71 protein-coding genes, 1 tRNA gene and 2 pseudogenes are annotated in these 90,716 nt (G+C 39.5%); 43 read left to right on the top strand and 31 right to left on the bottom strand.

Going from position 1 to position 90,716, the window contains the following annotated elements; genetic code table 11:
* Window positions 1-312 (bottom strand): transposase domain-containing protein (locus I6F43_RS17740; protein WP_197103380.1); only part of this gene is annotated, 312 nt, incomplete at its 3' end.
* 128 nt (window positions 313-440) lie between these two features.
* A complete protein-coding gene (gene pyk / locus I6F43_RS17735; protein ID WP_007582689.1) occupies window positions 441-1,877 on the bottom strand; it encodes a pyruvate kinase in 1,437 nt (478 codons plus the stop codon).
* Window positions 1,878-2,254: 377 nt separating this feature from the next.
* On the opposite strand from pyk, the gene gndA reads away from it, so the two are divergent.
* Window positions 2,255-3,628, top strand: coding sequence for an NADP-dependent phosphogluconate dehydrogenase (gndA, locus tag I6F43_RS17730; protein ID WP_010554474.1), 1,374 nt, complete (start codon window positions 2,255-2,257; stop codon window positions 3,626-3,628).
* A gap of 69 nt (window positions 3,629-3,697) precedes the next feature.
* Here gndA and ansA read toward each other — a convergent pair whose 3' ends face one another.
* Window positions 3,698-4,708 (bottom strand): asparaginase, encoded by a 1,011-nt coding sequence (ansA, locus tag I6F43_RS17725; protein ID WP_007582693.1) that lies wholly within the window; start codon window positions 4,706-4,708, stop codon window positions 3,698-3,700.
* Between the two features lie 82 nt (window positions 4,709-4,790).
* Window positions 4,791-6,656, bottom strand: coding sequence for a signal peptide peptidase SppA (sppA, locus tag I6F43_RS17720; RefSeq protein ID WP_024590136.1), 1,866 nt, complete (start codon window positions 6,654-6,656; stop codon window positions 4,791-4,793).
* 219 nt (window positions 6,657-6,875) lie between these two features.
* Here sppA and I6F43_RS17715 point away from each other — a divergent pair, with 219 nt between their 5' ends.
* The 7 genes from I6F43_RS17715 (at window position 6,876) to I6F43_RS17685 (ending at window position 12,252) form a co-directional block, all read left to right on the top strand.
* A complete protein-coding gene (locus I6F43_RS17715; protein WP_197103378.1) occupies window positions 6,876-8,837 on the top strand; it encodes an oxidoreductase in 1,962 nt (653 codons plus the stop codon).
* Between the two features lie 93 nt (window positions 8,838-8,930).
* Entirely contained in the window at window positions 8,931-9,614 is a 684-nt protein-coding gene (locus I6F43_RS17710) for an HvfX family Cu-binding RiPP maturation protein (protein WP_007582701.1), read from the top strand.
* 130 nt (window positions 9,615-9,744) lie between these two features.
* A complete protein-coding gene (locus I6F43_RS17705) occupies window positions 9,745-10,293 on the top strand; it encodes an NAD(P)H nitroreductase (RefSeq protein ID WP_197103376.1) in 549 nt (182 codons plus the stop codon).
* 203 nt (window positions 10,294-10,496) lie between these two features.
* Entirely contained in the window at window positions 10,497-10,874 is a 378-nt protein-coding gene (locus tag I6F43_RS17700; RefSeq protein WP_007582705.1) for a hypothetical protein, read from the top strand.
* Window positions 10,875-11,032: 158 nt separating this feature from the next.
* Window positions 11,033-11,123, top strand: a tRNA-Ser gene (locus I6F43_RS17695).
* Between the two features lie 52 nt (window positions 11,124-11,175).
* Window positions 11,176-11,562 (top strand): hypothetical protein, encoded by a 387-nt coding sequence (locus I6F43_RS17690; protein ID WP_024590139.1) that lies wholly within the window; start codon window positions 11,176-11,178, stop codon window positions 11,560-11,562.
* 69 nt (window positions 11,563-11,631) lie between these two features.
* Window positions 11,632-12,252 carry an FKBP-type peptidyl-prolyl cis-trans isomerase gene (locus I6F43_RS17685; protein WP_007586200.1) on the top strand — a complete coding sequence of 207 codons (621 nt, stop codon included), beginning with the start codon at window positions 11,632-11,634 and terminating at the stop codon, window positions 12,250-12,252.
* Window positions 12,253-12,621: 369 nt separating this feature from the next.
* Here the strand turns inward: I6F43_RS17685 and I6F43_RS17680 are convergent, their stop codons facing one another.
* The gene (locus tag I6F43_RS17680; protein ID WP_197103374.1) at window positions 12,622-14,991 is read right to left on the bottom strand and encodes a TonB-dependent receptor; all 2,370 of its coding nucleotides are present in this window, start codon (window positions 14,989-14,991) and stop codon (window positions 12,622-12,624) included.
* A gap of 215 nt (window positions 14,992-15,206) precedes the next feature.
* A complete protein-coding gene (locus I6F43_RS17675; protein WP_024590141.1) occupies window positions 15,207-15,596 on the bottom strand; it encodes a YkgJ family cysteine cluster protein in 390 nt (129 codons plus the stop codon).
* 283 nt (window positions 15,597-15,879) lie between these two features.
* Here I6F43_RS17675 and I6F43_RS17670 point away from each other — a divergent pair, with 283 nt between their 5' ends.
* Together I6F43_RS17670 and I6F43_RS17665 are read left to right on the top strand one after the other, a co-directional pair.
* The gene (locus I6F43_RS17670; RefSeq protein WP_024590142.1) at window positions 15,880-16,059 is read left to right on the top strand and encodes a hypothetical protein; all 180 of its coding nucleotides are present in this window, start codon (window positions 15,880-15,882) and stop codon (window positions 16,057-16,059) included.
* A gap of 199 nt (window positions 16,060-16,258) precedes the next feature.
* On the top strand, window positions 16,259-16,687 hold the full coding sequence (locus I6F43_RS17665) for a tetratricopeptide repeat protein (protein ID WP_197103372.1): 429 nt from the start codon (window positions 16,259-16,261) through the stop codon (window positions 16,685-16,687).
* A gap of 136 nt (window positions 16,688-16,823) precedes the next feature.
* On the opposite strand, the gene I6F43_RS17660 is transcribed toward I6F43_RS17665, so the two are convergent.
* Complete coding sequence (locus I6F43_RS17660) at window positions 16,824-17,819, bottom strand: alpha/beta fold hydrolase (RefSeq protein ID WP_197103370.1); 996 nt, start codon at window positions 17,817-17,819, stop codon at window positions 16,824-16,826.
* 284 nt (window positions 17,820-18,103) lie between these two features.
* Between I6F43_RS17660 and I6F43_RS17655 the strand changes: the two are divergent.
* The 4 genes and pseudogenes from I6F43_RS17655 to pbpC all read left to right on the top strand — a co-directional run bounded on the left by I6F43_RS17655 (window position 18,104) and on the right by pbpC (window position 27,550).
* Window positions 18,104-18,578 (top strand): annotated as a pseudogene (locus I6F43_RS17655) (hypothetical protein).
* Window positions 18,579-18,598: 20 nt separating this feature from the next.
* Window positions 18,599-19,198 (top strand): DUF1287 domain-containing protein, encoded by a 600-nt coding sequence (locus tag I6F43_RS17650; RefSeq protein WP_197103382.1) that lies wholly within the window; start codon window positions 18,599-18,601, stop codon window positions 19,196-19,198.
* A gap of 65 nt (window positions 19,199-19,263) precedes the next feature.
* On the top strand, window positions 19,264-25,188 hold the full coding sequence (locus I6F43_RS17645; RefSeq protein ID WP_197103368.1) for an alpha-2-macroglobulin family protein: 5,925 nt from the start codon (window positions 19,264-19,266) through the stop codon (window positions 25,186-25,188).
* Complete coding sequence (gene pbpC, locus I6F43_RS17640) at window positions 25,169-27,550, top strand: penicillin-binding protein 1C (protein WP_197103366.1); 2,382 nt, start codon at window positions 25,169-25,171, stop codon at window positions 27,548-27,550. Before I6F43_RS17645 ends, pbpC begins: the two co-directional genes overlap by 20 nt.
* A 79-nt stretch (window positions 27,551-27,629) precedes the next feature.
* Here the strand turns inward: pbpC and yfaE are convergent, their stop codons facing one another.
* The 5 genes from yfaE to ubiG form a co-directional block, all read right to left on the bottom strand.
* Window positions 27,630-27,902 (bottom strand): class I ribonucleotide reductase maintenance protein YfaE, encoded by a 273-nt coding sequence (yfaE, locus tag I6F43_RS17635; RefSeq protein ID WP_165721553.1) that lies wholly within the window; start codon window positions 27,900-27,902, stop codon window positions 27,630-27,632.
* Window positions 27,902-29,032 (bottom strand): class Ia ribonucleoside-diphosphate reductase subunit beta, encoded by a 1,131-nt coding sequence (gene nrdB, locus I6F43_RS17630; RefSeq protein ID WP_007583038.1) that lies wholly within the window; start codon window positions 29,030-29,032, stop codon window positions 27,902-27,904. Before nrdB ends, yfaE begins: the two co-directional genes overlap by 1 nt.
* 65 nt (window positions 29,033-29,097) lie before the next feature.
* Window positions 29,098-31,380: a class 1a ribonucleoside-diphosphate reductase subunit alpha gene (gene nrdA / locus I6F43_RS17625; RefSeq protein WP_197103364.1), complete on the bottom strand. Its 2,283-nt coding sequence runs from the start codon at window positions 31,378-31,380 to the stop codon at window positions 29,098-29,100.
* Between the two features lie 408 nt (window positions 31,381-31,788).
* Window positions 31,789-32,469 (bottom strand): HAD family hydrolase, encoded by a 681-nt coding sequence (locus I6F43_RS17620; protein ID WP_010552862.1) that lies wholly within the window; start codon window positions 32,467-32,469, stop codon window positions 31,789-31,791.
* Window positions 32,469-33,179, bottom strand: coding sequence for a bifunctional 2-polyprenyl-6-hydroxyphenol methylase/3-demethylubiquinol 3-O-methyltransferase UbiG (gene ubiG, locus I6F43_RS17615; protein WP_008171708.1), 711 nt, complete (start codon window positions 33,177-33,179; stop codon window positions 32,469-32,471). The genes I6F43_RS17620 and ubiG overlap by 1 nt, the downstream gene beginning before the upstream one ends.
* Window positions 33,180-33,355: 176 nt before the next feature.
* On the opposite strand from ubiG, the gene gyrA reads away from it, so the two are divergent.
* The 10 genes from gyrA (at window position 33,356) to I6F43_RS17565 (ending at window position 44,637) form a co-directional block, all read left to right on the top strand.
* Window positions 33,356-36,055, top strand: a complete 2,700-nt coding sequence (gene gyrA, locus I6F43_RS17610; protein ID WP_121954985.1) for a DNA topoisomerase (ATP-hydrolyzing) subunit A — start codon at window positions 33,356-33,358, stop codon at window positions 36,053-36,055.
* A 321-nt stretch (window positions 36,056-36,376) separates the two neighbouring features.
* Window positions 36,377-37,459 carry a 3-phosphoserine/phosphohydroxythreonine transaminase gene (gene serC / locus I6F43_RS17605; RefSeq protein ID WP_010552860.1) on the top strand — a complete coding sequence of 361 codons (1,083 nt, stop codon included), beginning with the start codon at window positions 36,377-36,379 and terminating at the stop codon, window positions 37,457-37,459.
* The gene (gene aroA, locus I6F43_RS17600) at window positions 37,459-38,736 is read left to right on the top strand and encodes a 3-phosphoshikimate 1-carboxyvinyltransferase (protein WP_197103362.1); all 1,278 of its coding nucleotides are present in this window, start codon (window positions 37,459-37,461) and stop codon (window positions 38,734-38,736) included. Before serC ends, aroA begins: the two co-directional genes overlap by 1 nt.
* 106 nt (window positions 38,737-38,842) lie before the next feature.
* Window positions 38,843-39,553: a (d)CMP kinase gene (gene cmk, locus I6F43_RS17595; RefSeq protein WP_007583052.1), complete on the top strand. Its 711-nt coding sequence runs from the start codon at window positions 38,843-38,845 to the stop codon at window positions 39,551-39,553.
* Between the two features lie 95 nt (window positions 39,554-39,648).
* Window positions 39,649-41,316 carry a 30S ribosomal protein S1 gene (rpsA, locus tag I6F43_RS17590; RefSeq protein WP_002961176.1) on the top strand — a complete coding sequence of 556 codons (1,668 nt, stop codon included), beginning with the start codon at window positions 39,649-39,651 and terminating at the stop codon, window positions 41,314-41,316.
* Between the two features lie 67 nt (window positions 41,317-41,383).
* Entirely contained in the window at window positions 41,384-41,671 is a 288-nt protein-coding gene (gene ihfB / locus I6F43_RS17585; protein ID WP_007583054.1) for an integration host factor subunit beta, read from the top strand.
* Between the two features lie 21 nt (window positions 41,672-41,692).
* The gene (locus tag I6F43_RS17580) at window positions 41,693-41,974 is read left to right on the top strand and encodes a lipopolysaccharide assembly protein LapA domain-containing protein (protein WP_007583056.1); all 282 of its coding nucleotides are present in this window, start codon (window positions 41,693-41,695) and stop codon (window positions 41,972-41,974) included.
* A 2-nt stretch (window positions 41,975-41,976) separates the two neighbouring features.
* Window positions 41,977-43,113: a lipopolysaccharide assembly protein LapB gene (lapB, locus tag I6F43_RS17575; protein ID WP_010552858.1), complete on the top strand. Its 1,137-nt coding sequence runs from the start codon at window positions 41,977-41,979 to the stop codon at window positions 43,111-43,113.
* 351 nt (window positions 43,114-43,464) lie between these two features.
* Window positions 43,465-44,169 carry an orotidine-5'-phosphate decarboxylase gene (gene pyrF / locus I6F43_RS17570; RefSeq protein WP_197103360.1) on the top strand — a complete coding sequence of 235 codons (705 nt, stop codon included), beginning with the start codon at window positions 43,465-43,467 and terminating at the stop codon, window positions 44,167-44,169.
* Window positions 44,170-44,262: 93 nt separating this feature from the next.
* Complete coding sequence (locus I6F43_RS17565; RefSeq protein ID WP_007583062.1) at window positions 44,263-44,637, top strand: hypothetical protein; 375 nt, start codon at window positions 44,263-44,265, stop codon at window positions 44,635-44,637.
* Between the two features lie 43 nt (window positions 44,638-44,680).
* Here I6F43_RS17565 and I6F43_RS17560 read toward each other — a convergent pair whose 3' ends face one another.
* A complete protein-coding gene (locus I6F43_RS17560) occupies window positions 44,681-45,514 on the bottom strand; it encodes a CvfB family protein (protein WP_024590152.1) in 834 nt (277 codons plus the stop codon).
* A 2-nt stretch (window positions 45,515-45,516) separates the two neighbouring features.
* Entirely contained in the window at window positions 45,517-46,845 is a 1,329-nt protein-coding gene (locus I6F43_RS17555) for a DEAD/DEAH box helicase (protein WP_007583068.1), read from the bottom strand.
* Between the two features lie 208 nt (window positions 46,846-47,053).
* Here I6F43_RS17555 and trhO point away from each other — a divergent pair, with 208 nt between their 5' ends.
* The 3 genes from trhO (at window position 47,054) to I6F43_RS17540 (ending at window position 50,819) form a co-directional block, all read left to right on the top strand.
* Window positions 47,054-48,061: an oxygen-dependent tRNA uridine(34) hydroxylase TrhO gene (gene trhO, locus I6F43_RS17550; protein WP_197103358.1), complete on the top strand. Its 1,008-nt coding sequence runs from the start codon at window positions 47,054-47,056 to the stop codon at window positions 48,059-48,061.
* 148 nt (window positions 48,062-48,209) lie between these two features.
* A complete protein-coding gene (locus I6F43_RS17545; protein WP_197103356.1) occupies window positions 48,210-50,105 on the top strand; it encodes a DUF294 nucleotidyltransferase-like domain-containing protein in 1,896 nt (631 codons plus the stop codon).
* A 3-nt stretch (window positions 50,106-50,108) separates the two neighbouring features.
* On the top strand, window positions 50,109-50,819 hold the full coding sequence (locus tag I6F43_RS17540) for a 3'-5' exonuclease (RefSeq protein WP_101217326.1): 711 nt from the start codon (window positions 50,109-50,111) through the stop codon (window positions 50,817-50,819).
* Window positions 50,820-51,061: 242 nt separating this feature from the next.
* On the opposite strand, the gene I6F43_RS17535 is transcribed toward I6F43_RS17540, so the two are convergent.
* The gene (locus tag I6F43_RS17535; protein WP_024590156.1) at window positions 51,062-52,642 is read right to left on the bottom strand and encodes a BCCT family transporter; all 1,581 of its coding nucleotides are present in this window, start codon (window positions 52,640-52,642) and stop codon (window positions 51,062-51,064) included.
* A gap of 895 nt (window positions 52,643-53,537) precedes the next feature.
* Here I6F43_RS17535 and egtB point away from each other — a divergent pair.
* Both egtB and egtD read left to right on the top strand, forming a co-directional pair.
* Window positions 53,538-54,809, top strand: coding sequence for an ergothioneine biosynthesis protein EgtB (gene egtB / locus I6F43_RS17530; protein WP_197103354.1), 1,272 nt, complete (start codon window positions 53,538-53,540; stop codon window positions 54,807-54,809).
* Window positions 54,806-55,780 (top strand): L-histidine N(alpha)-methyltransferase, encoded by a 975-nt coding sequence (gene egtD / locus I6F43_RS17525; protein ID WP_197103352.1) that lies wholly within the window; start codon window positions 54,806-54,808, stop codon window positions 55,778-55,780. The genes egtB and egtD overlap by 4 nt, the downstream gene beginning before the upstream one ends.
* 279 nt (window positions 55,781-56,059) lie before the next feature.
* Here egtD and I6F43_RS17520 read toward each other — a convergent pair whose 3' ends face one another.
* The 6 genes and pseudogenes from I6F43_RS17520 to pxpB form a co-directional block, all read right to left on the bottom strand.
* Window positions 56,060-56,959 (bottom strand): PhzF family phenazine biosynthesis protein, encoded by a 900-nt coding sequence (locus I6F43_RS17520; protein ID WP_197103350.1) that lies wholly within the window; start codon window positions 56,957-56,959, stop codon window positions 56,060-56,062.
* The gene (gene asnB / locus I6F43_RS17515) at window positions 56,943-58,616 is read right to left on the bottom strand and encodes an asparagine synthase B (protein WP_007583083.1); all 1,674 of its coding nucleotides are present in this window, start codon (window positions 58,614-58,616) and stop codon (window positions 56,943-56,945) included. Before asnB ends, I6F43_RS17520 begins: the two co-directional genes overlap by 17 nt.
* Before the next feature lie 153 nt (window positions 58,617-58,769).
* Window positions 58,770-59,438: a pyroglutamyl-peptidase I gene (gene pcp / locus I6F43_RS17510; RefSeq protein ID WP_080670012.1), complete on the bottom strand. Its 669-nt coding sequence runs from the start codon at window positions 59,436-59,438 to the stop codon at window positions 58,770-58,772.
* A pseudogene (locus tag I6F43_RS20180) lies at window positions 59,431-59,526 on the bottom strand (5-oxoproline transporter, DUF979 family subunit); the annotation flags it as partial. The pseudogene I6F43_RS20180 and the gene pcp, both read right to left, overlap by 8 nt.
* Window positions 59,527-59,560: 34 nt before the next feature.
* Window positions 59,561-60,487, bottom strand: a complete 927-nt coding sequence (locus I6F43_RS17500; RefSeq protein WP_165734997.1) for a biotin-dependent carboxyltransferase family protein — start codon at window positions 60,485-60,487, stop codon at window positions 59,561-59,563.
* A complete protein-coding gene (gene pxpB, locus I6F43_RS17495) occupies window positions 60,480-61,145 on the bottom strand; it encodes a 5-oxoprolinase subunit PxpB (protein ID WP_197103349.1) in 666 nt (221 codons plus the stop codon). The genes I6F43_RS17500 and pxpB overlap by 8 nt, the downstream gene beginning before the upstream one ends.
* A gap of 256 nt (window positions 61,146-61,401) precedes the next feature.
* Between pxpB and msrA the strand changes: the two genes are divergently transcribed.
* Together msrA and I6F43_RS17485 are read left to right on the top strand one after the other, a co-directional pair.
* Entirely contained in the window at window positions 61,402-62,691 is a 1,290-nt protein-coding gene (gene msrA / locus I6F43_RS17490) for a peptide-methionine (S)-S-oxide reductase MsrA (RefSeq protein ID WP_165721562.1), read from the top strand.
* A 134-nt stretch (window positions 62,692-62,825) separates the two neighbouring features.
* Window positions 62,826-63,602, top strand: coding sequence for an amino acid ABC transporter substrate-binding protein (locus tag I6F43_RS17485; RefSeq protein ID WP_197103348.1), 777 nt, complete (start codon window positions 62,826-62,828; stop codon window positions 63,600-63,602).
* Between the two features lie 952 nt (window positions 63,603-64,554).
* Here the strand turns inward: I6F43_RS17485 and I6F43_RS17480 are convergent.
* From I6F43_RS17480 to I6F43_RS17440, 9 genes are all read right to left on the bottom strand, one after another.
* On the bottom strand, window positions 64,555-65,436 hold the full coding sequence (locus I6F43_RS17480; RefSeq protein WP_076923991.1) for a LysR family transcriptional regulator: 882 nt from the start codon (window positions 65,434-65,436) through the stop codon (window positions 64,555-64,557).
* A gap of 344 nt (window positions 65,437-65,780) precedes the next feature.
* A complete protein-coding gene (locus I6F43_RS17475) occupies window positions 65,781-66,437 on the bottom strand; it encodes a CoA transferase subunit B (RefSeq protein ID WP_007376577.1) in 657 nt (218 codons plus the stop codon).
* A 14-nt stretch (window positions 66,438-66,451) separates the two neighbouring features.
* Window positions 66,452-67,150: a CoA transferase subunit A gene (locus tag I6F43_RS17470; RefSeq protein ID WP_197103347.1), complete on the bottom strand. Its 699-nt coding sequence runs from the start codon at window positions 67,148-67,150 to the stop codon at window positions 66,452-66,454.
* Between the two features lie 261 nt (window positions 67,151-67,411).
* Complete coding sequence (locus tag I6F43_RS17465; RefSeq protein WP_197103346.1) at window positions 67,412-68,308, bottom strand: hydroxymethylglutaryl-CoA lyase; 897 nt, start codon at window positions 68,306-68,308, stop codon at window positions 67,412-67,414.
* Window positions 68,308-70,326 carry an acetyl/propionyl/methylcrotonyl-CoA carboxylase subunit alpha gene (locus I6F43_RS17460; protein ID WP_197103345.1) on the bottom strand — a complete coding sequence of 673 codons (2,019 nt, stop codon included), beginning with the start codon at window positions 70,324-70,326 and terminating at the stop codon, window positions 68,308-68,310. The genes I6F43_RS17465 and I6F43_RS17460 overlap by 1 nt, the downstream gene beginning before the upstream one ends.
* A gap of 8 nt (window positions 70,327-70,334) precedes the next feature.
* Window positions 70,335-71,105: an enoyl-CoA hydratase/isomerase family protein gene (locus tag I6F43_RS17455; protein ID WP_165721566.1), complete on the bottom strand. Its 771-nt coding sequence runs from the start codon at window positions 71,103-71,105 to the stop codon at window positions 70,335-70,337.
* 12 nt (window positions 71,106-71,117) lie between these two features.
* Window positions 71,118-72,737, bottom strand: a complete 1,620-nt coding sequence (locus I6F43_RS17450; protein ID WP_166110958.1) for a carboxyl transferase domain-containing protein — start codon at window positions 72,735-72,737, stop codon at window positions 71,118-71,120.
* A gap of 10 nt (window positions 72,738-72,747) precedes the next feature.
* The gene (locus I6F43_RS17445) at window positions 72,748-73,923 is read right to left on the bottom strand and encodes an isovaleryl-CoA dehydrogenase (protein ID WP_197103344.1); all 1,176 of its coding nucleotides are present in this window, start codon (window positions 73,921-73,923) and stop codon (window positions 72,748-72,750) included.
* Window positions 73,924-73,977: 54 nt separating this feature from the next.
* Window positions 73,978-74,412, bottom strand: coding sequence for a MerR family transcriptional regulator (locus I6F43_RS17440; RefSeq protein ID WP_197103343.1), 435 nt, complete (start codon window positions 74,410-74,412; stop codon window positions 73,978-73,980).
* Window positions 74,413-74,742: 330 nt separating this feature from the next.
* Here I6F43_RS17440 and I6F43_RS17435 point away from each other — a divergent pair, with 330 nt between their 5' ends.
* The 7 genes from I6F43_RS17435 to I6F43_RS17405 all read left to right on the top strand — a co-directional run bounded on the left by I6F43_RS17435 (window position 74,743) and on the right by I6F43_RS17405 (window position 82,523).
* A complete protein-coding gene (locus tag I6F43_RS17435; RefSeq protein WP_197103341.1) occupies window positions 74,743-75,924 on the top strand; it encodes a thiolase family protein in 1,182 nt (393 codons plus the stop codon).
* A gap of 129 nt (window positions 75,925-76,053) precedes the next feature.
* Window positions 76,054-77,544, top strand: coding sequence for a CoA-acylating methylmalonate-semialdehyde dehydrogenase (locus I6F43_RS17430; RefSeq protein ID WP_165721568.1), 1,491 nt, complete (start codon window positions 76,054-76,056; stop codon window positions 77,542-77,544).
* Between the two features lie 169 nt (window positions 77,545-77,713).
* Window positions 77,714-78,871: an acyl-CoA dehydrogenase family protein gene (locus I6F43_RS17425; RefSeq protein ID WP_197103339.1), complete on the top strand. Its 1,158-nt coding sequence runs from the start codon at window positions 77,714-77,716 to the stop codon at window positions 78,869-78,871.
* A 10-nt stretch (window positions 78,872-78,881) separates the two neighbouring features.
* Window positions 78,882-79,673 (top strand): enoyl-CoA hydratase, encoded by a 792-nt coding sequence (locus I6F43_RS17420; protein ID WP_197103336.1) that lies wholly within the window; start codon window positions 78,882-78,884, stop codon window positions 79,671-79,673.
* Window positions 79,673-80,824 carry an enoyl-CoA hydratase/isomerase family protein gene (locus tag I6F43_RS17415; RefSeq protein ID WP_197103334.1) on the top strand — a complete coding sequence of 384 codons (1,152 nt, stop codon included), beginning with the start codon at window positions 79,673-79,675 and terminating at the stop codon, window positions 80,822-80,824. Before I6F43_RS17420 ends, I6F43_RS17415 begins: the two co-directional genes overlap by 1 nt.
* 10 nt (window positions 80,825-80,834) lie before the next feature.
* A complete protein-coding gene (mmsB, locus tag I6F43_RS17410; RefSeq protein ID WP_165721572.1) occupies window positions 80,835-81,734 on the top strand; it encodes a 3-hydroxyisobutyrate dehydrogenase in 900 nt (299 codons plus the stop codon).
* A gap of 9 nt (window positions 81,735-81,743) precedes the next feature.
* Window positions 81,744-82,523, top strand: coding sequence for an SDR family oxidoreductase (locus tag I6F43_RS17405; RefSeq protein ID WP_197103332.1), 780 nt, complete (start codon window positions 81,744-81,746; stop codon window positions 82,521-82,523).
* 250 nt (window positions 82,524-82,773) lie between these two features.
* Here the strand turns inward: I6F43_RS17405 and I6F43_RS17400 are convergent, their stop codons facing one another.
* Window positions 82,774-83,742, bottom strand: a complete 969-nt coding sequence (locus tag I6F43_RS17400; RefSeq protein ID WP_197103331.1) for an integron integrase — start codon at window positions 83,740-83,742, stop codon at window positions 82,774-82,776.
* A 304-nt stretch (window positions 83,743-84,046) separates the two neighbouring features.
* Here I6F43_RS17400 and I6F43_RS17395 point away from each other — a divergent pair, with 304 nt between their 5' ends.
* The 5 genes from I6F43_RS17395 (at window position 84,047) to I6F43_RS17375 (ending at window position 90,386) form a co-directional block, all read left to right on the top strand.
* Window positions 84,047-84,880, top strand: coding sequence for a tyrosine-type recombinase/integrase (locus I6F43_RS17395; protein WP_197103328.1), 834 nt, complete (start codon window positions 84,047-84,049; stop codon window positions 84,878-84,880).
* On the top strand, window positions 84,877-85,968 hold the full coding sequence (locus tag I6F43_RS17390) for an IS91 family transposase (RefSeq protein ID WP_024593465.1): 1,092 nt from the start codon (window positions 84,877-84,879) through the stop codon (window positions 85,966-85,968). Before I6F43_RS17395 ends, I6F43_RS17390 begins: the two co-directional genes overlap by 4 nt.
* Before the next feature lie 330 nt (window positions 85,969-86,298).
* Window positions 86,299-86,712 carry a hypothetical protein gene (locus I6F43_RS17385; RefSeq protein ID WP_197103326.1) on the top strand — a complete coding sequence of 138 codons (414 nt, stop codon included), beginning with the start codon at window positions 86,299-86,301 and terminating at the stop codon, window positions 86,710-86,712.
* 618 nt (window positions 86,713-87,330) lie between these two features.
* The gene (ltrA, locus tag I6F43_RS17380; RefSeq protein ID WP_197103324.1) at window positions 87,331-88,620 is read left to right on the top strand and encodes a group II intron reverse transcriptase/maturase; all 1,290 of its coding nucleotides are present in this window, start codon (window positions 87,331-87,333) and stop codon (window positions 88,618-88,620) included.
* Window positions 88,621-88,847: 227 nt separating this feature from the next.
* A complete protein-coding gene (locus tag I6F43_RS17375; RefSeq protein WP_197103322.1) occupies window positions 88,848-90,386 on the top strand; it encodes a transposase in 1,539 nt (512 codons plus the stop codon).
* Window positions 90,387-90,716 lie beyond the last annotated feature (330 nt).

Below are 90,716 nucleotides of genomic sequence, written 5' to 3'. Positions count from 1 at the left end.
GGCTTTCATGGCGGCTTCACCTAGGTTTTTACGACGCTGAGTTAAAGCACTTGGCGCAACAAATGGCTTACCCTCGCGGTCAACAATGTCGAGCATATTAACGACATCGGCCATCGATTTGTCATTATAAATAACCATCCCGATCAACAACCAAGCCATCGATTCTAGGGTTAGTTTTCTTTTTCGTAGTGTAACGGTTTCGGTCAGTGCATAGGCTTCTTCGATAAGAGATAAAGGGAGTAAGTCTGCGAGTGTTTCAACGTCATTAGGTTTGATGTTGTTAATAATATCGAGAGCATTAGAAAGTTGCATAAAAAAATCCGAATTCTACAAAAGAATTCGGATTCTTACATACCTAGAAGATCGTTCAAGTGCTATTAACTAATTCTTAAATGATCGGCATTAGAGCTAAGCTCGCATTTTTTATATTCGGCGTTTAATTACGCAACAGTTACAATTTTCATTGTGTTAGTTGCACCCACAGTTTCCATTGAGTCACCGTGAGTAATAATTACTGTATCGCCAGACTGTAAAGACCCTTGAGAAACTAAAGTATCAAGCGCGGCTTTTACCATACCGTCTTTTTCAGTTTTTGTAGAATCAAAAAATACTGGGTAAACACCACGATAAAGTGCTGTTTGACCTAATGTACTGGCATGACGTGAAAGCGAGTAGATTGGTAAGCCTGAGCTGATACGCGACATTAATTTAGCCGTACTACCAGATTCAGTGAGTGTGATGATTGCTTTAACAGAATCTAAGTGATTAGCTGCATACATAGCAGAAAGCGCAATTGATTCAGCATTGTTAGAAAAGCGACTATCTAAACGGTGTTTAGAAACGTGCGTTTCTTTTTGCGATTCAGCACCTAAACAAACGCGTGCCATAGTCGCAACTGTTTCTTCAGGATAATCACCTGCAGCTGTTTCAGCTGAAAGCATTACAGCATCTGTTCCATCAAGAACAGCATTTGCAACATCCATAACTTCTGCACGTGTAGGCATAGGGTTATCGATCATCGATTCCATCATTTGCGTTGCTGTTACTACAGTACGGTTTAATGAACGAGCACGACGAATAATTAGTTTTTGCTTGCCCATAAGAGCAGCATCACCAATTTCAACACCTAAATCACCACGAGCAACCATTACAGCGTCAGACGCTAAAATGATGTCATCAACAGCTTCTTGGGTTTCAACGGCTTCAGCACGTTCAATTTTAGCAAGTAACTGTGCTTTTGAACCAGCCGCTTCAGCAAGTGAGCGTACGTAGCGCATATCGTCGCCACTACGTGGGAATGATACGGCAATGTAATCTACGTCAATTTCAGCGGCAGTTATTAAATCTTCTTTGTCTTTTTCAGTAAATGCTGGAGCAGTTAAGCCACCACCTAAACGGTTAATACCTTTATTGTTAGATAAAACACCGCCAACAGTGACTGTACAATGCACTAAATGCCCAGCTACTTCATCAACACTTAATTGAATAAGGCCGTCATTTAGAAGTAGTAAATCGTTAGGGCTTACATCGTTAGGTAATTCTTTATAATCGATACCTACAGAGTTTATGTCGCCTTCGCCTTTTTCCATTTTTGCATCAAGGGTAAATTTTGCACCCACAGCAAGCGTTACTTTACCTTCTTTAAAAGTAGAAACGCGGATTTTAGGGCCTTGAAGGTCAGCAAGGATAGCAATATGCTTGCCTAATCTTTTTGCAATATCGCGTACAGCTTGTGCACGGTCTTTATGATCTTGGGCAACACCATGTGAGAAGTTTAAACGTACTACATTAGCCCCAGCGATAATAATTTTTTCTAAGTTGTTATCTCTATCGGTAGCAGGTCCAAGGGTAGCGACTATTTTCGTGCGTCTTAGCATCAATTTCTCCTGTTTGCTTGGTGAAAGCATGTTGACGTTATTTTGTTGACTTAAAATATCTATATTAGAATAAAATATTTTAGTTATGTGCAAACTTCAAAGGTTTGCCACTATTTTATACAAAACTATTGTGTCATCATTATGACACCGGTGTCAGAATGCGTCAATGATCTTAATTTCAATTAGCTTTGCTTTTAGTCACCCCGAGACCATTGATGTTTGATATAATTACGTAGCTTATTTATCTGTAATAAAAAAGCATGTTGTATTGACTCATAATTAGTATTTTATGACTGTATGGGTATAATGCACGCGGTATTATTTAATTTATACACTGAATTTTCTAACCAAATAGTTGTTACCGAGGAGGACACTAGATGCAAGTTGCATTAGTAGGGTTAGGCGTTATGGGAAAAAATCTTGCCCTAAACTTGATTGAAAAAGGGATAACGCTAGTCGCTTATGACAAAAACCCACATGCGGGTGAAGAGTTACTAAGTTGTGCTAAATCTCAAGGCATGGCTGATAGGCTTCACATTGTCTCTGATTTAAGAGACATGGTAAGGCGTTTAGAGGCACCTCGTTCTATTTTATTACTTGTTCCTGCTGGTGAGTTAGTTGATACAGTTTGTAATGAACTTGTAGAGGCCGGCGTTAACTGTGACGATATGATTGTCGATTGCGGTAATAGTAATTATAAAGACGGTATAACGCGTAAACTTAAATACCAAAATAAATTTGAATTTGCCACTATGGGAATTTCTGGCGGTGCAGAAGGCGCTCGCCATGGTCCTGCAATGATGGCAAGTGGTTCTGAGGGTGGTTGGGAACGTATTGAGCCATGGTTTGAAAAAGTAGCTGCTAGCTATAATGGCGACTCGTGTTTTGCACGTGTTGGTCAATCAGCAAGTGGTCATTTTGTAAAAATGGTTCACAACGGTATTGAATACGCACTTATGCAACTTATTGCAGAAGTGTACCAATTACTTCGTTTAGGCACTAATCGTTCTCCAAAAGAAGTGGCTGAGATATTTAATGACTGGTCAGAAGGTCAATTAAATAGCTACTTACTGTCTATTTCTAGCCACATATTGTCACTTGAAAATCATAATAATGTACCGCTTGCGGACTTAATTGATAATAAAGTTGGCGCTAAAGGTACTGGTCTTTGGACTGCGCAAAATGCACTAGAACTTGGTATTGCAGTTCCTTCACTTGTTGCTGCTGTACAAGCTCGTCATTTAACTAATGCATGTAATACAACGGCTGCACAAGAGATGACGTATGCATCTAAATCAACTAACAATGTTGAAATTGATTTAGAAGAGCTAAAAGAAGCGTTCTTACTTGCAAGTTTACTAGCGTATCGCCAAGGTTTAGCGTTAATTAAAGGTGCATCACGTACTCATCAGTGGAAAGTTGATTTATCTAAAACGCTTCAAACGTGGCGTGCTGGTTGTATTATTCGTGCTGACTACCTTGATAGCGTTGCACAAGGTGTTGAATTTATTGATACCCTTGAGAAAGAGTCTAACTCTTTGCGCAAAATTACCGGACAAGCAATAATGACTGGTTTAGCATTCCCTGTATTGGGTGCTACACAAACGTATTTAGCAACATTAACCACACCGAGTAATGGGCATTTAGTTCAAGCCCAGCGTGATTACTTTGGTGAGCACGGCGTTAAAACCCATAGCGGTGAAACATGCCATTTAACTGACTTAGTAGATATCGACGCTAAAGTTAGGTAATAAACAGTTGTTTAAAACGATAAAGGCACGCTATTTAGCGTGCCTTTTGTATTTTAGGCGCGGTGAGATTTAACGGCTTAATTCACCACGTAAATTGTCTTGCATTAAATGACGAATCGTCTCTACTTCTAGCTTTTGGCTAAATAAATAATGTAATTTAGTTAAACACGCTTCAAGGGTCATATCGTATCCACTAATAACACCAATATTTAACAGTGCATTACCCGTTGCATAGCCGCCCATATTTACATGGCCTTTTAAGCACTGGGTTAAATTAACAATAACGACGCCACGTTTACTTGCTTCTTCAAGTATTGATAAAAAGTTAGGATCTTGCGGTGCATTACCTACACCAAAACTAAGCAACACCAAGGCTTTAATATTGCCATTAACTAAGCTTTTAACCACTTCTTGACTAATACCAGGGTATAAATAAAGCACACCAATGGGTTGAGGTGTAATAGGAGTAACTTGCAGCTCATTTTCAACATAAGGACTAAGTTGGCCTTTAATAAGTTGAATACTAATACCCGATAACGCTAAGGGATCAAGATTAGGCGACGCAAATGCATTAAATCCATCGGCGTGGGCTTTAGTTGCTCTGTTACCTCTAAACAGTTGGTTATTAAAAAATAGACTTACTTCTGCAATTGGATAATTTGCCGCTAAATACATTGCATTCAGAAGGTTTACTTGACCATCTGAGCGTAATTGAGAAAGCGGAATTTGTGAGCCAGTTACAATCACAGGTTTAGTTAGGTTTTCGAACATAAACGATAGTGCTGAGGCTGTATACGCCATTGTATCGGTGCCATGAAGCACAACAAAACCATCATAATCTTGGTATTTATCTTTAATGTCATCAGCAATAAGTTGCCAATGCTCAGGAGACATATCTGAAGAATCTATAAGAGGGCAGTATTCGTGAATATCAAACAAAGGCATTTCATCACGGTTAAACTCTGCGTTGTTCACTACGGTTTCTGTTAAAAAACCTTCAGCAGGAATATAACCTCGACTCGATTTTTTCATACCTATAGTACCGCCAGTATAAGCGATATAAATGCGTTTACGTTTCATAAAAAAAGCCCAGTAAAAAAACTGGGCTTAGTATAACGTTAAGTAACTTTAAATACAGCTGATTAGGTAAAGCTATGCACTTTTATTGTGCAACATTACACACTAAACAACGTGCATATACACCTTGTGGATCGTTGTAATCTTTAAGGTTTTCAACTTCAGTACTTAATTGGTTAATAACGCTTTGCAAGTTAGCTTGCGTTGCTAACACAGATGTTTTTTGTGTTTGTAAACCAAGCATCGATTTAATAGACGCGTTACCAAAAATATTTTGAATCATTTTTTCTTGCGAGCTTAAATCTTGTTTAATGGTTTTAACTTCATAGTGATTCAGTTTTGCAAGTGCTGCGGCTGCTTTTATAGCATCTTGTTTATCACCAAGTTTGTCTACTAAACCTAGTTCAAGTGCTTGAGATGCAATCCATACGCGGCCTTGGGCAATTTTATCAACTTGCTCAGGCGTCATATTACGGGCATCAGCGACAACATTCAAAAAGCGACCGTATGCTTCTTCAACGCTCATCTGAATTACTTGACCCATTTTTTCGTTTAGGGGACGAGTGATAGAAAAACCAGCCATTTCGGTTGTTGCAACGCCATCTGAATAAACACCAATTTTAGATAAGGTTTTTTCAAATGTCATAAACGTACCAAATACACCAATTGAACCTGTAATAGTACTCGGTGCTGCCCAGATTTCGTTTGCAGCAGAGGCAATCCAATAACCACCTGATGCAGCTACAGAGCTCATAGAGGCAATAACAGGCTTACCAGCAGCTTTAAGCGCTAATACTTCTGCACGAATAACTTCAGAGGCAAACATACTACCGCCACCTGAATCAATGCGCAGTACGACCGCTTTAACTTTGTCATCAAGGCGTGCTTTACGAAGTAGGGCTGCTGTAGAGTCGCCACCAATTTCTCCAGCTTTACGCTCACCATCCACAATTGTACCTTTAGCAACTACAACGGCGACTTTTTCGGTAATAGGGTTATCAAATTCAATCGGTGGTTTAACTAAGCTTAAGTATTCACGAAATGAAACTTGCTTAAATGTTTTGCCATCTTCTTGTGCGCCAACTAAATCAATTAATTGTTTGCGAACTTGTTGATTTGTTTTTAAAGAATCAACCCACTGGTGGTCAAGTGCATATTTACCTGCATCGCCATCTGCAGCTTTCATTTTTTCAAGATATACGTCCATTGTCTCGTCGAAATTTGACTCATCAAATGGGCGAACCGCAGCAACATCTTGTTTGTATTCGCTCCAAAGAGCGCCTAACCAAACACGGTTAGCTTCTTTGGCTGCTTCAGACATGTCGTTACGAATGAAAGGTTCTACTGCTGACTTAAATGTACCAACACGGAAAATATGCTGCGTTACTTCAAGCTTTTCAAGTGCATCTTTAAAGTAAAGCGGATACATGCCGTAACCTTCAATACCTACGCTACCGTATGGGTGCATAGCTATTTCATCAGCATGTGATGCAATATAGTATTGTGCTTGGGTATAGTAATAACCCGATGCAATCACTTTTTTGCCAGCTTGTTTAAATGCATCGATAGCATTGGTAATTTGCTTAAGTTTGTTTAAATGCGCTTTAGGCATTTCTTGTAAATCAAGCAGCATCACCGTAATGCGATCGTCTTTAGTCGCTTCGTTTATTACTTCAACAATATCGTCAAGTAATATTTCGCTTGGCGCTTCAGAACCAGAAGTAGCATCACTAATTGCAGCTTCGACCGGATCTATGTATGTTTTTTCTTCAACAATAGGGCCATTTAGGTTAAGCCTAAGCACAGAGCCATTTTCAACTATTATTTTATCGTCGTCACTTGAGAGTGACACTAAGAAAACAATTACCAGTAATAAAAACAGAATGTTGAGTATTAAACGACGAGAAAAGTTAATTCCAGCCCAAATACCTTTAAATACCTTTGCTATCAAAATAGCTCCTTAATTTGGTACAGTTAATACATTAGTTCCATCTTAGCCTAGAATAAAAATAAATTTAACTGCTAAATCGTAACGAAGTGTTTATGAGGTGCTATTAATACATGTTTTTATGGCTTTTTTTAATTAAATGAAGGCACATATTGCTTATTACTTGCCATTAAAGCAGAATTAGCTAATGTATACAGGTTAGACCAGTTAACGGGGCACAAGATGTTAGAACAACAATTACAACTAAAACACACACAATTACGTAACCGCTTAGTGATGGGCTCAATGCATACAGGCCTTGAAGAGGGATGGCATAACCGCAAACGCTTACGTGCATTTTACGAAGCACGTGCAAAAGGCGGTACCGCAATGTTAATTACGGGCGGATACAGCCCTAATTTATGTGGCAAATTAACACCTATTTCATCTTCATTTAATAGTTATTACGATGTATTTAAGCACCGCGCTTACACAGATGCTGTGCATAAACACGGCGGAAAAATTTGTTTGCAATTATTACATGCTGGACGTTATGCGTACCATCCATTCAATCAGGCACCAAGTGCAATAAAAGCACCTATTAATCCTTATAAACCTAAAGCGATGTCGCTTGGCTCGATTAAGAAAACAATTAAAGACTTTGCGCACTCTGCCTATATGGCTGAAAAAGCTGGCTACGATGGCGTTGAAGTTATGGGTTCTGAAGGGTATTTGATTAATGAGTTTATGGCGCCGCACACCAATAAACGTGAAGATGAATTTGGTGGCAGCCTAGAAAATAGAATGCGACTTGCGCTTGAAATAGTTAAAGCTGTAAGAGCAAAAGTATCTGAGCAATTCTTAATCATTTTTAGATTGTCGGTTATTGATTTAATCCCAAACGGTTCAACACCAGAGGAAGTTGTCATACAAGCTACCGAGCTTGAAAAAGCGGGTGTTGATATATTTAACACAGGTATTGGTTGGCACGAAGCGCGTGTACCAACTATTGCGAGTATGGTGCCGCCAGGTGCATTTAAAGAAGCATCAAAACGTTTAAAAGACGTGGTGAGCGTGCCAGTTATTGCTGTTAACCGAATTAATACTCCAGAAATAGCTAACGATATTTTAAATGCAGGCGAGGCTGATTTAATTTCGATGGCAAGGCCGCTACTTGCCGATCCAGAGTTTTTTAATAAATACGCAAAGAATCAATCTAAGCAAATTAATATTTGTATAGGGTGTAACCAAGGTTGTCTAGATCACGTATTTAAAAATAAACGTGCTACGTGTTTAGTTAATCCACAAGCTGCATTTGAGCTAGATTACCCGTTAGAGCAAGCAACCAAAGCTAAAAACGTATTAGTAGTCGGTGCAGGCCCCGCTGGTTTATCGGCAAGTTGTTACTTGGCTCAAAAAGGGCATAACGTCACGTTAATTGATCAAAAACCGCAAATGGGTGGCCAATTTAATTTAGCTATGCAAATACCAGGTAAAGAAGACTTTAACCATACTCTTACTTACTTCACTAATGAGCTTGAGCGATTAAAAGTAACTGTAGAGCTTGGTAAAGCTTATGACGATTCAATGCTTAAAAACTATGATGACATCGTATTTGCAACTGGCGTTAGGCCGCGTGAAGCCTCTATTAAGTGTAGCGATGATAAGCGTGTATTTGCTTATGACGAAGTTATACGCGGCGAAGTAGAGCTAGGTAAATCAATTGCTATTTTAGGTGCCGGTGGTATAGGTTTTGATATGGTTGCGTTTTTAAGCGAACATAAATCGCAAACTATTAGCGAGTTTAAAACGCAATGGGGGATTGAGTGTGAAGCCCAACCTCATAAAGACGAACGTCAATTGTATATGTTAAAACGCAGTACGGGTCGTTTTGGTAGCGAGCTTGGTAAAACAACGGGTTGGATACATCGCCAAGTTGCTAAGCAGCATGGCGTTAAGCAAATTGCTGATTGCCAATACCAAAGCTTTGATAAAAGCGGACTAACTATTAATGTTGCTGGTGAAACTCAAGTGCTGCCAGTAGACACTGTTATTGCCTGTATTGGCCAGGTTTCTAATAACGAAGTGCTAGAAAATTACACAGATAACGCAAAGGTACATGTTATAGGCGGAGCTAAACTAGCTGCAGCTATTGATGCTAAACGCGCTATTTTTGAAGCACTTCAGGTCGCTAGAAGTATTTAACCTTTGTAAATAAATTGAAATAGTTTATCAATTCATGCGGTCTTTGCTGTTTATAGTCTATAACTTAATAAACAGTGAACACACAGGATACGCATGAATAAACTAACCAATCTTTATGATGCAATATTGGGTAAACTATCATTTTTAGATGGTTTACCTGCATTGCTATTTCGCTTGATTTTAGCCCCTGTTATGATCATTGCAGGTTATAACAAACTTGCTATAAGCGGTGAGACAGAAGGTTTCTTTGATAACTTTTTAGCATCTCCAGATGTAGTTCAATGGTTTGGTAATAATGAATGGGGTTTAGGATTACCGTTTCCTGACTTACTAGCTTTTTTAGCTGGCTGGAGTGAATTTTTAGGAGGTTGGTTTTTATTACTTGGCCTTTTAACTCGCTTGGTCAGTATCCCACTTATGTTCACAATGGTTGTCGCTGCAACCTCAGTGCATTGGCATAATGGTTGGTTTGCAATAGCACCAACTAACCCAGAAACAAGTGCTGCGCAAGTGCTCGATTGGTTATCAATTCCGGGCGCTAAAGAAAGCCTTGAAAACTCACTAGAAGTACAAGACCGAATAGGTAAAATTCGTGGCTTAGTTGAAGAACACGGTTTTCCTGATTATCTATACGAAAAGGGCAAGCCGTCTATTTTAAACAACGGTATAGAATTTTCGGCAATTTATTTTGCTATGCTTCTTAGCTTGTTTTTTATGGGCGGTGGGCGTTTTGTTAGTATAGATTACTGGTTAAGGCGAAATATTGTAAAAGAATAACGTATTTAATCTACTTTACTAACGGCCGCATAGCTTAACCCTTTGCGGCCGTTTTGCATTTTAATTTCTCGGTATTTATTTTTTAAGGGTTTAAATGTTACTCTAGCGTTTTGAATTTTGAGGAATCGTTATGAACGCTATCGAGCTTTTACTTACCCGCCAATCAGACTCTAAACTAACAGAGCCGGGCCCTACGCCTGAGCAGCTCGACATAATTAAGCAAGCAGCATTACGTGTTCCTGATCATGGCTGTATAGCACCGTGGCAGTTCATTGTTGCTCAAGGTGATGCTCGCAATAAACTGGGTGAAATTTACCATCAAAGTGCAGTGGCAGAGCAACAGACAGAAAAAGTAATTAACCGTGCTAAAGAGCTTCCCCTTCGTGCGCCTATGATTGTAATAGCAATTGCTAAATATCAAGAACACCCAAAAGTTCCTCGAATAGAACAAGTACAAAGCGCAGGCTGTAGTGTATTAGCGATGCAACAAGCTGCATTTGCCCAAGGGTTAGGCGGTGTTTGGCGCACAGGCTACTTTGCACAAAGTAGCGCGGTTAAAAAAGCGCTTAACTTACATGAGCAAGATGAAATAGTAGGGTATTTATATATAGGTACACCCGAAGTCGATTGTAAAAAGTCGCCTCGCCATAAGCCAGAAAACTATTTTAGTAATTTGTGAAATAGTATGAACTTTGCGCAACTTACATAGTCATAATTCATTAAGGTTACAAAGAGTATTATTTAAAAGTTAATGACTTGGCTGTAAGAAGCGCTTGGAAGCACTAAATTTACTAAATCTTCTTCAGTTTGTTTTTTAATCGGTTGTTTTTTGATACATTATGGAAAGTCTTAATAAAAATAACGATAAAGAAGACGAAAACTATGGGAAATTTATTTTTACGTGAAAAAGAGAATTGGCTAGCATGGTCAATTTGGGGAATCATTGGTGCTTTTGTAACACTGTATGTTGCAATGAGCACAAATGCATCACACTTTATAGCCGGTTCAGCGATGGGTATGCTTGTGTTGTTAACATGGTGGATGCACCAGTCCAAACGTTTCGACTTTGGGCGTGCTTTTAAAGTATGTTGCTACGTTTTATCGCTTAGTGTGCTACCTGCTTTTATGTTTGTTGTAGTACCAAGTGATGATTTAAATCGATTCGATTTAATTTTTCAAGGCGTTACCTTTACCGCACTGAGTATATTGGCTTGTTTAATCTGCTCTTGGATTGCACGTAGACCTAAACAATATTATTAATGTGTTTAACTTTAGTCCATTAACTACACTTTTATTAAAGTGAAGAGCTTAACAAAAGAACAAAGTGGGTCTATTTTATCCAATATGTTAATATTTTCTATTAATTTCTATTTAGCTCTTTACAAGTTATGTATTTAGCCATATTATTCGCGCCGTGCGGAGAGATGGCAGAGTGGTCGAATGCACCGGTCTTGAAAACCGGCATGGGTTTATAGCCCATCTAGGGTTCAAATCCCTATCTCTCCACCATTATTTAAAAAAACCGCCTTATGGGCGGTTTTTTGCTTTGTGGAGTTTCTAAATGACTAAAGCAACAAACCTACCAACCTCGCAGAAATTAATAAAACATCTTTTATTATGGACGGTATTTGGTTACTGCTATCAAAGTGCTATTAGCTTATTAGTAAAAATGGCTATAGACGCTCAACCAGAGTATCCATTAATTACCGGTTTAATTTATGGTGTTGGTTTTAATGTTTTAGCTGCCCATCTTATTACCAAATACGATAAGCATTGGCCAGTTATTGGCTCTGTTTTTATTGGTTGTATAGGGCTGCTTGTAGTGCCATTTTTACTGTTTGGCGAATCAGGATTACTAACAATGCCTCTACTTGTTGGAATTTTATTCAGTTTGCCGCTTTGTAGTTATATTGTTGGCCTAATTAAGCTAAAACTCAGCAAAAACTAGCCCCAAACGCGGTTTATTTTGTGATAGCATAGTCGCGTCTTTTAACTAACAAAACGTGAAAAACACATTATGTCAGATAATTTTACTACAGATGCTGAAAAAGCAAGTTACGGTATTGGCTTACAAATGGGTGAGCAACTTAAGTCTAATCCTTTTGAAGGCTTAAACCTAAATTCAGTATTTGAAGGCATGAAAGATGCGTACGCTGGTAGCGCATTTCAAGTTGAGATCCCTGAGATCCAAGCTGCATTTGAAAAAATAAACGAAGAGATTCAAGCTCGTCGTGAAGAAGAGTCTAAAGTACTTTCTGCAGAAGGTATTTCATTCTTAGAAGAAAACGCAAAACGTCCTGAAATCACAGTAACTGAGTCTGGTCTTCAATACGAAGTACTAGCAACTGGCGAAGGCGAAAAGCCAACAGCTGAGTCTACAGTACGTGTTGATTACCACGGTACACTTATTAACGGTACTGTGTTTGATAGCTCATACGAGCGCGGTCAACCAGCTGAATTTCCAGTTGGTGGCGTGATCAAAGGCTGGACTGAAGCATTACAAATGATGCCTGTAGGTACTAAATGGCGTATCTACGTTCCTCATGAGCTTGCTTATGGTGAACGTGGCGCAGGTGCTGCAATCGCACCTTTCTCAACGCTTGTATTTGATGTTGAGCTACACGAAATCATTTCTTAAATTAAATAAATTTTAATTTAAGAATTTAAAAAGCCGTATTCAATTTGAATACGGCTTTTTTGTGTTTGTAATTTAAGAGTTTTATACCAATTAGCTTAATTAAGTGATCTATTTTTCGCTAAGAAAATTGTGTCGGTAACAAGGCAAAAATTTCGTTGTTTAGTTGTTACCACTAATTGCTCTTGCATTGCTCTACCTCCTGCATCCATGCAGTCGTATATCAGAAATTCTTAACGCAGTTAGCGTGAGGTTTAATCCTTCAAATCGATTAAGTATTACTGCGTGTTGATATTATATATTCTAAAAATAAAAAAACCGCATTAATAAAATGCGGTTTGAAATATATAAACTAAAAACTATTTTTAATTATTAAAAATAACCACGAACACCAAAGCGGAAGTTTCTGCCTGGTAGTGGGGCTTTATCTTTAATAAATGAGCTATGCACAAAGCCTAACTCATCAGTAATGTTATCCACGTTTATATAAAGCTGTGCATCTACACTGCCTAAATCTAATTGGTAATTAGCTTGTGCATCAAATAACGTATAGCCGTCCGTTTTTGTTTCAAATGCAGTTACATCGTTTTGATCAAAGTAATGAGTACCCGTCAGTGTTAGTTGTAAGTCACCTAAATCGTACTGTAACTCAGAGCCTAATTTATTGGCAGGGATGCGCGGTAAGTTGCCTTCGTCGTCTTTTAGTTTTGCACGAGTTGAGTCACCAAATACTTTAACCATAGCGCTTGGGGTTACTTGGTAATGTGCGTCAAACTCAATTCCATAAAGCTCTGCGTCTTTACTTGTAAACTGATAAACCGCAACAGCATCGTCATGTGCACCAATAGCTGATTCTAAACCATCTTCTTCATCGTAAACTAAACCCGTATTTTCTTGGAAATAAAAGTTTTTAATATCGTTATAGAAAAAGTTAACGGTGTAACCAAAATCACCGCTAAAACGCCTAAAGCTTAAATCTAGGTTTGTTGAAGTTTCTTGCTTGATATTTTCTGGCTCAAAATGCGCTTCATTATCTTCAATGTTGTAACCAAGACCTAGCTCATAAGTGCCAGTTGCAATGTGTAAACCATTTGATAAAAGCTCTGCCGAAAGTGGTGCTCGTTCTGAATGAGAAATACTTGTCGCAATACTATGACCCCGCTTGTACTGCCAAATGGCACCGGCAGAGGCGCTTAAATTGGTAAAGCTTTTATTGTATCCAATAGTTTCTTCGTCGCTATGATCTATTTCTACTTCATCGTGGCTATGTTCGTGTGCCGTGATTTGGCTTTCAATTTTGTAATCTTCTACACGTGCACCAAGCTCTATTGTCACGTCGCCAAATTCACGCTCTTCTAGTAAATATAATGCGTTAGTTGTAGTTACACTCGCGGGTGTAAATGCTTCTTCACCAATTGCATCGTAGTCAGAATCGCTGTAGTGATAGCCCATCATTCCGTGCCAATTAGCAAACTTATGCTCTACATTTAAACGTGCTTCAGTCGTTTTATTTTTAAAAGTAGTACCAATTTCGCCATCTTCAATTTCGCTGTGTGAATAATCTGTATAGCCAACTCGTAGGTTGATGGTTTCAATCCAGTTATTATGAAGAGCGTAACTTACAAGCCCTTGCCAGCGGTCTTGCTCTAAATGTGCGTAAACTGGCTCTTCAGCAGCTTCATCTTCATGTTCAGCATGCTCTTCTTCAGTTTCACCTTCGTGATCGTGATGATGCTCATGCCCAGGAATACCGTAATCAGTCTCAATGCTACCGTAAGAAAAACCAATCGTTAAGTGATCGCCAACATAGCTGGTACCAAAGTTGAGTGTTTCGCTATCAATAAAAGTATTTTCTACCGAGCTTTCGGTTTCAACATCGCCATCATCGTCGGCAATAGTAAAGGTAGGTGTTTGGTAATCATCGCCGCTGCGCTTAGTACCATCAAAATGAAAGTTAAAGCCTTCATTACCTGTTTCAAGTTTTGCAGCTACGGTGTTTGAATTTGACACCGTATCGTGGCTGTATTCAGCAGCGCCTGTAAGCTCGTCGATGTTGCTAGTAGGAATACGGTTATCAACCACGTTTACAACGCCACCAATTGCACCAGAGCCATAAAGTAGGGTACTTGGACCGCGCAACACTTCAATTTGTTCTGCCGCTAGGCTGTCGCTTGATGTCGCGTGGTCTGGGCCAATACGCGACGCATCGCTGGCATCTAATCCATTTTGTGTGATTTTAACGCGAGGGCCATCTAAACCACGAATAATTGGGCTTGATGATACAGGGCCAAAGTAACTTGCATTTACGCCTGGTAAACCTTTAAGAGTTTCGCCAAGTGTTGGTTTAGATTTATTTCTTAATTCATCACCTGAGAGCACGCTTACTGGCGATATCATTTCTAGGCTGTTCTTATGAAGTGCAGAGGCATAAACAACCACTGTTTCAACCGATGTTGGTTTAAGTGACACAGACAGATTATTTGAAGATTCGGTAACAGTAATACGAGAGTCTATGTAGTTGTCTTTACTAATATGTAATTGGCTGTTTGCATCTATATCGATAGCAAACTCGCCTAAATCATTACTTTTAACGCTTTGGTTTTTGCCATGGACATGGATAGAGGCATTTTTAATTGGTTGATTTTTATCATCCATTACTTTACCAGTAACGGTTGCAGCCAAAGCTGATTGAGAACATAAAACAGAAAAAATAGCAGAGGAGATTAATGTTAACTTTGTCATGGATATATTGGTTCGTGGTTATTATGTTGTGATATAATATAACACCGCAAAATTAACGAATCAACAATGTTATAGTATAACTTTGTGTTTTGCGATGAATAATCAAAAAATGACGATTAAGCCAATATTATAAAAATTCAAATAATAGGTTTGTGAATAGGAAACTTATCTATTTGACCGAAGAACTCATAGCGCTAGCCGGTAAATCTATGTATTTAATAGCGGCTATCTATCATTATCGCATCTAGTTTATGCTGCGCTCTTGTCTGATTTGTTATATCTACAGATTCAATCATTTCGCATTCGTCGCGGATCATCTCTGAAATAAGGCTAGGGTAGTGGCGGCAGTCTTCTGGGCGGTCGAGGTAAATACTGCAGGTATACATATTTTTAGCGAGAGGATCTTTTTTAGGCGCAATTTCTAAAAATGGGCACACTTGAAGTCTTAAGCCTGTTTTTGGGTCAAACCAAATTTCGTTGTTTTTAACGTATTCATAAATTTCGGGGTTAAAAAGCTCCCATAAATCTATTTCTTCTTTTGTTGCGCTTAAATCGCCGCCGCCATATTTAATACAGCATTTACCACACTGGTTGCATTCTTTCATAATTGGCTAATTTAGTTGGCTGTTAACGAATTTAAGTTAGTTATTAGTGTAGCACCAAATTTATTATTAACGCTCTACTGAATTTACCCATCCTTTAATTTTTGGGTGTGTAAACAATAGTTAGATACAATAACTTAAGTTAAAACCCTTTGTTACATTTTATATAGTACAAGCTTTATTTAATGGTTTACTCTAAAGGTAGCGAAAATGTTACAAACCCCGCTTGAGCAACTGTGTGATTGTTAAATGTTGCTGAGCGCAGATACCTAAGCAGGGCGTTATTATGAAAGAGGCTGTCACTAAGTTAAAAACAGAATTTAATGCAAAGTTATTGTATTGGAACAATCTTAAAAGTAGCAAAGCTAAAGCGGCAATCATCCTATTATTTTCAGTTGTCATTGCACTTAAAGTGTTTACGACCATTTTTACATTGGATTGGGTTGCAAGTTTATTCAGCGTGTAAGTTTACCAAGAGTAATTGCGATAAAGTTTAATCACAGAGTGTTTAACGCCTACGCGATGTTCATTATTAATGTATTATTACGCTATACACCAAATTAAATAAATCAGTTGTTTAAATACGTTTTATAATGACTGTAATGATACATTTTAGCTAAATTGAGTGAGTAAATGAGTTTAGCTGCATTAAAGGATAACCAGTGATGATGAATACAAAAGTATATAAAGCGGTACATGACTTAGCAGAAGAGCTAATGACAGCTGCTAATAAAAATAACCGTGAAAAGTTTGAGTCGTTATTTGCTCAATTAAAAGCTATTTGTATTGAAAACGAAAACACCTCAAAAGATCACCCTGTACAATGGGAAACCTTAGCTGATTTTACCGAAGAGTTAGAAGAGGCAATTACTACTTACGAAAAAGCATTAGAAAAGTCGATTGCGATTAATAACAAAGATCACATGTCGTCGGTTTCTTTTTCAATGGCTACATTACAGCTTGAGCTTGGCCAAAAAGATGAAGCTATTAAAAACCTTCAAAATGCTAAAGTCAGCGCCAATAAAATTGAAGACAAAGAGCTTAAAGCTGAAATACACGACCTACTAGAGTCGCTTATTGAAGAAGAAGGTTAAATACATAAAAGCATAACTTATCCATATTAAATGTGATTTTTGTGGATTTAGCTTGAGCTTAATAAAGCGCTGATGGTTTATACCCTCAGCGCTTTTTTATGTTCGCTATAAATACTAAACTAAAAGAAAAGGCTTACTATTGAGCTAGCTTATTCATAAAATCGACAATGTACTTTGCAATTTCTACTGGTTTTTCTTCAACACTAAAGTGCCCTGAATCGAGTAAGTGCAGTTCAGCGTTCGGTATATCTTTTAAGTATGCTTTAGCGCCTGCGGCTATAAACGCAGGATCGTTTTTACCCCATACAATTAACGTTGGTGGTTGGTACTTGCGTAAATAAGCTTGCCACTTTGGATAGTCGAGAAGGTTGTTGTAGTAATCTCGTAGCAATTGAACTTGAATTACTCTATCGGATTTGGTTTGTAAAAAGTGAAGATCGTGCGTCCAGCTATCTGGGCTCATCACTTCTGGGTTACTTTGTACGTCTCGTAAATACTGCTTATTAATAATGGCTTGTTCAGACGTGAACGAATAAATTTTATCTTGCTGAGCTTTCGAACTATCTTCATTCGCGGCTTTAAAAAATGCTTGCCTCGCTACGGTTAGCCCCTCTAAATACGCATTACCATTTTGTACAATAAGTGCATCAAGTTTATTAGGGTTATTTAACAACATTCTAAAGCCTACAGGTGCTCCAAAGTCTTGTATATATAGGCTGTAGCGCTTTACTTTAAGCGTTGTTAGTAACCCTTCAACGTATTGAGCTAGTAATTCAAAAGTATATTTTTGAGTTTCTGGGTTTGGGCGTTCGCTGTAACCAGAACCTAAATAATCAGGTGCTATAACATGATAACGCCCTGATAAAAGCGGAATTAGCTCACGATAACTATGTGAAGACGACGGATAGCCATGTAAAAGCAAAATGGTTTGCTTATTCTGGATGCCAGCCTCTCGGTAAAATATCTTTTTACCGTTTACATTTGCATATTTGTAAGCGGTTTTTGAAGGCCATACAGCATCAGCGGCATATACCTGAGCGGTAAGCGTAGACATTGAAACTAATAAAAACACAATAAATGAGACGATGTGAGCAGGTTTTACTTTAAGATTTTTTTGTATATCTGGGTGCATAAGTAAACTCGTTATTTTTGGTAATGACGCTTTATTAATTTACCAGACCCGTTATTTACACAATTGTATTCAGTTAATAATTACAAGTTACTACTAATAAGGACACAGTAACAATACCTGTGTTTTTAAAGCACATTACCAAATATATAGTTGATTAGAGGGTAAGTGGTTTTTTAGCAGCTTTTTGTACTTTAAAAAGAGATTCGTTAATTTACTTTTGTTACAATTGAGTTGTTGGCTTACAACATTTATACAATGTTAAGTGAGTATTTTGGAGGAAGGACGTGCTCGAACAAATAGAACAATGGATTGATGCAACAAATATTAAATATAAAACCCAAAGAATTAGCTGTGAGAAATTTGATAGTGAGTTTGCAGGGTTTTATCCTGTCGAATTTTTAAAAAAATGCCTTTTACGTTATTGTCGATGAAATACCCAAACCTAACTTTCCTTTTTTGCGTGAAATGGGATTAGACGATTTTATTGACATGAATGCCGCAGGCACCACATACAAAAACACTTATTACATGCTTCCTTACGTAGCTGATAATTTAGCTGTGCATTTTCATGAACTTGTTCACGTAGCCCAATGGAGTGAACTTGGTGCAGGGGCTTTTATGTTGCGTTACATAACCGAAATTCAGCAGGTTGGTTATGATGCTGCACCACTTGAAGTAATGGCGTATGGTCTTGATAAGCACTTTACAAATAATGGCAATAAAATAAACGTGCCTGAACACGTGGTTCAAGCGTTGTAGTTAATTAACATTTTCAAAGGATTGCATATGACACGCTTTACTTTTTTTTACTGAGCTTACTTAGTGTAAATGCCTATGCGGCATCGTTTGATGACGATATTGTGGCTGCGTTACTTGAAAGAACAACACATAACGTTACCTATGATGGGTCTTATCGCTCTATTACTTATCCGGGTGGCGATGTGCCCGCTAATGTAGGGGTGTGTACCGATGTAGTTATTCGATCATATCGACTTTTAGGTATTGATTTGCAAAAGCTTGTGCATGAGGACATGTTAAAAAGCTTTGAGCTATATCCCTCTAAGCGTATTTGGGGTTTAACCAAACCGGATAAAAATATAGACCACCGCCGTGTGCCAAACTTACAGGCTTACTTTAAAAATCATGGCCAAGTGCTCGCTAAATCAAGTAACGTGAACGACTATAAAACGGGTGACATTGTAACGTGGATGCTGCCAGGTAATTTGCCGCACATTGGTATGGTTGTGAATGAGTTAGCAAAAGACACAGGGAATCCATTAATTGTTCATAATATTGGTCGAGGACCTGAAAAAAGCGACATGCTTTTCGATTTTAAAATTACGGGGCATTACCGTTTCGTCCCACAAGAATATAAATAACCAGATTATAAGTATGAGTTCTCTCATTTATTGATATTGCAGTATAAAGAAAAAGGATTTTGAACGTGAATACAAAAACCGATTCAAAAGAGGCTAACCCAAAAGAGGTTAATCTTAAACAAAGTAAACTCGCTCCCAAAATAGCTAGTTTATTTATGAGTATTGCTTTTTCAGCCATAGGAACGGTTTTGTTTAGTTTGGTTGCAAGCTTACTTGGCAACGTGAATGTAACCGAAAAAACAGTTGGCAGTGTGTGGGTTTTACTGACCACATTTTTTGTTATTTTAAATGTATTTGGTGTCATTATTTGGCATAAACCGAAATGGTTAATTACTGCTATAAATAATGTGCTTAGGTTTGCTAAAGAGCGCAAAACAGCATTTTTTAGCGCCGTGCTAATGTTGATATTAATTATAGCAGGCTATTGTTTTTTTCTTTCCTTACCACAGCCAATTAGTTACAAAGCAACTCACTCTACACCTGCTGTTACCACTTTATCTGATGTTTTAAACCCTGAACCGCTTTATATTGATTTTACTCCCGTTTTAGATGATGTAGAAAACACGGATGCAGTGTCTTACTCTGTCGCAAAGCTTGCGCTTGTTGGCAAAGTGATTCCCACAGGTATAAAAGTCACGCCTGAGCTAATTGGACAGTGGTCTTGGAATAGTGAAAGCCAGCTTAAATTTATCCCAAAACAAGATTGGTCAGCAGGGCAAGAATATAAGGTACGTTTTGATTCATCTATTTTTAAAAGTGATATACATCTAAGCGATAATGAGCATGTATTTAAAACTCCCAACTTTGAACTAACACTAAGCTCGCTCGCTTTTTATCAAGACCCTAACGTTAAAAAAAGTCACAAGGTGGTTGCAACATTAAAAGCGACTCACCCAACAGATATAAGCACCATAAAAAACAATCTAAAGCTGACTCAATCACTTGAGCAAGATGGCAAGAACGAACTCGCACAATATAAATTTGATGTTACTTACGACAAGCATCAACGAGAGATTTACATTACTTCAGAGCAAATACGTATTCAAGATACCGAAAGCTATCTGTATTTTGTTCTTAATAACGGTGTAAAGCCGGTTATGGGTCCTTCTCAAACAACAGTAGAGATTAAAGACGCTGTGTTGATCCCAAGTGTAAATAGCTTTTTTAGAGTAAATACTGCCAAAGTGTTGATGGTAAAAAATACGCAAGGGGAGCCCGAACAAACACTTGTTTTAGACTTCACAGATGATATTTCATCGCAAGATGTGGTTAGTAAAACGACTGCTTACGTATTACCGGCTAAAGATTCAAAAGGTAATTATAAGTACTTCGGTAGTCCACGAGAGGTTACTGATGCAGTGCTTAAGCAATCTCAAAAAGTTAAGTTAAATGCTATTCCTACCGCGCAAGATACAACTAAGTTACACAGTTTTACGTTTGACGCCCCTCAAAACCAGCAAGTTTATATCGCGATTGATAAGGGATTAAAGTCGACGGGTGAGTTTACGATGGTGAATAAATACGACACTATTTTAGATACGCCGGCTTATCCGACACAAGTAAATATTATGTCTAAGGGCTCTATATTATCAAAAAATGGCGATCATAAATTGTCATTTTTGACCCGCGGTGTAAACGCACTTCAAGTTAAAGTAGGTAGGGTAGAAGCCAATCAAATTAACCACCTTATAAGTCAAACCAGTGGTGATATTTCTAATCCAGAATTTAATAATTATTACTTTACAGAAGAAAACATAAGTTCAATTTTTACCAGACAAGTTAATTTTAAATCGGAGCACCCTAAAAAAGCGGTCTATTCATCTATTGATTTGAGTAGTAAGTATAATGAGTCAGTTGGTTTAGGCTTATTTTTTATAAATGCTCAAGCGTTAAATACAGAAGATAATTACGTATATGGACCCCAAGAAAAACGACTTATCCTTATTACTGATTTAGGTATTTTGGTAAAAAATAATGCAGATGGATCTCGCGATATATTTGTCCAATCTATTGAAACAGGAAAACCGGTAGCAAAAGCGAAGGTGTCGTTATTGGGTAAAAACGGATTAGTTATTTTAAATGCTAAAACAGATTCTGAGGGGCACGCATTTTTCGACAACACAACGTGGTTTACTGATGATCAAACTCCCGTTGCTTTTGTAGTCGAAACTAAAAGTGACATGTCTTTTATTCCTTATAATCGCTATGCTCGAATGGTTAACTACTCTCGGTTTGATACCGGCGGTGTAAGTTCTGGGCTCAGTGGTAGTAATAAAATAGATGCGTTTGTTTTTTCTGACCGTGGAATTTATCGACCAGGCGATAGTGTTAAACTTGCCACGATTGTGAAGCAACAAAACTTTGCAAAACTGGGCGATATACCGCTTGAACTTATAATTACCGATCCTAAAGGGACAACTGTTTATAATAAACGAGTGAGCTTAGATAAGTATGGATTGCTTGATTTTGACTTTAAAACACAAAATAGCGCCAATACCGGAACGTATTATGTATCGGTCCAACTTATTAAAAATAATAATAGCCGCGACCAATTAGGCAGTACTCAGTTTAAAGTTGAAGAGTTTGTACCCGATAGATTGAAAATTAGTAGTCAATTTTCTCAATCATCTGCAAAGGGGTGGGTAAACAGCTCAAAATTTAAAGCATTGGTGAGCCTTCAAAACTTATTTGGTACACCTGCTCAAAATAGACGTGTTACTGCTGATTTACATTTATCTCCAGCTGGTTTTTACTTTAATGAATACAAAGATTATGTGTTTTCTGATCCCCACAGTGAAGGAAAAAATATTAGACACAGTTATGAATCATTAACCGAAACCAAAACTGATGAACAAGGCAAGGCAGAATTTGATATTGACTTAACTCGCTATGAGGCAGGTACTTATCAGTTAAATTTTGCAGTACAAGGGTATGAAGAAGGCGGTGGTAAAAGTGTTCGTGCAAGCAGCTCGGTGCTTGTTTCACCCGTTGAGCAGTTAGTTGGTTATAAAGCCGATGGCGATTTAAGCTACATATCAAAAGAGTCAAAACGTGTTGTAAAATTTATTAATATTAATTCAGAAACTGAGCAAGTAGCTCGTGATGATTTATCGCTAAATTTAATAGAACAACAATATGTATCTACGTTGGTGCAACAAAATAACGGCACTTATAAGTACCAATCGGTTAGAAAAAACAAACAGATATCAAGCAACCCGTTTTACATTAAACAAGATGGCGCAAACTACGAATTACCCACTGCTGAACCAGGTGATTACTTAATAGAACTCGTTGATGGCAAAGGGAATACCGTCAGTAGGGTATCGTTTACGATAACCGGCACGGGTAACTTAGCGGGTAAGCTTGAAAAAAATGCTGAACTGCAAGTTCAATTAAATAAACCGGATTACAAACCTGGCGAAACAATCGAAATAAGTATTGTAGCGCCTTATGTTGGCTCGGGTTTAATTACAATTGAAACCAATAAAGTACACGCTTTTAAATGGTTTGAGAGTAAAACAACAAGTAGCATACAAACAATAACGTTACCTCAAGGGATAGAAGGCAATGCGTATGTTAATGTTTCATTTGTTCGAAGCCTCGAATCGAAAGAAATATTTACAAGCCCATTAAGCTACGCAGTTAAACCATTTGCGATTGATCGTAGTAAACGCGCAATAGATTTTGACGTAAACATACCTGATAAAGTAAAACCAGGTGACGATTTAGTCATTTCATATAGTGCCAAATCACCTTCACGTGTTCTGTTATTTGCTGTAGATGAAGGTATTTTACAAGTGGCGAATTATCGGACGCCAAAGCCGTTAAATCACTTCTTACAAAAACGTGCTTTAGAAGTTAGTACTATGCAAATTGTTGATCTTATTTTACCTGAATTTAAACTAGTGCAAGAGCTTGCAGCTGCGGGTGGTGGTTATGCTGACTCAATGGCAATGAACCGCAAGAGCAAGCAACTTAACCCGTTTTCTCGTAAGGTACAAAAACCAGTCGCATTTTGGTCTGGTATTTTATCGGCTGATGCTAAAACGAAAAAACATACGTTTACTATCCCAGATACTTTTGCAGGTCAGGTACGTGTAATTGCTATTGCCGTAAATGACGAGGGTGTTGGTGTTAAAGAAAGTACAACACTTGTGAAAGGGCCCTTTGTATTAACTCCTAATGTATTAACGACAGCAGCACCAGGCGATGAGTTTAATATTGTACTTGGTATTGCTAATGGCGTTGAGGATTCAGGTAAACAACTGCCAATTACGGTAGAAGCGCTTACTTCAAGCAACATTGAAATAATAAGCGATAAAAAATTAACGCTAAATATTGATGAAAAATCAGAAGACACATTAACGTTTAGAGTGAAAGTGCTTGATAAGCTTGGCGCTGCATCAATTACATTTACTGCGTTATCGGGTGATAATGTTAGCCAACGCACGGCAACGTTAAGTGTGCGCCCTGCGGTTGCATTTGTTAGTAGCTTTGAAAGTGGCTTTAGTGAATCAGGTAAAAAAGAAATAGCGGTTTCGAGACAGCTATATCCTAACTTATCACAAAATAATATTACCGCTTCACAAAGCCCGTTAGCGCTTGTTGATGGTCTTATTAATTATTTAGATAACTTTCCTCATATGTGTACCGAGCAAGTAGTGAGTAGTGTGTTTCCGGTGCTGAGTTATTTAGAACACCCAAGTTATATGGGCGATGTATCTTATAAACATGAGCGTATAAACAACTTAATAGATACCCTTCGTCAACGTCAGTTACCTGATGGCAGATTTATGTTATGGCCGGGTAATTCTAGTGCATCTATTTATTCTTCTCTTTATGTTATGCATTTTTTATTAGATGCAAAAGAAGCGGGCGTAGCAATACCTTATGATATGTGGAGCAGTGGTTTTGAAGGTGTGCGCAGTATAGCGAGCGGATCTTTAGAGACGAATGACAGAAACCGCGCTTATGCCATTTATTTGCTAACACGACAAGGTGAGGTAACAACTAATTACTTATCTGATTTAGAAAAAAGTGTAAATGCGAGTAATAGCAAAGTATGGCAACAAGATATAACGTCCGCGTTTATGGGCGCAACTTATCAGCTATTACGTGCAAGCGACAAAGCGCAAGCACTGATCAATAGCTATAAAATTGGGCAAGATACCCAACACGATAATTGGGGCGCTTACGACTCACGTTTAGCTCACGACGGACAGTATATTTATTTGTTATCAAAACATTTTCCTGCTCGCTTAAAGCAGTTAACTAAAGATGATTTGTTTAATGTCGTTGACCCTATTTTTAAAGGAGACTACAACACGTTGTCGTCTGCTTGGTCTGTACTTGCTATGACGGCATACTCAAAAGTTGCGTTATCACAAGCCCAGCCTGAAGATGTAAAAATAATGGCAACAACGACAATGGCAGAAAAAAAGGCATTAGACGTAACCTATACACCTTATCCTAAAGCCTCGTTTTTAAATGACGTTAAAACGCTTGATGTATTAGCGCCACCTCGCTCATTTTACATGATGAGCCAAGCTGGTTTTGATACAAACGTGCCACAAAAGTCATTAAGTAATGGTTTAGAAGTTGTCAGAGAATACCAAGACGATAAAGGTAATGTGATAACCACCGCTGTTCAAGGTCAAGAACTAAACGTTGTATTACGAGTGCGTAGTACAACGGGTAAAAATATTTCGGATGTTGCTGTTATTGATTTACTACCTGGTGGGTTTGAAGTACTCAGAGACAGCGTTCGCAATAGTTATAATCGCTGGACCTCTGATTATAAAGATATACGAGAGGATCGCGTTATATTATATGGCAGCTTTGGCGATAGCATGACTGAGCTTACTTACAAGATTAAGGCTACTGCATCTGGCAGCTTTGTAGTGCCATCGGCTTATGCTGAATCTATGTATGATTTAAGTATTAAAGCGCACTCAAAATCGGGTCGTTTTGATGTTACCGCCGCTAAATAAAAAGTTTAGTTTTATAATAAAAACGGCTTTTTTTACAACAGCACTGCTTGCAGTGCTGTTGTATTTGTTTACTCCAAAGCCTGATATTACCCAGCCCAATGCTTACTCAACGGCTTTTTACGATAGCAGTGATAAATTACTTCGTTTAAATTTAGCCGCAGACGATAGATATAGATTATGGACGCCAATAGATAAAATCCCTTTGAGCATTCAACAAGCTACTTTACTGTATGAAGACCAAGACTTTTATGAGCATATTGGTGTCGATTTTATTGCTTTAATAAATGCGTTTTATACTAGCTATATTAAAAGAAGTCACCGAGTCGGTGCGTCAACAATAACAATGCAAGTAGCCCGGTTGCACTTTGGGATGAACACGCATGTTATTTTTGGAAAAGTAGAACAAATACTTCGAGCGTTACAAATTGAGCGACACTACAGTAAAAATCAAATACTCGAGGCGTATTTTAACTTAGCGCCTTATGGATCAAATATTGAAGGTGTTGGTGCAGCCAGTTTAATTTATTTTAAGAAACCAGCTATTGATCTTAATTTACCTGAGTCATTATTACTTAGCTTAATCCCGCAAAACCCAACCAAACGAAATCCCATTAAAAAATCGGCTAAACTCGTATTGCTAGAAACAAGAAAAAAACTGTTTACTCGTTGGCTTGAAAAGTACCCAGACGATAAACACTGGCTAGCAGCTATGCAATTACCGATAAAGGTATATGCCTCTTCAGACTTGCCTTTTGAAGCCCCACATTTTATTGATAATTTACAAAGCGAGTACCCGCACCTAAAGCATGGAGAATATAAAACGTCGATAGACCTTAATTTACAAAACTTACTTCAGCGCCATGCAAGAAATTACATTAATCGCAGGCATAGAGACGGGCTCAGTAATACGTCTGCTATTTTACTAAATTATAAAACTATGGAAGTAGTTGCTGAATTAGGCTCTGTGGATTTTTTTAATAATGACATTAGCGGTCAAGTAAATGGTGTAAGAGCTAAACGTTCACCAGGTTCAACCCTTAAACCATTTATTTATGCGCTTGCTATAGAGGAAGGGTTAATTCATCCATTAACGCTTGTAAAAGATGCCCCCAAACGCTTTGGAGGATATACACCAGAGAATTACGATCAGCAGTTTTTAGGGCCTATATCGGCTACTGAATCGCTAGTGCTGAGCCGTAATGTGCCTGCTGTTAATTTGATGTATCGCTTACAAAAAGTTGGGCTATACGATTTACTCGTTGCAGCCGATGTTAAAAAGCTTCAGCCCAAAGAGTTTTATGGTTTAGCGCTTGCGCTGGGCGGCATTGAAGTAACGATGCTAGAGCTCGTTAAGTTATACGCTATGTTAGCTAATTTAGGGGTGTATAAGGATGAAGTTATATTAAAAAAAGACGCCACTGTTATTAACGAAAACAACCCAAATAATCAAAACAATCATATCAAGCAACTCATCAGCCCAGAGGCAGCCTACCTGACTTTACAAATGCTAAGTAAAAATAGTGCAGTTGATGAAATTTCATTTCAAAAAGAAAGAAGACAATCATATCCTGTATATTGGAAAACAGGTACTTCATTTGCTTTTCGCGATGCATGGTCAGTAGGTATTGTAGGTCCGTATGTTTTAGCTACATGGGTGGGTAATTTCTCAGGAGAAGGGCACCCATCTTTTATTGGGCGACAAGCAGCCGCGCCTTTATTTTTTGAAATAATACGTTCATTAGATAGTTATGGCTTAATCAAAGGCAATATAAAACCAGGTGGTTTAAATATTACAGAAGTAGATATTTGTTCAACAACAGGTGATTTACCTAATGTGCATTGCCCTAAAACAGAAAAAGGGCTTTTTATTCCAGGTAAGTCGCCAATTAAAGTGTCCGATGTACATCGTGAAATTTATATTGATAAAGTATCGGGATTACGTGCTTGTCAGTATGTTGAATCTACAACTACAAAGGCAGTTTATGAATTTTGGCCATCTGACTTAGTCAGATTATTTAAACAAGCAGGCATTGTTAAACGCCAGCCTCCACCTTATTTAGATTCATGCTTAATTAATGACACGAGTACACGAGGCTCAGCACCGAGTATTACATCCCCGAGTAATTTAATTAGCTACACGATAAGAGCCAGTAAATTGAAAAAAGAAGGCCTGCCTTTTAGCGCAATCACAGATACAGATTCACGTATTTTATATTGGTTTGTAGATAACAGCTTTGTTGGTAAAGTAGAGCGAGATACGCCTTTTTTCTGGCACCCGCAAGTAGGCGAATTTGACGTAAGAGTGGTTGATAATTTAGGGCGTAGCGCATCAGTTTCAATGCGTGTAAAGCTCGTTCAGTGATACGTAAATAAGCTAAAGAGCTAGTTATCGGGTATCAAACAATTAGATTGGCGTTTATAAACTGTATTTAGCGTTTAGACTACTTTAAATTAATACTTACATTGCCATTGGGTTTACAGCAGCACAGGAGTATTTCGCCTTCGCGCACAAATGCAAGGGGCTCTTCGTTATATTCAACACTACCTGACACTAACGTTGCTCTACAAGCGCCGCAGTAACCTTCACGGCATTGGAATGCGACGTCTATTTTCATGGATTCTAAGCAGTGTAAAAGAGAAGGGCAGCCAGCGGTAAACTCTATACACTGGCTGTTTTCTGCAAGTGTTACACTTGCAGTAGACTTGTCACTCATTATAAATCAAAATCACCAAATTCTGATGCATCAACTTGCGAGTCTATTTGACCAACAAGGTATGAGCTTATTTCTGCTTCTTGTGGTGCTACTTGCACGTTATCAGACACTAACCACGAGTTTATCCATGGGATAGGGTTACTGTTATTTTCAAACTGTGCTGGCAAACCAATCGCCGTCATACGTGCATTAGTAATGTATTCAACGTACTGACATAAAATATGTTTATTTAAGCCAATCATTGAACCATCTTTAAATAAATACTCAGCCCACTCTTTTTCTTGCTCTGCAGCATCAACAAACATTTTAATCGCTTCGTCGCGGCACTGGGCTGCAACAATCGCCATTTCTGGGTCGTCTTTACCGTCTTGCATAATGTTTAAAATATGCTGAGTACCCGAAAGGTGAAGTGCCTCATCGCGCGCAATAAGCTTGATGATTTTAGCGTTACCTTCCATCAATTCACGCTCAGCAAACGCAAACGAACATGCAAAGCTTACGTAAAAGCGAATCGCTTCAAGAATATTTACCGACATCATAGCCAGGTAAAGTTTCTTTTTAAGCTCAAACAAATTCACGATAACAGTTTTACCATTAATCTCGTGTTTGCCTTCACCGTATAAATTATAAAGCGATACAGAGTTGATTAAGTCGTCGTAGTATTTAGTTACGGCATCGGCACGTTCGCTAATTTTATCGTTGCTAACAATGTCATCAAAAATAAGTTCAGGTGCTTGTGTTACGTTACGGATAATATGTGTGTATGAGCGGCTGTGAATCGTTTCACTAAATGCCCACGTTTCTATCCATGTTTCAAGCTCTGGTAGCGATACAATTGGAAGTAGGGCAACGTTTGGCGAACGACCTTGCACACTATCAAGTAGAGTTTGGTATTTGAGGTTACTTAAAAATATATGCTTTTCGTGATCGGGTAACGCTTGAAAGTCTAAACGGTCTTTACTTACATCTACTTCCTCAGGACGCCAAAAGAAAGACAGTTGCTTCTCGATTAATTTTTCAAAAATTGGGTATTTTTGTTGGTCGTAGCGAGATACGTTTACAGTTTGGCCAAAAAACATTGGCTCTTGCATTTGGTTATTATGGTTTCGGCTAAAAGTAGTATAAGACATGTTTATCACTCAAAAAACTATCAGAAAAAGCGGGCTAAATGCCCGCTTAAAATAAAAATCAGCAGTTATATTTTACACGCGCCGCCTTCACAATCGTCATCTTCCACTTCTGGAGTATCTTCTTGCATATCTGAGGCACCATCGCGAGTATTGTGGTAGTACAAGGTTTTAACACCTAGTTTGTACGCGCTTAGTAAGTCTTTTAATAAGACTTGCATAGGTACTTTACCGCCTTCGAACTTGTTTGGATCATAATTTGTATTTGCAGAAATTGTTTGGTCTACAAATTTTTGCATTATACCAACAAGCTGCAAGTAACCATCGTTTGATGGAATGTCCCACAGTAGCTCGTATTGATCTTTTAAACGCTCATACTCAGGAACAACTTGCTTTAAAATACCGTCTTTACTTGCTTTAACGCTAATATGTCCGCGTGGTGGCTCAATACCATTTGTTGCATTAGAGATTTGCGACGATGTTTCTGATGGCATTAACGCACTTAGTGTTGAGTTACGCATACCGTGCTCTTTAATACTTGCACGTAGTGTATCCCAATCAAGATGAAGTGGCTCATCACAAATTTTATCTAAATCACGTTTATACGTATCTGTTGGCATAATGCCTTGTGAATACGTTGTTTCGTTAAACTTAGGACAGGCGCCACGCTCTTTAGCAAGCTCGTTTGATGCTTTCATCAAGTAGTATTGAATCGCTTCAAAGGTTTTATGTGTTAATGCATTTGCGCTGCCATCTGAATAACGTTTACCGTTTTTAGCTAGGTAGTATGCGTAGTTAATCACGCCTATACCTAACGTTCGACGACCCATAGTTGCATTTTTAGCAGCCGGTACTGGGTAGTCTTGGAAATCAAGTAAGTTATCAAGTGCGCGTACTGCAAGTTCAGCTAGCTCTTCGAGCTCATCAAGTGATTCTATTGCACCTAAGTTAAACGCAGACAGTGTACAAAGGGCAATTTCGCCTTCTTCGTCATTTACGTTATTAAGTGGCTTAGTTGGCAATGCAATTTCTAAACATAAGTTAGATTGGCGAATAGGCGCAACTTTAGCAATGAACGGGCTGTGTGTATTACAGTGGTCCACATTTTGTAAATAAATACGACCTGTACTTGCACGCTCTTGCGCAAACATAGAGAAAAGCTCAATCGCTTTAATGCGTTTTTTACGAATCGATTCGTCTTGTTCGTATTTTACGTAAAGCGCGTCAAACTCAGCTTGGTCTTCAAAAAATGCATCGTAAAGACCAGGCACATCTGATGGGCTAAATAACGTAATGTAGTCGTCTTTAATTAAACGAGAGTACATTAGTTTATTAAATTGTACGCCGTAATCTAGGTGACGAACGCGGTTGTCGTCCACACCACGGTTATTTTTAAGTACAAGTAGGTTCTCTACTTCTAAATGCCAAAGCGGGTAGAACAATGTTGCAGCGCCGCCACGTACACCACCTTGCGAACAACTTTTAACAGCTGTTTGAAAGTGCTTATAAAAAGGAATACAACCTGTGTGGTACGCTTCGCCGTTACGAATATGGCTACCTAGCGCACGAATTCGACCAGCATTAATACCAATACCTGCGCGTTGTGAAACGTATTTAACAATAGCTGACGACGTTGCATTGATTGAATCAAGGCTATCGCCACATTCAATTAATACACACGAGCTAAACTGGCGAGTAGGTGTACGTACACCCGACATAATTGGCGTTGGTAGAGATATTTTAAATAACGATACTGCGTCGTAAAAGCGCTTAATGTAAGAAACGCGTGTTTCACGTGGGTAGTCAGAGAATAAGCTCGCTGCTACTAAAATATATAAAAACTGTGCACTTTCGTAGATTTCACCCGATACACGGTTTTGAACGAGATACTTACCTTCAAGCTGTTTTACAGCCGCGTAGCTAAAGTTAAGATCGCGAGAATGATCAAGATATGCATCAAGCTCGTCTAATTCTTGCTCTGTGTAATCTACTAATAAGTGAGCATCGTAGCGTTTATCGCCAACCATTTTTGTTACGTGGTCAAATAAACGTGGTGGCTCAAATTGACCGTACGCTTTTTTACGTAAATGGAATACAGCTAAACGTGCAGCTAAGTATTGATAATCAGGCGATTCTTTTGAAATCTGATCCGCTGCTGCTTTAATGATGGTTTCGTGAATGTCTTTAGTACGAATACCATCGTAAAACTGAATGTGCGATTTTAATTCAACTTGCGAAACCGAAACGTTGCTTAAACCTTCGGCGGCCCATTCAATGACGCGATGGATCTTATCCAGATCAAGAGGCTCTTTGCGCCCGTCACGTTTGCTTACAGATAACTGTTGGTTCATTTGCCTGTATTCCTTGGGAATTATGTATTTTGACCAATGCTTTATGCCTCGCCGAAGCAAGGTACATACTCATTTATTATAGGTTTCACCGTATTGGCGAATTTAATTGAATAACATTTGGCCACAATATCTGGTGTTGTTCAATTTAGAGATCACAAGATAGTGTGGTCTGAGTTGTTTTGCAAGGGACATAATTGCCCCTGTTTGTGGATAACTTTGGGATAACGCATTTGTGTTAGTAGACACTCACCTTCGAACAATCATTTAAGTTGAAATATGCAAAAATCAACTAATGATCTGCTAAATTTACTCATTTTAAAAATAAATTTTGACTGCTTTTTTTATCAGCAGGCTTTGTGTGAAAACTAACACAATCACAATATATAGTGTTTAATAATTAACATAGCACTATATATGGTTAAAACCATCAATTGGGCTTTGCCAGTTAAAATCAGCATTCCAGCTGTTGGCTTCATCAATACTTGGGATGTAACCCCAAAGTGCCGTTGCGGTATGCATACCTGCCGCTTTGCCTGCTTGTATGTCACGCTGTGCATCACCAATGTATAAACAACGGCTTGGTTCTACCTGCATAAGCTTTGCACAATGTAGCAGTGGTAAAGGTGATGGCTTAGCTTCAGCTAATGTGTCGCCACTTATTACTACACTGGCATTTTTTAATGCGGGAATAGCTGCCACTAAAGGATCGGTTAAAAACCCTGGTTTATTAGTCATGATCCCCCATTTGATTTTTTTCTGATCAAGGGCGATAAGTAACGATTCAACTCCGCTGAAGCAACGTGTGTGATTTGCTATGTTTGTGGCGTACTCGTCAACTAATTGCTTTATAAGCTCGCTTTGGGGTTGTTTAGCCCATAATTCTTTAAAACCAGCCTCTAATAATGCGCCTGCGCCGTTAGATGCGGCAGGACGGTATATATCACTACTAACAGGTTCTATTTTATTGCTAATAAGGACTGCGTTTAAAGCGGCACCTAAATCATCAGCGGTGTCGAGTAGGGTGCCGTCTAAATCAAATAAAAATGCATCGTACTCAATAAGGGGTAGGGGGGCTTGAGAGTTAGCCATTAAGCTAACTTCTCAAAATAAAGTATGTAATTTACGCTAACGTCACTATTGAGCGTATATTGCTTTGATAGTGGGTTATAAGAAAGCCCTGTACTTGCACGAACTTTTAAACCGGCTTGCTCTGCCCATGCAATAAGCTGTGCAGGCTTTATAAACTTTTTATGGTCGTGTGTACCTTCAGGCACCATTTTTAAGAGTTTTTCAGCGCCAACAATCGCGTATAAATATGCTTTAGGTGTTTTGTTCAGGGTTGAAAAAAACACGTCCGCGCCTGGTTTGGCAAGTGCAGCTACAGCATGAATGATAGATGCTGGGTCGGGAACGTGCTCAAGCATTTCCATACACGTTATTACATCAAAGCGCTCAGGGTACTGTGTTGCAAACTCTTCTGCAGGCACTTTTATATAATCTACATTTACGCCAGTTTCTAAACTGTGCAACTTAGCAACGGTTAGAGGCTCTTGGCCCATATCGATGCCAGTTACTTTTGCACCCATACGCGCCATGCTTTGGCTTAAAATACCGCCGCCACAGCCAACGTCGAGTGTTTCTTTATCGAATAAGCCTTGCGTTTTGTTTGCTATAAAGTCTAAACGTAACGGGTTAATTTCGTGAAGAGGTTTGAATTCTCCGTCTAGGTCCCACCAACGCTCAGCGATGGCTTCAAATTTTGCTATTTCTGCGTGATCTACATTTTGATGTTCGGTCATAAAATACTTCCTCGTCAATCTGAGGCCATTATATAGGGCTAAATTGATAAATCGCAAAGTTTTGCGCCTGTAAATTAAAATTAATTGTGATAGCATGGCTGTTAGAAATAATAACAATACTCTTAATACCCAATACCGGGTTGTTGAGAGCTGATACTGAAGGAATGTGATATCAAATGACTGATCTCGCCAATGAAATTCTGCCAGTCAATATTGAAGACGAGTTAAAAAACTCCTACTTAGATTACGCAATGAGCGTAATAGTAGGACGTGCATTACCAGACGTACGTGACGGCTTAAAACCTGTTCATCGCCGCGTTTTGTTTGCAATGAACGAGCTTAGTAATGACTGGAACAAGCCTTACAAAAAATCGGCCCGTGTGGTCGGTGACGTAATCGGTAAATACCATCCACACGGCGACAGTGCAGTTTATGACACGATAGTTCGTATGGCTCAGCCATTCTCACTACGTTATATGCTTGTAGATGGCCAAGGTAACTTCGGTTCGGTTGATGGTGATTCAGCAGCGGCAATGCGTTATACAGAAGTACGTATGGCAAAAATGTCGCATGAGTTATTAGCCGATCTTGAAAAAGAAACGGTTGATTTCGTTCCTAACTACGACGGCACTGAGTTCATCCCTGACGTGTTACCTACGAAAGTCCCTAATTTATTAGTGAATGGTTCGTCGGGTATTGCAGTAGGTATGGCTACAAATATACCACCACATAACTTAACTGAAGTTGTGAACGGTTGTTTGGCACTTATTCAAAATCCTGATTTAACTATTTTAGAGTTAATGGATTATATTCCTGGTCCTGATTTCCCAACGGCTGCAATTATCAACGGTAAAAAAGGCATTGAACAAGCCTATTTAACTGGCCGTGGTAAAGTGTACATGCGTGCACGCGCCGACGTCGAAACCGATGAAAAAACAGGCCGTGAAACAATCATCGTTCACGAAATTCCTTATCAAGTTAATAAAGCCCGTTTAATTGAAAAAATTGCAGAGCTTGTTAAAGATAAGAAAATTGAAGGTATTAGTGCACTACGTGATGAATCAGATAAAGACGGTATGCGTATCGTTATTGAAATTAAACGTGGTGACGTAGGCGAAGTTATTTTAAATAACTTGTATTCACAAACTCAGTTACAAACTGTGTTTGGTATGAATATGGTTGCATTAATTAACAACCAACCTAAGTGTTTTAATCTAAAAGAAATGCTTGAAGAGTTTATTATTCACCGCCGTGAAGTAGTAACTCGTCGTACCGTGTTTGATTTACGCAAAGCGCGTGACCGTGCTCATACGCTTGAAGGTTTAGCAATTGCGCTTGCAAACATTGACCCAATTATCGAGCTTATTCGTAAATCACCTACACCTGCTGAAGCTAAAGTTGCTTTAACTGCACGTCCGTGGGAATTAGGTCATGTACAAGGTATGCTTGAAAAAGCAGGCGAAGATAATGTAGCCCGTCCAGATTGGCTTGCTGATGATTTAGGTATTCGCGACGGTCAATACTATATTTCTGAGCAACAAGCTCAAGCAATTCTAGATTTGCGTTTACACAAGCTTACTGGTCTTGAACACGAAAAAATCTTAACTGAATATCAAGCGTTATTAGAGTTAATTGCTGAGCTACTTTATATTTTGGCAACACCTGAGCGTTTAATGGAAGTTATTCGTGACGAACTAGTTGAAATTAAAGCGCAGTATGGCGACGAACGTCGTACTGAGATTAATGCAGCGGCTCACGATATCAGCCTTGAAGACTTAATTACTGAAGAAAACGTTGTTGTAACGCTTTCTCACGAAGGGTATGTGAAGTATCAGGCATTGTCTGATTACGAAGCACAACGTCGTGGTGGTAAAGGTAAGTCAGCAACGAAGATGAAAGATGAAGATTTCATTGAACGTCTGTTAGTTGCAAATACACACGATACTATTTTATGTTTCTCTACGGCCGGTCGTTTATATTGGCTTAAAGTGTATCAGTTACCACTAGCAAGTCGTGCAGCGCGCGGTAAGCCAATTGTTAACTTGTTACCACTTGAAGCTGATGAACGTATAACTGCTATATTGCCAGTACGCGAGTACGCAGAAGATAAATATATCTTTATGGCAACTGCATTCGGTACAGTTAAGAAAACACCATTAACGGCTTACAGTCGTCAACGTGCAAGCGGTATTATTGCTGTTAACTTAAATGATGGCGATAGCTTGATTGGTGTTGATATTACCGATGGTAGCAACGAAATTATGTTGTTCACTGATGCAGGTAAAGTTGTACGCTTCAAAGAAGCTGAAGAAACAACAGTTGTTGATGAAAACGGCAACCCAGTATTAGACGAAGAAGGTAACCCTGAGATTCGCTTCAAAGGTGTTCGCCCAATGGGTCGTACGGCTACAGGTGTTCGTGGTATTAAAATGCCAGACGAGCAACGCGTAGTATCGTTAATTGTACCAAAAACTGACGGTGCCATTCTAACGGTAACTGAAAATGGTTACGGTAAGCGTACACAACTTGAAGATTACCCATCTAAGAGCCGCGCAACACAAGGTGTTGTATCAATTAAGGTGAGTGAACGTAACGGTGCTGTTGTTGGTGCTGTGCAAGTTGATGACAACGATGAAATAATGATTATTTCGAATCGTGGTACCTTAGTACGAACTCGCGTTAATGAAGTTTCAACAGTTGGACGTAACACACAAGGTGTTATTTTGATCAGAACTATTGACGGAGAGCAAGTAGTTGGTTTACAACGTATAGAAGAGATTGAAGTTACAGAAAGTGACTTAATTGATATTGAAGACGTTGAAACAGTAGATACGGTTATTGATGAAGTAGCGGATGATAATCCTCCTTCAGAATAATTGATATTGAAAAAGCGGCCTTGGCCGCTTTTTTTAATGTTGTTGAAAAAAATTAATAGGGCGTGAAATTATACTCATACCAATTCGCTTAATTAAGAGATCTATTTTGAGGGTGGAAAAACGTGTTGATAGCTAGGCAAAAAATTCGCTATTTAGTTGTTCTAAATGAGAATTTTTTAACGCAAGTAGCGACACGTTTAGCCCCGCAAAATGATTAAGTATTATTGCGGATTGGTATTATTCATTAAATTTTAAAGGTTTAGCGGATTGGTATTAAATGTTCATGCTTAATAGTTAAATTACTGGAATGAGGCAAAGGTAATGAGTAAATATAATTTTTGTGCGGGGCCAGCTATGCTTCCGCAAGCGGTTATGAAAAAAGCGCAAAAAGAGTTTCTAGATTGGCAAGACCTAGGTGTGTCTGTGATGGAGATTAGCCATCGCAGTAAAGAGTTTTTAGCGCTTACAGCTAAATGTGAAGCTAGCCTTCGTCGCCTAATGAATATTAGTGATGAATTTGAAGTGCTGTTTATGCATGGTGGTGGTCGTGGCCAGTTTAGTGCTGTGCCATTAAACTTACACCAAGAAGGCAAAACAGCGTTTTATTGTGAGAATGGCGTTTGGTCGAAAAGCGCCAGAGATGAAGCGAATAAGTTTACTCAAACGTCTTTTACGGATGTCCGTAATGATGCTGATGGTGAGTTTTCAATTAAAGACGTTGCTGACTGGGAATTACCAGAAGACGCTGCGTACATCCACTATTGCCCTAATGAAACTGTCGATGGCTTAGAGATTTTTGATGTACCAAGCCACCCAACAGCTCCGATTATTGCTGATATGTCTTCAACTATTTTATCGCGTGAGATAGACGTTAATAAATTTGATTTGATTTACGCTGGTGCGCAAAAAAATATCGGTCCATCGGGCATATCAATTGTTATTGTTCGTAAAACATTACTTGAGCGCGAAGGTTTGCCAAAGCCCGGTATTTTAGATTACGCACTTGAAGCAAAGCAGGGCAGTATGTTTAATACCCCACCTACCTTTGCTTGGTATTTAGCGGCTGAAGTATTTGAATGGCTTGAAAGCAATGGTGGGGTAAAAGCCATGGAAGCACAAAATATTGCTAAAGCAAATTTACTGTATGATTTTATCGATAACTCAGATTTTTATTCAAATATAGTCGCTAAACATTGCCGCTCACGCATGAATGTTCCATTTTGGTTAAACGATGAAAGCTTAAATAGCAAATTTGTTGCTCAATCAAACGAGGCCGGTTTACTTGCACTTGAAGGTCACAGAATTGTGGGCGGTATGCGCGCAAGTATTTATAACGCTATGCCTCTTGAAGGTGTTCAAGCACTTGTAGATTTTATGGCTGCATTTGCAAAGGAGCACAGCTAATGGAGCAGCTCCGTTTAGAACCTATTTCTAAAGTAAATGGCACGGTAACCCTACCAGGTTCAAAGAGTCTATCGAACAGAATTTTATTATTAGCAGCACTGGCAAACGGTACCACCGTTGTAGAAAACTTACTTGATAGTGACGATATACGCCATATGCTGGGTGCTTTAAAGTTATTAGGTGTAAATGTAACTTTAAATGATGAACACACTGTAGCGACCGTAGAGGGAGTTGGTGGTGTGTTTAATACACCTACTGAGCCCTTGTTTTTAGGTAATGCAGGTACTGCTTACAGACCTTTAACGGCTGTACTTGCTGCCGTTAAAGGTGAGTATGAGCTAATAGGCGAACCACGTATGGAAGAGCGTCCGATAGGGCACTTAGTTGATGCTCTACAAGCGCTTGGTGGTGATGTTACCTATACAAAACACAAAGACTATCCACCACTTAAAATTGTAGGTGGTCAAATAAAAGGTGGTGAGGTTGAAATTGACGGTAGTATTTCAAGTCAATTTTTAACGGCTCTATTAATGGCAGCGCCATTATTTAGCGGTGATACTACGATAACGATTAAAGGTACTTTAGTATCTAAACCTTATATTGATATTACGCTTGATGTAATGGCACGTTTTGGTGTTAATGTTGAACACAGTGATTATGCAACTTTTAAAGTTAAAGGTGGTCAACAGTATCAATCACTCGAACGAATTATGGTTGAAGGCGATGCATCTTCTGCTTCTTACTTTGTTGCTGCGGCTGCAATTGCTGGCGGCGAGATTGAAATTAAAGGCGTGGGTGCTAAATCAGTTCAAGGTGATATAGGCTTTGCTAAAGTAATGGAGCAAGTAGGCGCAAAAATCGATTGGTATGATGAGCGTTTAGTTGTTCGCAAAGGCGAATTAAAAGGCGTAGATATTGACGCTAATGCAATTCCTGATGCTGCTATGACCCTTGCAACTGTTGCTCTTTTCGCTAAAGGCCCAACTGCCATTCGTAACATTTATAACTGGCGAGTAAAAGAAACAGACCGTTTATATGCGATGGCAACTGAGCTTAGAAAAGTAGGTGCAGAAGTGGTAGAAGGGCATGACTTTATAGAAATTACACCGCCTAAACACTTCAACGATGTAGCAATAGACACTTACGACGATCACCGTATAGCCATGTGTTTTGCAATGGTTGCCGTTGGTGGAAAGCCAATAACGATTAATGATCCAAAGTGTACCTATAAAACATTTCCTACATTTTTCAATGTTTTAGCGTCAGTCAGTGAATAAGCTAATTAGAAGTAATTACAAAAGTTACACACTAATAGCAGATATATTTTAATAACTGACGTATAATGTCGCGGTTTATTTAGGTGTGCATTGCAGGAGGTTTTAAATGCAGGCGTTATTAATGCCCGTGATCACCGTTGATGGCCCAAGTGGTTCAGGTAAAGGAACTGTTTGTCGCTTGTTAGCCGACAAGTTAGGGTGGGATGTATTAGATAGCGGTGCGATTTATCGCGTTTTATCTTTAGCTGCACTTCATCACCAAATTGCATTAGACAATGAAGAAGGGCTTGTCCCTCTTGCTGCAAATTTAGATGTGCAGTTTTTGGTAGATAGCCAAACTAATGCAGGAAAAGTTATTTTAGAAGGCGAAGATGTAACCACTACTATTCGTAATGAAGAAGTAGGCGCTGCAGCATCAAAAGTTGCAGCATTACCTCGCGTTCGTGAAGCGTTATTACGTCGCCAGCGTGCATTTCGCACTGAAAACGGCTTAATTGCCGATGGCCGTGATATGGGCACTGTGGTTTTTCAAGATGCGCCGTTAAAAATATATTTAACAGCAAGTGCAGAAGAGCGTGCTCGTAGACGCTTTGTTGAGTTGAATACGCGCGGTCTTGATGTTACACTAAGTGGTCTATTACAGGACATTCAAGCTCGTGACGAGCGCGATATGAATCGTGCCGTTGCTCCGCTTGTACCTGCAGATGATGCTATTGAGCTTGATACTAGCGAACTCAATGCACAGCAAGTGTTTGATAAGGTAATAACTTTATTGGATATTGCAATCTCTGAAGGTAAGCTTCCTAAACGAAGCTAAACACATTTTATGCGCCAGCAGGATGCCAGTGCTATTTTAACAACCCCATGCAGCATGGTTGCTTATTGGTATTAATATATGAGACGTATATTCGTATGTCAGAAAATTTTGCGCAGTTATTTGAAGAAAGCTTAAAGGGTTTTGAAGCAGAGCAAGGCTCTATCGTTAAAGGTACAGTAATCTCTATCGAGAATAACATTGTACTTGTAGATGCTGGTCTTAAATCAGAAAGTGCTATCCCTGCTGAGCAGTTCAAAAATGCTGCTGGTGAACTTGAAGTTGCTGTAGGCGACGAAGTAGATGTTGCACTAGATGCAATTGAAGACGGTTTCGGTGAAACTATTCTTTCTCGTGAGAAAGCTAAGCGTCACGAAGCATGGATCCGTCTTGAGAAAGCATGTGAAGAGCAAGAGACTGTTACTGGTGTTATCAACGGTAAAGTTAAAGGCGGTTTCACAGTTGAAGTTGATTCAATCCGTGCTTTCCTACCTGGTTCACTTGTTGATGTTCGTCCAGTACGTGACACAACTCACCTTGAAGGCAAAGAGCTTGAATTTAAAGTAATCAAGCTTGACCAAAAACGTAACAACGTTGTTGTTTCACGTCGTGCAGTTATCGAATCTGAAAACTCACAAGAACGTGAAGAGCTTCTTGCTAACCTTGTTGAAGGCCAAGAAGTTAAAGGTATCGTTAAGAACCTTACTGACTACGGTGCATTCGTTGACCTTGGTGGTGTTGATGGTCTACTACACATTACTGATATGGCTTGGAAGCGTGTTAAGCACCCTTCAGAAATCGTTAATGTTGGCGACGAAATCGCAGTTAAAGTTCTAAAATTCGACAAAGATAAAACTCGTGTATCTCTAGGCCTTAAACAGCTTGGTGAAGATCCATGGGCAGCTATCGCTGGTCGTTACCCAGAAGGTTCTAAACTTTCTGGTCGTGTTACTAACCTTACAGATTACGGCTGTTTCGTGGAAATCGAAGAAGGCGTTGAAGGTTTAGTACACGTTTCTGAAATGGATTGGACTAACAAAAACATCCATCCTTCAAAAGTTGTTAGCTTAGGCGACACTGTTGAAGTTATGGTTTTAGAAATTGACGAAGAACGTCGTCGTATTTCTCTTGGTCTTAAGCAATGTATTGCTAATCCTTGGCAGGAATTTGCTCGTCTACAAAACAAAGGCGATCAAGTTACTGGTAAGATCAAATCAATCACTGACTTCGGTATCTTTATCGGTCTTGACGGTGGTATTGACGGTCTTGTACACCTTTCAGACATTTCTTGGAATACACCTGGCGAAGAAGCTGTACGTGAATTCAAGAAAGGCGACGAAATCACTGCTATCGTATTGCAAGTTGACCCAGAGCGTGAACGTATCTCTCTAGGTGTTAAGCAAATCGAAGCTGACCCATTCAATAACTACCTTGATGCAAACAAAAAAGGTGCTATTGTTAAAGGTAAAGTGACTGAAGTTGATGCGAAAGGCGCAACTGTTGAACTTATCGAAGGCGTTGAAGGTTACATCCGTGTAGCTGATATCGCTCAAGAACGCGTTGAAGATGCAACTACTGTTGTTTCTGTAGGCGACGAGATTGAAGTTAAATACGTTGGTGTTGATCGTAAGAACCGCACTTTAAGCTTATCTGTAAAAGCTCTTTTCGAAGCAGAAGAGAAAGAAGTACTAGAGAAGCTTAAGAAAGAAGAGCCAGTGTTTGAAAACGCAATGGCAGCTGCTTTCGCAAATGCACAAAAAGACTAATATATAATTAGTTTTTAGTTGGAAGGGCATTTTTTGCCCTTCCTATATCTCTTTTTAAGGAAACGCTATGACTAAGTCAGAACTGATAGAAACACTTGCGGAACAACACGCACACGTTCCAGTGAAAGATGTTGAGAATGCTGTAAAAGAAATTCTTGAACAAATGGCCGGCTCATTATCTACTTCAGATCGTATTGAGATCAGAGGTTTTGGTAGTTTCTCTTTGCATTTCCGCGCTCCTCGCACAGGTCGTAATCCTAAGACTGGCGATACAGTTGAGCTTGAAGGAAAGCATGTACCTCATTTTAAACCAGGCAAAGAATTACGCGACCGCGTAAATGAAAGCATTGCCTAGTTAACTTAGTGGAGTAGTTACTTGTTCAAGGTATTAAAAATTATTCTGGTTGCGCTATGCCTCATCAGTGCATTTGTATTAGGGTCACAAAACCCACAGTTAGTACAAATAAATTATATTATAGCCAGTAATACACTACCTTTAGCTGTAATAATAAGTATCTGCTTTTTATTAGGTGTTTTAGTGGGTTGTTTTATTAGCTTTAAATTGTTTTCACAATTAAAGTGGCAAAACTACCGCTTAAAAAAGCAATTAGCGCCTGAAAAAGATAAAAAAAAGCTTGCCGCGAATAAAGACACCTAACTATGATTGAGCTTTTGTTTTTACTATTACCTGTTGCCGCCGGTTACGGCTGGATTATGGGTAAAAACAGTGCTAAAAACCAAGCTCATCAACTAAATCGTCAGATCACTTCTGAATACAGCAAAGGCTTAAAGTTTCTACTCGACAGAGAAGAAGACCAAGGCTTAGAGCACTTGATTAATTTGCTTGAAGTTTCAGCTGACTCTGTTGAACACTATTCTACACTTGCCACCATGTTTCGCCGTAGAGGTGAATTAGACCGCGCAATTAAAATTCATGAACTTCTATTAAAACACCCAGGCTTAAATGAACAACAAGCTGCAACTAGCCGTTTAGAACTTGCCGAAGATTATATAATGGCTGGTCTACTAGATAGTGCAGAAGAGCACTTAGTTTGGTTAGTTAAGGCTGGCCATGTAGAAGCGCTAGACCCTATTATTACTTTATATTCGCAAACCCGTGAATGGGAAAAAGGCATCAACATGTTTGAAGCCCACAGCGAACTATTTTCAAAAGAACAACAATTTAAAGCGATTGCTAATTTTTATTGTGAATCAGCTTTAAGTGATAACACACCCCAACTAATGAGAAAAGCGATTAGCTTAAATTATAAAGCCGTACGTCCGCTTTACGAGTTAGGATTAGTTGCTTACGCGAAAGAAGATTACGTTAAAGCTATTTATTACTGGCGTGAGCTTGTATCACAATTCACTTTGTTTGCGCCGTTGTTTATTGATGAGCTAGCTCACAGCTATAAACAATTAAATTTAACGCATCAATTTCATGAATTAGTCAGTGACTTGTTAGAAAAGGGCGGTGTATTAATTAAAATAAAACATTGCCAAGCATTGCTTGAGCAAGGACACACTAAACAAGCCTTTGAATTTCTAACTGATAGCTTAAAACGTCAACCTACTATTCGTGGTTTCAGTTTTTTACTGCAATTAATGGGTGACCAAAATAAAAATACTAAAGAAGTACTTAATGAAATTGATAAGCTTGTAACCTCTTATATTGCTACAAAACCTGATTTCCAATGTCAGCATTGCGGTTTTACAAGCTACACCATATATTGGAATTGCCCTTCTTGTAAGCATTGGGAAACCATTGTTCCAAGTCGAGGCTTAGACGGATTTTAATAACCCCTTAAATAATATCGGATTTAACTATGATAATTTTAGCAAATTAAACTGAGAGTTTACTGGGTTGGAATTTTTTGATGTTGTGTCTATATAAATTTCTCTACACCTTCTCTCAAATTACCAGCTAGCACTATTGCATTAAATCTACTTATACAATTACTTTATATCAATTCGCTTAATTAAGTGGTCTGTTTTGAGGTAAGAAAATTGTGTCGATAACAAGGCAAAAAATTTCGTAATATTATTGTTCTATATAAGAAATTTTTAACGCAGTTAGCGTCAGATTTGGTCCTCAAATTGATTAAGTATTATTGCGGATTGGTATTATAGCCATACATTAGGATAGTCATGTCTTTCGAACAGTCAAAAAAAATTCTTATAGCATTAGATTACGATGATCAAGAGGTTGCTTTAAACTTTGTTAAACAACTTTCTCCTGATACATGTCGTCTTAAAGTAGGCAAAGAGATGTTTACTTATTTTGGACCTGCATTTGTTAAAGAGTTAATTGATTTAGGTTTTGATGTTTTTCTAGATTTAAAATTTCATGACATCCCTAATACAGTAGCTAAAGCTGTTACTGCAGCTGCGAAAATGGGTGTGTGGATGGTAAACGTTCATGCTTCTGGTGGTTTTGAAATGATGAGCAAAGCTAAATCGGCTCTAGAACAATTTGGCGATAAAGCGCCATTACTTATCGCGGTTACTGTATTAACAAGCATGGATGAAACAGAACTAAAGCGTTTAGGCGTTGATAAATCTGCTCAAGAGCAAGTTATATATTTAGCTAAGCTTGCAAAGGAAGCAGGGCTTGATGGCGTTGTGTGTTCTGCACAAGAAGCAAAAGCTTTAAAAGCAGAGTTAGGTGAGAACTTTAAACTTGTAACACCAGGTATACGTCCTGAAGGCAGTGATGCTGGCGATCAAAAGCGTATTATGACTCCTAAGCAAGCAATAGATGCAGGAAGTGATTATTTAGTTATAGGACGACCTATTACTCAGGCGGATGATCCCGTAAAAGTGCTTAGTGATGTTAATAGATCTATAGAATAATTTAACAAAAAGCAGCAATATAGTGCTAAAAGCCCTTACCTCATGTGTATTTTATGTTACATTATTAGGATTGAAATGTAGTAGGGGTTTGTTTTGAAGTTATTATTAGGTTTTATAATTATTATTGTTGCGGGTTTTTCAGTAAATAAAAATCTTTTTTCTAATAAAGCATATGATGATGTTACATCAGTAACAGATATAATCACGAATTACCCTGTCAATATGTTCGATTTTAAACAAACAATGCAAGATTATGCACACCACCTGTGTTACAAAAATGAGGATACACTTACATCTCAGCATATAACAGTAACTGATTGCATATCTAAGCTTGATGATAAAAAAATAGAATGCGAAAAGAAGGTTTTTCGTTTGGCACCGCTTAACCTAGAGTCAAAAGGTGAAGTGCTTGATTATTCAAGGCAATATACGCAATGTACATTGCCTTATAAGTATATTTTAGGTTAATTACAAACAGATAATATTAGTAATTACAGCCTATTATTTATAATTAAGATCTTAAGCGAATGGATTTCGCTTCAATATCTATCAACTCTTGTTTGAATAATCCACCAATTGCTTTTTTATAGTTAGCTTTACTAGTAGAAAACATCTTTTTTATTGCTTCAGGTTCAGATTTATCACCTAATGGGATAACACCACCTTCATTTTTTAGTTTTTGCATAATAGTTTCACCAAGGTCACTTACTTTTCCCATACCTGGTTTTTCTAATACAACATCAATTTTTCCATCTTCACGTACTTTCTGAATGAAGCCTTTAAGCTTTTGACCCACAAATAAGCTTTTAAATACCATATTATAAAAAACAACACCGAAATGCGATTCTTCAATTAATACCTTGTAGCCAATATCTGTTTTGCCAGCAACAATTAAATCCACTTCTTGTAAGTGAGTATATTGCGGCTCATCTTTAGATAGGAAGCGATTAAAGTTGTTTGATGCACAAATACGTTGGCTTGCATTATCAAGGTACAAACGAACTAAATATGAGTGACCTTCTTGCATGCGTGGTTTTTGTTCGTTAAACGGGGTTAGTACATCTTTCTCAAGACCCCAATCTAAAAATGCACCAATACTATTAATTTCTTTAACGCGAAGCAGGGCATATTCACCTACTTGTGCGTGTGGCTTTTTAGTTGTGGCAGTTGCTAAGTTAGCGTTGTCTAAAAAGATAAATACACTAATGCTATCGCCCGCTTCAAGCTCATGTTTAATTTCTTGTTTTGGTAAAAACACTTCACCTAAATCATGACCATCTAAGTAAGCACCTTCGTTACTCACTTCTTTTACAAATAATGTTTGTGTGGTTCCTAGGTAACTCATAATTATTCCTGCTCAGTCTTTTTTTTACGGCGCATTGGTGTATCGCCATCAATGTTCATTGGTGCTTTAATTGGTGCTGTTGGCTTTTTAGGTTTGGCTTTGCGTTTAAATACAGGCTTTTTAACAGCGGCGGATTTTTCTTTAGATTTATCCCACGTTGCCTCAGGCTTTTTCTCTTTTAAACCTTTAAACTTAGCTTTTAAGCCCTCTACGCTCGCAAATTTTAACTCATCATTTAAAAATGCTTTAATAGCTAAATAACTTGCCCAATCTTTTGGGCCAACTAATGAAATTGCGTTACCTTTAAAGCCAGCTCGTCCTGTACGACCTATGCGGTGTACATACTCTTCAGCGTGTTTTGGTAAATCAAAGTTAATAACATGCGTTACACTTAGTAAATCTAAACCACGAGATGCAACATCGGTGGTGATTAATATTTTAAAGTTTTCGCGACTAAACGAATCCATTATATCTAAACGTTTATTTTGTGTTAAATCACCAGCAAGCGCTACAGACTTGAAGCCTTTAGCATTAAGCGCTTCACTCAAGCGACTCGTGTCAGAACGTGTTGCTGTGAAGATAATGCATTGACCAACATCATCTTGATTCAAAAAGTGCTCTAATAGCGCTTCTTTGTGATCAAGGTGATCGGCTAGATATAAAGTTTGTTTAATATCGCTATGTTGCTCGTTCGCTGCACTTAGCGTAATTTGCTTTGGTTTTTTTAATAGGTTACGTGATAGAGCATCTACTTGAGCATGGTCAAGTGTTGCAGAAAACAATAACGTTTGACGTAAACGGTGATTAGCTTGCTCGTTAATCATTTTTAACTGCTCGGTAAAGCCTAAATCTAAAATACGATCGGCTTCATCAAAAATAAGCAGTTCTAGTCCACTCAATTGTAATGAACGTTTTGTAATGTGATCAGCTAAACGCCCTGGTGTAGCAACTACGAATTGTGGGTCGTTTCTAAGTGCTTTTATTTGGTCATTAAAGTTTTCGCCACCAAGTATTTTTACGGCCTTAATGGCTGTGCCTGCAATTAATAAACGCAGCTGGGTAAATACTTGCGTAGCAAGCTCACGAGTAGGAGCAACAATAAGTACACGAGGATCGCGTTTACTGAGTGCTTTTTGTTTCATAACCCTTTGTACAGCAGGTAATAAAAACGCCAAGGTTTTGCCCGACCCAGTTTTAGACTGAGCGAAAATGTCATGCCCTGCAAGTGCGGTAGGCACTGCATGCGCTTGAATATCGGTGGGCTGGGTGATCCCTTGATGTGCTAGTTGTGTTTCAAGGCGTGTATCAATCCCAAGATCAGTAAACTGCAATGTGTGTTTCTCCAAAATGAGCAAATTAAGTCTATAAATTTATCAGCGCATTATAGCTTACACAGATAGGTCGCTAACAGTAAAAACCAATCTATAGCGCTATTTTTTGCAATTAAACTAAAAAAGCGTAAAATACGCGCCCCATATGCGCCGGATTTACGATTCGGTAAACGCCAATACTGGCTAATAAGGCAAAATAGGAAATAGAATGACTGTTGTTCATAAAGATAATGTAACGGGCGCTCACTTTGTAGTATGTGCGCTGTATAAATTTGTTGGTTTACCTGAATTTGAAGCTATCCGTAAGCCGTTGCTTGAAGTGATGGAAGCAAATGAAGTACGCGGTACTTTACTACTCGCTGCCGAAGGTATAAACGGCACTGTTTCTGCAAAACGTGAAGGGATAGACAACTTATTAGCCTGGCTTGATGAGCAACCAAATTTAAAAAACATCGTAACAAAAGAATCTTACGATGATGAATGCCCGTTTTACCGCACTAAAGTAAAACTAAAAAAAGAAATTGTAACAATGGGCGTTGAAGGCGTAGATCCGCTTAAAGTTGTGGGTAGCTATGTAAAGCCAAATGAGTGGAACGCACTTATATCTGATCCAGAAGTAATTTTAATTGATACACGTAATGATTACGAAATTGAAATTGGTACATTTCAAAATGCAGTCGATCCAAATACTAAAACCTTTCGCGAATTTCCACAGTGGGCTAAAGAAAACTTAGACCCTGAAAAACATAAAAAAGTAGCGATGTTTTGTACAGGTGGTATCCGCTGCGAAAAATCGACGGCCTACATGAAAGAGCAAGGTTTTGATGAAGTTTATCATCTTGAAGGCGGCATTTTAAAATATCTAGAAGAAGTGCCAAAAGAAGAAACCATGTGGGAAGGCGAATGTTTTGTATTTGATAATCGCGTTGCGGTTGATCACGACTTACAAAAGGGCTCTTATGATCAATGCCACGCGTGCCGTATGCCAATTACAGAAGACGAAAAGTTAAAGCCTGAATACATGGAAGGTGTATCTTGTCACCATTGTATTGAAGAAGTGACAGACGAGCAGCGGACACGTTTTGCGGAGCGCCAAAAGCAAATAGAATTAGCGCAAGCCCGTGGCGAAGGCCATATTGGTAATGAGGCACAAGCTGTTTTACAGCAACGTAAAGAAGCCAAAAAAGCCCAAAAAGACGCTCAGCGCGGTAAATAAATTTTTACAATAAGTATTATATTTAAAGAGTCTATTTAGGCTCTTTTTTTGTGCCCAAAATTGTGTAGTAATTGTTTTCACACTCCGATGATAGTGTTAATCTGCAAAACATATTTAGTCATTTTAATGCGCATACAGGAAGGGATTTATGCAAGCCGAACAAGTTGAAATCGCACAATTTTTAGCACAACATCCTCCTTTTGATGACTTACCTCAAAAAGCGCTTAATGAGCTAGCTCAACAAGTAGAAGTTGCTTATTTTAGAGCAAAAACAGACATTTTAAGTTTTGGACAAGACATATCTGATTTGTATGTGATTAGAAGTGGTTCTGTAGAAATGTATCGCCGAAATGGTGAGCTATACAATCGTTTGGCCATCGCAGGAATATTTGGTCAAATGGGTTTATTGATGAACCGTAAGGTGCGTTTTCCTGCAACTGCCCTTGAAGATACGTTAGTTTATTGTATAAATGTCGAGCTATTTAATCGTTACTGTGATGAGTTTGATGCGTTTGCTGATTACTTTGAAACAGATGGTAACGTGCGTTTACATCAAGCTATTGTTGAACAAGCCGATGGCAATGACCTTACAACCGCTAAAGTAAAATCATTAATTCACAGAGATGTAGTCACCGTAGATGCAACATCTACAATACAAGATATCGCTAAATTAATGACCGAAGAGGCGGTATCGTCAGTTTTGGTAACCGATGTAAATAAACCAATAAACGACGATCCTGAGGAAGATGATGGACAAGTCGTTGGCATAATAACCGATAGGGATTTACGCTCAAAAGTAGTGGCTAAAGGGCTTGCTTTTAACACACAAGCAAAAGAGATTATGTCTACTAACTTAGTGCTTTTAGACGCTAATGACTATATTTTTGAAGCAGTACTGGCCATGCTCAGAGATAATCTCCATCATTTACCTGTAGTACAAAAAAGACGTCCTATAGGAGTTATCTCCCTCTCTGATATTTTACGTTACGAATCGCAAAGCAGCTTATTACTTGTACGCGGCATACTTGCTCAACAAACAATTGAGGATTTAGCGCATTATGCACGCCAATTACCCAATGTTTTTGTGCGTATGGTTAATGAAGATGCAAATTCACACATGATTGGCACTGCCATGGCCGTTATTGGGCGTACATTTAAACAAAGATTACTGGTATTAGCTGAAGAAAAGTTTGGTCCACCTCCCGTTCCTTATTGTTTTATTGCACTGGGCTCCATGGCTCGCGACGAGCAACTTATTGTAACTGATCAAGATAACGCACTAATTTTAGATGACAGTTACGACGATGAAAAACATAACGCGTACTTTCAAAATATTGCCGATTTTGTGTGTGATGGCTTAGCGCAGTGTGGTTACACTTATTGTGATGGCGAAATAATGGCGTCGTTTAAAAAATGGCGTAAAACTCGCTCAGAGTGGTTCGATCAATTTGCTGATTGGATAGCCCAGCCAAAACCACAAGCACTGCTTAATAGCTCTATATTTTTTGATTTAGACGGTGTGTGGGGCAAAACCAAGTGGGCCGACGAGCTTAAAATATTTATAGCGAAACAAAGTAAAGTGAATCGCGTGTTTCTAGCAAATATGGCGGCAAATGCTCGAAATAGGACACCACCTCTTGGCTTTTTTAAAGGCTTTGTTATGGAGCATAACGGCCAACATAAGCGTTCAATGAACTTAAAACGAAGAGGTACTGCACCACTTTCTGATGTTATACGTGTACACGCATTAGCTATTGGTTCGCGTAAACAAAACTCGTTTGAGCGATTAGAAGATATTATTGAAGCTAAGCTATTACCGCAGGGTAAAGCGCAAGATTTACGTGATTCACTTGAGTATATTGCTATGATGCGAATTCGCCATCAAGCGTGGCAAATAGAGAAGGGCGAAGAGCCTGATAACGACTTAGACCCACATTTACTGTCTCCTTTTGAACAGCGAAACTTGAAAGAGGCATTCGCTATTTTAGAAAAAGCACAAAGCTATTTAAAATTTAGCTACACAGCAAACTCTGGTGTGAAGTAGCCTATGAATCCGCGCAATTATAAAGCAGTTGATTGGCAAGCTAGATATAACGAGCTTGCCAACAGCACCGAAAATAAACTTCTAAAACACTTTTATGCAGGTGCTTATAATCAAGATAAAGCCGCTGTAGAAGATGTGCCTTTCGTAGCAATGGACTTTGAAACAACAGGTTTAAATAGCCAAAACGACGATATTGTGAGTGTTGGCTTAGTGCCGTTTAATTTAAAGCGTATTTATTGCAAACACAGCCGGCATTGGGTTGTTCAACCAAGACGTAACCTGCATGAAGAGTCTATTTTAATCCATAGAATAACGCACTCTGAGGTGGATGACGCCCCAGACTTTAATCGAATTATTGAGCCTTTACTTGAAGCGCTAAGTGGTAAAGTTGTCGTGGTACATTACGCCGCAATAGAACGACATTTTTTAAATAATGCGTTATTACTAAGGCTTAAAGAAGGTGTTGAGTTTGCTCTTGTTGACACAATGGAGCTAGAAAAAAGAGCACTAAAAGAGAGGCAAGGTTTATTAGGCCGATTATTTAATACAAAACTAGGCTCGCTCAGATTAACAGATTGCCGTGCGCGTTATTCCCTACCTGCGTACCAAAATCATAATGCGTTAACGGATGCACTTGCCACAGCTGAGCTTTTACAAGCGCAACTGAGTCATCATTACCGTGTAGATACTCCAATCTCAGAGTTGTGGGTATAATACTAATACGCAATAATACTTTAATCATATTGAGGGTTAAACCTGACGCTAGCTGCGTTAAAAATTTCTCATTTAGAGCAATTAAATAAAGAAATTTTGCCTTACTATCGAGAAGTTTTTCCTGCCACAAAATAGATCACTTTATTAAGCGAATGGATATAACCTTAAATAGTTAAATAAAAAAGCGCCGCAAAAATTGCGGCGCTTTCGTTACTAATTAAAAGTATTGCTTACTAAAAGTATTATTTAACTGGGCGAGGCTCAGTTCGTAAACCTAAAACTAAGCTTAAACACATAAACAACAATACAATAGTAAATGGCAAGCCTGTAGAAACAGCACCTGCTTGTAGTGCTTCGATTGCTTGTGTACCACCAATCCAAAGTAAGGCCGCTGCAATTGCGCCCTCTACCGTTGCCCAAAATATACGTTGTGGCACCGGTGCGTCAATTTTACCGCCAGCTGTAATTGAATCAATGACTAATGAGCCTGAGTCAGATGACGTAATAAAAAATACTAACACTAATATAATCGCAATAAATGATAAGATATTAGATAGAGGTAATGCATCAAACATCTGGAACATAGCTAAAGGGACATCAGTTAAACCATTAGTGCCTAGTGCACCAACACCATTAACTACTTGATCAATAGCAATACCGCCGTATATAGACATCCATAAAATAGTGACAGCAGTAGGGACGAGTAATACCGCAATTAAGAACTCACGAATTGTACGACCACGTGATACACGCGCGATAAACATACCTACGAACGGTGACCAAGAAATCCACCAAGCCCAGTAAAATACAGTCCAGCCATGCATCCATGTTTCGTCTTCACGGCCGTGAGGATTACTCAATGGAATAATGTTTTCTACATAGCCCATCACGGTAGTCGGTACATTACCCATTGCTACAGCAAAGCCCACTAAACAAACAAACAATAATAATGAGAAAGCAATTAACATGTTTACATTACTTAGCAGTTTCACACCACCGTCAATACCGCGAACCACAGAAACAATGGCTAAAAGTGTTACACCCGCAATAACTAGAATTTGAGAGCCAATGCCACCTTCTGTACCAAATACATGGTTAATACCTGCAGAGGCTTGTTGAGCACCTAAACCTAAAGATGTTGCAAGGCCAAATAACGTAGCAAGTACAGCTAAGATATCAATGATATGACCAGGCCAACCCCATGCTCTATCACCTAATATAGGATAAAAAATAGAACGAATAGAAAGCGGTAAACCTTTGTTATACGTAAAAAATGCAAGAGATAAACCAACAACAGCGTAAATAGCCCAAGGATGAAGACCCCAATGGAACATAGTTGCGCCCATTGCTAATTTTGCAGCTTCTGGTGTATTAGCGGCTACATTAAGTGGTGTTTCGTACCAACCAGTAAAGTAAGCAACCGGTTCAGCAACGCCCCAAAACATAAGGCCGATACCCATACCTGCAGCAAATAACATAGCAAGCCATGAAACTCGAGAGTGAGAAGGTTTAGCATCATCACCACCAAGGCGAATATTCCCGTAAGGAGAAACAATAAGTGCTAAACAAAAGAGTACAAAGAAGTTAGCAGCCCACATAAATAGGGCATCAAAATTATTAATAATATCGGTCTTGATACTATCAAGCGCTGTTTTTGCAGTTTGTGGGTCGGTAACAAGTATGGCGATTAAAAAGATGACAATCAGGCCCGCACTAGTTCCAAAAACAGGGTTGTGTATATCAAACCCCCACTTTTGTACGTTGTCCTGACCTACGGTGTAGTCCGTATTGTCAATACTATATTTGTCATGATTTTCCTTCATGCAATACCTCTTTAGTTGTCCTAACAAGCCAAAATAAATTCGGCGTCATATCGAATTACATTAGCCTTTAAATATTAAGTAAAAAGTAATACCGTAATTATTTGAAGACTAACTAATTTGAAGAGTGATCATACAGCTAGTAGTGTATGAGTTAAATATTAAATGTAAATGAATTTGTATTTAAAACGCTGTTTATATAGCCAAATTAATGATTCTTTTATTTAAAAAGCCCTAAAATTATAAATTCAGTGAACGTTAAAATTTAGTTTGCTATTAAAAGTATTAATTTACTTAGTTAAGTAAAAAAAGATCACTTTTAAGCAACTTAATTAATGCTTAAATACTAGGGCTTGTTGATCTTTTAGGATTAAAATTTGTTCAATTTAGGAGCTGTTTAATCGATCCTAGGTTTGTAACCTAACGGTTCGATAACTGCTCCTGCGTTATTCTGCATGCTTACATACACGTGAGAATAATTAAAAGCTGAGCAGCAAAGAGCAAATTTCCCTTTAGGGCTAGTATAAATTTATAAGCTGATAAGCATCTTTAATCAAGTTGTAATATGAATATGATTTAACACAACATTAGGGCATGTTGAATTTTGGCGATTGAATTTACAGTAGTATGTTTGGTTTTTAGGCAAGGCAGAGCCTATGTAGTGTGGTCATTCCCCATAAATAGGCGATAACGCAGCATAAATACCAAACATACACTGCCCTTTGGGTTCTTTCTAGGGACGATTAACTCTTTGTTACTCGGTTTTTACTTAGCCCACTAGGTTACAAACCTCGTGCCGCGATTTAATCGCCCCTAGATTGAACAAATTTCAATCCAAAAAGCTCAGCATGCCCTAAGCTATATTTTATAAATAGATAGGCAAAGGATTAATACTATTATGCGTGAATGCGTTACAAACAATACCAATCAAAACGAACTTGTTAAACGCTTTTGCAGCGTTAGAGGCGAAAGCCTGGCTATTATTGAACCACTCACTGTAGAAGATTGCCAATTACAAGCTATGGCAGATACCAGCCCAAGCAAATGGCATTTAGCGCACACCACGTGGTTTTTTGAAACGTTTTTACTTAGTGTTTACTGTAAACAGTACACTGTGTTTAACTCTCACTACCGAATGCTTTTTAATTCTTACTACAATGGGATTGGAGAGCAATTTAAACGGGCAAACCGAGGTAGTTTATCTAGACCTAGTTTAGATGAAGTTTTAGCTTATAGAGAGCATGTAGATAGCTGTGTGGTTGAATTACTTAAAACTGAAGTTAGTCCACAAATTAAAGATATTATTGAACTTGGGTTACACCACGAGCAACAGCATCAAGAACTAATGCTTATGGACATCAAATATAACTTTTCAGTAAATCCGTTATTTCCGCAATATAAAACATCGCCTTTAAACAGCCAAAACAAATCAGCAGATATTAAGCCTCTCAATTTTATAAATTTTGAGCAAGGTATTATTAATATAGGTACAAATGCCGACGATGAATTTGCATATGATAACGAGCGCCCCAAACACCAAGTATTAATTCATCCATTCAGTTTTGCTAATAGATTGGTCACTAATGGTGAGTATTTAGACTTTATAAATGCAGGTGGATACAGCAATCCACAGTATTGGTTAAGTGACGGTTGGGCAAATATACAAAACAACGCTCTAACGCAACCATTATATTGGCATTGTATAGATAACGAGTGGTTTGAGTTTACACACTATGGATTAGAGCCTCTCAATTTAAATGCCCCGATCTGTCATGTTAGTTATTTTGAGGCCAGTGCCTATGCTAATTTTGTAAAGGCTCGCTTGCCTACAGAGTTCGAATGGGAATATGCAGCTAAAAATACACCTTCAACAGAGATTAATAATCACTACCTAACACCACAGCAAGCAAAAGGTGATGCTGAAATAAATCAGTTAACTGATTCGTGTTGGCAATGGACGAACAGTGCATATTTACCATACCCCGGTTTTAAGCCTATTGAAGGAGTAGCAGGGGAATACAATGGTAAATTTATGAATAACCAAATGGTGTTACGTGGTGGGTGTGTGTTTACCCCTCAAAACCATTTACGACAAACATACCGAAATTTTTATTACCCGCATCAAGCGTGGATGTGCAGCGGGATAAGACTAGCTAAGGATATAGTATGAGCCAAGTAACAGCGATTAAGCAAAGCAACATAACCGACACTGAATTTCTAAACGACGTGATAAGCGGATTAACTCAACAACAAAAAACGCTTCCGTGTAAATATTTTTATGATGATAAAGGTGCTGCATTATTTGAGCAAATAACAACATTACAAGAGTATTACGTAACACGAACTGAGCTTTCTATATTAGAGCAACATTCGCAGTCGATTGCTCAAATGCTGCCTGAAAACCTCTCTATTATAGAGCCCGGCTGTGGCTCGGGTAAAAAAGTAGCCTATTTATTAGCACATATGGCAAACGTTAAAACCTTTGTACCGTTTGAAATATCTGAGGAGATGCTCAGTTATTCACTTGCACATTTGTCACCGTTATTTCCAGATTTGGCAATTTCGCCATTATTAGGAGACTTTACACATAGCCAAATGGTTAAACAGCTAACCAAAGACACCGCTTTAGACAGTCAAACTAATTTGGTGTACTTTCCGGGGTCTACTCTTGGTAATTTTGCACCTGTAAAAGCAATTGAAATTATGAATAATTTCCATCGCTTATGTGGTTTAAATGGCTATGTGCTAATTGGCATTGATTTAGTAAAAGAGCGCCAAGTGTTACTTGATGCATATAACGATAAGTTAGGTATAACCGCCGCGTTTAATAAAAACTTACTACAACGTATTAATAACGAGCTAAACGGCACATTTAATATAGATAACTTTAGCCACGAGTCACGCTTTAACGAGCAACATAGCCGTATCGAAATGCATTTAGTAAGTAATCGTACTCAAAGCGTGATTATAAATGATCAGCAAATAGACTTTATAGAAGGCGAAAGTATCCATACAGAAAACTCTCACAAGTACACGCTCGAGTCGTTTAAGCAGCTTGCAGCGCAAGCTAATTTAAAGTTAGAGCAAACATGGCAAGACGATAGTAACTATTTTGCTCTGTGTTTATTAAGGCCGCTTTAAACGTTACTTAAGTTTAGGGCGTGTTGATCTTTGATAGTTGAATTTGCAGCAATATGTTTGGTTTTTAGGCAAGGCAGAGCCTATGAAGTGTGGTTATTCCACATAAATAGGCGATAACGCAGCATAAATGCCAAACATGTGCTGCCCTTCGGGTTCTGCCTAGGGGCGATAAACTCTTTGTTGCTCGATTTTTACTTAGCCCACTAGGTTACAAACCTCGCGCCGCGATTTAATCGCCCCTAGATTGAACAAATTTCAATTCGCAAAGATCAACACGCCCTAGTAAATTACAACTTGGGCATTGTTAAACTCATAGTTTAGCAATGCCCCATTATTTGATTGCTGTATAAGCGCAGCTTTATTTAAACCGTATAGTCTAAATAGCAGAGGGGCAATAACAGATACCGCAGAGCCCGTTGCACTGTCTTCATTTACACCAAACTGGGGTGCAAAGTATCTAAAATGCGCTATGGCATTTTTCTTGTCTTTATTTTTTATACTAAGGGCAATTACTGCATTTTTGTGGAGTGCACACAAAGCTTTAAAATCAACGTGTACGCTTTTTAAATCGTCTTTTTCAACTGCTTTATCGAATTCTTTACTAAATTCCTTATTAAATTCTTTATTAAATTCTTTATTAAATAACACAACCGTATAACCGTTATTTTCGCCGGTACTGTAGGCTGCTTTTATTGCTACTGAAAACACACTTTGTAACTCACCTTCAGCTAACTCGCTTTTTTTAGGCTCTATGCTTTTTAGTAACAGCTGAGCGCGTTGTTTTTTTACTCTTATAGTAAAGCGCTCATTACTCATTGAAGTAAATACTTCAGGGCAATAACCCAAATGGTCTATTAAAAAATTAGCGGCTGCTAAAGTACCATGCCCACAGCGTTTAATTTCACTCGTTTGATTAAACCAGCGAATTTTACAATGGCGTTTAGTTATCTCATTTTGATTTAAAAATACGGTAGCAGGGTAAGTTGATTGTGATGCAATATATTGCATTGTTTTTGATGTTAACCCATTTTTAAAAATAACAATTAAAGCACTTGAGCCTTTTAAGTTATGTACAGGGCTATAAAAAACAGATTCGGTGGAAGTGAGCTCTATAAAGCGAAGCGTAAGCCATTTAGGCTTACGCTTCGCTAAACAAAGAGTATTAACCTTTGCTTGCATATGCGTCGTTATGAACGCCCGCAGCACGACCTGATGGATCAGCATTGTTTTGGAACGATGCGTCCCATGCAAGTGCTTCAGGAGTCGAACACGCTACCGATTTACCATGCGGTACACATTTAGCTGATGCATCACCAGGGAAATGCGATTCAAAAATAGTACGGTAGTAGTAAGCTTCTTTTGAATCTGGCGTATTAATAGGGTATTTAAATTTCGCATTTTCAAGCTCTTGATCGCTCACTTGCTCATTTACAAACTCTTTTAAGGTATCAATCCAGCTGTAGCCTACACCGTCTGAAAATTGCTCTTTTTGACGCCATAGCACTTCATCAGGTAAGTAACCTTCAAAGCCTTCACGTAAAATGTGTTTTTCAATTTTTCCATCTTTACACATTTTAGCTTCAGGGTTGATACGCATAGCAACATCAACAAATTCTTTATCAAGAAACGGTACACGTGCTTCTACGCCCCATGCCGCCATTGATTTATTAGCACGTAAACAGTCAAACATATGCAGTTTTGATACTTTACGGTTTAGCTCTTCATGAAACTCTTGTGCGTTAGGGGCTTTATGGAAGTATAAGTAACCACCAAATAGCTCATCAGCACCTTCGCCAGATAACACCATTTTAATGCCCATAGCTTTAATTTGGCGAGCCATTAAGTACATAGGTGTAGAGGCACGAATTGTTGTTACGTCGTAGGTTTCTATGTGGTAAATCACTTCACGCAGTGCATCAATACCTTCTTGAATCGTAAAAATGATAGGGTGGTGAATAGTACCAATCATGTCAGCTACTTTTTGTGCAGCCGCTAAATCAGGTGAGCCCTCAAGGCCTACTGAAAAAGAATGCAGCTTAGGCCACCATGCGTCGCTTTCGTCGTTATCTTCAATACGTTTTGCAGCAAAGCGCTGGGTAATAGCAGAGATAACCGATGAGTCTAAACCACCAGAAAGTAATACACCGTAAGGCACGTCACACATTAATTGACGTTTAACGGCCGCTTCTAATGCATCTTTAACGTCTTGCGCTTCTGCGCTGTTATCTTTAACTGCATCAAATGTTTCCCAATCACGTTTGTAATAAGGCGTCATTTTACCATCTTTGCTGTACAGGTAATGCCCTGGTGGAAATTCTTCAATATGCTTACAAATTGGAGAAAGTGCTTTTAGCTCAGAAGCAACGTAAAAGTTACCGTGCTCGTCGTGACCGGTGTAAAGCGGGATAATACCAATATGGTCACGGCCAATTAAGTAAGCGTCATTTTCTTCATCGTATAAACAAAATGCAAAAATGCCATTTAGATCATCTAAAAAGTCAGGCCCTTTTTGTTTATACAGCGCTAAAATAACTTCACAGTCTGATTGAGTTTGAAAAGTAAAATCAACATCTAGCTCTGCTGCAAGTTCTTTATGATTATAAATCTCGCCGTTAACCGCTAAAATATTTGTTTTCTCAGGATTGTATAAAGGCTGTGCACCGCTTGATACACCAACAATAGCTAAACGCTCATGCACTAAAATAGCTTTTTCAGATGCATATACACCAGACCAATCTGGGCCACGGTGTCTAAGCAGCTTTGACATTTCAATTGCTTGGGTACGCAATTGAGTGGGATCAGATTTAATATCTAATACCCCAAAAATTGAACACATAGTAACTCCTCATTCCTATTATGTGTGCAGCAGAGCCAATTTGCTGTGCTGCGAAACCTTGTTTTATCAGAAAAAATTACTCAAGTCACATAGCTTTTACAATTAATTAAGAATAATTTATGCACCAAGCTAGATGTAATTGCACCAAAGTGGTTAATGCGTAGTTCCTGCTGCTATTTTTACGTCGCTATTATTGTTTAAAGCTTGTGCAATCATAACTCTCAGGGCATTAATAACGGTTTCTTCGCTCATGCTTGGTGCGCCATTGTGGTGCACAGCTTGGCTTGGTAAATAAGGAATATGCACAAAGCCACCTTTCATTACAGCGCAGTGATCATTTATGTAATGCATAAGACCATACATAACGTGATTACACACATACGTACCTGCTGTATTGGAAATGGCAGCAGGTATATTGCTGTTGTGCAATGCTTGTAACATGCGCTTTATTGGTAAGTTTGTGAAATAGGCATCAGGGCCATTTTTTTCTATTGGTGTATCGATAGGCTGCTTACCTGCATTGTCTTTAATGCGTGCATCGTCAACGTTTATTGCAATACGCTCAATTGATATTTCGCTGCGCCCACCAGCTTGGCCTATACATAAAACAACCGCCGGATTGTGCGACTCAATGGCGTTTATAAGCTGACTGATAGACGTATTAAATTCACAGGCAAGTTCTAGTGTGCATATTTTGTGTTTCATGATGATAGTTTCATCAAGTTTTTGCACTGCTTGCCAAGAAGGGTTTATAGCTTCGCCACCAAAAGGAGCAAAGCCAGTTATTAATACACACGGCATAGTAGAAGTTGATTTAGTCATTAAACACCAAGCTATACATTAAAATAATATTAACGGCGAGTAAGGTAACGGCCGTCGGAATTTGAACCTTTATTACATGGTACCTATTTTTAAAATCTAGGGCGTGTTGATTCTAGAATATTTTATAGGTTATTTTTAAGTGCAAGGCTCAATTGATGTAGGTGCCCGTCAAGTTTCTGCTTCGCCTTTGCTGCTTCTTCAAACGTTACATATTTAAATTCAACAGTATCTAAAGGTCTAAATTGTGCAAATTGATGTAAGTCGGCTTCAATTACAGTCCCTAAAAGAGGGTAGCCCCCGGTTGTTTGACCATCGTTAAGTAGCACAATAGGCTCACCATTCGGTGGCAGTTGAATACTCCCAGGACTCACCCCTAGTGATGGCAAAGAGTGCGAATGTGCCAAATTATTTTTATGCTCAAGCCTTACGCCCATTCGGTTGCTGTTACTACTAACTTTAAATGGGGTAGATACAAAGTTGTTAAGTAAAGGCTCGCCTAACAAATTAGCATGAGGACTTGGGTGCAGTCGTATAAGCTTGCGCTGGGCGGGAGCAATTGCGCCTACTTTTATAAACTCTCCATAATAAGGAGTAATAGGTATTTCATCACCAGTGGCGAGAGCTCTACCTTCAATACCACCAAAACATGCGTTTAAATCTGTAGATTTAGAGCCCATAACTTCAGTATTTTGTATACCGTCTTTCACTGATAAATAAGCTCTTAAGCCGGCTCTACCAGTAGCAAAGCTCAGTACTTGTTTGTTTTTTACTGCATATGTCCAACCAGGATAAATTGCTTGTCCATCAAGGGTTGCTTGCAAATCTGCACCATGAAGCGCAATTACTGTGTCGCAGGTGAATTCCAGCTCGCACAAACCAACGGTTATTTCTAAAACGGCATCATTGTCGTTATTGTTAAGTAATCTATTAGCAATTATTTGTGCAAAGGGGTCTAAGCTACCCGCTTTGCTTACACCTAGATGGCGGTAGCCATCACGGCCAAAATCTTGAATGGTAAGTAATACACCACTTTTAAGTACTTTAATCATGAGTTGCTCCTTTATTAACTAGCGGAACAAATTCAAGCGTATCGCCTGGTTGAATTAAACAAGGTTGCTCAGAGGTCGAATCAAACAAAGCAGTATCTGTATGACCTATTATGTGCCAACCACCAGGGGTATCTGCGGGGTAAATTCCGGTTTGTTCAGCACCTATCGCAACAGAGCCTTTAGGAACTTTAATGCGTGGCTCATCACGCCTTGGCGTATGTAATTGCTCATCTAAGCCATGTAGGTAAGCAAAACCGGGCTGGAAGCCTAAAAATAAAACGTGGTACTTGGTTTTACTATGAATATTAATAACCTCATCAGCGTTTAAATTATGATAACGAGCCACGTAATTAATATCCTCACCCTTGTATATGGTTTCGATTAAGTGATGCTGCCCCTTAAAAGTACTCGTTTTAATATCATTCCACAGCGAAGGTAGCACTTGTAACCACTTATTTAAGTGTTTATCTGATTTTAAATAGAGAGTGAGCGAGTTCATGGCTGGCACCAAATCGGTAAATTCATCAGTGCTTTTACAGTGGCTAGCTAAAGCCCAAATTTTCTTTTGAATAGAGAGTCTATCTATAGCGTCTAAATGCGATGCATCAAGTAGTAAACTACTGTTTGTTAATGCATAAATATGGGGAGCTGGCTTCATTAAATAAACCTATTTGTACAACATAATTTAAACGTAACACAGTTTTATTAATTTATTTACACCATTGCGACTAAGTGGTTATGTTTAGTGTTTATTTACCCAGCTTACTTTAAGAGTGTTTTTATATTCAATTAATCGTATTTAACTTATTGAGGACTAAAACTTAATACATTTCGTACTAAATAAGTAATTAGGTTGAAATGAAAATTAAGATAAGGAGGTCTTAATTAGCACGCACTTGTTTATGAGGTACTTTATGAAACACCAGCATTTATTATATTTATCAGGCGCTGCTATTATATTTAGCGCAGGCAGCTTTGCTTTATCTATGGAAAAGGTAGAACACAGTAATGTAGAAGCCACCATGCATGTAGAAACCATCGTACTGGGGTCTGGTTGTTTTTGGGGAGCCGAAAAACGCTACGAAGCGCTTAATGGCGTTATTGATGCTGAGTCGGGTTATGCTGACGGTAATGGGTTTAAAGCAACGTACAGAAATATCACCGATCAGTCTCGTCGTTTTGACGAGAATAATTATGCTGAGGTTGTACAGGTTATGTATAACAGCAATATAATTTCAGCAGAAGATCTCTTAAAAAATTATTTTGAAAGTCACGATCCTACGCAAAAAAATCGCCAAGGTAACGACATCGGTACGCAATATCGTTCAATCGTATTAACGACTACTGATGCACAAGCTAAAGTAGCTGAGCAAGTTAAATCGCAATATCAGCAGCTTTTAACTGATGCGAGCTACGGCGAAATCGAAACGGTTATTAAACCGCTTACAGGTTTTGTATCGGCAGAAGAATATCACCAAAATTATCTAGAAAAGAACCCTAATGGCTATTGCCCCGATCATTCTACAGGCGTAGTTTTTAATAAAACACCCGTAGAAAAAGCAGACAACAGTGCTCTACTCGCAGGTAAGCAAATAGTGGTACTTGATTCTCGTGATTACTGCCCGTACTGTGAAAAATTTAAAAAAGCAGTCGCAAATGATTACAAAGGCACAATACCTATGACATTTCGCCATGCTGACCAACTTAATGATTTAACTATTAAGTCAGCCACGTGGGCAACGCCGACTATTTTATTTTTAGAAAATGGCGTTGAGGTATATGGCCGTCAAGGCTATGCAACACCTGAAGAGTTTTATAAAGCATTAGGCGCTTTTAAATTAGGTAACAGTGATGCTTATAAAGTTGCATTCGATGCACGAACAGATAGACCTTATTGTAAAGAGTATAAAGAGTTTAAAAATACACCTGATGGTACTTTTGTTGATAAATTAAGTGGAGAGCCACTATTTGATACAAGCGATAGGTTTAACTCCGGTACTGGTTGGTTGTCGTTTAAGCACCCAGTCAAAAGTAGTGTAACGCAGCATGACGATAGCAGCTGGGGAATAACACGTATTGAGCTACGTTCTAAAAGTACAGGTATTCATCTTGGTCATTTATTCCCAGGAGAAGGCCCTAGAGGCACAGACCGCTACTGTATAAACGCAACAGTACTCGATTTTGTACCAAGAGATAAAAGCTAAACCTTTTACTTTGTAAAGCCTGATTTTAATCAGGCTTTTTTTTGCATAAAATAAAATAGATTTATCATATTCTTTGCAAATTTGTTAAAATTAAAGCGTTGAGCTACACATCAATAATATTACTTAGGTTGTAAATGAATCAATTTATAAAAATAACGACGCAGTTAATGTATTTGCCTTTAGCTTTATTAATTTTTATTACCGATGCTAAGTCGGCAACGCACTATGTCGTCGGCGTAGAGAATATAGAGTATCTACCTTACTTTGATGGTAGTGGAACAAATGGTGCTGACTATTATGGCTTCAGTGAAGAGTTGCTCACTTTATTTGCACAGCAGCACGATTTTGAATTTGAGTTTTACACGCTGCCAATTAATCGTCTCTATAAAGAATTCATTGATCACCATCATGTTGATTTTAAATATCCTGATAACCCTCAATGGAAACCAAGTTATAAAGCTTCCTTTGGTGATTTAAATGAAATCATTTATTCGCAGCCAACCGTTGTGACTAAAACAGGTATTGCGAGTTTAAATAAAAATATCACTATTGATGAATGCGTTAGTTTTGCAACGGTGAGAGGGTTTACGTCTCAAAGCTTTAAACCTTTAATGAATAACGAAAACGTTGAGCTAATTGAAACAGCTAACGTAATGGAATTAATAGAGATGCTTTTAAAAGAGCGAGTAGAGTGCGTTTACATATCTAACGATGTATTAAATTATAATATCGTTAAATACTTTAAACTAACCCGACCCGTTTATTTTCAAAACGAACTACCGGTAGATTTACAAGCCTTTTTATTATCGTCGATTGACTATCCTGACGTGATTAAGAAATTTGATACATTCTTGCTTTCACATAAAGTGCAAATACAGGAACTGAAAAAAGAATATCAAATAAAAAATTAACTAAAAAAGCCCCGTAAGTTATAACTTACGGGGCTTTTTAAAAGGTATTAACCTGTATATAACTATATTATGTNAACTAAAAAAGCCCCGTAAGTTATAACTTACGGGGCTTTTTAAAAGGTATTAACCTGTATATAACTATATTATGTATGTGCTTAATAATAAAAACAGTTCAAGCTAAGTCACCACCTAACTTGAACCATTTTTCACACTGACAACATCTTCACACACAATATAAAGATTCTGTTTGCTACGCTTAAGTAGCTTTGTATTACATATCGTGTGGTTTGAGCCAAGAATAAAAACAGTTCAAGCTAAGTCACCACCTAACTTGAACCATTTTTCACACTGACAACATCTTCACACACAATATAAAGATTCTGTTTGCTACGCTTAAGTAGCTTTGTTTTACATATAGTGTGGTTTGAGCCAAGAATAAAAACAGTTCAAGCTAAGTCACCACCTAACTTGAACCGCTTTTCACACTGACAACATCTTCACACACAATATAAAGATTCTGTTTGCTACACTTTGGTAGCTTTGTATTACATATCATATGGTTTGAGCCAAGAATAAAAACAGTTCAAGCTAAGTCACCACCTAACTTGAACCGCTTTTCACACTGACAACATCTTCACACACAATATAAAGATTTTTTACTGCTACTTATGAGTTACTAAAACTCAAAAGGTTGCATTTATTACTCTTAAAAACAATTTAATGTAAGTTGTTTTGAGTTGATGGAGTAACTTTAATATTTAACTTTATTTTCGACAAACGATAAAAACGAAACCAATGAGTGAAAAAAATTAAACTATAGACTTTAGTCTAATGCGTGGTTTTAAGTTTATGTATTTAAATAAAAATATTATTCAAAAATTTAAATTAGATTTAAGCGAACCATTAATACAACCCGTAATTAGGTGTATTAATAAACCCGCCTAACAAAGGATTATTCTTGGATTTTTCTAAATGTGCTTACAACCCACTTTGCAAATAAATCAAGCGGGTGATTAGGGGTACTTGATTCGTGCTGCACTAAATAGTATTTATCTTTAGTAGTTAAAGGCTGTTCAAATAATTTATACAACCATTGCTCATCTAACCAACTTTGGCTAATTGGCAGTGGAATAAGCGCAATCCCCATACCTTGCTGCGCTGCACGGGCTACACCAAACATGCTATCTATTTGAATAATCTGCGAGGGAGAAAAGTCATCAATACCCGCTTTTTCAGCCCATTGGTGCCATGCCCAAGGACGAGCTTTGTGGAGGATCAGCGGGACTTGGTTAAGCGCTTGACGATGATCGTCCCTCCATTGATCGAGCAATTTTTTATTACATGCAGGAATATATTCAAGGTTAAACAACTCTGTCGCTAATCCTTCAGTAGGTTTACCAGAGGACAATACAATAGATAAATCGCTATGACGCGTTAACTCTTTGCGTGTTTTAAGCGTGTCCATTTGCAGGTTTATATTAGGGTGCTCTGACGTCCACTCACTTAATTTAGGCATGAGTAGTTCGCTGGCAAAAAATTCAGGCAGTGTAATCGTCAAATTTGTATTTTGCTGCATCTGACTAAACTCATTAATAGTGCTCTCTAACATTGTGATGATAGGAGACACCGCATCAAAAAAGTTTTTACCCGCTGTGGTTAAGCTAATTGAACGCGTTTTACGTTGAAAAAGCTCAATACCAAGTTGTTCTTCAAGTTGTTTTATTTGATGGCTTACCGCAGACGGCGTTAAGTACAGCTCATTAGCTGCATGCTTAAAACTTAGGCTTCTTGCGGCAAAGCAAAAAGAGCGAAGGCCACGAATAGGAGTTTGCATGTTTTCCAGAATTATTTAATTTATTGAGACGCCTTACTTAGGCAAAATTTGAACCAACTATTTAATGTATAAATATCAGTAGGTTAAAAATAAATTCAACGCTAGTTCACAAAAAAGGTGCAGACTATCCACAAAATAGTGCAAAGAATCTAAGCGCTTACATTTAATTTATATTTGTATTATAGATAAAATTTACTACAGATGTATGAATGACGGTAAAAATAATGGCAAAAGATAAAAAAAATCCCTCGTGAGAGGGATTTTGGGTAACTCAGCGCCATTGGCACTGGGAATGAGGTCGGTACAGGGTAAAGCGTTATTTTAAGTTAACTTATTAAAAGTTACTAAAAAACCATTTCTGGTACTTCACCGTCAACAAGTAATTTACCTGCTGTTTTACTAATGATTTCATCAACAGATACGCCCGGAGCGCGTTCTAATAGATGAAATGCGCCGTCTTTAACTTCTAATACGGCTAAATCTGTTACTATTTTTTTAACGCAATTAACGCCAGTAAGCGGTAAAGAGCAGGCCTCTAATAGTTTAGAGTCACCATGCTTACTTGCATGGGTCATAGTAACAATAATATTTTTCGCGCCAGCGACTAAATCCATCGCGCCACCCATGCCTTTAATCAGCTTTTTAGGGATCATCCACGATGCGATGTTGCCGTTCTGGTCAACTTCAAATGCACCCAGAACGGTTAAGTCTACATGACCACCCCGTATCATGGCAAAACTATCTGCACTATTAAATATGGCTGCACCTTTAGCTGCTGTCACGGTTTCTTTACCCGCGTTAATCATATCGGCGTCTAGCTCTGCTTTAGTAGGGTACGGGCCCATGCCTAAAAGGCCATTTTCGGACTGTAACATAACTTCAATATCATCCGGTACATAGTTTGCGACGAGTGTCGGAATTCCTATGCCCAAATTTACGTAGTAACCGTCTTGAAGTTCTTGTGCAACGCGCATTGCAACTTGTTCACGTGATAATGCCATAATTATGCTCCTGCTTAATCTCGTGTTGTTACACGTTCAATGCGTTTTTCAAAGTTGCCTTTAATAACGCGATTTACAAAAATACCTGGGGTATGAATTTGGTTTGGTTCAAGCTCGCCCGGCTCTACAATTTCTTCTACTTCGGCAACGGTAATTTTGCCAGCCGTTGCCGCCATAGGATTAAAGTTCATTGCCGTGTGTCTAAACACTAAATTACCGTAACGATCGGCTTTCCATGCTTTTACTATGGCAAATTCACCTGTTATAGACTCTTCTAAAATATACGGGCGACCATTAAATTCTTTTACGTCTTTGCCTTCAGCCACAGGAGTACCGTAACCGGTAGCGGTGTAAAACGCAGGTATACCCGCGCCACCAGCACGCATTTTTTCAGCAAGTGTACCTTGAGGTGTAAGCTCTACATCAATTTCGCCACTCAATAACTGCTGCTCGAATAGGGCGTTTTCGCCAACGTACGAGGCAATTACTTTTTTAATTTGTTTGTCTTGTAATAAAATACCTAAACCAAAGTCATCAACACCACAGTTATTAGATACTACAGTTAAGTTTTTTGTTTGCATGTGCTTAATTTGTTTAATTAAGCCCTCAGGAATACCACATAAACCAAAACCACCGGCAATAATGGTATCGCCGTCTTTTAATCCTTCCATTGCAGCTTCGTAGCTATAAACTACCTTATCAAAACCGGCCATGAGTCTCTCCTCATTGTGTGCTATTTATTGTTAACTATCTTGAATCATCATTTCATAAGATAGCTATTTAACCTGAACTCTGGTTAATAGATTTACTAACATATGAATCAGGGTGATATTTAAATTTATTTTCTCTAGCCAGAGATTTTCAGTGAAAACAAGGCGAATTTACGCGTCAATAGCTGGCCTATTGCAAGTAAATTCAACGCAGTTAGTGCTGAAAATAGCTGCTCGAGATAGATTTATTATCCAGAGCTCAGGTTATTTTGTGTGTAGTGCCACAGATACTTTGCTCACAGGTTGCTTACCAAGTGCTTTGGTTATCTCCCAGCCAGCGTCACTTAACCTTTGTAAATCAATTCCGTGTTCAATGCCAAGCCCTTGCAGCAAGTAAACTACATCTTCGGTGGCAACATTTCCTGACGCACCCTTAGCATAAGGACAGCCACCAAGGCCTGCAACTGCCGCGTCAACCGTTGCTATACCTAGGCTTAAGGCTGCGTAAATATTTGTAAGCGCTTGACCGTAAGTATCATGAAAATGCACGGCCAACTTGGCTTTATCAATGTGCGTTAAAAGTAACTCGATTAATTGCGTTACTTTTTTAGCGGTGCCAACACCAATGGTATCGCCAAGGCTTACTTCGTAACATCCTAAATCTATTAGCTTTTGCGATACATTAAGTACTGCTTGCGGGTTAATTTCACCCTCATAAGGGCAACCTAGCACACAGCTTACATAACCACGTACGCGGATATTATTCGCTTTAGCAAACGCCATTACTTCGCTAAAGCGTTCAATACTCTCATCTATTGAGCAGTTTATGTTTTTTTGACAAAACGACTCACTTGCAGCGGTAAATATAGCAAACTCTTTAATGCCGGCAGCGTGCGCTGCATGTGCACCTTTTAAGTTAGGTGTAAGGGCGCTTAAATTTACATCGGGTAAATTAAGGGCTGATATTACATCCGCTGAGTCTGCCATTTGCGGCACCCATTTGGGTGACACAAACGCGCCAGCTTCAATATCTTTTAAACCTGCAGCACTTAGGGCGTTAATAAGTGCTACTTTATCGGCTGTGCTTACTGTTTTTTCGTTTTGTAGGCCGTCTCGCGCGCCAACTTCAACAATACGTACTTTACTTGGAAAGGCACTCATTATGCACCTTCCTCTGTTGTATCTTCTACTATAGCAAGCAGAGCACCATGCGTTACCAATTCACCTTCACCAAAACAATAGCTTTTTAAAATGCCGTCATGCGGTGCGTTAAGCGTGTATTCCATTTTCATGGCTTCAATAATAACAACCGCATCACCTTTGGTAATTGTGCTACCAATGTCGATTAAGTGCTTAACTACCGTGCCATTAAGTGGCGCAGCAAGTGGCAGTGCTTCGCTTTCGTGCGAACTAATATAATGTTTATCAACTAGTTCAAGCTTAGTTTGCAGTGCTTTATTCATAACAGTGACAATATTGGCTACGGTATTATTGCCAACAGTATTATTACCTACCGTAGTTACGTGCGCGCTATGTTTTTCACCGTTAATAAATACACTGCAAAGACCACTATTTAATGTGCCTTGTAGGTTAAATACATGCTCGTTATGCGTAATACTATAGCCCGCTGTGGTTTTTATAGCGCTTAGCTGTAAATCAGCAAAAGGGATTTTAATTGCTTGTGGTGCATTGAGTGTAAAACCACTCAGCTGTTGCCACGGGCTTGCACTGTTTGGCGCATTTTGGGTGTTAGTTAACGATTCTAAATATGCAAAAGCACCAATAAGTTGGCTTGCTTGTAATAACGATTTATCAACCGCAACTAACGAGTCGCCTTGCTCTGCAATAAAGTGTGTACTTGGCGCACCTTGTTTAAACGTAGGGTGGCTTGCTAAGTTATGTAAAAAGCCAATGTTAGTGCTAAAACCCGCTAAATGAAATTGCTCAAGGGCGTGTTGTAAACGGCTCAGTGCTTGTTCGCGATTGTCGTCGTGCACAATAAGTTTTGCAATCATCGGATCGTAAAACGGGCTAATTTCGTCGCCTTGTGCAATGCCTGTATCAATGCGTACAAATTCGCTGTTAAGCGGTGTATGTAGTGCTTCAATAGTGCCTGAGCACGGGATAAAGTCGTTAGCTGGATCTTCTGCGTATATACGCGCTTCAAAGCTATGACCCTGCAATTGAATATCGCTTTGTGTCAGTGGCAGTGTTTGCCCACCCGCAATATTAATTTGCCAATTGACTAAATCTACACCGGTAACCATTTCGGTCACTGGGTGCTCTACTTGAAGGCGCGTATTCATTTCCATAAAGAAAAATTCATCGCCACACAGTAAAAACTCAACAGTACCTGCACCACGGTAATTTATAGCCAAAGCACAACGTACAGCCGCTTCGCCCATTTCTTTGCGTAGTTCGTCAGATAAACCCGGAGCAGGGGCTTCTTCAATTACTTTTTGATGACGACGTTGCAAAGAACAATCACGATCGCCTAAATAAACACAGTTACCGTAATTGTCTGCAAAGACTTGCACTTCAACATGGCGAGGCTGGTTTACATAGCGCTCAAGCAATACTAAATCGTTACCAAAACCGGCAATCGCTTCACGTTGTGCGCCCTCAAGTGCACTCATAAATTGTTTGGCGTTTTGTACAACGCGCATACCTTTACCACCGCCACCAAAGGCGGCTTTAATTAGTACAGGGTAGCCAATTTTCTCAGCTTCACTTTGTAAAAAAGCAGGATCTTGTTTTTCACCGTAATAACCAGGCACTAGCGGCACGTTAGCAGCTGCCATTATTTCTTTAGCGCGGGTTTTAGACCCCATAGCTTCAATGCTACTTGCTGGTGGCCCTACAAAAGCAATATTGTTAGCTTCGCAGGCTTTAGCAAATTCGCTGTTTTCAGATAAAAAACCATACCCTGGGTGAATACAATCAGCGCCGCAGTCTTTGGCAACTTGCAAAATTTTGTCTGCTACCAAATACGAATCTTTACTTGGCGCGGCACCAATATGGTAAGCCTCGTCAGCCATTTTTACGTGCTGGGCATGTTTGTCTGCATCAGAATAAACCGCGACCGTGGTTAAGCCCATTTGTTTTGCGCTGCGCATTACTCGGCACGCAATTTCTCCGCGATTGGCAATCAGTATTTTTTGTAATCGTTGTGTGTTCATAATCAATCCTACAGTTGCCAAGCGGGTGGGCGTTTATCAAAAAAAGCAGTTAGCCCTTCTTGACCTTCTTCAGATACGCGAATTTTTGCAATACGCTCTGCGGTAAGCTCAATGAGTTCATCGGTTATTGGTTTATTTGCTACATCGTTAATTAATGCTTTTGCGGCTTTTACTGCTACAGGTCCGTTATCAATTAGTGTTTGCAACATATTATCGAGCGCACAGTCTAAATTACCGGTTACTTGATGAATTAAACCAAGTTGTTTAGCAGTATGGGCATCAAACACTTCAGCCGTTAAAAAGTACCTGCGAGCAGCACGTTCACCAATCGCTTTAATGACGTATGGGCTAATAACAGCGGGAATGAGGCCCAACTTTACTTCGCTTAAACAAAATTGCGCATCGTCTTTACTAAGGGCTATGTCGCAACAAGCAATTAAACCCAGTGCACCACCAAAAGCAGCGCCTTGCACAGCGCAAATTGTTGGATGGGGCGAGCTTGCCAATACCTGCATTAATTTAGCTAATTGCATTGAATCAGCTAGGTTATCGGCGTAGTTATTATCCGCCATCGATTTCATCCAGGCTAAATCGGCACCGGCTGAAAAATGCTTGCCCTCAGTTTTTAAAACTAAAGCACGAATATCAAGCGTATTTGCATGTTCGATACACTGAATCAGCTCGTGTATTACTTCGCTATTAAATGCGTTTCTTTTTTCTGGGCGGCTTAACACAAGTACAGCCACATTAGATTTTGTTATTTGTAGTGTTACTGACATTTTGCGCTCCGTTTACATTCTAAATACGCCAAATTTCGAATCACGTTTTGGTGCGTTGTTTGCAGCCGTTAACGCGAGCCCTAATACATTACGCGTGTCGGCAGGATCTATAATACCGTCATCCCACAAGCGTGCGCTGGCGTAATACGGATGACCTTGTTCTTCGTACTGATCAATAATTGGTTTTTTAAAGTCACTGATTTCTTGCTCGCTCATGCTTTGACCTTTGCGTGCTAAACCATCTTGTTTAACTTGTGCCATTACACCCGCTGCTTGCTCGCCGCCCATGACCGAAATACGGGCATTAGGCCACATCCACATCATGGTTGGTTCAAATGCACGACCACACATTCCGTAGTTACCTGCGCCGTAAGAGCCGCCAATAAGTACTGTAAATTTAGGCACATCAGCACACGAAACCGCCATCACCATTTTAGCACCGTGCTTTGCAATGCCTTCGGCTTCGTATTTTTTACCCACCATAAAGCCGGTAATATTTTGTAAAAACACTAAAGGAATATTGCGCTGAGCACACAGCTGAATAAAGTGCGCGCCTTTTTGCGCCGACTCACTAAATAAAATACCGTTATTAGCCACTATGCCAACGGGGTTGCCATAAATGCTGGCAAAACCGGTGACTAACGTTTCACCAAAATAGCGTTTAAATTCATCAAATGATGAATCATCTACAGTGCGCGCTATTACTTCGCGTACATCAAACGGCTTTTTAAGGTCAGTGCCTACAATGCCGTAAAGCTCGTTAATATCGTAACGCGGTGGTTTTACATCTTCTAGCTCTTGTTTAAGTAACGGCGCAGTAGGGCGTGTATAGTTAATGCGCTCAATACATTGGCGCGCAATAGACAGCGCATGAGCATCGTTTTCAGCGTAGTGATCGGCAACACCCGACACTTTACAGTGCACATCGGCACCGCCAAGCTCCTCGGCGGTTACTTCCTCGCCTGTTGCTGCTTTTACAAGCGGCGGACCGGCTAAAAATATAGTGCCTTGATCTTTTACAATAATGCTTTCGTCTGCCATTGCAGGTACGTACGCACCACCAGCGGTACATAACCCCATTACCACGGCAATTTGTGGAATACCTTTACCCGACATACGGGCTTGATTGTAAAAAATACGACCAAAATGCAGCTTATCTGGAAATACATCGTCTTGCTCAGGCAGGTTTGCACCGCCCGAATCTACAAGATAAATACACGGTAAGTGGCAGCGCTCTGCAATGTCTTGTGCGCGTAAATGCTTTTTAACAGTAAGCGGAAAATACGTACCGCCTTTAACCGTGGCATCGTTTGCAATAATCATGCATTCAATGCCTTTAACACGGCCTATACCGGCTACAACACCGGCGCACGGTATTGCTTGTTCGTACACACCAAAGGCAGCAAATTGCGATATTTCTAAAAACGGTGAGCCTTCGTCAATTAACGTACTTATACGGTCGCGTACAAATAATTTACCACGGCCTTCGTGGCGCTCCTTTAATGCAGCGCCTCCGCCTTGGCTAATTGTTGCTACCTTACTGCGTAAATCATCCACCAGCGCCGACATGTTTTTATGGTTTTGCACAAACGTTGGATCGTGAGGGTTAACGCTCGATTTTAAAATCGTCATGGTTTAATCCTTAACGGCTTTCAGTGAAAAGTTCGCGACCAATAAGCATGCGGCGTATTTCAGATGTACCTGCACCAATTTCGTATAATTTAGCATCACGAAGCAGGCGGCCCGTTGCATATTCGTTTATGTAGCCATTGCCACCTAAAATTTGAATCGCATCAAGCGCCATTTTAGTCGCAAGTTCTGCTGCATATAAAATTGCACCGGCTGCATCTTTACGGGTTGTTTCGCCACGGTCACAAGAGCGAGCTACCGTATATACATATGAGCGCGCAGCATTCATTTGTGTATACATGTCGGCTACTTTGCCCTGAATTAACTGAAATTGACCAATAGGGGTGTCAAACTGTTTACGCTCGTGAATATACGGTACTACTATGTCCATACACGTTTGCATTATGCCAAGCGGACCTGCTGCAAGCACTACGCGTTCGTAATCAAGACCACTCATAAGTACTTTAACGCCTTCGTTTAAGTTACCTAAAATGTTTTCCTGGGGTACTTCACAGTTTTCAAATACTAGCTCACAGGTGTTTGAGCCACGCATGCCCAGTTTGTCGAGTTTTTGCGCCGTAGAAAAACCAGGAAAGTTGCTCTCAACAATAAACGCGGTAATACCTTTAGCGCCGGCATCTAAATCTGTTTTAGCGTAAATAACGAGTGTGTGTGCGTCGGGACCATTGGTGATCCACATTTTATTGCCGTTTAAAATATACTTATCGCCTTTTTTCTCAGCTTTAAGTTTCATTGATACCACGTCAGAGCCTGCATTAGGCTCGCTCATTGCAAGGGCACCAATATGCTCGCCACTAATAAGCTTAGGTAAGTATTTTTCTTTTTGAGCTTGTGTGCCATTACGGTTAATTTGATTAACACACAGGTTTGAATGCGCGCCATAGCTTAGGCCAATAGAGGCACTGGCACGGCTAATTTCTTCCATAGCAATAACATGTTCTAAGTAACCTAATCCTGCGCCGCCTAACTCCTCAGATACGGTCATACCCAGTACGCCCATTTCGCCCATTTGAGTCCAAAGTTGATTTGGAAAGGCGTTATCTAAGTCAGTTTTTTCAGCAAGTGGGGCAATTTCCTGACTCGCAAAACTATTTACGTGGTCGCGGATCATATCGGCGGTTTCGCCTAGGCCAAAGTTCATTTCTTTATATAGTGAAATAGTGCTCATGATTCATTCCTGTGTGACGTGTGTGTGTCAGTGTGTTGTTATTCTTAAAATAGGCTACTCGTCTATTTTGTTAAGCGTGTCTCTGCAGCGGCGCTCGGCCGTCACTAATTCCATAAGAACAACTTTAATGTCGTCCATTTGTTGAGATAGGTCAGACTTTTTATCAGCTATTAAATCAAGCATGGTAACCAGCTGCTTAGCGCTCGACTTATCTGCGTCGTACAGTTCAAACAAACGGCCGGTTTCGGCAAGCGTAAAGCCCAGACGTTTACCACGTAATATTAGTTTTAAGCGCACTTTGTCGCGTTTTGAATAAATACGGGTTTGACCATTACGATCAGGCGTTATAAGGCCCTGGTCTTCGTAAAAGCGAATAGAGCGGGTAGTAATGTCAAATTCTTTAGCGAGTTCGCTAATGCTAAATGTTTGTTCATTACTTGCTGGCACATTGGCAGAGCTTGCAAAGTTTGTTTGATTATCTGGTTTCATAATTGTATTTACCTCATTCGAATAACTCCAATATAAGTGAAGTTTACGTAAAGGTAAAGCTTGGTGTGTTTTGAAACTATTTATAAAGGAGTGTTGGCGCGAAGAGTTGACTTATTTTATTAATTTTCAGTAGGTTAATTTTATTTCCTCAGTGTGGCCTAACAGCTGGGAAATAATGCTTACACTTATAAAACTAAAAATTAAGCTGTTTTTAGTTGACGTTGGCGTAAACGTTAGTATTGTGTGTAGGTATTAAATAATAAATGAATACTAAATTAATAGAGCAAATATACTAACAATTATTTGCATTAAATTACAACGGAGTTAGTTATGACTTTAGAATCAGTGGTAATTGTAGCAGCAAAACGCACCCCAATGGGTGGATTTATGGGAGCGTTAAGTGATGCGCAGTCTACCGAACTTGGCGCAACTGCCATTGCCAGTGCACTTGCACAAACTGGTTTAGCTAATAACGCTATAGATGAAGTAATTATGGGCTGTGTATTACCAGCAGGGCTTGGGCAAGCGCCCGCACGCCAAGCAATGTTAAAAGCAGGTCTGGCACTTAGCACCGGTGCTACAACAATTAACAAAGTATGTGGCTCTGGTTTAAAAGCCGCCATGCTGGCAAACGATTTAATTAAAGCGGGCTCTATTCAATCTGCTATTGCCGGTGGCATGGAAAGCATGACAAACGCACCGTACTTTATTCCAAAAGCGCGTGGCGGAATGCGCATGGGGCATGGCGAAATAAAAGATCACATGATGAGCGATGGCCTTGAAGATGCTTACGATAACAAAGCAATGGGTTGTTTTGCACAAGACACCGCCGACGAGTACGGCATTGGTCGTGAGCAAATGGATGCGTTTGCATTAGGCTCATTAAGTAAAGCTAAAGCCGCGATACAAAATGGTAGCTTTGATAACGAAGTTGCACCGCACACGATGCAAACACGCAAAGGCGATGTAACAGTTTCGATTGACGAGCAACCAGGTAACGCCCGCCCAGAAAAAATTCCAAGCCTACGTGCAGCCTTTAAAAAAGACGGCACTATTACAGCGGCTAATTCATCGTCAATTTCAGACGGTGGCGCAGCGCTTATATTAATGAGCGAATCAAAAGCAAAAGAGCAGGGCTTAACACCGCTTTGTAAAATTGTGGCGCACAGTACTCACTCTCAAAAACCAAGTGAATTTACTGTAGCACCAGTAGGCGCTATGAACAGCGTGCTTGAAAAAGCAGGCTGGGCTGTAAACGACGTTGACCTTTGGGAAATTAACGAAGCATTTGCCATGGTAACCATGCTGGCTATTAATGAGTTAAAACTTGATGAAAGCAAAGTAAACGTTAACGGCGGTGCATGTGCATTGGGTCATCCAATTGGTGCAAGCGGCGCGCGTATTTTAGTAACGCTTATTCATGCCCTTAAAAACCGAGGCCTCAAAAAAGGCATTGCATCTTTATGTATTGGCGGCGGTGAAGCGGTTGCTATGGCCGTAGAAGCTTACTAATTAAGGTTACATGAATAGCTAGACGAATACTTTAACGAATAACTATAAAGGTGCTGCACTCATAATACTAACAAAGCGGCGCTACCAATTTTAAAAGAGAACACACAACTCACACACTAGGATTTAATCATGCACCAAGTACCACTACTTATTAATGGCGAATTTATTCAATCAGCGTCTAAAGAGCTTATCGATGTTATAAACCCAGCAACTCAAGAAGTACTTGCACAAGTGCCATGTACCACAGAATCAGAAATGGACGCAGCAATTGCCTCAGCCTCTGAAACGTTTAAAACATGGAAAGACGTACCCATTACTGAACGTGCTCGCATTATGATGAAGTACGCGGCGCTATTAAAAGAACATCACGATGAGCTTGCTACCATTATTTGCCACGAATTGGGTAAAACATTTGAAGATGCAAAAGGCGATGTTTGGCGTGGTATTGAAGTAGTAGAACAAGCCGCTAACGCGCCATCATTAATGATGGGTGAAACAATGGAAAACGTAGCGCGTAAAATCGATACGTATTCTTACATGCAGCCACTTGGCGTATGTGCGGGCGTTACCCCGTTTAACTTCCCTGCAATGATCCCACTTTGGATGTTCCCGCTGGCTATTGTGTGTGGTAACACCTTTATTTTAAAACCATCTGAGCAAGATCCACTTACACCAATGCGCTTAGCTGAGCTATTTATTGAAGCCGGTGCACCAAAAGGCGTATTACAAGTTGTTCACGGTACAAAACCACAAGTAGACCGCTTACTAGAAGATAAAGCAGTGCGCGCTATTTCGTTTGTTGGCTCGTGTGGTGTAGGTGCTTATATTTATTCTAAAGGCACACAAAATCTTAAACGCGTGCAAGCGTGTGTTGGCGCTAAAAACCACATGGTTATTATGCCAGATGCAAGTAAATCGCATGTCGTAAACAACCTAGTAGGCGCATCGGTAGGTGCTGCTGGTCAGCGTTGTATGGGTATTTCGGTTGCTGTATTTGTAGGTCAAGCAAGTCAGTGGGTAGATGAAATTAAAGCAGGCTTTGAAAATGTACGCCCAGGCGTGTGGGATGATGCAAACGCGGCATACGGACCACAAACATCAAAAGCAGCAAAATCGCGTATTTTATCGCTTATTGCTGGTGGTAAAGAGCAAGGCGCTACCTGTTTAATTGATGGTTCTAACTTTACGGTTGAAGGCTTTGAGCAAGGTAACTGGGTTGGCCCAACGTTATTTACTGACGTAACCAAAGAGATGGATTTATACAAAGAAGAAATATTTGGCCCAGTACTAGCGTGTATGTTTGTAGACACGCTTGATGAAGCAATCGCACTTATTAACGACAGCCCTTACGGTAACGGTACCTCGTTATTTACCTCAAGCGGCGCAGTAGCTCGTAAATTCCAACACGAAATTGAAGTAGGGCAAGTAGGTATTAATGTACCAATTCCGGTGCCACTTCCGTTCTTTTCGTTCACTGGTTGGAAAGGCTCGTTTTACGGCGATACGCACACGTACGGTAAGCAAGGTATTCGTTTTTACACAGAAACTAAAACGATTACCTCACGTTGGTTTGAAGATGATATTGCTTCGGGTCCAAACATGAGCATTAACTTAAAATAATTTTTATTAAAACGAATAACTAAATAACTAATAATAAAGATGGGCGCGAAGGCTACTTCACACACAACACACATAAGTCTTCGCTGCTCGTCACTAACTATCCCTTTAATGGGAAAGCGACACGCAACAAACACACAACAACAAACACACAACTAAAGAGGTCTCTACCATGGACTTTAATTTATCAGAAGATCAACAAGCCTTTGCGCAAACAGCACGACAATTTGCCGAGTCAGAACTCGCACCTTATGCAGCAAAGTGGGACCGCGAACATATTTTTCCTAAAGACACGATTAAAGCAGCAGGCGAGCTTGGTTTTTGCGGTTTATACACGCCAGAGGAAGCCGGCGGCCTTGGTTTATCTCGTTTAGATTCGAGCATTATTTTTGAACAGCTTGCTATGGGCTGTACAGCAACCACGGCCATGTTGACCATTCATAATATGGCCACGTGGATGGTAGCAAGTTTTGGTACCGATGCAGTTAAAGACCAATACGTAGAGCAATTAGTAATGGGCGAGCTACTTGCCTCTTATTGTTTAACAGAGCCAGGTTCGGGTTCAGATGCCGCATCACTTAAAACAAAAGCTGTGCTTGAGGGCGATGAGTACGTTATTAACGGCTCAAAAATGTTTATATCGGGCGCTGGCGAAACCGAAGTATTAGTGGTAATGGCACGTACAGGCGGCGAAGGCGCAGCGGGTATTTCGGCATTTGTAGTCCCGGCCGACGCAAAAGGCGTTGAATACGGCAAAGCAGAGGAAAAAATGGGTTGGAACGCACAACCTACACGCCTAATTAGCTTTGAAGATGTACGCATTCCTGCGCATAACTTATTAGGGGCTGAGGGCGAAGGCTTTAAATTTGCGATGCAAGGCCTTGATGGCGGTCGAATTAACATTGCCACATGTTCAATTGGTACAGCGCAAGCGGCGCTTAATACCGCCCGTGAATATTTAAAAGAACGCACGCAATTTGGTAAACCATTGGCTGCGTTTCAAGCGTTGCAATTTAAAATTGCCGATATGAACACCGAGCTTGTAGCTGCGCGCCAAATGGTTAGGCTTGCTGCATTTAAACTTGATAATAACGACGTTGAAAAAACCACTTACTGCGCCATGGCTAAACGCTTTGCTACCGATGTTGGCTTTACCGTGTGTAACGACGCACTGCAAATTCATGGTGGTTACGGTTACATAAAAGAATACCCGCTTGAGCGCCATGTACGTGATGTACGTGTTCATCAAATTTTAGAAGGCACTAACGAAATTATGCGTGTAATTATTGCGCGCCGAATTTTAGCTGAGTCAGCAAACGACGTTTTATAAGGAGCAATGTATGTCAGAATCTAAATCTAATCCGAGTATTGAACTAACAACCGAAGGTCATGTTGCTATTTTAACAATGTCTAACCCGCCAGCAAATACCTGGACAAAAGACACCCTAGTTGATTTAAAAAATACCGTTAACGCGCTTAATAATAATAATAATATTTATGCATTAGTACTGACTGGTGAAGGCGAGAAGTTTTTTAGCGCGGGTGCCGACCTAAACGTATTTGCTGGTGGCGATAAAGGCGTAGCCGCTGATATGTCGCGTGTATTTGGTGAAGCATTTGAAGCGCTTACTAATTTTAGAGGCGTGTCGGTTGCGGCCATAAACGGCTATGCAATGGGCGGCGGGCTAGAAGTTGCCCTAGCGTGCGATATACGTATTGCTGAAGAACAAGCACAAATGGCATTGCCTGAAGCTAAAGTAGGGTTATTACCGTGTGCGGGTGGTACACAAAATTTAGCATGGCTTGTAGGCGAAGGCTGGGCAAAGCGCATGATTTTATGCGGCGAGCGCTTAAAAGCCGATAAAGCCCTGCAAATTGGCTTAGTAGAAGAAGTAGTTCCACAAGGCGAAAGCTTTGCAGCTGCATTAAAACTAGCTAACCAAGTGGTCGATCAAAGTCCAAGCTCAGTAGCAGCGTGTAAAATATTGATTCAAAAAGGGCGTCATCAACCAATGGCAAGTGTATTGCCTCTTGAACGTGAATTATTTGTTGGTTTATTTGATACCGAAGATCAACAAGAAGGCGTAAATGCCTTTTTAGAAAAACGCCGCGCTAATTGGGTAAATGGCTAATGAGTGCTTTAACAGTATTAAATAACGCTGATGAGCCCGTGATATTTGAAACCGCAACCGCAGAAAATGGCAGTTTAATAGGGCTTATTACACTCAATGCGCCAAAAGCGTTAAATGCACTTAATTTTGAGATGATCAAATTACTTGAGCCGCAATTGCAAGCTTGGCAAGACGATGATGCTATTGCAATGGTGTTGTTAAAAGGCGCTGGCGATAAAGCATTTTGTGCTGGTGGCGATGTTGTCAGCCTTCATCATGCAATGGCGCAAGGTAAACCAACAAGCCTAGTTGAAGAGTTTTTTACGCTAGAGTATAAACTTGATTACCTTATCCATACCTTTGATAAACCAATCCTTGTTTGGGGTAACGGCATAGTAATGGGCGGCGGTTTAGGGCTAATGGCCGGTGCTAGCCACCGCGTTGTAACCGAAACATCACGCATTGCCATGCCAGAGCAAACCATAGGTTTATACCCTGATGTAGGCGGCAGTTACTTTTTACATAAAATGCCACAAAGTGTGGGGCTATTTTTAGGGCTAACGTCGGCATCAATTAACTGCGACGACGCGCGTTTTGTATCGCTTGCCGATCACTTCATCGACAGCACTAAATATGATGCCATGCTTGAGCAAATTTTAACTGCAAAGTGGGGTAAAACCGCAAGCTTAAATCATGAGCGCTTAACTAAGTTGTTAACCGATTTAGACAACCAATCTGCGCGTATGCCAAAAGGCAATATAAAAGCTAATTTAAAAACGATTCAAAAGCTGGGTGAATTTACAACCTTGCAGGAGCAAGTTGATTATATTTTAGGGCTAGCTACTGACGATAAATGGCTACAACGCGCCCAAAAGTCACTTAAACACGGATGCCCACTAAGTTGCGCACTCGTTAGTGAGCAATTAAAAACAAGTAAAGGCAAAAGCTTATTAACGTGTTTTAAAATGGAGCTGGGTATGTCGGTTCGCGCTGGCGAAGTAGGCGAGTTTCAAGAAGGCGTAAGAGCGCTATTAATAGATAAAGACGGCGCGCCAAATTGGCAATACAAAACACTTAGTGATGTCCCACAAACAATAATAGAGAGCTTTTTTGTTAACCGCTTTGGCGAAAACCACCCTCTCAATGGCTTAGACACGCCAATACACAAATAAAGGAAAGACGATGACTAAACTCAATATCGGTTTTATTGGCTTAGGCAATATGGGCGGCCCAATGGCGGCTAACTTAATTAAAGCTGGACATACTGTGAGTGTGTTCGATTTAAACCAGTCGGTCGTAAATGAACTTGCAAGCAAAGGCGCAAAAGCAGCAGTTGATGCAAAGCAGTGCGCAACCAATGCTGACGTACTTATTAGTATGTTACCTGCGGGCAAGCATGTTAAGTCGCTTTACTTAGGTAATAATGACGACAGCGGTTTAATTAACGTGCTGAGCAACAATACATTAGTAATTGATTGCTCAACAATAGATGCAGAATCAGCACTTATTGTAGGCAGTACACTTGGCGAGCAGGGCATTAGCTTTGTAGATGCACCGGTATCGGGCGGCGTTGCAGGTGCAACAGCAGGCACACTTACTTTTATTGTTGGCGGCGAAAAAGCCGCGTTTGATAAAGCAAATACAGTGCTTAGTGATATGGGTAAAAACATATTTCATGCAGGCGATATTGGCGCAGGGCAAGTAGCAAAAATATGTAATAACATGCTACTCAGTATTTTAATGGCAGGCACCAGCGAAGCACTGCAAATGGGTATAAATAACGGCCTCGATCCTAAAGTACTTAGCGACATTATGACCGCAAGTTCGGGCCGTAACTGGACGCTTGAACTTTACAACCCTTGCCCAGGTGTAATGGATACAGCCCCTGCAAGTAACGATTACAAACCAGGCTTTATGGTTGATTTAATGGCTAAAGATTTAGGCCTTGCCATGGAAGCCGCGCAGCAAAGTAATTCATCAACCCCTATGGGGTCAATGGCTAAAAATTTATACACTATGCTACAACACCAAGGTGCGGGTAGTGATGACTTTAGTGCCATTTTTAAACTGTTTTCAAAGTAGGAGCAACGCGTGGAAATTAAAAATAACACGGTAGTAATAACCGGTGGCGCACAAGGTTTAGGCTTTGCAATGGCGCAAAAGTTTGCACTTATGGGTGCTAACATTGCGTTAATAGATATGGCACAAGACTTATTAAACAACGCATGTGAGCAACTTATGCAACTAATGCAGCTTGAAGGTGTAACTAGTACTATTAAAGGTTATGCCGCAAACGTAACCGCTGAGAGCGAAGTAGAAAACGTATTTAATACCATTAACAGCGATTTTGGCCACATTGGTGTGCTTATAAACAACGCCGGTATTTTACGCGACGGCATGTTTATAAAAGCTAAAGACGGCAAAGTCGTTAAAAAAATGTCTCTTGAGCAATTTCAATCAGTGATTGATGTAAACCTGACAGGTGTGTTTTTAGCAGGGCGGGAAGCTGCAAGCCACATGATTGAATCAGGCAAAGGCGGCGTTATAGTTAATATGTCGAGCGTAGCGCGAGCAGGTAACATAGGCCAAACAAATTACGCGGCATCAAAAGCAGGCGTAGTGGCACTTACCACCACATGGGCTAAAGAACTAGGTCGTTTTGGTATACGTGTAGGCGCTATTGCACCAGGTGTAATAAGCACCGCCATGACCGACGCCATGAAGCCCGAAGCCAAACAGCGTATGCTTGCAGTAACGCCGGTAGGGCGCTTAGGCGAAAGCGACGAAATTGCCCATACTGCACAATACATTATCGAAAACGACTTTTTTACCGGTCGCGTGGTTGAAATAGACGGCGGCATTCGTTTGTAAACCGAGCTAGATTAAGGTTGATTTAAAAGCATAACTCTTTGGGTTGTGCTTTTTTGTTTTAAATCGGGGCGTTTATAAGCTTGAAAAAGGGTTGATAACGGCGTTGGCATTTTGTTGTAAAACATGAGTAGTATACCCGCTGAATTAAAACGTTAAACATTCTAGCGTTCTGAATAACTCATTAACTGCGTTAAAAACTTCTCATATAGATAAACTATATAACCCAATTTTTGCCTTGTTACTGAGCTATTTATAATCTTGAAAAAGGACTAATAACACCATTAGCACCTTGTTGTAGTACATGGGTATATATTTGTGTGGTACGCACGTCACTGTGACCTAGTTGTGTTTGTACTGTGCGTATATCAGCGCCGCTTTGCAGTAAGTGCGTAGCGAAAGAGTGGCGCAAAGTATGTGGTGTAACGTGTTTATTAATTCCAGCTTTTGTTGAAGACAGTTTAACTGCCTTTCTTACCCCTGAATGATCTAAGTGATGGCGTCTTATTTCTCCTGTTTCAGGGTCTGTACTTAATTTATGTGATGGGAACAGAAACTGCCATTGTAATGACTTATTAGCGCTTGGGTATTTTTTACTAAGTCGATAAGGCATCCATACACCGGCGTACGCATCATTTTTTAAATCTAACTGTAAATATTCATCAACTTGAATTATTTGATTTCTTAGCATTGGTATTAATTCTTCAGCAAGTGTCACAATACGATTTTTATTACCCTTTCCGTTCCAAATACGTATGTTTTTATAGTCGAAGTCAATATCTTGAACTCTTATTTTTACTGCTTCCATCAGCCGTAAACCACTTCCATATAGCAGGCTTGCTATCAAATAATGTCGTTTATTTATATTTCTAAAAAATAGCGATACCTCAGTTTGTGTAAGTACGACAGGAAGTTTCTGCTGACGGTTACTTTTAACGAAGTTTAAATCTAATGAAAGCTCATTCTTCATAATATGTTTATATAAAAAAGCAAGTGCGTTTAAAGCGGTTGCTTGTGTTCTCACTGCCACTTTTTTAGTAACTGTTAAGTGATTTAAAAATATTTCTACTTCATTGTTGCCCATACTGGTAGGGTGCCGCTTATTATGAAAATGGATATAGGCAGTAATCCAAAATACATAAGTTTCAATAGATTTTTTAGCATAGTGATGGCTATACATATAGTTGATAATACTATTAAGAAAAGGGGATTTAGTTTTCATTTTAAATCTCAGTTAACTGTATTTATATACAGTATTGGCGTTTTTCCTCCTAAGTCAAGAAATGAGGATCTTTTCCTCTTTTCTGTATTTTAATAAAAGAATAGCCTGACTTAAAGTTTAAAGCTGGCAATGTGTTACAGGATTTGTTACTAATATGAAAAACAATTAAGGGGACATGCATTGCTCATAAAAAGAGGAAAGTGTCCTCTGATAAAGCTGTTGAACTAAGCCGCTACGCGGAGATCCTATTCTGACCATTTGAGCCACACTTACCTTGGGGTTATCCCATATTTGGAGGTAAGTAATGAATACACTCATTGAACAAGTCAAAACTGAAATAGCCTATCTTGGTTATTCACAAAGTACCTGTAAAAGTTACTGCGAGCATTTACTTAAACTCAGCCATTATTTTAATAAACCACTCGATTTAATTACTGATGATGAGCTGAATATCTTTTTTAAAGATCCCGCTATTCGCAAGCTCTCCAGAGCGAGTCAAAAAATACAAATAAACAGCATTTGGTTTCTGTTTAAGAATATTTTACATCGCCCACTGAACTTAGACATAGCCTTGCCTAAAGCAAAACCTCGGGCACCTACTTATTTATCGCGTGATGATATTCGACGACTTATAGAAAGTTGCACGGATATGCGCTTAAAAACATTGATAGTGGTGTGTTATGGATGTGGTTTGCGTATTGGCGAACTGCTGCGCATCAAAGTGCAAGACATCGATGGACAGCGTAAAACCATTTTAATTGAACATGGTAAAGGAGATAAGTCACGCTATGTTGTTGTATCAGATAGCGTGCTAAATCAATTACGTTGCTATTGGAAAATGTATCACCCAACGGGCTGGATGTTTTATTCACGATGGTTAATGGATAAACCCATGTCACCCTCAAGCTTCAGAAAGGCATTGAAAAAACATGCACAAATGTGTGGTTTAAAGCACTGTAATCCACATGTATTACGCCATGCTTATGCAACACATCAACTTGAGTTAGGGATGCCGCTTCATCAACTTCAACATCAGCTTGGTCACAGTGACATTAGAACCACGCAAAGTTACTTACACTGGTTACCTAAATTAGGGCATGGTGGTATTGATTTACTCGCAAGTTGGGGAAACCAATGAGCGGCTTGCATCTCGCTGATATTTTAAATTCTGGCCTTGGGAATTATCGGCAGCACCACATCATGAGTTATCAGCAGTTACGAGTCTGCCAACACCTTCAATCATGCAGAACGGGACAGCTCGGTTATCAAGCATGGCAATGTGATAACTGTAGTGAAGTACAACAAATTGGATGTAGCTGTCGAGATCGACATTGCCCACGTTGCCAAGGTATGGCAACGGCTAAATGGGTGCAAAGACAACAAGAGGATTTATTATCGTGTCGCTATTTCCACCTTGTTTTTACGCTCCCGCATGAGTTAAATATCATTGCGCACTACAACCCAAACGCGTTGTATCACTGTTTATTTAAAGCCGCATGGCAAACGCTGTGTAAATTTGCGAAACGAAAGAGGCATGGCCAGTTAGGCATGACAAGCGTACTGCATACGTGGGGGCAGAACTTAAGTCAGCATATTCACCTGCATTGCTTGATACCCGCAGGCGCGCTTGATAAAGCGCACTGGCATGAAATAGAAAAAGGCTATTTATACCCCGTTAAAGCATTATCAACAGTGTTTAGAGGGAAAATGCTCGCGGCGCTCAATGAATGCGATAGTTCATTCGCGAAGGTAAGCACACCAACCAAATGGTGCGTGTATAGCAAAGCCTGTTTAACGTACAGTGAAAAGCTAGTTAGTTACCTTGCTCGTTATACCCGAAAAGGCGTGATGTCAGAATCGCGATTAGTGTCAGCGACTGAAGAAACAGTGAGCTTTAAATACCGCGATTATGCAGATAACAACCGCGATAAAGTCATGACTCTGAGTTGTGATGAATTTTTACGGCGCTACTTACAACATGTATTGCCCAAAGGGTTTATGCGCATTCGTCACTATGGCTTTTTAGCTAATGCGTGTCGCAAGCGAAAGTTAGGGTTAATAAAGGCTCAAGTATCAGCAACCCCATGCAAAGCGGTGAAGCCGAAGGTAGAGCAAGAACGATTAATACCCCATTGGTCTTGCCAGTCATGCAAGACGGGTACCTTACGATTTATTGGTGTGATGAATTTAGATGAGGCGACAAATAAAATAGCGCGAACGAGTTAGCAGCCTTGCTTGCTGCATCAAATCAATAAGTTAACCTGCTTAATTGCTCAGGCTAATAGCGACTGTGCGAGCGAAAAATATCCTTGCTTAACGGTTAAACATTCGGTTTAATGAATAGATAATAAACGCTGAGCAATGCAGGGAAAGCTTAAATTATAATAGGTAAGCTTATTAAATTAGCTGATTTAGCTAGAGCCTCTAAAAAGCAAATTCCCATAGCATAAACAACACCAACTCTGACACACCGAGCAGGTAGCGCCTCAGTCCAACAAGCGATTATGCAACACAAACTGCGTGTCGCATAAATACTAAAGTGTTATGTGACTAAATATGAATCCAGACTATCAATCGTACACTGAAGCAGAATTGCTCGATGTTTATGAAAACATAGATAAAGAAGCATGGCCTGAACGATATAACGAAGTAAAAAAGCATTTACAAAAGTTTTCTGATGAAGCTAAAGAAAATGCAAAAAATGGCACTGATAAAAATGAAGCTTCTGAAGAGTCTTGGTGGCGTAAAATTGATTTTAATAAGCCTCAAGAAAAAGTAATTACAATAGCCTTAACTCTTTGGACTTTTTATATATCATTTACTGGTAAAATCTCAGCTAAAAATAGCGAAATTACATTTGATGAATCTCCAAAGATGTATTTGTTTTTTATAGCTTTTACGGGGATAATTTTATTTTGGCGTATATACCGGCATGTAACGTCACATAACAAGAAAATCAACAAGGACTAAAAACAGCGGGCTGTTCGCTTCGCTCCATTTTAGCCCACTATTTTTAGCCTGTTATTTGGGCGTTGGTGCGTCAAGCGAAGCTTGATGCATCTTGCAGGGTGTAAGTCCCTGTCAGGTAAGGTTTAACCAACCACCTGTATCGAGTGTTGCGCCTTTGGCGGAGTGTGGGATTAGCAAATGCTTTTCAGCAGTGAGAACTGCATCACACGAACAATATTGGTGAAGCGTACACAGAGAATTATGTAGGCCATAGGGGCTATCGTGGCCCTGAAGTGCTGGTATCGCTCCGATAAATATTAGATCTGACTGACGAGGTTTGCAACGCTACCGAAGTCCATGCAAAACAGCCGTATTGGTTAGGCTGTAGAGAGTCAGCGGAGTTTTCAAGCCGTGGCATGTATAAATAGATGTATTGAGAACTTGAGAGATCCAAAGGCGTTCCACACGGATAGTGGTAGAGAAGCTTAACGAAAAGCAAAGCCAACGATGACCCTTTGGAAGTCAGATCAGCCCATAGTAGTCTGCGCAGGGGAAAGCCTTGTACATGGCGAAGGAGCTGACAGTTATTTTCGGTATTAAGCCGGCACATAGTCCGGACAAAGTAGGGCTGGAACCACTATGACAACAACACTTAATACCATCGCATTTAAAGCACATACCCACCCCAAACACAGGTTTCAGAATTTATATGGACTGCTAAATACTGATAGCCTGTATCAAAGTTGGGGTCAACTCAATAAATTAGCTAAACCCGGTATTGATGGCATTACTATGCCTATGTACAAGGCAAAGCTAATCGAAAATATCGACCGTTTAGGTCAGCAACTTAAGCAGAAACGCTACCGAGTTAATGATATTAAACGCATTTTCATCCCTAAATCGAATGGTAAACAACGGCCCTTGGGTCTGCCAACGGTTGATGACAAGCTTGTGCAACAAAGTGTTAGCCAGATCCTGCAAAGTATTTGGGAGCAAGACTTTATGCGCAATAGTTATGGTTATCGACCGAATAAAAGTGCGCATCAAGCGGTGCATAGTTTGACACTTAATCTTCAGTTTCAAGGTTATGGTTATATAGTTGAGGCTGATATTAAAGGCTTTTTCGATAACCTTGATCATGAATGGTTGATGGACATGCTCAAACAACGCATCGATGATAAGGCAATACTTAACTTAATAAATCAGTGGTTAAAAGCACGGATAAAATCCCCTGATGGTGTCTTTACCAAACCATCGAGTGGCAGCCCACAAGGCGGTATTATCAGCCCTGTGCTTGCTAATATTTATCTACATTATGCGCTAGACCTGTGGTTTGAAAAGAAAGTAAAGCCGAAGATGCGCGGCAGAGCGATGATGATACGTTATGCAGATGATTTTGTTTGCGCGTTTCAATATGCGAATGACGCAGAGCGCTTTTATAAGGTATTACCGAAGCGATTAAAGAAGTTCAACTTAGACGTTGCACAAGACAAAACATCGTTAATGCGCTTCAGCCGATTTCACGTTGGTCGAAAACGTCATTTTGTCTTTCTAGGGTTTGAGTTTTTCTGGGGCACAGATTCATCGGGTAAACCAAGACTGCGGCGGCGCACTGGCGCGAAGAAGCAGAAGGCAACGCTGGGTGAATATTACCAATGGATCAAAGCGAAACACTCATTTAAGTTGAGAGATTGGCTGCCACAATTAAAACGAAAACTGATAGGGTTTAGAAACTATTTCGGGCTTCCCGACAATAGCCGAAGTTTAGCGTGTTTATATGATTATGCTTTGCATACCTTATATAAATGGTTGAACAGGCGAAGTGGTCGACGAAGTTATAACTGGAGTAATTTCAAGAAGATGTTAGAGTATTTTAATATTGAGAGTATCAAAGTCAGCAAGCGAAATATTCTTGTCGATTGGTATTAGGGTCATGTTTTACACGAGTGAATAGTTAACTGAAGAGCCGGATGCGGTAGTTCCGCTCGTCCGGATCTGTGTGGGGTCGGCCTAGTAATAGGTCGCTCTACCACGATAGGCTGTAGAATTACTCTTTTTAGGAACGTATCCAACTATTCTTGGTTGGTTGCTTTTTAACCTTGAATCCATCTGTTCGCTGTGATCTAATAGATATTATTCACCCACGGTAAACTGTTATGGCTAACTACAAGCCTGACTTATCCTGTCAAAATAAATTCATTCCTATCAATTTCGCTGAGCAAATTTTGCCTGGCACATTTGAATATGCCCTTTGTTATATCGTCGAAAATAAACTCGATTTATCGGGATTTGACGCGTGGTATAACAACGACAAAACGGGTGCGGCGGCGTATCCGCCTTCGGTAATGCTAAAGATTATTTTATTGGGCTATGCACATGGTTTTATCAGTAGCCGTCGGATTGCAAAGGCTTGCGAGCATAATATTTTATTTATGAGTGTGTCGGGTGATATCCAGCCACATTACACATCTATAGCGGGTTTTGTGGCTAAAATGCATGGACAGATTGAGCCGCTTTTTACGCAAGTGCTGATGATATGTGATGAGGAAGGCTTGATAGGCCGCAACATGTTTGCCATTGATGGGTGTAAATTAAAGTCCAATGCGAGTAAAGAGTGGAGTGGCACATTCGATGAGTTAGGTCGCAAAAAAGCAAAACTAGAACGCGCAAGCAAACGTATTATTGAACGCCACCAATCACAAGATGGACTGGGCGAAGAATTGATAACTCAGGATTTAAAACAAAAAGAAAAGCTAGATAAAAGTGCAGATAAAATCACCGAGTTTTTAGCCACTCACGAAGAGAAAACAGGCAGTAAAGGCAAGCCTGTTAAAAGTAATATCACTGACCCAGATAGTGCGAAGATGACGACCTCAAAAGGGACAATTCAAGGCTACAATGGCATCGCGATAAACGATGATAAACATCAAATCATCCTGCAAGCACAAGCGTGGGGCTCAGTGGGCGAACAACAAACTTTACAGCCAGCCGTTGCACAATTAAAACAGCAACTCGCTAAACTCAATACAGAAAAAATGGCAGATAAACACACCATCAAATTCACCGCAGACAGTGGGTTTAACAGCGAAGTAAATCTTGAGTTTATGGCGCAAAGTGGGTTCGATACCTACATTGCGGATAACCAATTTAGAAAACGAAATCCGCTGTTTAAAGCCAGCGAAACATACGAAACTGAGCAAGAAAAGCGCCGACTAAAACGCAGCAAAGGCAAGCCTCGGTTATTTACCTCAGACGATTTTCATTATGATGAGGCAACGCAAACATGCCGCTGCCCTGCAGGCAATGCCATGTGGCGAAGCGGGGTCAATGTAAACAGCCATAACCAACAATACACACGATTCTGCGGTTACTTAAAAGATTGCAAAGTATGTCCACTACAACGGCAATGTATGCGAAAGCCACCCATTAAAACGGGGCGACAAGTACAGTTTATAAATAATAAATCACGCAAAAAGCTGAGCTATGTAGACAAAATGAAAGTAAAAATAGACAGCCCCATAGGTCGACGACAATATAGCAAACGACTTGGTTGTATTGAGCCAGTGTTCGGGAACATTACAGTGAATAAAAGCATGAATAAATTGACCTTACGGGGTCAAGCGAAAGTAAATGCGCAATGGCAACTGTATTGCCTTGTTCATAATATAGAAAAGCTGCAAAACACGATGCATTAAGAAGGGTAAGCCCTCTTACTCTAAATAAAAGCCACTCAAACACCCGAAATCCCTTCCAAAACGCCAATTAAAACAATATCAAACACTTCTATATTCTGCGTAAAAATACAGTAATCAATTGAACCAAAATAGGAACTCAGCTATGGTTTGTTTATCAATAAAAAACAAATTTAAAAACGAGTTAATCTACAGGCTCGTTAGGTGTTTTCAGAATGCGGTTAACTTTGATAGTATTATCGATATTTTATAGTTCTTTTTTATTTGCTCATAAAGATACTGGGGTTAAAATCCAAGATGATGGAGTTTTAATTGGTCTTCCGCAGAAATATG

The organism is Pseudoalteromonas sp. NZS71_1 (assembly GCF_015864305.1).
Taxonomy (GTDB): domain Bacteria; phylum Pseudomonadota; class Gammaproteobacteria; order Enterobacterales; family Alteromonadaceae; genus Pseudoalteromonas; species Pseudoalteromonas arctica.
The sequence above is the reverse complement of the archived record's forward strand: the minus strand, read 5'-3'. Positions and strand labels throughout refer to the sequence as shown.

Bases quoted from the DNA above. Each gene is read 5' to 3' on its own strand.
- I6F43_RS17700 (WP_007582705.1), top strand. From the start codon at position 10,497: ATGGGAAATTTATTTTTACGTGAAAAAGAGAATTGGCTAGCATGGTCA.
- I6F43_RS17690 (WP_024590139.1), top strand. From the start codon at position 11,176: ATGACTAAAGCAACAAACCTACCAACCTCGCAGAAATTAATAAAACAT.
- I6F43_RS17540 (WP_101217326.1), top strand. From the start codon at position 50,109: ATGAATCCGCGCAATTATAAAGCAGTTGATTGGCAAGCTAGATATAAC.
- I6F43_RS17415 (WP_197103334.1), top strand. From the start codon at position 79,673: ATGAGTGCTTTAACAGTATTAAATAACGCTGATGAGCCCGTGATATTT.
- asnB (WP_007583083.1), bottom strand. From the start codon at position 58,616: ATGTGTTCAATTTTTGGGGTATTAGATATTAAATCTGATCCCACTCAA.
- pyk (WP_007582689.1), bottom strand. From the start codon at position 1,877: ATGCTAAGACGCACGAAAATAGTCGCTACCCTTGGACCTGCTACCGAT.
- ubiG (WP_008171708.1), bottom strand. From the start codon at position 33,179: ATGACCGAACATCAAAATGTAGATCACGCAGAAATAGCAAAATTTGAA.
- gndA (WP_010554474.1), top strand. From the start codon at position 2,255: ATGCAAGTTGCATTAGTAGGGTTAGGCGTTATGGGAAAAAATCTTGCC.
- I6F43_RS17475 (WP_007376577.1), bottom strand. From the start codon at position 66,437: ATGGCATTATCACGTGAACAAGTTGCAATGCGCGTTGCACAAGAACTT.
- I6F43_RS17445 (WP_197103344.1), bottom strand. From the start codon at position 73,923: ATGAGCACTATTTCACTATATAAAGAAATGAACTTTGGCCTAGGCGAA.
- I6F43_RS17705 (WP_197103376.1), top strand. From the start codon at position 9,745: ATGAACGCTATCGAGCTTTTACTTACCCGCCAATCAGACTCTAAACTA.
- I6F43_RS17620 (WP_010552862.1), bottom strand. From the start codon at position 32,469: ATGGCTAACTCTCAAGCCCCCCTACCCCTTATTGAGTACGATGCATTT.
- I6F43_RS17520 (WP_197103350.1), bottom strand. From the start codon at position 56,959: ATGCAAGCAAAGGTTAATACTCTTTGTTTAGCGAAGCGTAAGCCTAAA.
- pxpB (WP_197103349.1), bottom strand. From the start codon at position 61,145: ATGAAGCCAGCTCCCCATATTTATGCATTAACAAACAGTAGTTTACTA.
- ansA (WP_007582693.1), bottom strand. From the start codon at position 4,708: ATGAAACGTAAACGCATTTATATCGCTTATACTGGCGGTACTATAGGT.
- I6F43_RS17425 (WP_197103339.1), top strand. From the start codon at position 77,714: ATGGACTTTAATTTATCAGAAGATCAACAAGCCTTTGCGCAAACAGCA.
- I6F43_RS17420 (WP_197103336.1), top strand. From the start codon at position 78,882: ATGTCAGAATCTAAATCTAATCCGAGTATTGAACTAACAACCGAAGGT.
- I6F43_RS17450 (WP_166110958.1), bottom strand. From the start codon at position 72,737: ATGACGATTTTAAAATCGAGCGTTAACCCTCACGATCCAACGTTTGTG.
- I6F43_RS17675 (WP_024590141.1), bottom strand. From the start codon at position 15,596: ATGAAAGAATGCAACCAGTGTGGTAAATGCTGTATTAAATATGGCGGC.
- ltrA (WP_197103324.1), top strand. From the start codon at position 87,331: ATGACAACAACACTTAATACCATCGCATTTAAAGCACATACCCACCCC.
- I6F43_RS17395 (WP_197103328.1), top strand. From the start codon at position 84,047: ATGAATACACTCATTGAACAAGTCAAAACTGAAATAGCCTATCTTGGT.
- I6F43_RS17400 (WP_197103331.1), bottom strand. From the start codon at position 83,742: ATGAAAACTAAATCCCCTTTTCTTAATAGTATTATCAACTATATGTAT.
- I6F43_RS17665 (WP_197103372.1), top strand. From the start codon at position 16,259: ATGATGAATACAAAAGTATATAAAGCGGTACATGACTTAGCAGAAGAG.
- I6F43_RS17560 (WP_024590152.1), bottom strand. From the start codon at position 45,514: ATGAGTTACCTAGGAACCACACAAACATTATTTGTAAAAGAAGTGAGT.
- I6F43_RS17470 (WP_197103347.1), bottom strand. From the start codon at position 67,150: ATGGCCGGTTTTGATAAGGTAGTTTATAGCTACGAAGCTGCAATGGAA.
- gyrA (WP_121954985.1), top strand. From the start codon at position 33,356: ATGACTGATCTCGCCAATGAAATTCTGCCAGTCAATATTGAAGACGAG.
- I6F43_RS17500 (WP_165734997.1), bottom strand. From the start codon at position 60,487: ATGATTAAAGTACTTAAAAGTGGTGTATTACTTACCATTCAAGATTTT.
- I6F43_RS17375 (WP_197103322.1), top strand. From the start codon at position 88,848: ATGGCTAACTACAAGCCTGACTTATCCTGTCAAAATAAATTCATTCCT.
- egtD (WP_197103352.1), top strand. From the start codon at position 54,806: ATGAGCCAAGTAACAGCGATTAAGCAAAGCAACATAACCGACACTGAA.
- pbpC (WP_197103366.1), top strand. From the start codon at position 25,169: ATGTTACCGCCGCTAAATAAAAAGTTTAGTTTTATAATAAAAACGGCT.
- pyrF (WP_197103360.1), top strand. From the start codon at position 43,465: ATGTCTTTCGAACAGTCAAAAAAAATTCTTATAGCATTAGATTACGAT.
- serC (WP_010552860.1), top strand. From the start codon at position 36,377: ATGAGTAAATATAATTTTTGTGCGGGGCCAGCTATGCTTCCGCAAGCG.
- msrA (WP_165721562.1), top strand. From the start codon at position 61,402: ATGAAACACCAGCATTTATTATATTTATCAGGCGCTGCTATTATATTT.
- I6F43_RS17545 (WP_197103356.1), top strand. From the start codon at position 48,210: ATGCAAGCCGAACAAGTTGAAATCGCACAATTTTTAGCACAACATCCT.
- mmsB (WP_165721572.1), top strand. From the start codon at position 80,835: ATGACTAAACTCAATATCGGTTTTATTGGCTTAGGCAATATGGGCGGC.
- egtB (WP_197103354.1), top strand. From the start codon at position 53,538: ATGCGTGAATGCGTTACAAACAATACCAATCAAAACGAACTTGTTAAA.
- trhO (WP_197103358.1), top strand. From the start codon at position 47,054: ATGACTGTTGTTCATAAAGATAATGTAACGGGCGCTCACTTTGTAGTA.
- I6F43_RS17435 (WP_197103341.1), top strand. From the start codon at position 74,743: ATGACTTTAGAATCAGTGGTAATTGTAGCAGCAAAACGCACCCCAATG.
- cmk (WP_007583052.1), top strand. From the start codon at position 38,843: ATGCAGGCGTTATTAATGCCCGTGATCACCGTTGATGGCCCAAGTGGT.
- I6F43_RS17660 (WP_197103370.1), bottom strand. From the start codon at position 17,819: ATGCACCCAGATATACAAAAAAATCTTAAAGTAAAACCTGCTCACATC.
- I6F43_RS17680 (WP_197103374.1), bottom strand. From the start codon at position 14,991: ATGACAAAGTTAACATTAATCTCCTCTGCTATTTTTTCTGTTTTATGT.
- I6F43_RS17390 (WP_024593465.1), top strand. From the start codon at position 84,877: ATGAGCGGCTTGCATCTCGCTGATATTTTAAATTCTGGCCTTGGGAAT.
- I6F43_RS17685 (WP_007586200.1), top strand. From the start codon at position 11,632: ATGTCAGATAATTTTACTACAGATGCTGAAAAAGCAAGTTACGGTATT.
- I6F43_RS17440 (WP_197103343.1), bottom strand. From the start codon at position 74,412: ATGAAACCAGATAATCAAACAAACTTTGCAAGCTCTGCCAATGTGCCA.
- I6F43_RS17385 (WP_197103326.1), top strand. From the start codon at position 86,299: ATGAATCCAGACTATCAATCGTACACTGAAGCAGAATTGCTCGATGTT.
- I6F43_RS17455 (WP_165721566.1), bottom strand. From the start codon at position 71,105: ATGTCAGTAACACTACAAATAACAAAATCTAATGTGGCTGTACTTGTG.
- pcp (WP_080670012.1), bottom strand. From the start codon at position 59,438: ATGACTAAATCAACTTCTACTATGCCGTGTGTATTAATAACTGGCTTT.
- I6F43_RS17535 (WP_024590156.1), bottom strand. From the start codon at position 52,642: ATGAAGGAAAATCATGACAAATATAGTATTGACAATACGGACTACACC.
- aroA (WP_197103362.1), top strand. From the start codon at position 37,459: ATGGAGCAGCTCCGTTTAGAACCTATTTCTAAAGTAAATGGCACGGTA.
- I6F43_RS17480 (WP_076923991.1), bottom strand. From the start codon at position 65,436: ATGCAAACTCCTATTCGTGGCCTTCGCTCTTTTTGCTTTGCCGCAAGA.
- ihfB (WP_007583054.1), top strand. From the start codon at position 41,384: ATGACTAAGTCAGAACTGATAGAAACACTTGCGGAACAACACGCACAC.
- nrdA (WP_197103364.1), bottom strand. From the start codon at position 31,380: ATGAACCAACAGTTATCTGTAAGCAAACGTGACGGGCGCAAAGAGCCT.
- lapB (WP_010552858.1), top strand. From the start codon at position 41,977: ATGATTGAGCTTTTGTTTTTACTATTACCTGTTGCCGCCGGTTACGGC.
- I6F43_RS17670 (WP_024590142.1), top strand. From the start codon at position 15,880: ATGAAAGAGGCTGTCACTAAGTTAAAAACAGAATTTAATGCAAAGTTA.
- nrdB (WP_007583038.1), bottom strand. From the start codon at position 29,032: ATGTCTTATACTACTTTTAGCCGAAACCATAATAACCAAATGCAAGAG.
- I6F43_RS17485 (WP_197103348.1), top strand. From the start codon at position 62,826: ATGAATCAATTTATAAAAATAACGACGCAGTTAATGTATTTGCCTTTA.
- I6F43_RS17715 (WP_197103378.1), top strand. From the start codon at position 6,876: ATGTTAGAACAACAATTACAACTAAAACACACACAATTACGTAACCGC.
- rpsA (WP_002961176.1), top strand. From the start codon at position 39,649: ATGTCAGAAAATTTTGCGCAGTTATTTGAAGAAAGCTTAAAGGGTTTT.
- I6F43_RS17465 (WP_197103346.1), bottom strand. From the start codon at position 68,308: ATGAGTGCCTTTCCAAGTAAAGTACGTATTGTTGAAGTTGGCGCGCGA.
- I6F43_RS17460 (WP_197103345.1), bottom strand. From the start codon at position 70,326: ATGAACACACAACGATTACAAAAAATACTGATTGCCAATCGCGGAGAA.
- yfaE (WP_165721553.1), bottom strand. From the start codon at position 27,902: ATGAGTGACAAGTCTACTGCAAGTGTAACACTTGCAGAAAACAGCCAG.
- I6F43_RS17710 (WP_007582701.1), top strand. From the start codon at position 8,931: ATGAATAAACTAACCAATCTTTATGATGCAATATTGGGTAAACTATCA.
- I6F43_RS17430 (WP_165721568.1), top strand. From the start codon at position 76,054: ATGCACCAAGTACCACTACTTATTAATGGCGAATTTATTCAATCAGCG.